Origin of the sequence: Shewanella sp. HN-41, assembly GCF_000217915.1 — a bacterium.
Lineage (GTDB): Bacteria > Pseudomonadota > Gammaproteobacteria > Enterobacterales > Shewanellaceae > Shewanella.
In genome coordinates, this window is record NZ_AFOZ01000017.1 from 115343 (window position 1) to 215938 (window position 100596).

Annotated in this window: 79 protein-coding genes and 5 pseudogenes (1 of these 84 running past the window's edge); 55 read left to right on the forward strand and 29 right to left on the reverse strand. The window is 47.7% G+C overall.

The genetic code is table 11. The features are described from left to right. The 4 genes from lpxB to tilS all read left to right on the forward strand — a co-directional run. A protein-coding gene (lpxB, locus tag SOHN41_RS06475; protein WP_037458308.1) for a lipid-A-disaccharide synthase crosses the window boundary here: on the forward strand, nucleotides 1-596 show its 3' portion. 562 nt of this gene lie to the left of the window's left edge; the window shows 596 of its 1158 coding nt (coding positions 563-1158); its start codon lies off the left edge, out of view; its stop codon occupies nucleotides 594-596. Continuing rightward, entirely contained in the window at nucleotides 596-1225 is a 630-nt protein-coding gene (rnhB, locus tag SOHN41_RS06480) for a ribonuclease HII (protein WP_007646804.1), read from the forward strand. Before lpxB ends, rnhB begins: the two co-directional genes overlap by 1 nt. Nucleotides 1226-1342: 117 nt before the next feature. Then, nucleotides 1343-4816, forward strand: a complete 3474-nt coding sequence (gene dnaE / locus SOHN41_RS06485) for a DNA polymerase III subunit alpha (RefSeq protein WP_007646810.1) — start codon at nucleotides 1343-1345, stop codon at nucleotides 4814-4816. 60 nt (nucleotides 4817-4876) lie between these two features. Next, nucleotides 4877-6259 carry a tRNA lysidine(34) synthetase TilS gene (gene tilS, locus SOHN41_RS06490; protein WP_007646813.1) on the forward strand — a complete coding sequence of 461 codons (1383 nt, stop codon included), beginning with the start codon at nucleotides 4877-4879 and terminating at the stop codon, nucleotides 6257-6259. Between the two features lie 82 nt (nucleotides 6260-6341). Here the strand turns inward: tilS and SOHN41_RS06495 are convergent, their stop codons facing one another. Then, nucleotides 6342-7232: a GGDEF domain-containing protein gene (locus tag SOHN41_RS06495; protein ID WP_037458334.1), complete on the reverse strand. Its 891-nt coding sequence runs from the start codon at nucleotides 7230-7232 to the stop codon at nucleotides 6342-6344. A gap of 170 nt (nucleotides 7233-7402) precedes the next feature. On the opposite strand from SOHN41_RS06495, the pseudogene SOHN41_RS06500 reads away from it, so the two are divergent. Continuing rightward, nucleotides 7403-9348 (forward strand): annotated as a pseudogene (locus SOHN41_RS06500) (monovalent cation:proton antiporter-2 (CPA2) family protein). 113 nt (nucleotides 9349-9461) lie between these two features. On the opposite strand, the pseudogene cspE reads toward SOHN41_RS06500, so the two are convergent. Next, nucleotides 9462-9672 (reverse strand): annotated as a pseudogene (cspE, locus tag SOHN41_RS06505) (transcription antiterminator/RNA stability regulator CspE). Nucleotides 9673-10221: 549 nt separating this feature from the next. Between cspE and SOHN41_RS06510 the strand changes: the two are divergent. From SOHN41_RS06510 to SOHN41_RS06545, 8 genes are all read left to right on the forward strand, one after another. Next, on the forward strand, nucleotides 10222-12045 hold the full coding sequence (locus tag SOHN41_RS06510) for a DUF885 domain-containing protein (protein WP_037458310.1): 1824 nt from the start codon (nucleotides 10222-10224) through the stop codon (nucleotides 12043-12045). Nucleotides 12046-12262: 217 nt separating this feature from the next. Beyond that, nucleotides 12263-15484, forward strand: coding sequence for a DEAD/DEAH box helicase (locus SOHN41_RS06515; protein WP_007646819.1), 3222 nt, complete (start codon nucleotides 12263-12265; stop codon nucleotides 15482-15484). Nucleotides 15485-15528: 44 nt separating this feature from the next. Continuing rightward, nucleotides 15529-16290 carry a phosphatase gene (locus SOHN41_RS06520; RefSeq protein ID WP_007646820.1) on the forward strand — a complete coding sequence of 254 codons (762 nt, stop codon included), beginning with the start codon at nucleotides 15529-15531 and terminating at the stop codon, nucleotides 16288-16290. Further along, nucleotides 16280-17350, forward strand: coding sequence for a dTDP-4-dehydrorhamnose reductase (rfbD, locus tag SOHN41_RS06525; RefSeq protein ID WP_007646821.1), 1071 nt, complete (start codon nucleotides 16280-16282; stop codon nucleotides 17348-17350). The genes SOHN41_RS06520 and rfbD overlap by 11 nt, the downstream gene beginning before the upstream one ends. Nucleotides 17351-17631: 281 nt before the next feature. Continuing rightward, nucleotides 17632-18435, forward strand: a complete 804-nt coding sequence (gene cysQ / locus SOHN41_RS06530; protein WP_007646827.1) for a 3'(2'),5'-bisphosphate nucleotidase CysQ — start codon at nucleotides 17632-17634, stop codon at nucleotides 18433-18435. Between the two features lie 68 nt (nucleotides 18436-18503). Further along, complete coding sequence (gene mak / locus SOHN41_RS06535) at nucleotides 18504-19421, forward strand: fructokinase (protein WP_007646829.1); 918 nt, start codon at nucleotides 18504-18506, stop codon at nucleotides 19419-19421. Between the two features lie 157 nt (nucleotides 19422-19578). Next, nucleotides 19579-20277 carry a YdcF family protein gene (locus SOHN41_RS06540; RefSeq protein WP_037458337.1) on the forward strand — a complete coding sequence of 233 codons (699 nt, stop codon included), beginning with the start codon at nucleotides 19579-19581 and terminating at the stop codon, nucleotides 20275-20277. Between the two features lie 4 nt (nucleotides 20278-20281). Further along, the gene (locus SOHN41_RS06545) at nucleotides 20282-20956 is read left to right on the forward strand and encodes a DUF2982 domain-containing protein (RefSeq protein ID WP_007646833.1); all 675 of its coding nucleotides are present in this window, start codon (nucleotides 20282-20284) and stop codon (nucleotides 20954-20956) included. A 292-nt stretch (nucleotides 20957-21248) separates the two neighbouring features. Here SOHN41_RS06545 and SOHN41_RS06550 read toward each other — a convergent pair whose 3' ends face one another. Beyond that, complete coding sequence (locus SOHN41_RS06550) at nucleotides 21249-22265, reverse strand: IS110-like element ISSpu22 family transposase (protein ID WP_007646834.1); 1017 nt, start codon at nucleotides 22263-22265, stop codon at nucleotides 21249-21251. Nucleotides 22266-22667: 402 nt separating this feature from the next. Here SOHN41_RS06550 and SOHN41_RS06555 point away from each other — a divergent pair, with 402 nt between their 5' ends. Both SOHN41_RS06555 and SOHN41_RS06560 read left to right on the forward strand, forming a co-directional pair. Then, nucleotides 22668-23162, forward strand: coding sequence for an AAA family ATPase (locus tag SOHN41_RS06555; protein ID WP_037458314.1), 495 nt, complete (start codon nucleotides 22668-22670; stop codon nucleotides 23160-23162). 99 nt (nucleotides 23163-23261) lie between these two features. Beyond that, complete coding sequence (locus tag SOHN41_RS06560; protein ID WP_007646836.1) at nucleotides 23262-23753, forward strand: nuclear transport factor 2 family protein; 492 nt, start codon at nucleotides 23262-23264, stop codon at nucleotides 23751-23753. 379 nt (nucleotides 23754-24132) lie between these two features. Here the strand turns inward: SOHN41_RS06560 and SOHN41_RS06565 are convergent, their stop codons facing one another. From SOHN41_RS06565 to galU, 6 genes are all read right to left on the reverse strand, one after another. After that, nucleotides 24133-26424 (reverse strand): OmcA/MtrC family decaheme c-type cytochrome, encoded by a 2292-nt coding sequence (locus SOHN41_RS06565; RefSeq protein ID WP_007646837.1) that lies wholly within the window; start codon nucleotides 26422-26424, stop codon nucleotides 24133-24135. 423 nt (nucleotides 26425-26847) lie between these two features. Next, on the reverse strand, nucleotides 26848-27825 hold the full coding sequence (locus tag SOHN41_RS06570) for a LysR family transcriptional regulator (RefSeq protein WP_007646838.1): 978 nt from the start codon (nucleotides 27823-27825) through the stop codon (nucleotides 26848-26850). A 272-nt stretch (nucleotides 27826-28097) separates the two neighbouring features. Beyond that, nucleotides 28098-28535 (reverse strand): bactofilin family protein, encoded by a 438-nt coding sequence (locus tag SOHN41_RS06575; RefSeq protein ID WP_007646840.1) that lies wholly within the window; start codon nucleotides 28533-28535, stop codon nucleotides 28098-28100. A gap of 103 nt (nucleotides 28536-28638) precedes the next feature. Continuing rightward, on the reverse strand, nucleotides 28639-29133 hold the full coding sequence (napF, locus tag SOHN41_RS06580; protein WP_007646842.1) for a ferredoxin-type protein NapF: 495 nt from the start codon (nucleotides 29131-29133) through the stop codon (nucleotides 28639-28641). A gap of 77 nt (nucleotides 29134-29210) precedes the next feature. Next, entirely contained in the window at nucleotides 29211-30224 is a 1014-nt protein-coding gene (gene galE, locus SOHN41_RS06585) for a UDP-glucose 4-epimerase GalE (protein WP_007646844.1), read from the reverse strand. After that, nucleotides 30224-31132, reverse strand: coding sequence for a UTP--glucose-1-phosphate uridylyltransferase GalU (galU, locus tag SOHN41_RS06590; protein ID WP_007646845.1), 909 nt, complete (start codon nucleotides 31130-31132; stop codon nucleotides 30224-30226). The genes galE and galU overlap by 1 nt, the downstream gene beginning before the upstream one ends. A 325-nt stretch (nucleotides 31133-31457) precedes the next feature. Here galU and phhA point away from each other — a divergent pair, with 325 nt between their 5' ends. The 7 genes from phhA (at nucleotide 31458) to ompW (ending at nucleotide 38161) form a co-directional block, all read left to right on the forward strand. Further along, the gene (phhA, locus tag SOHN41_RS06595) at nucleotides 31458-32258 is read left to right on the forward strand and encodes a phenylalanine 4-monooxygenase (protein WP_037458342.1); all 801 of its coding nucleotides are present in this window, start codon (nucleotides 31458-31460) and stop codon (nucleotides 32256-32258) included. 84 nt (nucleotides 32259-32342) lie between these two features. Next, on the forward strand, nucleotides 32343-32681 hold the full coding sequence (locus SOHN41_RS06600; protein ID WP_007646849.1) for a 4a-hydroxytetrahydrobiopterin dehydratase: 339 nt from the start codon (nucleotides 32343-32345) through the stop codon (nucleotides 32679-32681). A 260-nt stretch (nucleotides 32682-32941) separates the two neighbouring features. After that, complete coding sequence (tyrR, locus tag SOHN41_RS06605; RefSeq protein WP_007646851.1) at nucleotides 32942-34480, forward strand: transcriptional regulator TyrR; 1539 nt, start codon at nucleotides 32942-32944, stop codon at nucleotides 34478-34480. A gap of 336 nt (nucleotides 34481-34816) precedes the next feature. Beyond that, the gene (locus SOHN41_RS06610; RefSeq protein ID WP_007646853.1) at nucleotides 34817-35803 is read left to right on the forward strand and encodes a fumarylacetoacetate hydrolase family protein; all 987 of its coding nucleotides are present in this window, start codon (nucleotides 34817-34819) and stop codon (nucleotides 35801-35803) included. A gap of 86 nt (nucleotides 35804-35889) precedes the next feature. After that, nucleotides 35890-36540, forward strand: coding sequence for a maleylacetoacetate isomerase (gene maiA / locus SOHN41_RS06615; protein ID WP_007646854.1), 651 nt, complete (start codon nucleotides 35890-35892; stop codon nucleotides 36538-36540). 9 nt (nucleotides 36541-36549) lie between these two features. Further along, the gene (locus tag SOHN41_RS06620; protein WP_007646855.1) at nucleotides 36550-37161 is read left to right on the forward strand and encodes a nucleotidyltransferase family protein; all 612 of its coding nucleotides are present in this window, start codon (nucleotides 36550-36552) and stop codon (nucleotides 37159-37161) included. Between the two features lie 352 nt (nucleotides 37162-37513). Next, nucleotides 37514-38161: an outer membrane protein OmpW gene (gene ompW, locus SOHN41_RS06625; protein ID WP_007646856.1), complete on the forward strand. Its 648-nt coding sequence runs from the start codon at nucleotides 37514-37516 to the stop codon at nucleotides 38159-38161. 94 nt (nucleotides 38162-38255) lie between these two features. Here ompW and SOHN41_RS06630 read toward each other — a convergent pair whose 3' ends face one another. Next, nucleotides 38256-38999 (reverse strand): SDR family NAD(P)-dependent oxidoreductase, encoded by a 744-nt coding sequence (locus tag SOHN41_RS06630; RefSeq protein ID WP_007646859.1) that lies wholly within the window; start codon nucleotides 38997-38999, stop codon nucleotides 38256-38258. A gap of 117 nt (nucleotides 39000-39116) precedes the next feature. Here SOHN41_RS06630 and SOHN41_RS06635 point away from each other — a divergent pair, with 117 nt between their 5' ends. The 11 genes and pseudogenes from SOHN41_RS06635 to SOHN41_RS06685 all read left to right on the forward strand — a co-directional run bounded on the left by SOHN41_RS06635 (nucleotide 39117) and on the right by SOHN41_RS06685 (nucleotide 51300). Beyond that, nucleotides 39117-39551 (forward strand): YbaY family lipoprotein, encoded by a 435-nt coding sequence (locus SOHN41_RS06635; protein ID WP_007646863.1) that lies wholly within the window; start codon nucleotides 39117-39119, stop codon nucleotides 39549-39551. Nucleotides 39552-39619: 68 nt separating this feature from the next. After that, nucleotides 39620-40561: a homoserine O-acetyltransferase MetA gene (gene metA / locus SOHN41_RS06640; protein WP_007646865.1), complete on the forward strand. Its 942-nt coding sequence runs from the start codon at nucleotides 39620-39622 to the stop codon at nucleotides 40559-40561. Between the two features lie 289 nt (nucleotides 40562-40850). Next, nucleotides 40851-42041 carry a thiolase family protein gene (locus SOHN41_RS06645; protein WP_007646867.1) on the forward strand — a complete coding sequence of 397 codons (1191 nt, stop codon included), beginning with the start codon at nucleotides 40851-40853 and terminating at the stop codon, nucleotides 42039-42041. A gap of 131 nt (nucleotides 42042-42172) precedes the next feature. Beyond that, a pseudogene (locus SOHN41_RS06650) lies at nucleotides 42173-43671 on the forward strand (CoA-acylating methylmalonate-semialdehyde dehydrogenase). A gap of 89 nt (nucleotides 43672-43760) precedes the next feature. After that, a complete protein-coding gene (locus SOHN41_RS06655; protein WP_007646873.1) occupies nucleotides 43761-44918 on the forward strand; it encodes an acyl-CoA dehydrogenase family protein in 1158 nt (385 codons plus the stop codon). A gap of 72 nt (nucleotides 44919-44990) precedes the next feature. Further along, nucleotides 44991-45764, forward strand: coding sequence for an enoyl-CoA hydratase (locus SOHN41_RS06660; RefSeq protein WP_007646875.1), 774 nt, complete (start codon nucleotides 44991-44993; stop codon nucleotides 45762-45764). Beyond that, nucleotides 45764-46930, forward strand: a complete 1167-nt coding sequence (locus SOHN41_RS06665) for an enoyl-CoA hydratase/isomerase family protein (protein WP_007646877.1) — start codon at nucleotides 45764-45766, stop codon at nucleotides 46928-46930. The genes SOHN41_RS06660 and SOHN41_RS06665 overlap by 1 nt, the downstream gene beginning before the upstream one ends. A 135-nt stretch (nucleotides 46931-47065) precedes the next feature. Continuing rightward, nucleotides 47066-47968: a 3-hydroxyisobutyrate dehydrogenase gene (gene mmsB, locus SOHN41_RS06670; protein WP_007646878.1), complete on the forward strand. Its 903-nt coding sequence runs from the start codon at nucleotides 47066-47068 to the stop codon at nucleotides 47966-47968. A 24-nt stretch (nucleotides 47969-47992) separates the two neighbouring features. Continuing rightward, on the forward strand, nucleotides 47993-48751 hold the full coding sequence (locus SOHN41_RS06675; RefSeq protein ID WP_007646880.1) for an SDR family oxidoreductase: 759 nt from the start codon (nucleotides 47993-47995) through the stop codon (nucleotides 48749-48751). A gap of 208 nt (nucleotides 48752-48959) precedes the next feature. After that, nucleotides 48960-49202: a hypothetical protein gene (locus tag SOHN41_RS06680; protein ID WP_007646882.1), complete on the forward strand. Its 243-nt coding sequence runs from the start codon at nucleotides 48960-48962 to the stop codon at nucleotides 49200-49202. 58 nt (nucleotides 49203-49260) lie between these two features. Next, a complete protein-coding gene (locus SOHN41_RS06685; protein ID WP_037458318.1) occupies nucleotides 49261-51300 on the forward strand; it encodes an alpha/beta hydrolase family protein in 2040 nt (679 codons plus the stop codon). Between the two features lie 88 nt (nucleotides 51301-51388). On the opposite strand, the gene SOHN41_RS06690 is transcribed toward SOHN41_RS06685, so the two are convergent. Further along, a complete protein-coding gene (locus tag SOHN41_RS06690; protein WP_007646884.1) occupies nucleotides 51389-51781 on the reverse strand; it encodes a MerR family DNA-binding protein in 393 nt (130 codons plus the stop codon). A gap of 479 nt (nucleotides 51782-52260) precedes the next feature. Here SOHN41_RS06690 and SOHN41_RS06695 point away from each other — a divergent pair, with 479 nt between their 5' ends. Continuing rightward, the gene (locus tag SOHN41_RS06695; protein ID WP_007646887.1) at nucleotides 52261-53853 is read left to right on the forward strand and encodes an ABC-F family ATPase; all 1593 of its coding nucleotides are present in this window, start codon (nucleotides 52261-52263) and stop codon (nucleotides 53851-53853) included. A gap of 53 nt (nucleotides 53854-53906) precedes the next feature. Here SOHN41_RS06695 and SOHN41_RS06700 read toward each other — a convergent pair whose 3' ends face one another. The 8 genes and pseudogenes from SOHN41_RS06700 to SOHN41_RS06735 form a co-directional block, all read right to left on the reverse strand. Next, nucleotides 53907-54809, reverse strand: coding sequence for a DMT family transporter (locus tag SOHN41_RS06700; protein WP_007646889.1), 903 nt, complete (start codon nucleotides 54807-54809; stop codon nucleotides 53907-53909). 177 nt (nucleotides 54810-54986) lie between these two features. After that, nucleotides 54987-57668 (reverse strand): FAD-binding protein, encoded by a 2682-nt coding sequence (locus SOHN41_RS06705; protein ID WP_007646890.1) that lies wholly within the window; start codon nucleotides 57666-57668, stop codon nucleotides 54987-54989. Between the two features lie 70 nt (nucleotides 57669-57738). Then, entirely contained in the window at nucleotides 57739-58758 is a 1020-nt protein-coding gene (locus tag SOHN41_RS06710) for a sensor domain-containing diguanylate cyclase (protein WP_007646892.1), read from the reverse strand. Nucleotides 58759-59024: 266 nt separating this feature from the next. Then, on the reverse strand, nucleotides 59025-60074 hold the full coding sequence (locus tag SOHN41_RS06715; RefSeq protein ID WP_007646894.1) for a transposase: 1050 nt from the start codon (nucleotides 60072-60074) through the stop codon (nucleotides 59025-59027). A gap of 403 nt (nucleotides 60075-60477) precedes the next feature. After that, on the reverse strand, nucleotides 60478-60855 hold the full coding sequence (locus SOHN41_RS06720) for a DP-EP family protein (RefSeq protein ID WP_007646896.1): 378 nt from the start codon (nucleotides 60853-60855) through the stop codon (nucleotides 60478-60480). Nucleotides 60856-60876: 21 nt separating this feature from the next. Then, nucleotides 60877-64129, reverse strand: a pseudogene (locus SOHN41_RS06725) (winged helix-turn-helix domain-containing protein). Nucleotides 64130-64568: 439 nt separating this feature from the next. Continuing rightward, nucleotides 64569-65900, reverse strand: a complete 1332-nt coding sequence (locus SOHN41_RS06730; protein WP_007646903.1) for a DUF4785 domain-containing protein — start codon at nucleotides 65898-65900, stop codon at nucleotides 64569-64571. A gap of 10 nt (nucleotides 65901-65910) precedes the next feature. Beyond that, a pseudogene (locus SOHN41_RS06735) lies at nucleotides 65911-66767 on the reverse strand (hypothetical protein). A gap of 747 nt (nucleotides 66768-67514) precedes the next feature. On the opposite strand from SOHN41_RS06735, the gene SOHN41_RS06740 reads away from it, so the two are divergent. The 5 genes from SOHN41_RS06740 to SOHN41_RS06760 all read left to right on the forward strand — a co-directional run bounded on the left by SOHN41_RS06740 (nucleotide 67515) and on the right by SOHN41_RS06760 (nucleotide 71726). Beyond that, complete coding sequence (locus SOHN41_RS06740) at nucleotides 67515-67862, forward strand: hypothetical protein (RefSeq protein ID WP_083820755.1); 348 nt, start codon at nucleotides 67515-67517, stop codon at nucleotides 67860-67862. A 124-nt stretch (nucleotides 67863-67986) separates the two neighbouring features. Beyond that, entirely contained in the window at nucleotides 67987-68691 is a 705-nt protein-coding gene (locus SOHN41_RS06745; protein WP_007646910.1) for a TetR/AcrR family transcriptional regulator, read from the forward strand. Between the two features lie 14 nt (nucleotides 68692-68705). Then, nucleotides 68706-69662 (forward strand): HlyD family secretion protein, encoded by a 957-nt coding sequence (locus tag SOHN41_RS06750; protein ID WP_050801822.1) that lies wholly within the window; start codon nucleotides 68706-68708, stop codon nucleotides 69660-69662. Further along, the gene (locus SOHN41_RS06755; protein WP_007646914.1) at nucleotides 69659-70615 is read left to right on the forward strand and encodes an ABC transporter ATP-binding protein; all 957 of its coding nucleotides are present in this window, start codon (nucleotides 69659-69661) and stop codon (nucleotides 70613-70615) included. The genes SOHN41_RS06750 and SOHN41_RS06755 overlap by 4 nt, the downstream gene beginning before the upstream one ends. Continuing rightward, complete coding sequence (locus SOHN41_RS06760) at nucleotides 70605-71726, forward strand: ABC transporter permease (RefSeq protein ID WP_037458321.1); 1122 nt, start codon at nucleotides 70605-70607, stop codon at nucleotides 71724-71726. The genes SOHN41_RS06755 and SOHN41_RS06760 overlap by 11 nt, the downstream gene beginning before the upstream one ends. Here the strand turns inward: SOHN41_RS06760 and SOHN41_RS20340 are convergent. After that, nucleotides 71710-72111 carry a LysR family transcriptional regulator substrate-binding protein gene (locus SOHN41_RS20340; protein WP_324291937.1) on the reverse strand — a complete coding sequence of 134 codons (402 nt, stop codon included), beginning with the start codon at nucleotides 72109-72111 and terminating at the stop codon, nucleotides 71710-71712. The two genes, SOHN41_RS06760 and SOHN41_RS20340, sit on opposite strands and share 17 nt — an antisense overlap. Beyond that, nucleotides 72063-72551 (reverse strand): LysR family transcriptional regulator, encoded by a 489-nt coding sequence (locus tag SOHN41_RS20345; protein ID WP_007646921.1) that lies wholly within the window; start codon nucleotides 72549-72551, stop codon nucleotides 72063-72065. Before SOHN41_RS20345 ends, SOHN41_RS20340 begins: the two co-directional genes overlap by 49 nt. A 154-nt stretch (nucleotides 72552-72705) precedes the next feature. Here SOHN41_RS20345 and SOHN41_RS06770 point away from each other — a divergent pair, with 154 nt between their 5' ends. The 5 genes from SOHN41_RS06770 to SOHN41_RS06790 all read left to right on the forward strand — a co-directional run bounded on the left by SOHN41_RS06770 (nucleotide 72706) and on the right by SOHN41_RS06790 (nucleotide 79175). Beyond that, the gene (locus tag SOHN41_RS06770; protein WP_007646928.1) at nucleotides 72706-73881 is read left to right on the forward strand and encodes an acyl-CoA dehydrogenase; all 1176 of its coding nucleotides are present in this window, start codon (nucleotides 72706-72708) and stop codon (nucleotides 73879-73881) included. A gap of 73 nt (nucleotides 73882-73954) precedes the next feature. Then, nucleotides 73955-76267, forward strand: coding sequence for a dehydrogenase E1 component subunit alpha/beta (locus SOHN41_RS06775; protein WP_007646930.1), 2313 nt, complete (start codon nucleotides 73955-73957; stop codon nucleotides 76265-76267). Then, nucleotides 76264-77343 (forward strand): ACP S-malonyltransferase, encoded by a 1080-nt coding sequence (locus tag SOHN41_RS06780; RefSeq protein WP_007646932.1) that lies wholly within the window; start codon nucleotides 76264-76266, stop codon nucleotides 77341-77343. The genes SOHN41_RS06775 and SOHN41_RS06780 overlap by 4 nt, the downstream gene beginning before the upstream one ends. A gap of 230 nt (nucleotides 77344-77573) precedes the next feature. Beyond that, nucleotides 77574-78860: an acetyl-CoA hydrolase/transferase family protein gene (locus SOHN41_RS06785; protein WP_037458350.1), complete on the forward strand. Its 1287-nt coding sequence runs from the start codon at nucleotides 77574-77576 to the stop codon at nucleotides 78858-78860. 48 nt (nucleotides 78861-78908) lie between these two features. After that, a complete protein-coding gene (locus SOHN41_RS06790) occupies nucleotides 78909-79175 on the forward strand; it encodes a hypothetical protein (protein ID WP_007646940.1) in 267 nt (88 codons plus the stop codon). Nucleotides 79176-79397: 222 nt separating this feature from the next. Here the strand turns inward: SOHN41_RS06790 and SOHN41_RS06795 are convergent, their stop codons facing one another. Together SOHN41_RS06795 and SOHN41_RS06800 are read right to left on the reverse strand one after the other, a co-directional pair. Further along, entirely contained in the window at nucleotides 79398-80630 is a 1233-nt protein-coding gene (locus SOHN41_RS06795; RefSeq protein ID WP_007646942.1) for a serine hydrolase domain-containing protein, read from the reverse strand. A 661-nt stretch (nucleotides 80631-81291) separates the two neighbouring features. After that, nucleotides 81292-82857 carry a S8 family serine peptidase gene (locus SOHN41_RS06800; RefSeq protein WP_007646944.1) on the reverse strand — a complete coding sequence of 522 codons (1566 nt, stop codon included), beginning with the start codon at nucleotides 82855-82857 and terminating at the stop codon, nucleotides 81292-81294. Nucleotides 82858-83226: 369 nt separating this feature from the next. On the opposite strand from SOHN41_RS06800, the gene SOHN41_RS06805 reads away from it, so the two are divergent. The 3 genes from SOHN41_RS06805 (at nucleotide 83227) to SOHN41_RS06815 (ending at nucleotide 86462) form a co-directional block, all read left to right on the forward strand. Then, a complete protein-coding gene (locus tag SOHN41_RS06805; protein ID WP_007646947.1) occupies nucleotides 83227-83541 on the forward strand; it encodes a hypothetical protein in 315 nt (104 codons plus the stop codon). 260 nt (nucleotides 83542-83801) lie between these two features. Then, nucleotides 83802-84332 (forward strand): DUF4303 domain-containing protein, encoded by a 531-nt coding sequence (locus tag SOHN41_RS06810; RefSeq protein WP_007646948.1) that lies wholly within the window; start codon nucleotides 83802-83804, stop codon nucleotides 84330-84332. A gap of 225 nt (nucleotides 84333-84557) precedes the next feature. Beyond that, the gene (locus tag SOHN41_RS06815; protein WP_007646950.1) at nucleotides 84558-86462 is read left to right on the forward strand and encodes a methyl-accepting chemotaxis protein; all 1905 of its coding nucleotides are present in this window, start codon (nucleotides 84558-84560) and stop codon (nucleotides 86460-86462) included. Nucleotides 86463-86887: 425 nt separating this feature from the next. Here the strand turns inward: SOHN41_RS06815 and SOHN41_RS20350 are convergent, their stop codons facing one another. From SOHN41_RS20350 to SOHN41_RS06830, 3 genes are all read right to left on the reverse strand, one after another. Further along, the gene (locus tag SOHN41_RS20350) at nucleotides 86888-87073 is read right to left on the reverse strand and encodes a hypothetical protein (RefSeq protein ID WP_007646954.1); all 186 of its coding nucleotides are present in this window, start codon (nucleotides 87071-87073) and stop codon (nucleotides 86888-86890) included. A 73-nt stretch (nucleotides 87074-87146) separates the two neighbouring features. Then, on the reverse strand, nucleotides 87147-87695 hold the full coding sequence (locus SOHN41_RS06825; RefSeq protein WP_007646956.1) for a DUF1415 domain-containing protein: 549 nt from the start codon (nucleotides 87693-87695) through the stop codon (nucleotides 87147-87149). A 27-nt stretch (nucleotides 87696-87722) separates the two neighbouring features. Beyond that, nucleotides 87723-88316 (reverse strand): LysE family translocator, encoded by a 594-nt coding sequence (locus SOHN41_RS06830; protein WP_007646958.1) that lies wholly within the window; start codon nucleotides 88314-88316, stop codon nucleotides 87723-87725. A 323-nt stretch (nucleotides 88317-88639) separates the two neighbouring features. Here SOHN41_RS06830 and SOHN41_RS06835 point away from each other — a divergent pair, with 323 nt between their 5' ends. Then, a complete protein-coding gene (locus SOHN41_RS06835) occupies nucleotides 88640-89245 on the forward strand; it encodes a DUF4136 domain-containing protein (protein WP_007646959.1) in 606 nt (201 codons plus the stop codon). Between the two features lie 211 nt (nucleotides 89246-89456). After that, complete coding sequence (locus SOHN41_RS06840; protein ID WP_007646968.1) at nucleotides 89457-89855, forward strand: VOC family protein; 399 nt, start codon at nucleotides 89457-89459, stop codon at nucleotides 89853-89855. Nucleotides 89856-90053: 198 nt separating this feature from the next. On the opposite strand, the gene SOHN41_RS06845 is transcribed toward SOHN41_RS06840, so the two are convergent. After that, entirely contained in the window at nucleotides 90054-90878 is an 825-nt protein-coding gene (locus SOHN41_RS06845; RefSeq protein WP_007646970.1) for a DUF2797 domain-containing protein, read from the reverse strand. 243 nt (nucleotides 90879-91121) lie between these two features. On the opposite strand from SOHN41_RS06845, the gene SOHN41_RS06850 reads away from it, so the two are divergent. After that, the gene (locus SOHN41_RS06850) at nucleotides 91122-92282 is read left to right on the forward strand and encodes an alpha/beta hydrolase (RefSeq protein ID WP_007646975.1); all 1161 of its coding nucleotides are present in this window, start codon (nucleotides 91122-91124) and stop codon (nucleotides 92280-92282) included. A gap of 96 nt (nucleotides 92283-92378) precedes the next feature. Next, nucleotides 92379-93266 (forward strand): DMT family transporter, encoded by an 888-nt coding sequence (locus SOHN41_RS06855; RefSeq protein WP_007646977.1) that lies wholly within the window; start codon nucleotides 92379-92381, stop codon nucleotides 93264-93266. A gap of 74 nt (nucleotides 93267-93340) precedes the next feature. Here SOHN41_RS06855 and SOHN41_RS06860 read toward each other — a convergent pair whose 3' ends face one another. After that, on the reverse strand, nucleotides 93341-93841 hold the full coding sequence (locus tag SOHN41_RS06860) for a glycine cleavage system protein R (protein WP_007646979.1): 501 nt from the start codon (nucleotides 93839-93841) through the stop codon (nucleotides 93341-93343). A 199-nt stretch (nucleotides 93842-94040) separates the two neighbouring features. Here SOHN41_RS06860 and SOHN41_RS06865 point away from each other — a divergent pair, with 199 nt between their 5' ends. From SOHN41_RS06865 to phoU, 4 genes are all read left to right on the forward strand, one after another. Beyond that, nucleotides 94041-96299: an ABC transporter permease subunit gene (locus SOHN41_RS06865; protein WP_007646981.1), complete on the forward strand. Its 2259-nt coding sequence runs from the start codon at nucleotides 94041-94043 to the stop codon at nucleotides 96297-96299. A gap of 59 nt (nucleotides 96300-96358) precedes the next feature. After that, entirely contained in the window at nucleotides 96359-98017 is a 1659-nt protein-coding gene (gene pstA, locus SOHN41_RS06870; protein WP_007646984.1) for a phosphate ABC transporter permease PstA, read from the forward strand. Nucleotides 98018-98050: 33 nt separating this feature from the next. After that, on the forward strand, nucleotides 98051-98869 hold the full coding sequence (pstB, locus tag SOHN41_RS06875) for a phosphate ABC transporter ATP-binding protein PstB (protein WP_007646986.1): 819 nt from the start codon (nucleotides 98051-98053) through the stop codon (nucleotides 98867-98869). Between the two features lie 73 nt (nucleotides 98870-98942). Next, nucleotides 98943-99653 carry a phosphate signaling complex protein PhoU gene (gene phoU, locus SOHN41_RS06880; protein WP_007646988.1) on the forward strand — a complete coding sequence of 237 codons (711 nt, stop codon included), beginning with the start codon at nucleotides 98943-98945 and terminating at the stop codon, nucleotides 99651-99653. A 267-nt stretch (nucleotides 99654-99920) separates the two neighbouring features. Here phoU and SOHN41_RS06885 read toward each other — a convergent pair. Continuing rightward, nucleotides 99921-100596 (reverse strand): hypothetical protein (locus SOHN41_RS06885; RefSeq protein ID WP_037458326.1); only part of this gene is annotated, 676 nt, incomplete at its 5' end.

Here is a 100596-nt window from a genome sequence, read left to right on the forward strand (position 1 = left end):
ACCCCGATGCCGAGTATTTGGCTATTCTGCCGGGCTCCCGTGGTGGCGAGTTAAAACAATTAGCCGAGCCCTTTGTCAAAGCGGCGCTGCTGATTAAACAGAACTTCCCCGATATACGTTTTGTGACGCCGCTAGTGAATCAAAAACGCCGTGAGCAATTTGAACAAGCGTTGACAAATTTTGCACCGGATCTTGAAATTCACATGGTTGAAGGTCAATCGCGGGAAGTGATGGCCGCGGCCGATGGGATTTTACTCGCATCTGGCACTGCGACCTTAGAGGCCATGTTAGTCAAGCGTCCTATGATAGTGGCGTACCGCGTGAGCCCATTAACCTACCGTATCGCCAAGGGCATGATGCAGGTAGAGCGTTTTTCTTTGCCAAATCTCTTAGCAGGAAAGGATCTGGTGCCTGAGCTTATTCAAGACGATTGCACCCCAGAGAAAATTGCAGCGGCAGTGACAGTTGAACTCAACCGCGATTTTGCGCCGCTTAAAGCGGAGTTTGAGCGTCTCCATCGGATGCTGCGTTGTGATGCGAGCCAAAAGGCCGCCGAAGCCGTACTTGCGCTCGTAGACGCGAAGGAAACAAATTAATGGCCATTTTTAAATTGTTAACCGAGTCCGATATGAGGGCCTTTCAGGAAGAACTTATCGCCGGCGTTGATGAAGTGGGCCGTGGCCCCTTAGTCGGCGATGTCGTGACTGCGGCTGTAGTGTTAGATCCTAATCGGCCGATCAGTGGACTCAATGATTCGAAAAAGCTCAGTGAGAAGCGCCGCGAAGCACTGTTCGATGAGATTTGTGAAAAAGCCTTAAGCTTTCATGTGGGGCGTGCCAGTCCCGCAGAAATCGATGAGCTTAATATTCTGCACGCCACTATGCTGGCGATGCAGCGTGCCGTTGCCGGGCTTAATATCGCGCCTAAACTCGTGCTAGTGGATGGTAATCGTAGCCCAGCGTTTAGCCATAATGGTCTGTCCATTGCCAGCCATAGCATCATTAAAGGGGATGGTTTAATTGCCAGTATCAGTGCGGCGTCGATTATCGCCAAAGTGACCCGAGATCGTGAGATGGATGCGCTCGATGCCGCTTATCCCCAATACGGTTTTGCCAAGCATAAGGGCTACCCGACTAAGGCGCATTTTGAGGCCATTGCCCAGCATGGCGTTTTTGACCAATATCGGAAAAGTTTTAAACCCGTCAAGGCATTACTGGAGGGCTAACGCGTATTTTTACGCCATAGTCCCAGTTATCCAGCAAAGTCACTAGCCCTAGGTGCGTGACTTTGCTAGTCTGCTTTTTAGTTATTGTTAACCTGCTATCCAAAGATAATCCTAATTATGTCCGATCCTCGTTTTGTGCATCTTCGTGTCCACAGTGACTTTTCTATGTCCGATGGCGTAGCCAAAGTTAAACCTATTCTCGCTCAAGTTGAGGCATTGGGCATGGCTGCGGTGGCTTTAACGGATCAAAACAACTTCTGCGGCTTAGTTAAATTTTACAGTGGTTGCCATGGCGCGGGGATTAAACCCATTATCGGGGCCGATTTTTGGATGCAAGTGCCTGGGTTTGAAGGGGAATTATGTGCCTTAACCATCATAGCCATGAACAATGTGGGTTATCAAAATCTGACCCAAATCATCAGCCAGGCCTATTTGCGTGGCCAAGTGGTGGGGCGCGTGGTGATAGACCAAGAGTGGCTTGTCACCTATAACGAAGGGATTTTATTATTATCGGGCGCCAAAGAGGGCGATCTCGGTAAGGCGTTACTCAAGGGCAATGGTACTCAGGTCGAATCTTTATGCGAGTTTTATCAAACCCACTTTAGTGATCGTTATTTCCTCGAGCTTATTCGTACGGGGCGCGCCGATGAGGAGCGTTATCTGCATATGGCGGTGGCTTTAGCGCAGGAGAAAGGCATTCCTGTGGTCGCCACCAATCAGGTGGTGTTTCTCAAACCTGAAGACTTCGATGCCCATGAAATTCGAGTCGCCATCCACGACGGCTTTACCCTTGCCGATCCCCGCCGTCCTAAAAAGTACAGTGAACAGCAGTATTTACGCAGTGAAGAGGAAATGTGCGAGCTATTTGCCGACATTCCTGCCGCGCTGTCAAATACGGTGGAAATTGCTAAACGTTGTAATGTGACCATACGTTTATACGAGTATTTCCTGCCTAATTTCCCCACGGGTGATATGTCCATTGAGGACTTCCTCGTGGATTGCTCTAAGAAGGGTCTAGAGGAACGCCTCGAGTTTTTATTCCCTGATCCACTGGTACGCGCCGAGAAGCGTGGCGAATACGATGAGCGCCTCGATATCGAATTGCAAGTGATAAACCAAATGGGGTTCCCAGGTTACTTCTTGATTGTGATGGAGTTTATCCAGTGGGGTAAGGACAATGGCATCCCCGTCGGACCGGGTCGTGGTTCGGGGGCAGGCTCGCTTGTGGCCTATGCCCTTAAAATTACCGATTTAGATCCCCTCGAGTTTGACTTGCTATTCGAGCGATTCCTCAACCCCGAGCGGGTTTCTATGCCTGACTTTGACGTCGACTTCTGTATGGATAGACGTGACGAGGTGATTGACCATGTGGCCGAGCTATACGGCCGTGAAGCGGTATCACAAATTATTACCTTCGGTACTATGGCGGCCAAGGCGGTGATCCGCGACGTGGGCCGAGTGTTAGGCCATCCCTATGGTTTTGTTGACCGAATTTCAAAGCTTATTCCACCTGAACCCGGGATGACGCTGGCCAAGGCCTTCGAGGTCGAACCTGCGTTGCAGGAATCCTACGATGCCGATGAGGATGTGAAAGATCTTATCGACATGTGTCGTAAACTCGAGGGTGTGACCCGTAATGCGGGTAAGCATGCGGGGGGCGTGGTGATTGCGCCGACTAAAATCACTGACTTTTCGCCCTTGTACTGCGATGCGGAAGGGAAAAACCCGGTGACCCAGTTCGATAAAAACGACGTGGAAACCGCGGGATTAGTGAAGTTTGACTTCCTGGGGCTACGTACGCTCACTATCGTCGATTGGGCGCTGGAGATGATCAACAGGGTGGAGGTCAAAAATGGCCGGCCGCCAGTACGAATTGAAGCGATCCCGCTGGATGACCCTGCCTCGTTTCGCCTACTGCAACGCTATGAAACTACAGCGGTATTCCAGCTTGAATCCCGTGGTATGAAGGATTTGATCAAGCGTCTGCAACCTGACTGTTTCGAAGATATGATCGCACTGGTGGCCCTGTTCCGTCCCGGCCCTCTGCAATCGGGCATGGTGGACAACTTTATCGAGCGTAAGCATGGCCGTGAAGAGGTGTCTTATCCCGACTCCCAGTATCAGCATGAGTCCTTAAAAGAACTGCTGTCGCCCACCTACGGCATTATCTTGTATCAAGAGCAGGTGATGCAGATAGCGCAGGTGCTGTCGGGTTATACCTTAGGCGGCGCCGACATGCTCCGCCGAGCTATGGGTAAGAAAAAACCCGAGGAGATGGCTAAACAGCGGAGTATCTTTAAAGAGGGGGCGATTAAAAACGGCGTCGACGGTGAACTGTCGATGAAAATCTTCGACCTAGTGGAAAAGTTTGCCGGCTACGGTTTTAACAAATCCCACTCCGCCGCCTATGCCTTGGTTTCCTACCAAACCCTGTGGCTAAAAACCCATTATCCTTCCCAGTTTATGGCGGCGGTGATGTCCGCGGATATGGATAACACCGACAAAATCGTCACACTTGTCGATGAGTGCGAGCGCATGGGGCTCACTCTGATCCCGCCGGATGTGAATAAGGGCCTGTTTAAATTTACCGTTGATGATGAGTTACGCATTGTTTATGGTATCGGCGCCATTAAAGGGGTGGGAGAAGGGCCGGTAGAATCGATTTTAGAGGCGCGTAAGGATGGCCCCTTCGTAGACCTATTCGATTTTTGTGCCCGTATTGATTTGAAAAAGCTTAATAAGCGCGTTATTGAAAAACTGATCTGTGCCGGTGCCTTAGATACGCTCGGGCCCCATCGCGCCGCTATGATGGCTACCTTACCCGAGGCGATGCGCGCCGCCGATCAACACGCCAAAGCACAGGCTATTGGGCAGCACGATATGTTCGGCTTGCTCAACAGTGAGCCCGAAGACAGTAAGCAACAATTTGTTGAATGCACGCCATGGCCAGATAAAATTTGGCTCGAAGGCGAGCGTGAAACCTTAGGTTTGTATTTGACCGGTCATCCGATCAATCAATATTTAAAAGAGCTTAAGCATTACACCTCCGGCCGTTTGAAGGATGTGCACCCCACTGAGCGGGGGAAAACTGTCAAAGCGGCGGGCTTAGTGGTGGCGACCCGCGTGATGCTGACTAAGCGCGGCTCTAAAATGGGCTTACTGACGTTAGACGATAAGAGTGCGCGTTTAGAAGTGATGCTCTTTACCGAAGCCTTCGAGAAGTTTAATCATTTGCTCGAAAAAGACCGGATCTTGATCTGCGAAGGTGAGGTGAGTTTCGATGATTTTGCTGGCGGTAACCGTATGACGGCGCGCAATATTATCGATATTGGTGAGGCGCGTAGCCATTTTGCCAAGGCGCTAGAGGTTGATCTAGACGCGGCGCAGCTAACCCCTGCAATTTTAGACAGTATTGAGCAGGCAATGGGCCCATGGCGAAACGGTGCTGTGCCAGTGCTCATTAATTACAGCCAAACTCAGGCTAGGGGGCAATTTAGATTAGCCGACGGTTGGCGGGTCAATCCCAGCGATGAATTGGTCTTTGCCCTTGAAACCTTACTCGGTCCCAACAAAGTACGGATTGTGTTTTGAGTTCACAATGGGCCTTTGGCTTAAGGCTCAGATTTATAAAGTATTATCAAAGGATAATCGATGTCAGTCCCCGATCTCTGTGCCCATATCAGTGGCTTTTTAGATTCGCTTAAGATGAAAGCGGGTTGTAAGTTAGTGCTGGCTTACAGTGGCGGAGTCGATTCAGAGGTACTTGCCTTTGGTCTCGCTGAATATGCTAGGCAACATAGTGAATTTAGCTATCAACTCATTTATGTCCACCACGGTCTTAGCCCAAATGCCGACGCTTGGGCGCAACATTGTGTTGTTCGGGGGGGCATCTATGGTCTGCCTGTCACTATTGAGTCTGTAACACCGATGCTGGGTTCGAGGGTGAGTGTTGAGGCCGAGGCGCGGCGTGTACGTTACCTTGCCATTGAACAACACCTCGGGGCCGATGATTATTTATTGACGGCGCACCATGAGGACGATCAACTTGAAACCCTCTTGCTGGCGCTTAAGCGAGGTCAAGGTCCTAAGGGACTTGCGGCCATGGGGCAAATTCAGCCCCTAGCGACGGGGACTCAAATTCGGCCATTATTGGATGTGAGCCGTGGCGAGATAGAAGCGTTTGCTCACGGCCATGGCTTAGTTCATATCGAAGATGAGAGTAATAGGGACGATAAGTTTGATCGCAACTTTTTACGCCTTGAGATCATTCCCCGTTTGAAAGCCCGTTGGCCGAGTATTGCCACTACCGCGAGCCGCAGCGCGTTTCTTTGCGCCGAGCAGCAAGCCTTAGTGGATACCACTGTTAGTGAGCATTTACCCCAGTGGCTCACGAAAGCCACTTTTACCCAACAAACCGTATTTAATCTCGAAGGATTGGCGGCGCAGACACCTTGTTGGCAATCCTTATTATTACGTGGATTTATTGAGTCTCAGGGATTTGTATTACCTTCTTTGGTGCAACTAAACCAAATTATTTATCAGCTTCTTAATGCTAAAGAAGATGCAAAGGTACAGATCCGAATTGGAGATTGTGAGCTGCGCCGTTTTGCCAATCAGCTTTATCTGTCGAGCGTTATGCCCCCTAAAAAGCTCGTTAATGCTCACATTGTTATCCCCCATGACAGTCTCAACCCCTTGATACTGGGAGAGTCTGATTTATTTAGTATCGTTTTGCCACAGGGGGAACTGGTGCAATTAAGGCTCAGCTTCTCAGGGCCGCGGCTGCGTTTGCCTAGGGCCGATGAAGTCGTGAGTGTTCGCTATCAATTACCGGGGCAACTGCGTTGCCATCCCCATTATCGTAGTAAAAGGCGTGAGCTTAAAAAACTGCTGCAAGAGTCAGCGGTCCCACCTTGGCTGCGTGGGCAGATAGGCTTTCTATTTTACGGCGAGCAGTTAGTGATGGCGCAGGGATTATGGATTGAAAAAGCCTTTTGTGTTGCAGACGATGGGGTGGGGATAGCGTTTGGTTAATGCGAGTGGGTGAGGCTATTTAAATTCGATGCCTTAAACCCACTCTCTAAGGGCTCGCGGCAATGAGCATCCCTGCCTGCCATCAAGATAATTGCTCTAGGTTAAGTTTGTAACCATTTCGACCGGATGCTTTCGCTTGGTACAAGGCTTTATCGGCCAGTTCATAGACTTGTTCGGCCTCTAAGTTCTCGCCCGACTCGGCCGCACCTAAACTGCAACTGACGCCAAATTGGTCGAAGCTTTTATGTTGGTTTGTGGCCGTGACTATCCGCTCACACAGTAACCCCGCGGCGTGAATATTCCCCTGCACAATGATCACAAACTCATCGCCACCGATGCGAAATGCCTGATCTGTGTTACGTATTGTGCTGCGAATAATGTCGCCAAACTCCTTAAGAATATAGTCTCCGCACTTATGGCCATGTCTGTCGTTAAGTTGTTTGAAGTTATCTAAATCCAACACGATAAGCGATATGCAGCCTTGTTTTCGATGGGCCCTGGCGATGGCATTTTTAAGGCTTTGAGTATAGTAATGACGATTACCTAGACCTGTTAGCGAGTCAAACATGGCTTGCATCGACATCTCTTGGTATTGCATGGCATTGAGCAAAGGCTGAAGTAGCAAGGGTTCTATTTCTTGCAACATGATTTTTTGCGAAGGTGTGAGTGGCGTGAGCAACTGATAGTGGATATTGAGCGGCATTCCCCCATTCAATAATTGGCGTTTAAGGCTAATGCCATATCGTTTCCCCCAACTCAATTTATATTCATCATGGGTGAGTCGTATCCCTTGAACTGGCAAGTATTGTCCCAGCACTTTGCCATAGCAGGCAAAGACTGTCCTCGGATCTAAGCTAGCATGCAATTGCTGGATCACTTGCACTAGGTCCAGTTGCTGCGCGCTGGGGTTGTATGTCTCCGTAGGATAGTGGTATTCGTCAGGATACAAGCTTGTCGCTAGGCCAAAATCCATCATTATTGCTCCAGCAAATAGAATTGCAGTACGTCATTTGACTTACATTTAGCAAGTTCTATGCCGTCATCATCGTTAATATAATTTGTCTTTGTTTGTCATTCGGTTAAGCTTAAAGCTCGTTGAGATATTTTTGACGCGTCAGCAATTTGACAGGAGTTATCGAGTCCATGGAACACGGTTTCTTGATCCAAATTTTACTCATGTTAGTGATTGCTATCGTTGCTATTGCGTTGCTTAGGCGCATGGGACTGCCTGCCATTTTGGCCTATCTATTGACGGGGGTCGTCAGCGGTCCAAGTGGCTTCCACTGGTTTACTCAACAACAAATGCAGTCGGTGGCCGAGCTTGGGGTGGTACTGCTCATGTTCACTTTGGGACTTGAGTTTTCAGTCCCTCGACTTTGGGCAATGCGCAGAACGGTATTCGGTCTTGGAAGTGCCCAGGTTGTGGTGACTACCTTGCTCACTATGGTGGTGGCCTTACTCTGTGGACTCCATTGGATTGAAGCCTTAGTCATTGGCGCGGCGATTGCCCTGTCATCCACTGCGATTGTGCTTAAATTGCTCAACGAGCAGGGCTGGCTTAGGCGTCGCCACGGTGAGCTTTCAGTCAGTGTGCTGTTATTTCAAGATCTAGCCGTCGTTCCATTGCTTATTCTGCTGCCCTTGCTCGCGAATAATGATGAGCCCTTAATGCTGGCGGGCATTGCTTTTGCCTTGCTGAAAGGGATTTTGGCCTTCTTTCTATTGATGGCGTTTGGGAAGTGGGCATTGCCAAGACTCTTCGATGAAGTTGCACGTTCTCGCTCCAATGAACTCTTTGTCCTGTCGACACTGGTGGTGGCCTTAGTGACGGGCGCATTTACCCAATGGTTGGGTTTATCTATGGCTCTTGGCGCATTTATGGCGGGGATGCTCTTAGGTGAAAGCCAATATCGACGTCAACTTGAAGCGGATATTAGGCCATTTCGTGATCTACTCATGGGGCTGTTTTTTATTTCTATCGGCATGATGCTCAACTTTGAGTTAGTGATGCATTTTTGGTGGCAAATATTGCTGATTTTATTGGCGGTTGTATTCGGAAAGGCATTGATTATTCATGGGCTGCTACGACTTATCGATGAGCCATTTCGTATTGCACTGAGCACGGCAATGAGTTTGGCTCAGGTTGGTGAATTTAGTTTTGTGATATTAGCCCTTGCCGCTAATTATCGTCTTTTAGACAATGAAATCAGTACTATGCTAGTCATGGTCGCCGTACTTTCCATGAGCATTTCCCCTTGGTTAGTACGTCATAGTGTCGATATTGCAAAATGGATGTTGGGAATTCGCCAGTCACAGCATAGGGATGATGTTGTCCCGATAGTGACCGATGATCATGATTTAGTCGTTATTTTTGGCTATGGACGGGTGGGGCAGACAATCGCCCGATTTTTAAAAACGGAAGCCGTACCCTATCTTGTGCTCGATCTTGATCCTACAAGGGTTTCCGAGGCCCGCCGAGCAGGTGAACCCATTTACTTTGGGGATGTGTGTAAAAGAGCAATTCTAAAACAGATGGGGATCAAGAGGGCAAAGATGATCGTTATTACCTTTTGTGAATCCCGTAGCTTAGAAGAGGCATTACCCCTATGTAAGCTGCTTGCTCCCGATGCGAAAATATTAGTCAGAACCCGTGATGATAGTGATTTAGATCGACTGCAAAAGGCCGGTGCTAGCCAAGTGATCCCTGAATCCTTAGAGGGCAGTTTAATGTTAGTGTCCCAAGTATTGCATCAGTGTGGGGTGCCACTAGCACGGATATTAAAGCGCTTGGAATCTGAGCGACGTAATCATTATCAATTTTTACATGGTTTTTTTCGGGAGCTGAAACTGACTTCAGCTTAGAGTCGATGCATGCGGTATCGCTGCCCCGCGGTGCCGATGCCGTAGGCAAGATGGTGGCGGATATTGATTGGGCCTTGCTGCGGGTTGAACTGAGGGCAATACGCCGTGACGGGGCCGAGGTGGAGCATCCAGGGCAGGATTGGATCTTTAGTGCAGGGGATATTTTATTGGTAGTCGGTAAACCCCGAAGGCTGGAAAAAGTCGAAGCTAAACTCCTGCATGGCTAATGGCTCGCGGTTGCTGAGGGTAAAATACAGAGATAAAAATGCCGACATTATGTCGGCATTTTTGTCTGCAATCTGTTATCCGATTAATCTATCCCTTGCGAGATAGTGATTAATTACAGAACAACAACGTTCGCAGCTTGAGGACCTTTTTTGGCCTTGTTCGATATCAAAAGAAACCTTTTGACCTTCACCAAGGGTTTTAAAGCCTTCTGAAACGATTGCGCGGAAATGAACGAATGCGTCAGCGCCACCATTGTCAGGAGAAATAAAACCAAAACCTTTTTCTTCGTTAAACCATTTAACTACACCAGTAGTTTTAGACATGAATGTCTCCAAAATTTTCAAACAAAATAATTCGCAATTATGCGGGAACTTAGCCAGAAATAGAATTATTTACATTGATGATAAGTTATGAGTGGAAAGCTTCATGACAGCAAACAAATTACAGGGTGCAGCGAAGGTTTTCAAAAACATAATATTGCTTATAAATAGGTCTGAATCACAGGCCGGAGTGCAGAGTAACACACTCTGATCTTTTGTATAGTTTTATTTTTAATCGCTGGGATACCCTAGGCGATTTTTTTAAAAGATATTGAAAATAAAATATTTTTTAACTACACGTATTCAACTAGATAGGTATTTTTCACCGTTTAATGTGTTTGGAAAAATAAGCTTTGGTGCACAAGCATTATTTCACTAAAAGGGAGGGCATTCTGCTGATGCATTGCAATGATTGGTTACGTTATTAAATTGTTGCTTAAATGTGTCGGTGATATTATCGCTGCCAAATAGAGAGCTTGTTGCTCTACTTAGTAGCCCACATAGTCCACAAATTAGCTTAGTTCACAAATAATGATGCATGGAGACTTCAGTTTGAAAACAATATTAAAACGAATCGGACTCGGTAGTTTAATTATAGTGTTACTTTTAAGTGCCTTGGCAGTACATGAATGGTTTGCGAAGAAACCCTTTTTCTTTCGTGCTTTTTTAGACCGAAGTGTTGTCAAAATGGCATTTGAAAGTCCAGAAACCTTAACTTCTTTGGGCTTCTTAGAATCCTTTGGGATCACAGGGCATAATGCACAGTTAGATGATGATAGCCCAGCGGCCATGGATAAAACCTTTGCCCAAGTGCGTGTGCTGCGGGATACATTGCTCCGTTATCAAGATACGGATTTAGATAATAATCAACGTATTTCTAAGGACATCGCCCTCTATCTAGCAGATTTTGCTCTCGCTTCCGAACCTTATAGCTACCATAATTATCCATTGAATCAGCTGTTTGGTATTCAAAACGGTTATCCAAGCTTTATGCAGGCTCAGCATCAGGTTCATTCAATCGAAGACGCTGAAAACTATCTTGCGCGTCTACAAGCGGTGCAAACTAAATTTGCCCAAACCATGGAAGGACTCTCACTTCGCGAATCTAAGGGCATTATTCCGCCAAAGTTTGTGATTGAGCGGGTACTGGCCGAGATGAATGATTTTGTCGCTACGCCTATTCAAGACAATATTCTCTACAGTTCATTCAAAACTAAATTGACTGACACTGATATCAGTGCCGACGAGCAAGCGCGTTTATTGACCGCGGCTGAAGCGAACATTAAAGATTACGTGCACCCTGCGTACCAATTATTTATCGATTACTTTATCCAATTACAAGCCAAAGCGGGGACGGATGACGGTTACTGGGCGCTGCCTAACGGCGATGTTGCCTATGAGCAGTTACTGAAGTTTTTCACCACCACTAATTACACTGCCGATGAGATCCATGCCAAAGGACTTGCTGAGGTGAACCGTATTCAGAGCGAGATCATGACTATCTTAGCCGCGCAGGGTTACGATGTGAGTCAGGGTTTCTCGGTTGCGATTGAAGCATTGGCCGCCGATCCTAAGTTTTACTACGAGGATAGTGATGCGGGTAGGGCACAAATTCTCGTCGATTATCAAGCGATTCTCGATGAGGTGAATGCGGGACTCGGTGATGCCTTCCGTATTCGCCCTGAAGCGGGCATGGAAGTGGTACGTATTCCTGAATTTAAAGAGAAAACGGCGCCTGGTGCCTATTATCAACAGCCCGCCATCGATGGCAGTCGCCCCGGTCGTTTCTTCGCAAACCTTTACGATATCAAGGCGACCCCTAAGTATGGCATGCGCACCTTGGCCTACCATGAAGGCATTCCTGGACATCATTTTCAAATTGCCGTTGCCATGGAGTTAGAAGGCCAGCCGCTCATCCGTAAGATGGCACCTTTTACGGCCTACATTGAAGGTTGGGCGCTTTACAGTGAACGCTTAGCTTGGGAACAGGGTTTCCAAAAGGATCCCTTTGATAATATTGGTCGATTGCAGGCGGAGCTTTTCCGCGCTGTGCGTCTAGTGGTCGATACTGGTATTCACCATAGTCGTTGGACTCGCGAGCAAGCCATCGACTATATGAAGAAAAACACCGGCATGTCCGATCGTGATGTGACCGCAGAAATTGAGCGCTATATAGTGATGCCGGGCCAAGCGACGGCTTATAAAGTCGGGATGATGAAAATTCTTGAGTTAAGGGAGAAGGCTAAGTTGGCCCTCGGAGATAAGTTTAATTTACGGAATTTTCACGATGTTGTACTTAAAAATGGCGCTGTACCTTTAGATATTTTGGAGCAGATCGTTAACCGTTATATCGCTGAAACGAAAAGTAAAACCTGATAAGAAAGCCTTTTTTATCTGTTACTTTTGATGTTAATTACCCCCTCCTATACCTTCGAGTAGGCGCCTTTAGGTACTCGAAGGTATGTTCTAATTGCAGGGATTCTGGCTTTCCGCCAATGCTTTCAATACAATCCCAGACAACTCATTGATAAATGTCGCTCGGCAATGGCTTGCTATTGCTAGGTATCGATATTTTTAGTTTCAAGGTTTTTACATGAATCGCTTGTCCCCCCAAGATCCTATCCAATTGACTCGAAGCACGATTGAGTCATTATTCACGCCGCCAACCTTAATGCGCGCCCGTGATTATGTGATGAAGGGACGGGTCTTGAGCGCCAAAGCGAACGCCGATTTTCGTCATATTGAAGGTCGCGTCATGGGGACGGAATCCCAGCCCTATCGACAAGATATTCGCCTCGTGAGTGTAAACCATAAATTGATCATGAATGGCTTCTGCTCCTGTCCTGCCACAGGACATTGCAAGCATATTGCCGCGGTTCTTTATAGTTTACTGAGCGATAGAACCGTTGAAGATCAACGTATTGCCCAGTGGTTACATCTATTAGATGAAAGTGATGACCTCACGGTTTCAAATGTCGATTTACTCTATGACGATCGCGTGCTGTACGTGTTATCCAAAGATGATAATGGCGTTTACCTTGAACTCAGAAAAGGCAAGCTGGCGAAGAAAGGCGGCTATAACAAAGGCTCGAAAATCGCGTTATCCGACGTGCAATACTATATGCCTGCTTGGATTGGCGCCGAAGATGTGCTCATCATCAATCTTATCATGTCCACCCGCCGCCACGGCGCCTCGCGTCTGTACCTTAAAGCTCAGCTAGGTGCCATGGCGCTGGAAAAAATGCTCCTTACTGAGCGGTGTTTTTGGGAGGAAAGTCGTTTACCGCTCACCCGAGGTGAGTCAATCAAGCCTGAATTTATTTGGCTCGATAGGGATGCCGAGCATAAACAGATGCAGTTAATGCTACCCAATAAAGACAATTGGGAGCTGATACCCTGTGAGCCGCCGAGTTACATCGACTTAGATTATTTTAAAATAGGTACATTAGAGACAGAGATCAGCGTTGAAAAGCTATTGTTACTCAGTCAGATGCCCCCTGTGCCTAGCTCGCAAATAGAACTTGTGAGCCACAAATTGATTAAGCATTTTTCGGCGAAAACTGTGCCTACGCCCGCTTCGATTGATTTTGTCGAGTTGCAAGTGCCGCTGCAAGTCAGGTTAACCTTAACGTCGCAGGAGTTACCCGAGTTTGCTATGGCGCAGCCGCTAGTGCTGCTGGAGTTTGTCTATCAGGATGTGGTGCTCGGCGGCCGGTATCCAGACGAACCCATATCCTTAGTCACCCACCAAGGCAAAACCTATCAAGTCACACGGCAATTAGATGCGGAAATGAATGTCGTTCATCGTCTAATGGCATTGGAGCTGGTCGAGCTTGCACCTTCTTTTATCCCTAACAGTGGCAACTATGTCAGTATATGGGGGGTAGGTTCACTGCCTGAAACGATCGATGCTTGGCTGCACTTTATTCAACAGGAAATACCAGCATTAGAGGCCTTGGGTTACCAAGTACATTTTGCCGATAATTTCAGTTTAAATGTGATCGACACTCCATTGGCGATTGAACTCGATGATTCGCAGGAAGGTTGGTTTTCCCTATCACTCAATGCCGATATCGATGGCCAAATAGTCCCCATGCTGCCCTTAATTGCCACTTGGCTTAAGCAGTATGGTGAGCCCGCGGATGATGCTGAGTTACTGTTACCAAGTCCGAATGGGGATTGGTTAAAAGTCAAAGCCAGCGTGATCAAACCATTAGTGAGTATTATTTTAGAGCTATTTGATAGTCACAAGGGTCACAGCGTTGCTTTGCCAAAGTATCGAGCCCATTTGCTTAATGATTTTGTCGACAGTGAAATTGGTTTATTAAATGGTGAACGGGTCAGAAATCTAGCGGCGAAACTGGCGCAATTTCAGGGAGTCGTTGCGGTGGATTTGCCTCAGCAATTACAAGCTGAATTACGCCATTATCAACATCAAGGTTTAAATTGGCTTTGTTTTTTAAAAGAGTACCAACTTGGCGGTATCTTAGCTGACGATATGGGGCTAGGCAAAACGGTTCAAACCTTAGCTTTTCTACTCAAACAGCAAGAGTTAGCTGCCGCGGGAACCCGCCGTGCACCGAGCCTAATTATTTGCCCCACCAGTTTAGTGGGCAATTGGGCCAAAGAAGCCGCTAAATTTTCCCCTTCGTTAAAGCTAGTGGTGATCCATGGCGCCCAGCGTAAACCTCTGCTCGAACGCTTAACCGAATACGATATAGTGGTGACAACATATCCATTAATGGTGCGGGATAATGAATATTATCAATTACATCATTTTGAACACATCATACTCGATGAAGCCCAGCAGATAAAAAATGCCCAAGCGAAGGTGACACAAGTCATCAAGGAATTGCACTCTCCCTTTAAATTATGCCTAACGGGGACACCGCTGGAAAATCACTTAGGTGAGCTGAAATCGTTAATGGATTTTTGTTTACCAGGACTTTTAGGGACAAATGCCTTCTTTAACAAATCCTTTAGATACAGTATCGAGCGCTATGGTGATACCGAAAAGGCTAAGATATTAAGCCAGCGCATCGCCCCCTTTGTGCTGCGCAGAACCAAAGATCAAGTTATCACTGAATTACCGGCTAAGACGGAAATTATCCAAACCCTAGAGCTTGAAAAGGATCAACGCAATCTCTATGAGATCATACGCTTAAGCATGGAGAAAAAGCTGAGGGATTTGTTTTCGACCCAAGGGGTTGGTAGCAGCCATATTGAGTTTTTGGATGCATTGCTCAAATTGCGTCAGGCCTGCTGTGACCCTAGGTTAGTGAAGCTAGAGCAGGCACAAAAGGTCAAAAATAATGCTAAGTTAAACTGGCTTACTCAAAATTTACCCGAGATGGTGCAAGAAGGGCGTAAGATCTTAATTTTTAGTCAGTTTACTAGCATGTTGACCCTGATCGAAGCCGAGTTACAGTCCTTAAATATGGATTACAGTAAGCTCACTGGGCAGACTCGGCTGCGCCAAGTGCAGATAGATAAATTCCAAGAGGGCGATACGCCTGTGTTCTTAATTAGCTTAAAAGCTGGCGGTACTGGGCTTAACCTCACAGGCGCAGATACGGTTATTCACTACGATCCTTGGTGGAATCCTGCCACGGAAAAACAAGCCACGGACCGCGCCCATCGCATCGGCCAAAACAAGCCCGTATTTGTGTATAAATTAATTGCCGAAGGAACTGTCGAGGAAAAAATCCAAGAAATGCAGCAACATAAGCAAAGCTTGGCGGACAGTATTCTCGAGGGCAAAGGCAAGGGAACATGGCAAGGCAGTGCCGAAGAATTGTTATCACTGTTTAGCTAGTTCTAATGTATTTAATTGATTGAATTATCTGACAGAGGTGAACCATGCAGTATCAAGTCGACACTCATACTCATACGGTGGCATCGAGCCATGCGTACAGTACCATTCACGATTACATTGCCGTAGCCAAGCAGAAGGGCATTCGTCTGTTTGCGACCACAGATCATGGGCCAGCCATGGCCGATGCGCCGCATTTCTGGCACTTTGTGAATTTAAGGGTGTTGCCCCGCATGGTGGATGGTGTCGGAATTTTGCGTGGTATTGAAGCCAATATCAAAAATATCGACGGTGAGATTGATTACTTTGGGGATTATTTATCCCAGCTCGATATAGTGCTCGCGGGATTTCACGAGCCAGTTTATCCACCATCGGATAGGGCAACTCATACTGAGGCGATGATCAATACCATTAAAAGCGGTAAGGTCGATATTATTACCCATCCCGGTAATCCTGCTTATCCTATTGATATTGAAGCCGTTGCCCGCGCCGCCGCCGAACATGGTGTGGCATTGGAAATCAATAATTCCTCCTTTGAAGTCTCCCGCAAGGGCAGTGAAGCCAATTGTACCGCCATTGCTAAGGCGGCAAAGGAATTTGGGACTATCTTGGTTATGGGCTCTGACTCCCATGTGGCCTTCAGTTTAGGGGAGTTTGGCTGCGCTAAAACTATTATTGATGCTGTGGCTTATCCCGAATCTCACTTACTTAATCGCAGCCCCGGGGCATTACTGGCCTTTTTAGCGGGTCGCGGCCACCACACCGTTGCTGATCTGGCTGCCCTTTTCAATGATGACAATGATAAATAAGCACTTGACTGACCATGGGAATACCACGGCTAATGGGCCGCAAACTGTGCTTATCACGGGGGCCGATAGCCAACTGGCCAAGGCGCTGCAACGTAGGTCCAGCACTATTGCTCAGGCATTCAGGTTAATTCCCCTGACCCGGGAGCAGCTTGATATTAGCGATGCATTGGTTGTGGCAAAGGCATTTAGTGAATATCGGCCCGATTGGGTGATCAATTGCGCCGCCTATAATGGGGTGGATGATGCCGAACGCGAGCCTGAACTCGCTTACAGGGTTAACTCACTCGGCCCTGAACTTCTTGCTAAACAATGCGTTAATCTAGGTGCGCGTTTAGTACATATTTCCAGTGACTATGTATTTAATGGCGGGGTGTTTAGCGGTGAAGGGATTAGTGGCGGCGCTTTTGACTGCGACGTGGTGAGCTCTGATACCTGCCATTCGCACAAAACATCCCCCTACCGAGAAACCGACTCTCCTTCGCCTCTGTCTGTTTATGGTAAGAGCAAATTGGCGGGCGAGAATGCGGTACTTGGACTGCTGGGTGAACGTGCTTTAGTCATTAGGACCGCTTGGCTCTACGGGCAAGATGGGCATAATTTTGTCAAAACTATGCTTAAGCTGATGCAAACCCAAGCGAGTCTAACTGTTATTGACGATCAAATCGGCTCGCCCACTTGGAGTGATGCGCTGGCGCACACTGTGTGGCAGTTGATCCTCAAGCAGGGGCAGGGGATGTTCCATTACGCTGGCCTTGGTGAATGTAGTTGGTATCATTTTGCCTGTGAGATCCAGCGTCAAGCACTTCAATTCAAGCTGTTAACCAAGCAAATTCCCATAGTGCCAATCGATAGCGCAGGCTATGCCGCTAAGGCTTTGATGCAGGGAAAATCCCTTGCACTAAGGCCTAGCTACAGTGCACTTTGCAGTGAAAAATTGCAGCATTTCATGGCTATGCCAGAGTTACAGACACAAAATTTACAGAATAATCAAGATCTTCTTATGTCGATAGTGTGGCAGGATTGGCGGCAACAACTCAAGATCATGCTGCAATCGATGTAGATGGTGAAGATGAACGTGATAGCGGCGCACCGTTATTTGTTGCTGTGATAGCCATTTTGCCCACATCTCGCCTGTGAATACGAATGCAGCTGCCCCTATGGCTCTTTTCAGCCTGTTAGGCTTGGCTTAGACTCGGGAGCCTAAGTGTTTTTACCCTAGGCCCAATAGGCGTCAGCGATTTTCTTAGTCAATTTTGCTCGATGTATGATGAATTTGTTCTTAATTTTCAATCCATGGCGATGGCATAATGCCAAGATACTTAACGGATAAAGGACATCGAAATGACAGATAAGACCACAGTGGCGACCCTCACTAAGCAAGATTTACTGGCGGTGGTGGACATTGCCAAAGCCGCGGGTGAGGCCATTATGACGATTTATGGTCAAGAGGACTTTTCCGTAAGCCATAAGGGCGATGACAGTCCGGTGACGGCCGCCGATATTGCGGCCCACAGGGTGATTGTGGCATCACTGGCTGAGCGATTTGTGGGTATTCCCGTGATGTCCGAAGAGGCCGCTGAAATCAGTTGGGATGAACGCAGGCAGTGGGACACCTATTGGTTGATCGACCCCTTAGATGGCACCAAAGAGTTTATTAAGCGAAACGGTGAATTTACGGTCAATATTGCTCTTATTCATCAGGGGATTGCATTGGCTGGTGTTGTATATGCCCCCGTGCTTGACACTTATTATTATGGGGCAAAACATTTGGGTGCTTGGCGACAAAAAGCGGGGCAGGAAAGCCCATTACTGGGAGTGACTCGCCCGCGGCAAACGCCGATAGTTGTCGGCAGTCGTTCCCACTTGAGCCCTGATATCGCCGAGTATCTGCAGCATTTGGGTCAGCACCAGATGTTAAGCGTGGGCAGTTCATTGAAGTTTTGTATGTTGGCAGAGGGGGAGGCCGATCTCTACCCTAGATTAGGTCCTACTAGCGAGTGGGACACGGCCGCAGCACAGGCCGTATTGGAAAGCGCAGGCGGAAGTGTCGTCTGTTATGACTCTGGTTTACCCTTAACATACAATCAAAAACCAGAAATATTAAACCCTTACTTTATTGCTACAGCCCCAGGCTGGGTAGCATAACCATAACGTGAATCGAGTGCGGTATATGCACTCGATAACACGGCAAGATAAAATTGGAGTAGCGATTCATGATACGCATGGGCATCGATTTAGGCGGAACAAAAATAGAATTAGTGGCCCTAGGCGAAGAAGGCAATGAGCTATTTCGCAAGCGTGTTACAACACCGCGTGACTATCAGGGGACCCTTAACGCCATTGTCGATTTAGTCAACGAAGCCGAAGCAACCTTAGGTGAAAAAGGTACTGTGGGGGTGGGTATTCCCGGCGTCATATCTCCCTATTCAGGTTTAGTTAAAAATGCCAATTCTACTTGGATTAATGGTCACCCGCTCGATGTGAATTTAGGCGAATTGCTTGGGCGTGAGGTGCGTGTCGCCAATGATGCGAACTGCTTTGCGGTTTCTGAGGCGGTCGATGGCGCAGCCGCGGGAAAGTCTGTGGTATTTGGCGTGATTATCGGTACGGGCTGCGGCGCTGGCGTGGCAATTAACGGTAAAGTCCATGCCGGCGGTAATGGGATCGGTGGTGAGTGGGGACATAACCCACTGCCTTGGATGACGAAGGAAGAGTTCAATACTACCCGCTGTTTCTGTGGTAACCCAGATTGTATTGAAACTTTTATTTCCGGTACGGGTTTTGTCCGTGATTATAATGCGGCATTAGAGTCGGCGGACAAAAGTCGAGCGCCCGCGAAGTCGGGTGCCGATATCATGTTATTAGTCGATCAACATGATGATATCGCCGTCGCTGCCTTTGATCGCTACATGGATAGGCTCGCCCGCTCACTGGCCCATGTGATTAATCTGCTCGATCCCGATGCGATTGTGCTGGGGGGCGGTATGTCAAATGTGGAGGCGATTTATCCACGATTACCCGCCTTATTAACCCATTATGTGGTTGGGCGTGAATGTCGTACCCCTGTGGTCCAGAACCTTTATGGCTGCTCATCGGGCGTTCGCGGCGCCGCTTGGTTATGGGAAAAATAATTCCTGCGAGTATATTACCCGTGCGCACTTTTAAACCATCGCCCAGCCTAGTGCTGGGCGATGGTTTATGGCACTTTTGATGCTATGATGGCGCTTTTTGGAGGGGCTTGGGATGGATATCCTATTTTGGGTAAAAAAAATTGTTTCTCAGGGGATCATGCCTATTCCCTTTATCTTGTTGTTACTGCTCGTTTCAATATTCGTTTGGCGTCGTCGCAACTTGGCGAAATGCCTAGTTGCGAGTGCATTTTTCCTGTTACTTTTTCTCGGTAGCCAACTGGGTGTGGATACCCTAGTGCGGCCGTTAGAAGCACAGTATCCCATTAATTCCGCCCCTATTTCCGGTCAGTGCTATGTAATGGTATTAGGTTCGGCCCATTCCGATATCCAAGGTGCAACGGCGGTGCAATCACTTTCTGCCGTAGCCCTTGCAAGACTTTCTGAAGGAATACGGCAACTTAACTTAGGTCAGGATTGTAAGTTGCTGGTGAGCGGCTGGGGGGGCGAACTTACCCAGAACCCCCATGCTGAAATGATGGCAAATGCAGCCGTAGAGCTGGGCGTCGATAAAAATAAGATCATTCGATTTCCCCTCGCGCGGGATACCTTAGAAGAAGCACAATATGCAAAATGGGAGCTAGGGGATGAAGCCTTTCGTTTAGTCACTTCGGCCTCCCATATGCCAAGGGCTATGGCGATTTTTACCGCTAAAGGGTTGCATCCTAGTGCGGCGCCAACGGATTTTATTGCACGGGATGACTTTGGTTGGCGTGTGACGGGTGATCATTTATTAGCCTCCCAACGGGCTATTCATGAATATATTGGCCGTTTATGGTTATGGGTAAAACAGGAATAAAGTGATGACTTTAGAGTCAGATGTAGTCTCTATTCGACCGTTGTCGAAGCGCAATGGGCTGACGTTAACTTGGATTGGTGCCAGTGCTGTTATTTTAGGCTTTGGTGTGTTTATCGTTTTTCCTGAGCTAATGGCGATAGGTCTAGTCTTTTTCAGCCTGGGGGCCATTGCCTTGATCTTAGGTTTGGCTAAGGTATATGAACCGGAAACGACTATTTGTATCGACGAGCAAGGGCTGACCTATTTCCATCGCCGCGGCAAGGTGTCCATCACTTGGGATAATATTCAGCGGGTCGATATTCCTAGGGTAACACTGGGTGTAGACACTATTGAGTTGTCCTATTTAGGGATAAAACTCAAACACCTTAATCCCATACTCGATAATATTTCCCTGCGTTTAGCCGCGGGATTATTGACTGAGCAGCGTCCTTTGTTGGTCACTGCAGCCTCCCAGCAGGAGGACCTTGCTACCCTAGAAACTTACCTTGGGGCCGAATTTAGCCCACTGGTGGTCGAAGGGGATCGTTATCGCGGCGTATTAGCGATGTTTGGGCATCGCTGTGTGATGCTCAATACTCACTTGGGATATCACCTGTATATTCCCCACGACAGTTTGGACCGAGAGCCAAAAGAATTTATTAAACTGTTAAGGCAGCGTATTGCACAGGGGATGTCATAGTTAGGCGTGAGGGATCGACTAAAACATATATGGACCCATCCGGTTTGCAAGACATTCGATATCAATTTTGAGAAGAGTTCATTGCACCCATATATTCGGCCTGTTATTGAGGGATTCCTCTGGCCCTGATGGATATTTGCTTCTACTGTCCTTATCATCCCTGCGGCTTCATCAGAGCCTATGTTTTCGTAAGGTTTTTAGTAGATCAGTCTGACTGTCTCATCATCAAATCAAGTGTCTTAGCAACTTGCTGGTTGGTTAATCGTTAACATAATAAGTACATTTGATGTTGTTACATAGCGAGCCGAAACTCTTCTTCACGTGCCGCGATAACCCATGACATTCTGGCGAGCTTATTCGCGACGGCCACACACGCACGATTGAAACCTCGGCGTTCCGCTAGCTGAATAGCCCAACAACTCAACTTATCCGACTTACTCCCACTGTGTCGCAACACCGCTCTGGCGCCGTGGATGAACAGCGTACGTAAATAGGCGTTTCCCCGCTTACTTATCCCGAGGAGGTTATCTTTACCTCCGCTGCTGTGCTGCTTAGGTACTAAGCCACACCAAGCTGAAAAATGTCGGCCATTGCTAAAGTCTTTACCGTCACCCACTGCAGCATAAATCGCCGTAGCGGTGACAGGCCCAACACCAGGGATAGTCTGTAATCGCTGACAAATCACATTGTTTTGAGTTTCGTTTAGTACTTGAGTGTCACAACTCTTAAGCCGTTTTTCAATGTCGATAACCTCATCATATAACTGATAAAAGATGGCTCTACCCTTGGTGGTCAGTGTATTGGCTTCATCGACCAAAATATCAGGTAACTGGGCTTTAAAAGCCGATTTACTTTTGGTCATCACAATGCCGTATTCCGCTAGCATCCCTCTGACCTGATTGATTAAGGCTGTTGATTGTTTAGTTAATCGTTCGCGCATACGGTGGAGCAGTTGCACATCTTGCTGCTCGACGCTTTTGGGTTTTACAAACCGCATGTTGGGCCGCTGCGCAGCCTCGGCAATGGCTAGCGCATCGTTGTAGTCATTTTTATTACCTTGCCTAAAAGGAACCACATACTGCGGGGCAATTAACTTAACTACGTGCCCAAATTGCTCGAATTCTCTGGCCCAATAACTCGCGCCGCCACACGCCTCCATAACGATAAGGCAAGGCTCAATTTTCGCGACAAAGGGCAGCAAGTCTTTGCGTCTAAGCATTTTCTTTTTGATTAACTTGCCAGCTTTATCAACACCAACAAGATGAAAAACAGACTTTGCGATATCTAAACCGATTGTAGTAATCTTCATAGGTGGACCCGTCCTCTTTTTGATGAGTTTTAGCGACTACATCGTGGCCCATTGCGAGGCCGATTAAAAGTGGATGGGTCCATTCCATTATCCCTGTTTTAGAAGATCATAGGTGCAACAATGCCAATCCTAACCCACCCTTATACTGTTCGTTTAGCTAAAAAGCTATTTCCCCAAGTGAGCTAAACAGAATGATAAAGCTAAAACGATATCAAGTGATTACCCTCCAAACTGTATAAAAAACCGCTACCGCCAAAAAGCGAATTCCTATAGCATCATTTATACCCATTTACAGGGATGTGGCAGTGGCCATATTTGAGGGTTAGTCAATGAGCGATTTATGCCCTGCAAACCGCGCAGCGCATAAATACTAAGACGTTATGCATCAAAATAGAGGAAACTATGAGCAAAGGAGTATTGACCTTTTTCTGTGGCAAAATGGGGGCAGGAAAATCGACTAAGGCTATTGAAATCGCGCGGGAAGGCAATGCAGTTTTGCTTTCTGAAGATGAATGGCTTGCGGCACTCTACCCAAATAAGATTTCATCACTTAATGACTATATTGAATATTCAAATCTACTTAAACCACAGATCAAAAAGCTGGTTCAATCTATTTTGTCTTCGGGAACCAGTGTAGTGATGGACTTTCCAGCCAATACTCTTTCGCAGAGAGATTGGTTTCGGAGTGTTTTCTCCGAGATCGAAGCTCCGCATAGTCTGGTATACATCGACTTGCCAAATGAAATCTGCCTAAAACAGATTGGGAAAAGATGTATAGAACAGCCTGAAAGAGCCGCAACTGGTACAGCAGAGATGTTTGAGCTGGTTACAAAGTATTTTATAGCCCCCACACCCGAGGAAGGCTTCAATATAATTAAAGTGGTGCGGAATGCATAACAAGGCACTGATACAGAACATTTACTCGCTGGCGTCCCTACATTTCCGCAGAGTGCGACGTTAGGACTCACAACCCACTTTTCAGGAGTCTTTGATTTTATGAGATCTACGAACATTGCCCTAGTTGCCGCCTTTGCCGCAACCATCATCATCTTTGGGGCCGATGCCGAGACTACACCCGAGCACAAAAGCCTTTACAACACTGTGGCAGCGCTGGACACTGCAGTATTCGATGCATTCAACCACTGCGCCGAGCCAGGGGAACTCGATAAACACGCCAGTTACTTTGCGGTGGACGTTGAGTTCTACCATGACAACGGTGGGGTCACCTGGACTCGTGAGGACATGATCGCTGGCACTCGCAAGAATGTCTGTGGCAAGTTCAGTCGCGAGATCGTACCGGGCTCCTTGAAGGTCTATCCAATCAAGGGCTTTGGTGCCATTGCACAGGGTTCGCACCGCTTCTGCCAGTTCTCGAGTGGCACATGTGAAGGTCTGGCTGATTTCACCATGATCTGGCGCGAGCAAAATGGCAAGTGGGAGATTACCCGGGTGCTCAGTTATGGTCACCGGCCCGTAAGCGAGTCCTAACCGTTCATTCAAGCCGAAGCCGTTTCGCGGCTTAATTCTGGCGTTAATCCATAGAAATTTTAATCCGAAACTCACGAATTAGAGTTAGGAATCCATCGCCTATTAATTGAAGACAATAAGCCACAACTGAACCTCACTAATGCGGAGTTTAATGCTATTGCAGTGATGGCTTGTTAAACCGATCTCAGGTTATTTAACTGCCAGTTCGCAGTCCATGGCTCTCGTTCATAAACTGAGGCACTAGATTGAAGCCTATATGCCGATTTAGTATGCCAATTTCACGCTGACTATTGAGCGGATAAAAAAGGGGACCCTAGGGTCCCCAATGAGTTGCAGAGATGAAATCTGGGTTGTGCAGGGCAACCCAAAGGTACTAGTACTAGTGTGCTACCTCTGCGTGTACCTTATCTATGCCATAGGTTTTACCTTCAGCATGGCAGGTCGCGCATGATTCTACTGGTAGGTTAGGATCTGTCATCGCATCTGCTTCAACCACTGCACCGTTACTTCTAAAGTGAGCGACAGCCGCTGCATCAGAGTGAGCGTGACAGCTACGGCATGACTCAGCAACTGGAGTAATATAGTTGCTACCCACTTTGATTGCGCGTTTGCCAGAGGTTAAACCACCGTCGCTTGCAAACAGTTCTGCACCATCTTTATGACATGCCGAACATGCTGTTTCTGGTGATGGATAACCAACTAACTCACCTTGAGCGTCACGGAATATGCCTGCGATAACATCGAAGTTACCACTGTGGAAACGGTGGGCCACAGTAAATAAGTCTTTGTTACTGAAGGTTACATTTGGATTAATCACCTTGCTACCATCTTCGCCTTTGTAGGCTACTGTTGGGTGATATGTTGAACCTGATGTATCGTTGTGACAGTTCATACATTGGTCAAAGGTGTAAGTTCCGTGTCTGGTGCCCTTGATATAATCTAAGGTGCCGTGACAGGCATTACATTTTGTTTCTTCTACCGTAATCCGAGTGGGATCTGTCATCCGAGCCGTGTTAACTGCACTACCATCTAAGCTGTAAAACTTAACAGGGGAAGTGTTGCCTATTGGGTTTTTTGGACCAAACTCGAGCCCAGTAGCGTTACAGCTAGTTACGGCGCCAGCTTTAATACAAGCGTTAGCCTCTGAACTCACATAGATAGTACCGACGGCTTGTGCGTCAGGGATATCTTTCACGAAGGTTAAGACACCTCCAGCAAGAGTACCATTTGCTAAGTTTAGATTGATTGCGGTCGGTTTAACATCGCGCCATGCATACACAGTTCCGTCAGTTGCTATACTGCCTAACAACAGGCCGTTAGTGACCAACATACCGGTTGGATTACTGGTGGCATTGTATGCGACTAAGTTGGTGCCATCAGGAATAGCTGTGCCATTCATGGTCACATTGGCTTTGATGGTTAAGGTCTTCATGCCCAGAGTGGCAGATGGAGCGACTGCTGCACTGGTAAAGTCGACTTTTAACAGCTCAGCATATTCGGCACGCTTACCGACACTGTGCACGGCTTCGGGTGTTAAGCTACCGCTGCCATGACAAGATTTACATTGAGTATCATCGGCTTGAGCTAAACCAAATTCTGAATGGTTTTCACCGGTGGCGAAGTTCACATTAATATGACAACCCACACAGGCCTTGGCATAAATATTGGTGTTATAGCTTGGTGCACCATCATGGCATGTCTTACATTCTTTCAAGTCAGATGGGAAACCAATTTCACCAAAATATTCTTTTGCTTCACCGCTTAGACTGTCACTAATGTGGTGACCCGCATGGAGTCTGTGGATCATTGGACCAAAGTCAAATACCCAACCTTCTGCCAGTTGTGCATCACTTGGAACTTGATCTGGGTTATGGCAAGTTACGCAGTTTTTAACGTCCTGGTAGTTATGGTGGGCCTCAATCTTAGCGATATGGCCGTCTACTTCACCGTGACAGTTTTTACATGCTGCACTCGATACTGTGTCTTTACCCGATACGCCTAATTCATCTGTTGCAGGGATAAAATCAACGGGTACAGATAGCACTTTATCCGATAAAGTCACACCTGCGCTGTTGGTGATATTGTACGCGCGTACAAATACCCTATGCACTGCATTGGGATTATCGTTTGGATTAATGATTGGCGCCGCACCATCATTGGCCCAAGTAGCGGTATAAGTACCTGGAGCTGCAGCATCTTCGGTTAATGTACATACCTTGGTTGTACCGTTAAGGCCAGTAGGAGTACAAGTTAACGAAGTCGTATCGACATTGTTTGCCATGGCATTGTTTTGCCATTCGATTGGGGCACCCGTTCCCGAAGTATTTTCATTGGCCGTTAACGAGTAAATGGCAATGCGGCTAAGACCCATAAAGGGGACATCTTTACCAGCACTCTTACCCGTGAGAGAAAATGTAACACTAAAACCTTCACTGCTTGTCACTTTAATGTCCGCAGGACTTAAGGTGAAGTTCAGATCGGTAATAGATTCCGCTGTTTTAGCAAAGGACCCCGCAGGAAGTCCTGGTGTGCCTGGCGTTCCGGGTGTGCCTGGCGTACCTGGTGTACCAGGTGCACCATCTTGGCCATCGTCACCGTCCCCGCAGGCGGTTACACTTAGGGCACTGACGAGCGCCAGTGCCAGTAGAGATTTATTGTAGTTTTTCATCATCGCGTCCCTTTTCTTTCTATATGACTGCGTACGCAGTGACTCTAATATAGGAGGATATTTCCACTAATAAAATGGTATTTGCAAGTTTGTATCCGTTATGTGAACGATGATTTAACACCCTAAAATGGGAATTCTAAATTGTGAAATTAAGTATTTCAAAAATTGAAATTTATCGTAATTTATTTGATGCTCATCACAAAAATTCACTATTGATTTTAGTCTGTTAGTGAAATTAATTCTCAATTAAGCTTTGGTGTTGAGACTGCCCTATACTTCTGTTTGTTGAATGTCTGGCTCGATTTTTGTCCTGTTTAGGAAAGGTATTCACTGAGAATGGACGGATTGCTTTAAGGTTGACTAGCTCCATTTTTAACAAATGCAACTTTAATTTAACACTGCCGCGCCATTAGTTGCGGGGGGCGTTTATGGATGTTCAGAGAACAAGGCGTTAACCAGTGAACTGACCACAAGATCACATTGTACAGAGGTGTAACGTCTATGGGTTTTGGGTTTTTCTATCAAAAAATATTGAGGTGCAAACATACCATCGTGTAGGCGGTTTAGCTCGTTAGTGGGGAGCGGAACTAATTTCAGTCCAGGTAAATGTTTAATGATTTGCATATCGATGCTAGTGCAAAATGCGAGACTCTGCATGGTTAATATGTGCGCATACCATTCCTCCCTCTCCAACACTTTTTCGATCGAAGGCAATATGATTCCCTGGCGCTGGCAAAAGAGTTCTAAGGGATCGATTTTATTGTTAAACCCTTTCATTTCAATACATAAGAATGGATAACGACAGATCAGTTCTAAGCTGATTTGTGAGCCGGTTTGCCAGATAGAATGATGTTTTGAAGCCACTAAATACACACTGGATATGCCTCCGAGCCTTGTTAAGGTTAACTCCTTATTTTCGACGTGTTCTAATGAGATTCCAAAATCCAATTCACCCGCATGGATAAGCTCGGTGCTGTTTTCCTGCCATGGGTGTAAACGTATTTTGCCTAGTTGTGCAATGATTTCTGGCGAACTCAATTGGGGGGCTAAAAAACTGAGTAATCCTTTGCTGGCGGCGATATTTAAGGGTAGATCAACATTGCTGGTGGCATTTTGATTTTGCAGTGCCGATTGCTCTAAATGGTGAACAGAATCAGTGAATTGGCATATGGCAACATAAAGGTTTTCGGCAAGAGGTGTCGGTTTTAGGCCCTGTTGGCGTCGATAGAATAGCTCATCATTGAAGGCAAGGCGAAGTGCATTCAAACTGCGGCTAATTTTAGGGGCAGAGACCCCCAATGTCTTCGCGGTTGTGTTGGCATGTCCAGTATCAAAAATACTCTTGAAGACGAGTAGGGTGAAGATGTCTAGCTCACAGATTTGTTTAAGTAACGGGTGGCTCATTTCAGCTTACCTTATGATGAGTCTTTGGATGCTTATCTTGACTGTTAGCTAATGGGTTTCCACATGGTATATCGACAGAATGCCATCTTGGTATACAGTGTAAACCCTACGCCATAGGGTATTAACGTAGCATCTTTCCTGTAGACTTACTGTGATCACGCTCTGCAAATTAACAATTACGTAACCATTGTAAATTAAAGGAAAACACGATAGGTAAGTCAACTGCGGCTAATATACCCAATGACAGAATCGCTAGGTTGACCGATGAATCCTTAGGGGATGTCGGTTTTGAACGGATCTGAAGCTAGCTGTAAATTTTTAGGCTCTTTAGGCGCTGCTAAGCCGTGGGTTTGTATGGTAGAAATATCTTCTTTGATCCGCAAACCAATAAACTGTCCGCCTTCCATGATCTGCATCGATGTACTTGCCACATCACCATCTACAACGCCATGGCGCTGGATCACTAAGCGTTCGCAGATTAAACGGCCTTTAAAGAAACCATCAACGATAAATTCTTGACACTTGATCTCGCCCTCAACCCTACCGCCTTGCTCAACCGTAATATTCGCCTGGGAAAGTATTTGGCCACTGACATCGCCACCAATCAAGACATCGCCGATAAATTCAATATTACCCGTGAGTTTAGTCCCCTTGGCGATAAAGCTAAGTGTGGTGGGCGGTTTTTTGGGGAAAAAGATTTTTTTTGCCAAACATGATCATCATGCTACTCAATACAATGAGGGGTCAGATAGTAACGTCAATTTCAGTATAAACACAAAATACAGACAAAGGCTTATCCTATGAGCTATGGCTTTAGCCTTGAGCTTGTTCATCCGCTTTCATCTGTATGGCCTGACTTGGACAAGGTGCGACACAGGCACCACAGCCTGTGCACAGATTAATATCGATCTTTGGTGTTGGTGCTTTACCAATGCTAAGCGTGAAAGTAATGGCCCTAGGTTCACAGGCGTCTTTACAACTTTGGCACCAAATGCCTTGATAAGTTAAGCAATTATCCTGGACATGAGCTTTGTAGTGCCAAGGTGTTTGGGTTAAATCGAACAGGGCTTCAGGGCAAGCTTTAGCGCAAAGAGTGCAGAAAGTACATTCGTTATCCCGAAAGGATAATTCGGGAAATCCGCCGTCACCTTTGTGAATAATGTGGGTTTCACAGGCCGTAATACAAGCGGAGCAACGTGTGCAAACATCGGTAAATTCAATATCTTCACGAACCCAAGGCGGCCTTATCGCAGTATTTTTACGGCGATTAAAGAGACTGCGACGACTATGATTAATACTTTGCGTCATGTAATTTCTCGATCATGATAAGGCGATCAAACCTTAAAGAAAAATGGCTTGGGGAAATCCACAAGCCATTGACTTGACTAGCCGTGATAACCATCAGGATTACTTGACTGCCAGTGCCAACTACTGTTCGCCATGTCCTCTAAGCTATGGATGGCTTGCCAGCCCAGATCTTCCCTTGCATGGGTGGGATCGGCATAACAGGCGGCAATATCACCGGGACGACGGGGAGCAATTTGGTAGGCAATAGCTTTGCCGCAGGCCTTTTCAAAGGCCTTGACCATATCTAATACGCTATAGCCTTGGCCCGTACCTAAGTTATAGGTTACAAGTCCTGGTCGAGTGGCAAGCTTTTCAAGGGCTTTTAAATGACCATTGGCTAAATCCACCACATGGATATAGTCACGTACCCCAGTGCCATCATGGGTAGGGTAATCATTACCAAACACACTGAGGGCGGGGCGCTTGCCTACGGCAACTTGCGCAATAAATGGCATTAAATTGTTAGGAATATCATTCGGATCCTCACCAATTAAACCGCTGGCGTGGGCACCAACGGGATTAAAGTAGCGTAGACGAGCGATATTCCAACTTGGGTCGCTATGGTGAAGATCGGCAAGAATATGCTCGACCATCAGTTTAGATTGACCATAGGGATTGGTTGCTCCCGTTGGAAAATCTTCGGTTATCGGCAGGCTCGCTGGGTCACCATAGACGGTTGCTGATGAGCTAAACACAAGATTTTTAACCTTAAATTCCGCCATGACTTGGCAGAGTATTAAGGTCCCAGTGACGTTATTTTCATAATATTTGAGGGGCTTAGCAACGGATTCTCCCACCGCTTTTAGCCCTGCAAAATGGATAACAGAGTCGATAGTGTGGTCACTAAAAACCTTCTGTAACAATGCCTTATTAAGAATATCGCCCTGGTAAAATGTGACCGTTTTACCTGTGATTTGCTCTACGCGGTTTAAGGCTTCGATGCTCGAATTAGACAGGTTGTCTAAGACGATCACCTCACTTCCCGCATTGAGTAGTTCCACCACAGTATGGGTGCCAATATAACCGGCGCCTCCGGTCACTAAAATCGTCATTATTTAATTCCTTTTACAACCGTTTTTAAGTATTGAGCAAAATCATCACCAATTTCACTATGGCGTAGGGCATATTCAACGTTTGCGCGCATATAACCTTGCTTGTTACCGCAATCGTGGCTTTTACCTTCCATATAATAGGCATTGACGGTTTCTTGTTGCATTAGCATGGCAATGGCATCCGTTAATTGGATTTCATCACCGGCACCCGCTGGGGTTTTGGCCAACAGTGGCCAAATGGCTGCGGGTAACACGTAACGGCCAACAACGGCTAAGTTGGATGGAGCTTCATCAACGGGTGGCTTTTCAACTAGCTCAACGAGTGGCTCAGACTCTCCGGGTTGTAAATCGTGGCCATTAACGTCGGCAATACCGTATTGGTTCACTAAGTGGTGTGGTACACCCTCAACCATGATCTGGCCCACTTGGGTTTCATCAAATAAGTTCACCATTGCGGCCAAGTTGTCTTTGCTGAGATCGCAACTCGCATCGTCAATAATGACGTCTGGCAGTAACACCGCGAAGGGGGCGTCTCCTACCACGGATTTAGCACATAAAATGGCGTGTCCTAAGCCCTTCGCCTGGGATTGGCGCACACTGATCACCGTCACATCTTTTGGACAAATTGACTGTACCGCTTCGAGTAGCTGACGTTTTACCCGACGTTCTAGCTGGGCTTCTAATTCAAAACTGGTATCGAAATGGTTTTCGATAGAGTTTTTACTGGCGTGGGTCACTAGCACAATTTCTTTGATGCCTGCGGCAATAGCTTCACTAACAACGTATTGGATCAATGGCTTATCAACAACGGGCAGCATTTCTTTAGGAATAGCTTTCGTTGCTGGCAGCATACGAGTGCCTAGGCCTGCGACGGGGATCACGGCTTTACGAATTTGATGTTGTTTCATTGCGAACCTTTTAGGTCAAGGAGATGCGGTTATTGGCCAATATTGTAAATGACCTACACAGAAAAGCTATTTGTAAACGCTGAAATTTATCGGTATTTCTGCGTTCTATCAGTCTATCGTTTTAGTTTTTTAGGTTGGGTGTCAAGCTTTGTCTCCACCGCGGACGCTATAATCGCTCTCTAAGTCACCGTTTTTAATGAGTATGTAATATTTGCTTTACGTTTACGTCACAGCATGACACAAACAATAAACTGTGAGGGAGTTAACAAAAAACGAGGCTTAGATCACTATGGTTGGTATTAGCGTCAGCCATGAAGTGAACACAATGACTAAAGGTACTGCATACATCGCCCGTCGGGCCGATGACTCTGGGTATATAGATTACCCGCAAGAAGAACATGCGATATGGAGCCAACTTTACGCCCGCCAGGCGGTCAACTTGCCCGGTCGAGCCTGTAAAGAATACTTGCAAGGGTTAGACGCCTTGGCGATGCCAGAGGATCGAATTCCACAACTTGCTGAAATTGATACAGTATTGCAGGCAACAACAGGCTGGAAAACGGCTGCCGTGCCTGCACTGATCTCTTTTGGCCGTTTTTTTGAACTCTTAGCCAATAAAGAATTTCCGGTAGCGACTTTTATCCGCCGTAAAGATGAATTTGATTACCTGCAAGAACCTGATATTTTTCACGAAATATTTGGCCATTGCCCTTTGCTGACCAATCCATCCTTCGCACATTTTTCCCATATGTATGGCCAACTGGGCTTAAATGCCAGCAAGGAAGAAAGGGTATTTTTAGCCCGTTTATACTGGTTTACCGTTGAATTTGGTCTGCTAAAGCCAAAGGATGGGCAATTGTGTATTTACGGTGGTGGGATATTAAGTTCGCCCGGCGAGACCTTATATGCGATGGAGAGCGAAGTGCCAGAGCGTAAACCCTTCGATCTATTAGATGTGCTGCGTACGCCCTATCGTATCGATATCATGCAACCTGTCTATTACGTGATTGAGCACATCGATATGTTAGATGAAATCGCCAAAATGGACATTATGGGTTACGTCACTAAGGCGCGCCAGTTAGGCTTGTTTGCCCCTAAATATCCACCTAAGGCGAAGGCAAGTTAAGCCAGCGTTATCAAAAAGTCCCTCTGATTTAGTTAAGTAGAATAGTAACGACAGGCACATTATGCGTTGCTAAAAGGAGTATGTATGACCGCGTTATCGAATATGAAATGTGAAGCTTGCCAAGCCGATGCCCCGAAAGTGACCGATGAAGAACTCGCCGAGTTGGTGAGAATGATCCCCGATTGGAGCGTGCAAGTCCGCGATGGCATTATGCAGCTTGAGCGAGTGTATAAATTTAAAAATTTTAAATTGGCGATGGCCTTCACCAATAAACTTGCCGATCTTGCCGAAGAAGAGTTTCACCACCCCGGCATTTTAACCGAGTGGGGCAAAGTGACTGTGACTTGGTGGTCGCACTCGATCAAAGGGTTACATAAAAACGACTTCATCATGGCTGCCAAGACAGACCAGTTGTTAGATTAAAAAAATTAAACTATTAAATCAGTGCCTTAGTTTTTATTGGGCGCTGATTTTTGTTTCCTGTTACAAATCTACTGTAAACTTGACTTGCCACTTTAGCATTTACCTTCTAACGTATATACGCCAGCTACTAATCCTACCGCTTACGTTTGCGTAAAGTCGAACGCTCTCATCCAGCAAAGATCACTTTAAGCAAAGTGGATGAATAATAGCTCTGCACGGTTTATCCCAAAATTCGAATCAAAAAGGGAATGTCAGTCATTATGCGCTTGGAAGTTAGCTGTCAAGATCGCGTGGGTTTAGCGAAAGATATTTTAGTCGTGTTAGAACGTTATGGCATTAATTTAATCGCCATCGATGCCAGTAACCAAGGCTTTTTGTACCTACAGTTTGCCGAAATCAGTTTTGAAACCTTAAGTGCGCTGATGCCACAGATCCGTAAAGTGGAAAGTGTCCACGATGTGCGAACGGTATCTTTTATGCCATCGGAACAGGAACATTACGCCCTCAAAACCTTACTTAAGACTTTACCCGATTCAGTGTTTTCCATTGATGCTAAAGCCCGCATTCGGATTGTTAACGAGTCGGCACTGTTGAATATTGGCATGGCGGAGCATGAAGTGCTCGATGAATCGCTAAATCATTGGGTACAAGGCTTTAACTTCAGCCGTTGGCTAAGCGAGAGCCAAGTGCTCCCCCAAGCGGCTAGGGTGCAAATTGGTCCGAATGAATATCTCGCCGAGATGCTGCCTATCTACCTGCCCGATGAGGATGATAAAACCATTCTAGTGGGGGCTGTGGTGTCGTTAAAATCCCCCGCTCGGGTGGGAAAACAGTTTAACGCGCTGCAAAATCAGACCACTGGTTTTGAAAATGTGCTTGCCAGTAGTGACAAAATGAAGGAAGTGCTCAAACAAGCGCGCCGCATGGCCCAGCTCGATGCACCGCTGCTCATCACTGGTGAAACTGGCACAGGGAAAGAACTCATGGCCAGAGCGAGTCATGATGCCAGTATGCGCCGCGAAAAACCCTTTATCGCCATTAACTGCGCCGCACTGCCCGACAGCGCCGCCGAAGAAGAATTATTTGGTTATGTTAGCCAGGGCAAAGTGATTAAACGCGGCTTTTTTGAAGAGGCCAAGGGCGGCACTGTATTTCTCGACGAAGTAGCGGAAATGTCTAAGGCTGCACAAGTGAAACTGCTGCGCCTGCTGCAGGATGGTACTTTTAGGCGTATTGGCGGCGATGAAGAGGTGCGTGCCGATGTGCGGATTATCTGTTCAACCCAGAAGAATCTCGCCGAACTTTGCCAAACCGGCGAGTTTAGGGAGGATTTATACTATCGCATCCATGTGCTCAGTTATCACATCCCGTCATTGCGTGAGCGCAAAGTCGATATTATCCCGCTGACCGAGATGTTCCTCGAGCATTATAGTCAGCAGCTTTCCAGTCCAGTAAGGCGGATTTCGGCCCAGTGCAGGGACCATTTATTGACCTATGCCTGGCCAGGTAACGTTCGACAATTGAAAAACGCGGTATTTAGAGCCGTGTCTATGTGGGATGGTTCCGCGGAGCTGACGGTCGAGCAGCTTAAATTACCGTCCTACGCCGAAGGGTTTGGTTACTTCGATAATGCCTTTGAGGGGAACCTTGACGATGCCATGAAGCAGTTTGAGGCGAGTCTCCTACGGCGTCTATATCCGGCTTATCCTAGTACGCGGCAGTTAGCGAAAAAACTGGGCGTGTCCCATACCGCTATCGCCAATAAGCTCAGGGAGTACAAGATTTCTAAGCGCCGTTAAGGCGGCATTTGGGGATAGATGTAACAGTATCGTTCCACTTTGCTGCTGACTTTTTAGTCATATTGTTCACCTATACATTGAAGAGTGCCAATTCGATTTTAGGTGTAATGGTTAGTTTACAAAATGTGAAATAATAGCGCTAAATGTGATTTTGCTCACGCTATAGGAATCTGACCTTGCATCGGGTATTTCTACGCGCAGCAAATCCCTTTGGGCCGAATAACAGGGGTCTTTCGTTAGCGTAAAACCCGCGCAATTAACCGATTTTCAGTTGGCAAATCCTATAGTCCAACATAAAAAGACAGTACGCCGAGCCGTAGAAGCACAGGAGCAGATATGAAACTTGCAAGTTATAACAATGGACGCCGCGATGGTCAGTTGATGTTAGTCAGCCGGGATCTTACCCAAGCGGTTGCCGTTCCCGCGATTGCCCACACTATGCAGCAACTGCTCGACGGTTGGGCGCTGCTAAAGCCCCAATTGCAGGAATTGTACGATGCGCTTAACGAGGGCAAATTAGATAACGCCCAAGCCTTTGATGAAGCTAAGTGTTTATCGCCATTACCCCGTGCCTATCAGTGGGCCGATGGTAGCGCCTATGTGAACCATGTTGAGTTAGTGCGTAAAGCCCGTGGGGCAGAAATGCCAGAAACCTTCTGGACAGATCCACTCTTTTACCAGGGCGGCTCCGATAGCTTTATCGCGCCTAAGGCCGATATCCCACTGGCGAGTGAGGATTGGGGTATCGACTTTGAATCTGAAATTGCGGTCGTCACCGACGATGTGCCCATGGGGGTGAGCAGTGAAAATGCGGCTAAGCATATCAAGTTACTCATGTTAGTGAATGATGTGTCATTGCGTAACTTAATTCCTGGTGAGCTGGCGAAAGGGTTTGGTTTCTTCCAATCTAAACCATCAAGCAGTTTTTCTCCTGTGGCGGTGACCCCGGATGAATTGGGTGCCCGTTGGGAAGATACTAAAGTGCATTTACCGCTGATCACCCATTTAAACGGTGAATTATTTGGTCGTCCTAATGCTGGCGTCGATATGACCTTTAATTTTAGTCAGTTAGTTTCGCATGTTGCGAAAACCCGTCCATTAGGCGCTGGCGCCATTATTGGTTCTGGGACTATTTCTAATTACGATCGCAGTGCAGGTTCGAGCTGTCTCGCTGAAAAACGTATGCTAGAAGTGATTGCCGACGGCAAAGCCACTACGCCCTTTATGCACTTTGGTGACACAGTGCGCATCGAAATGCTCGATGATAACGGCGCTTCTATTTTTGGCTCCATCGATCAAAAAGTGGTTGAGTATAAAGCTTGATATTGCCCCTTAGCGGGATGTATCAATAATATCAACGGGGCTGAATGGCCCCGTTTTTATAAGAATTTTTATAAGGATATCGTCAGATGAAACTCTACGGCTATTGGCGTTCCAGCGCCGCCTATCGTGTTCGTATCGCCCTTAATCTTAAGGGCGTTAGCGCTGAGCAACAGTCGGTGCATTTAGTGCGTGATGGTGGTGAGCAACATAAAGCGGCCTATAGCGCCCTAAATCCTCTGGAATTGGTTCCCACCTTAGTCGTGGGTGATCAAGATGATAGCGATGTGCTGTCTCAATCCTTGGCGATTGTTGAATATCTCGATGAGTTATATCCCCAAACCCCATTATTGCCGGCCTCGGCACTTGAGCGTGCCCATGTACGTGCGATGGCGCTGACCATTGCCTGTGAAATCCACCCGTTGAATAATCTGCGCGTGTTGCAGTATTTAACCCACACCTTAGGGGTCGATGAGACGACAAAAAATGCCTGGTATCAACACTGGATTGCGAGTGGTTTTGTGGCCTTAGAAACCTTGCTTGTACTCCATAGTGGCCGTTACTGTTTCGGGGATGCGATAACCATCGCCGATATCTGTCTGGTGCCGCAGGTGTATAACGCCCAGCGTTTTAATGTGGATTTAACCCCATACCCTAATATTATGCGCGTGTGGGCCGAGTGCAATCAGCTTACAGCCTTCATCGATGCGATGCCGGAACGCCAAGCGGATGCGGTATAGAGTTTCACTGTGATCCAAGGCGATAACAGCGTGCCCTATGAACTTGAGTTACAAGCTCGTTTACTCGAATGGATAATCCAAGACAGTGAGCGCTCTAGGGTGCTCCAGCTTGCCGCACAGTGCGCGGCAGCATATACCCTCCCGCAGTGGTGCCTTGCTGCGGGTTTTGTCCGTAATCTGGTATGGGATCGCTTGCATGGTTTTGAGTCGAGCCCACTAAACGATATTGATCTCATTTACTATTGCCCGCTAGACACTCGTCCTGAACGGGATAGGGCAATTGAAGCCTATCTATACCGGCTAGCGCCTGAGTTGCCTTGGTCGGTAAAAAATCAGGCTCGGATGCATCTTAAAAATCGTGATGCTCCCTATATTTCCTGTCTTGACGCTATGGCCCATTGGCCCGAGTTAGAAACCGCAGTGGGTATTTGTTACTCACCCAATGGACTGACGTGCGCTGACAGTATTAAATCTCCCTATATGCTTATCACTCCCTTCGGCTTGCAATCACTCTTTGCACTGAAATTAAGCCCTAATCCCCGCAGGGCATTAGCAGTATGCCAGCGAAGGATCGCCGCTAAAGGCTGGCTTAGTCGATATCCTCTCCTCTGCCTCGCATAACGATGTTCTGTTGGTCACATTTTCATCTGCATGGGTTCTTCACGGGTAAAATACCACCGCGATTTTGAACATAGCTGTGTAGCTTAAATGTTAAATCGTTTTTATGGCACTACCCATATCGAGGAGGTTTAGTGGTGGCTAATTAAAGTGCTGGTTCACAAAAAATGAACCTGTATTATCAATAAATGTTCACATTGCGTGATCAAGATCCCATGTATCATACCTAAAAATAAGTACAACGGCGCACCTTTGATTTGGATCAATAAAGCAGTCGCGTTTCTCTGGCAGTGTAGGCCTCAATTGTTAAGGATGTAATACAAAACAAAAACCTATGTTGTACATATGGAGTATGATGATGAATAAAACGACTGTTTCAACACTGATCGCTGCCACCCTTTTAGCCGCTGGTTTTACTGCTTCTGTATCGGCTCACCAAGCAGGCGATATTATCGTTCGTGCAGGTGCTGTTGTTGTTGCGCCGAATGAATCAAGTGATGATGTAGCGGGTAACGGCGAGTTCCAAATTAGCAATAACACTCAATTGGGTTTGAACTTTGGTTATATGCTGACCGATAACTTTGGGGTCGAGTTATTAGCGGCTACACCATTCAGCCATGACGTTTCTTTAAAAGGTGTAGGTAAGATTGCCGAAACCAAACAGTTACCACCCACCTTAGTGGCTCAATATTACTTTGGTGATGCTCAGTCTAAATTACGTCCATATGTGGGCGTTGGTGTGAACTACACTAACTTCTTCGACAATGAATTTACCAATGATTTGAATGGTGCGTTAACTGATTTAAGCATGAGCACTTCTTGGGGCTTAGCAGCTCAGGTCGGTTTAGATTACCAAGTGAGTAAAAACTGGTTAGTGAACGCTTCTGTGTGGTATGCACAAATTAGCAGTGATGTGAAGTTTAAATTAGCGGGCGACACTGTGGTAATCGATACAGATATAAACCCATGGGTTTATATGGTCAGCGTAGGTTACACTTTCTAATCTACGGATCAGATAAGCGTAAAAAAGGAGCCTTAGGCTCCTTTTTCGTTTCTGCATTTTTTATCGCGCCATGTTCCATTCAAGCTAAGTCAGTTTAGTGCTTTGGCTTTTTAGCCTTCCAGTGGCGGGTGTTATAGATAAATTCCGGTAATAGCTTAGTGAGCCAAGCCACTAGGCGCCAGCGTTTGGTCACATAGACGCGGCGTTTACCTTGTTTCATCGCCTTGATGATTTGCGCCGCAACCTGTGGCAATGGCGCAAGCCACATCGCACTTTGCTGCATCGCGGCTTTATCGAGCAAACCTAATTGGATATCGGTAATCGTAATAGGCAACTTAAGACGCTGGGCATGCATACTTAAGCCCTCAAGGTAATTTTGCCCAAAGGCCTTTGAGGCATGATAGGCCACACTCGGGCCGCCGCGTAAACCCGCAATCGAATTGATTGCCGCCAGTTGCCCGTAACCTTGCTCGCGAAATAGTCTAAAAGCCGTATTGCAGATAGCAGCAAAACCTCGCACATTAACGTCGATAATATCCTGCTCCGGCAGCCAAGGCAGCTCGGGGTCGTAGCTATTAAGGCCAGTATTGACTAAGACTAAATGAGCGCCACCTAGGCTATGCCAAACGGTTTCAAGTTGCTTGATAATGGCTTGAGGCTGGTCTATCTGCAGTGCAAATACTTGTACTTTTGTCGGTAATGCTGAGGCAAACTCCCTTAGCGATTCTGGATCTTGAGCAAATAAGGCTAATTCAACCTGTTGATCTGCCAGTTGCTTTGCAAGTTCACGGCTTAAATGTGAGCTAGCGCCCACAATTATCGCAGTTGCTTGGGTCATAGGTTTTTCGGCAACGAAATGGTGGCTTATGATAGGAAGATATGTTCAGCAAGACAAGATTTATAGCATAGACATATGGACATCCAGAAGTCTTTATGTATGATTAGGAGAAACAAAATGAGTCAATGGTTAAACTTGAGTGTGCTGATCTCTGTGGTGCAAAAATTTACCACAATCGCATTAATCGCCGTAGCGGGTCTGTTGGCAGGCTGTGCAACCCCCAATGCGGTGGTCGAGATCAAAGGCGAGGCCATGTACCGCGAGCGAATTGCGTTACCCAGCGAAGCCAAACTTATCGTTCAGCTACTCGATGTGTCTAAAATGGATGTGCCAGCCGTCGTGATGGCGGAACGTGTGGCTCAAGGGGCGCAAACCCCAACACAGTTTAGTTTTACTATGGGGCGGGATCAGTTTGAAACTGGGCATACCTATGCCGTAGGTGCAAGGATAATGCTCGGTGATAAGTTATTGTTTATTAATACTCAAGCCTATCACATTGATCTCAACGCCACTGAGCCAATGATGATACTGCTAGAGAAAATCGGTGGCTAGTTAGCGCTCAGAAGTGAGCTGACATACGCGCCGAACCCGTTGGTATTTACGAGCAAAAGAGGCGCGGTATGCCGGTTAAAATTCCAGATCATCTGCCCGCGGCAGGGGTTTTAGAGTCAGAAAATATTTTCGTGATGTCCGAAACGCGGGCGGCGAATCAGGATATCAGGCCGATGAAGGTGCTGATCCTGAACCTTATGCCCAATAAAATCGAGACAGAAACCCAGCTGTTGCGTTTACTCGGTAACACGCCGCTGCAGGTGGATGTGGACCTATTGCGCATTCACGATAAAGAATCCAAACACACCCCCATAGATCATATGAATACCTTCTACCGTGACTTTGAGGATGTGCGCCACAAAAACTACGATGGCCTGATCATTACAGGGGCGCCGCTGGGGCAAATCGATTTTGAAGATGTGGTCTATTGGGACCATATTCGTGAAATTATCGATTGGTCCCAGGCCCATGTCACCTCAGTGCTGTTTTTATGTTGGGCGGCCCATGCGGGGTTATATCATCTCTATGGTTTACATCGAAAAATACTGCAGCAAAAGCGCTCTGGTGTGTTCGTGCACCGTCGCACTTGCCAGCATTTCCCGTTGCTACGTGGTTTTGACGATGAATTTTTTGCACCCCATTCCCGTTTTGCCGAAATGGACCTAGAAGAAATTAGACAACATCCACAGTTGCAAGTGCTTGCCGAATCCGCTGAGGCGGGGGCCTATCTGGTGCTCAGCCGTAATAATCGCAACTTGTTTGTGATGGGTCATCCTGAATATCAAAAATCGACCTTAAATGATGAATACCACAGGGATTTGGCCCAGGGCTTAAATCCGAATGTGCCACAAAATTACTATCGTAATAACGACCCTGAAGCCGAAGCGATTGCCCGCTGGCACAGCCACGGTAGCCTGCTGGTCAGTAACTGGCTCAATTATTACGTTTACCAGTTAACCCCCTACGATTTAAGTGATATGACGGCGATGACACCGTGGGAGTCGCGTTAACTCATTGTTTAAACATTTCTTTTTATGAGTTCACATGGATGTGACTTAAGGTAGTACTCAAAGGTATGTAATTTATATATCCCTTAGATCCAACTTTCCACGCTTAACACCTCCTAATCCCCACTTTGCTGTAAATCCTTGCTGACATTTCCACCCGAGAAAATCTGCACATTAGACCAAGGAATACTTGCTTTACGTTCGCGTAAACGTCAGAGTGGTTTTAATGTCGATTTTTTTAACGTCCCGAGACTAGCACTAGGCTTAGTGGTCAATTTAGGTTGGAGTTTCCATGAGTACTGAACAGTTACATCAAGATATCGTTATCGTTGCTGCTAAACGCACCCCTATGGGGGGATTTCAGGGATGTTTATCATCCGTTGCATCGCCAATCTTAGCCGCGACAGCGATTAAAGGCTTGTTAGCCGATACCCAATTGGCGGGTGAACATATCGATGAAGTCTTGATGGGCTGCGTATTACCCGCAGGCTTAGGTCAAGCGCCAGCGCGCCAGGCAACTTTAGGCGCTGGATTGCCCTTATCTGTTGGGGCGACCACAGTGAACAAGGTCTGTGGTTCAGGCATGAAGACGGTCATGTTAGCCCACGATTTGATCAAAGCGGGCAGTGCAAAAGTGGTGATCGCTGGCGGCATGGAAAGCATGAGCCAAGCACCGTATCTCTTGGATAAAGCGCGTAGCGGCATGCGTATGGGTCACGGCAAAATGCTCGACCATATGTTCTTAGACGGTCTTGAAGATGCCTACACGGGTGGCGCCATGGGGACTTTTGCCCAGAAAACCGCCGATGAATACGGTATTACCCGCGAGCAGATGGACGCTTTTGCCCTCAGCTCGCTCGAAAAGGCCAACGCCGCGATTAACTCGGGTGCCTTTAAAGCCGAAATCACTCCCGTTACGGTCAGCGACCGCCGTGGTGATGTGACTATCGATACCGACGAGCAACCCGGTAATGCCCGCCCTGAAAAAATTCCCACGCTGCGTCCAGCCTTTACTAAAGATGGCACTATCACGGCGGCAAACTCGAGCTCTATTTCCGATGGTGCTGCGGCATTAATGCTGACTTCACGTGCTGAAGCTGACCGTTTAGGCTTAACCGTGTTAGCCACCATCAAAGGCCACACCACCCATGCCCAAGCTCCTTCGCTATTTACCACTGCTCCTGTTGGCGCTATGGCGAAATTGCTGGCTAATGTCGGTTGGTCAACGGATGAAGTGGATCTGTTTGAGATCAACGAAGCCTTCGCTATGGTGACTATGCTTGCCGTGTCTGAACTGGGTTTAGATATCGCTAAGGTTAACGTTAATGGCGGTGCCTGCGCCTTAGGTCATCCTATTGGCTGCTCGGGTTCACGTTTGTTGGTGACCCTAATTCATGCATTAAAAGCCCGCGGACTTAAGCGTGGCGTCGCCTCGCTGTGTATCGGCGGTGGTGAAGCGACGGCGATGGCTATCGAGGTTTAATCGCTAAGGTTTTAGTTAAATCAACAAGGCTTAAATCAACAAGACGGGCTAGCAAGGGCAATCACTTCCCTCGAGGATAATCATAATATCGCACCGCTAGCCTATCACTCTACAAGGAAAAGGATTGCAACATGACCACACAAGTAAAGCATTACATTGACGGCGAGTTTATCCAAGGTACTGGTACATCACAGATTATTGTCACCAACCCCGCGAATAATTCGCCGATTGCCGTGATTAATGCCGCCACTAGCGACGAAGTCCACGCCGCGATTGCCAGCGCCAAACTCGCCTTTAAAACCTGGAAAGAAGTGCCCGTATCTGAACGTGCACGTGTCATGTTGCGTTATCAACATCTGCTAAAAGAACATCACGATGAACTAGCGACCATTCTTGCAAAGGAACCGGTAAAACCTTCGAAGATGCCAAGGGCGATGTATGGCGCGGTATCGAAGTCGCTGAACACGCCTGTAACGTGGCGTCATTATTGATGGGCGAAACCGTTGAGAACGTCGCGCGTTCAATCGACACTTACAGCTACACTCAACCTCTGGGTGTGTGTGCCGGTATTACGCCATTTAACTTCCCTGCGATGATCCCATTATGGATGTTCCCACTGGCGATTGCCTGCGGTAACACCTTTATTTTAAAGCCTTCAGAACAAGATCCTATGACGCCGCAGCGTTTGGTTGAGTTGTTTGTTGAGGCCGGAGCCCCTAAGGGCGTGTTGCAATTAGTGCATGGTGATAAAACTGCCGTGGATATTCTGCTGGCCGATCCTGCGATTAAAGCAATTTCCTTCGTCGGCTCAGTAGCTGTGGGCCAATATATCTATAAAACCGGTACCGATAACTTAAAGCGCGTACAAGCCTTTGCGGGCGCGAAAAACCACTGCGTGATTATGCCTGATGCGAATAAACAGCAAGTGATCAATAACTTAGTTGGTGCATCTGTGGGTGCAGCAGGGCAGCGCTGTATGGCGATTTCGGTGGCCGTGTTTGTGGGTGCCGCGAAAGAATGGATCCCAGAGTTAAAAGAAGCCTTAGCCAAAGTTCGCCCAGGTTTATGGGACGATAAGGCAGCGGGTTATGGTCCGGTTATCAGCCCTGCGGCCAAGGCGCGGGTGCTTAAACTTATCGCCCAAGGTAAAGCCGAAGGCGCCGAGTGTTTACTCGACGGCAGCGATTTTACCGTGGAAGGTTACGAGTCCGGCAACTGGATTGGCCCAACCATGTTCGATAAAGTCACCACCGACATGAGCATCTATAAGGAAGAAATCTTCGGCCCAGTACTGTGCTGCATGGAATCTGATTCATTAGAAGCGGCTATCGAGTTAGTCAACGCTAGCCCTTACGGTAATGGCACATCTATCTTTACCGCCAGCGGCGCGGCAGCCCGTAAATATCAACACGAAATCGAAGTTGGCCAAGTCGGGATTAACGTGCCTATTCCTGTGCCATTGCCTTTCTTCTCCTTCACGGGTTGGAAGGGCAGTTTCTACGGTGATCAACATGCCTACGGTAAGCAAGCTGTACGTTTCTATACCGAGACTAAGACCATCACTTCCCGTTGGTTCGAGTCCGATATTGCCGTGGCCTCAACGCCAAATATGAGCATTAACCTACGCTAAGCTCGGTGATTGCCCTAAAACACGGCGCCCTTAGGCGCCGCCCTATGTTATTCAATAAAGAAGTGACCACAGAGTCATAGGAGAGCCAGATGGATTTTAATTTCAACGATGACCAACGCCAATTTGCCGATCTGGCGCGCCAGTTTGCCGCGGAAGAGTTAACCCCGTTTGCCGCCAAGTGGGATGAAGAACATCATTTCCCCAAAGACGTGATCCAAAAAGCCGGTGAACTGGGTTTTTGCTCACTCTATTCGCCAGAATCCGAAGGCGGCATGGGCCTATCACGCCTCGATGCCTCGATTATTTTTGAAGAGCTTGCCAAGGGTTGCACCGCGACCACAGCCATGTTGACTATTCACAATATGGCCACTTGGATGGTGACAACGTGGGGGACAGAAACCTTACGTCAGACTTGGTCTGAGCCGTTAACCACAGGGCAGATGTTAGCGTCATACTGTTTAACTGAGCCGGGCGCGGGTTCGGACGCCGCATCACTGCAAACCAAAGCGGTGCGTGACGGCGATGAATATGTGATTTCGGGTTCGAAAATGTTTATCTCGGGCGCGGGTGCAACTGAATTACTGGTCGTGATGTGCCGCACAGGCCAAGCTGGACCTAAGGGGATTTCAGCCATTGCGATTCCGGCGGATGCCGCTGGTGTTATCTACGGTAAGGCCGAAGATAAAATGGGCTGGAATGCCCAGCCAACTCGTCAAATCACCTTTGAAAACGTACGCGTGCCAGTGGCCAACTTGCTCGGTGAAGAAGGCCAAGGTTTTACCTTTGCAATGAAAGGCTTAGATGGCGGACGTATCAATATCGCTACCTGTTCAGTGGGGACGGCGCAGGCAGCACTTGAGCGCGCCACTCAATATATGAATGAGCGGCAGCAATTTGGTAAGCCGCTGGCGGCATTCCAAGCGCTACAATTTAAGCTTGCCGATATGGCAACTGAGTTAGTAGCGGCGCGACAAATGGTCCGTCTCGCAGCCTTTAAACTCGATAGCGGCGATCCTGAAGCTACCGCCTACTGTGCCATGGCGAAACGTTTTGCCACCGATGTGGGTTTTCAAGTCTGTGATGCGGCGCTGCAAATCCATGGTGGATATGGTTATATCAGAGAGTACCCGCTGGAACGTCATTTCCGCGATGTGCGTGTACACCAGATTTTAGAAGGCACCAACGAAATTATGCGCTTAATTATCGCCCGTCGTTTGCTCGATGAAAATGCAGGACAAATCCTGTAAATTTTCCCTTTCAATGGGGAAGTTAGGATTTGGCGATAACACATTGGCAAAAACATAAAGGAGTCGATAAAGATGGAATATTTAGTTGAACGTATCGAAGGCCATACGGCCATTCTGACGATGAATAATCCGCCAGCAAACACTTGGACCGCAGAGAGTTTGCAGGCGCTTAAAGCTAAAGTGCTTGAGCTGAATGCCAATAAAGAGATTTACGCCTTAGTACTCACAGGGCAAGGGCAAAAGTTCTTCTCCGCCGGTGCCGATTTAAAGCTGTTTGCCGACGGTGATAAAGGCAATGCGGCGACGATGGCAAAGCACTTTGGTGAAGCCTTTGAAACCTTAAGTCAATTTCGCGGTGTGTCGATTGCGGCGATCAACGGCTACGCCATGGGCGGCGGCTTAGAAGTGGCACTCGCCTGTGATATCCGGATCGCCGAAATCCAAGCTGTGATGGCCTTACCCGAAGCAACCGTGGGTTTATTACCCTGCGCGGGCGGCACCCAGAATCTGACCGCATTAGTCGGTGAAGGTTGGGCTAAGCGGATGATTTTATGCGGCGAACGTATCGATGCGACTCAGGCATTGAATCTACGTTTAGTCGAAGAAGTGGTCGAAACTGGCGAAGCGCTCAATGCGGCCATTGCCCTTGCAGCGAAAGTGGCGAACCAAAGTCCGAGCAGCGTAACCGCCTGTAAAACCCTTATCCAAGCGGGCCGAACTATGGCGCGTAGCCAGGCATTGCCGATTGAGCGTGAATTATTTGTCGGACTATTTGATACTGAAGATCAGGCCGAAGGCGTGAATGCGTTTTTGGGTAAACGTAAAGCTGATTGGAAGAACCGCTAATGACCAATGTAGTAGATGCTAATGTTGCTAATCATGTTGCAAACAGCGTCACCACCCAAAACGTGGTGTTTCAAACCTTAGCCACCGCTTCTGGCAAGTGGATTGGGGTGGTGACGCTCAATGTGGAAAAAGCCCTCAACGCCTTAGATTTAGACATGGTTCGCGCGATGACGGCCCAGCTCAATCTGTGGAAGAAAGATCCGCTAATCGCCTGTGTGGTACTCGATGGCAGCGGTGAAAAGGCATTTTGTGCCGGGGGAGATGTGCGGGCTCTGTACCATGCCTCCGTGGCGTCTAAGGGGCAAGTGACTGAAGTCGCGAAAGTGTTCTTTGAGGAGGAATATCGCCTCGATCATCTACTGCATACCTATGGCAAACCTGTGCTCGTATGGGGCGATGGCATAGTCATGGGCGGCGGCCTCGGTTTAATGGCGGGCGCTAGCCACAGGGTGGTGACCGAAACCTCGCGCATCGCCATGCCTGAGGTCACCATTGGGCTTTATCCCGATGTGGGCGGCAGTTATTTCCTCAATCGTATGCCGGGCAAAATGGGGCTGTTTTTAGGGCTCACCGCCTATCATATGAATGCGGCCGATGCCTGTTATGTGGGGCTTGCGGATCACTATTTAAATCGCGATGACAAAGAGCTGATGTTTGATGCCATGGCAACCTTAGATTGGAGTGATACACCCGCGTTAAACCATCAACGCCTCGATAGCATGATCAACGAGCTGTCTAACCAAGTGAATACCCCTAAGGGTGAGAGTGTGTTAGCCCAGAGCCAAGACATTATCGACCGGCTGATGGCGGGTAGCCTTGAGGATATCGTCTCGCGTATGTCGACGTTAGTGTCAGAGGATGCTTGGCTAATGAAGGCGCGGGATACTTTCCTCGCTGGCAGCCCTATCAGTTGGCACTTAGTACATGTTCAAGCACAGCTTGGGACTAAACTCAGCCTAGCCCAGTGTTTCCAATGGGAATTAACTGTCAGTGTCAATGTGTGTGCCCACGGTGATTTCTGCGAAGGCGTTCGGGCGCTGTTGATCGATAAAGACAGGCAGCCCCAGTGGCGCTTTAAGGATGTGCAAGCTGTGCCTACGGCCGTGCTTGAGCAAATATTGGCTTCCCCCTGGGACGAGGCGCATCCCTTAAGCCAGTTGAGCTAAGGACTTAGGCATTTAATTAACTGAGTTAAGTGACTGAGTAAATTTGACCTAGGCTCAGTCAAGCTCGCTTTACTCTGTGGTAACGACAGCATTACCACTACACCCAAGAAGAGAACAGCACACAGGAGTGATGGCATGAGTACAGTAGCATTTATCGGTTTAGGTAATATGGGCGGCCCAATGGCGGCCAACTTGTTAAAAGCGGGCATGACGGTTCGGGTGTTCGACTTAGTTCCCGAGGCGATGCAAAGCCTTGCCGAACAAGGCGCATTAGTCTCAACCACAGCCTGCGGCGCGGCGGCGGGCGCGAATGTGGTGATCACTATGTTACCTGCGGGCAAGCATGTAAAAAGTTTATATCTTGGCAATGGAACGGACAAAGGCCTGCTCGAAGTGGTTGCTGGCGATACCCTGTTGATCGATTGCTCGACTATCGATGCCCAAAGCGCCCAGTTAGTGGCGGCCGAAGCGGCTAAAAGTGGTATTGAATTTATGGATGCGCCGGTTTCTGGCGGCACGGCAGGCGCTGCGGCGGGGACCTTAACCTTTATTTGTGGTGGTTCGGATACGGCATTTGAGCGCGCGCAGGTTGTGCTCAAGGCGATGGGTCAGAATATTTTCCACGCGGGCGGAGCCGGTGCGGGTCAAGTCGCTAAAATCTGCAATAACATGTTGTTATCTGTATTGATGGTGGGCACCTCTGAGGCATTGCAAATGGGGATTGACCATGGCCTCGATCCAAAAGTGTTGTCGGACATTATGAAGGTCAGCAGCGGCGGTAACTGGACGTTAGAGAAGTACAATCCCTGTCCCGGCGTGATGGAGACTGTGCCGTCTTCTAAGGGCTATCAGGGTGGCTTTATGGTAGATTTGATGGTTAAAGATCTCGGTCTGTCACAAGAAGCCGCATTATTGAGCAATTCCAGCACACCAATGGGCGCTTTAGCCCGTAGTTTGTATGTGAATCATGCGAGGCAGGGTAATGGTCGTCGAGATTTTTCCAGTATTTTTGAGCAATTTGCACCACTAAAAAAATAGACATTAAAAACAAGGGATAACCAGATGGATTTAAAAGATAAGGTTGTCGTCATTACTGGCGGCGCGGGTGGTTTAGGCTTAGCAATGGCGCAAAACTTTGCCCAGGCGGGTGCTAAGTTGGCACTTATCGATGTGGATCAAGAAAAACTTGAACGTGCCTGTGCCGATCTCGGTGCCACCACTGAGGTCCAAGGTTATGCGTTAGATATTACCGATGAAGAAGACGTCGTCGCAGGATTTGCCTATATTCTGGAAGACTTTGGTCAAGTCAACGTGTTGGTTAATAATGCCGGTATTTTGCGTGATGGCATGTTAGTCAAAGCCAAAGACGGCAAAGTGACTGACCGTATGTCATTTGAACAGTTCCAATCGGTGATCAATGTCAACTTGACGGGAAGCTTCCTCTGCGGCCGTGAAGCGGCGGCGGCGATGATCGAGTCGGGCCAGGCGGGCGTGATAGTGAACATCTCTAGCCTAGCGAAGGCGGGGAATATGGGTCAGTCAAACTACGCTGCCTCTAAGGCGGGGGTTGCGGCGATGTCGGTGGGTTGGGCTAAGGAACTGGCGCGTTACAATATCCGTAGCGCAGCGGTTGCCCCAGGCGTGATTGCGACCGAGATGACCGCGGCTATGAAGCCCGAAGCGTTAGAGCGGTTAGAGAAGTTGGTTCCCGTGGGGCGTTTAGGCCATGCCGATGAAATCGCCTCCACCGTACGCTTTATTATTGAAAACGACTACGTCAATGGCCGTGTCTTTGAAATTGATGGCGGCATCCGCCTGTAATGGGGATGTTACTATTAGTGCGAAGCAAAACCGAGTCTAGGCTCGGTTTTTTTATTTATCGCTAATATATTGTTGTAATTGGTCAGCTGTCGGTGGAATTCGCTTGTTGGAGTTGACATTTGGTTGTTAAGCTTCAACAATCGCCATCCACTTTTTACATAAGTTTACAAACATGTTTCACGACATGATGATGGAGTTGATTATCTGAATGTCTTGGCAGGAAAAAGCCCTTTGGCTTGAGAAAATCACCAAACGTATGATGCTGGTTGTCGGTACTTTAGGTGTGTTAGTGATCTACAGTGGTTTCTTTTTCCTGCTTTTTACGGGTCGTTCACTGGCTGTCATCCCGTGGTTTTTCCTCGTGTCACCTTGGATTTGCATTTATTTTGGTTTGACACAGGTACAGCAATTAAAAGTGTTAAATTGGTTTGTCAAAAAGTTAAAGAAATAGCCTAAGGGCATATTGAGACACAGTTGCGGTTTGTAACATGAGCAAACTTGGGGAAAAAATGGAATTACGACGCTATTTTCCATATCTGTTGAGCTTGGCTTTATTGCTGCTTAACGGCTGTGAGCGTACGGATACACAGGGTTCGTTTGCCAAGGGAAATGGCGATAGAATGGTTGCTCCCTATGGTAGCTGGCAGTCGCCTCTTACTGCGGCAGAAGTCTTCGAACAGGTAGATGATATTGCCGAGTTACAGAGTGTGGGTGAGGTCATTTATTTTTCCGAGTCCAGCGGCAAAGCACAGGGTAAGGTAGGGATTAAACGTCTCGATAAGCTTGCCAATGTCGCTGAGGTAGTTCCCCCAGAGTTCAATGCTAAATCCACGGTATATGAATATGGTGGCGCGGCATTCTTAGGCATAGGTCAAAGCCTATTTGTTACTAAGCTGCAGGATCAGCTATTTTACCGTTTTGCTCCCAATCAACCGCCGCTCCCCTTAACCCCTAATGGCACACGCCATGCCGATTGTATTTCCTATCCTAAAGGCTCACGCATTATCTGTGTTCGGGAAGATCACCGCCAAGCTGGGGAACCAAAGACGAGTCTGGTCACTATCAATCTGAACTTTGCGGGTGAAGGGGATACCTTTGTTTCCGGCCATGATTTTATCAGTTCCCCTAGGATTTCCCCCGATAACACTCAACTTGCATGGATCACATGGGAACATCCTTATATGCCGTGGGATAAGAGTGTGCTCTGGCTTGGGGATCTTGATCGCAAGGGCCAATTAAAAAATATTCGCAAGGTGAGTACGCCCAAGGATTCTTCGGTGACTCAGCCCTTATTCGGCCCCGACGGTAAGTTATATGTGGTCTCGGATCTCAGCAACTGGTGGAACATTTACCGCGTCACGCCGAGGGAAACCCTAGAGCCTGTGCTGGCAAAAAACGCCGAGTTTGCCATACCGGATTGGCGTTTAGGAAATCATAATTACGCCTTTGAAACCGCCAATACCTTGATTGCCAGTTATGTTGAAGGTAATCAGGCGGCGTTGATCCGCATACATTTAGACTCAGGGTTAACCGAGTCTTTGGCTGTGGATTTTGCCGAAATAGCCCAAGTTGTTAAGGGGGAGGACGGTGTTTACTTTATTGGAGCTAAAGCCACCCCTGAAAAGGGCATTTACCGTGTCGTTGGCCGTGGCACTGAGCTAGTCTACGCTCCTGCGCTGCCAAAACTGGATCCTAACTATGTGTCGCGGGCTAAAAATATTACTTTCACGACGGGTAAACATCAGCAGGCCTATGGCTATTTTTATGGGCCCGTGAACCCTAACTATATTGCGCCGCACGATACGCGTCCGCCGTTAATTGTGATGTTGCATGGCGGTCCGACGGCAAGGGCGAGTCTCGCCTATCGCAGTGATATTCAATTTTGGACTACTCGAGGCTTTGCTGTACTCGATTTAAATTTCCGTGGCAGTAGTGGTTTTGGCCGTGCTTACCGCCAGAGTCTCTATGGCAAATGGGGGCAGAGTGATGTGGAAGATGCGATCAACGCGACCAAGTATTTAGTCGCAAAAGGTTGGGTAGACGGCAGCAAATTGGCGATCCGTGGTATCAGCGCGGGTGGATTGACCGTGATGTCGTCCTTGGCTTTTTACGATGTCTTCCAAGCTGGGGTGAGCTATGAGGGGATCAGCGATTTTGAACAACTCGCCAAAGGAACCCATAAGTTTGAAACGGGTTATTTAGATCAACTGATTGGCCCCTATGCCGAAAATAAAGCCCGTTACCGTGAGCTATCTCCTTTTTATCATCTGGAGGGGCTCAATGAACCTTTGCTGATCTTTCAAGGGCTGAGAAATAAGATAGTACCGGCGCAGCAATCGCGGCAAATATATGAGGCGCTTAAAACAAAGGGGGTACCTACGGCCTATATTGGTTATGAAGATGAACCCGATGAGGGAAGAAAGCCAGAGCATAAGGCGGCGGGGTTAGAAACTGAGTTGGCTTTTTATGGCAGAGTATTTCAATTTACCCCTGCGGGTGAGCTACCTAAACTCGTGCTCGACAATGCTTCTGCACTACGGCGCAGATAAGAGCGTCAGACTAAAGCAATAATTTAAATATTAACAATGTCTTGTAGATAGACGGGCTGTTTTGTTGAGATCCTACTATCAATAATAATTAGTTAGGTTTATGGCTTAGGCAATCGATTATCGCGCAGTGGGGCTGTGTCCCCCCTTGGCACTCGTCCACCATTTGCTGTAACTGTGCCCTGAGATTGTGTAGCTTTAACATTTGCTGTTCTACATAATCAAGGTGGCTGCGGGTCAGTTGTTTGACATCCTCGGCATTGCGACTCTCATTATCCCTTAACTCCAGCAGTTGCTTACAGTCCTCTAGGCTAAAACCTAGATCGCGGCATTGATGTACAAATTTAAGGGATTCAATATCCCGTTGACGATAGACACGATATCCTGCTTCATTTCTACCCCCACAGACTAAGCCAATATCGTGATAGTAACGGATACTCTTAACGCTTAAGCCCGTCTGTTTCGCCACTTCACCTATCTTCATCTTGACCTCGATTATTTACACCGATAATGCAAAGCTGATCCGTTGATAAATTCATCCTCGACTCTCCCACTATGGGACACTCTATCTTAATCCTATCGTGTGTAAGTTCAACCAAGGAATGCCTCATATCTCAGATAAGACTCTCTGTCGCCAATATGAGTTGTGCTGGCTGTTTAGCGGCCAAGACAAGGCTTTGCAGGGGATCTTGGTAGTTAAGATCATTAACTTGTCATCCAAATCGGTGAAAATAGGGCATGATTAAGCACTAAATCACTCAGGGATTAAGTGCTTAGCAATTCGTGCTGGCGGAGCTGTACACCTAATCCCAAGCGAATGGGTGGGGCCTTTTTAGTTGATAATTTAGCCCAAACTGCTATAGTGCCACGTTTATTTTTACCCCCTCAGGCTGGTGGAAATTGGTTTATGCTTATTTGCACTGCCAATAGTCTGGCCAACATTACTCGATTTGGAAGTTCATTTTGATCACAACAGCGAATATCACCATGCAGTTTGGCTCTAAGCCACTGTTTGAAAACATCTCAGTTAAATTCGGCGGCGGTAACCGTTACGGTCTTATCGGTGCGAACGGCTGCGGTAAATCAACCTTCATGAAGATCCTTTGCGGTGATCTAGAGCCGAGCAGCGGTAACGTATCCTTAGACGTCAACGAACGCCTAGGTAAGTTAAGCCAGAACCAATTCGGTTATGAGGAATTCACGCTTATCGATACAGTGATCATGGGCCACCGTGAACTGTGGAAGGTGAAGCAAGAGCGTGACCGTATTTACTCTCTGCCAGAAATGAGCGAAGAAGACGGTATTGCCGTGGCAAACCTTGAAATGGAATTTGCCGAGATGGACGGTTACACCGCCGAATCCCGCGCCGGTGAACTGCTGCTCGGTGTGGGTATCGGTATCGAAAGCCATTTCGGTCTGATGTCTGAAATTGCCCCAGGCTTAAAACTGCGGGTGTTATTGGCTCAAGCCCTGTTCTCCGATCCCGATGTGCTGCTGCTCGACGAACCGACCAACAACTTGGACATCGATACCATTCGCTGGTTACAGGACGTACTGAACCAACGCGATAGCACCATGATCATCATTTCGCACGACCGTTACTTCTTAAACTCAGTCTGTACCCATATGGCGGACTTAGACTACGGTGAACTGCGCGTTTATCCTGGTAACTACGATGAATATATGCAAGCGGCGACCCAGGCCCGCGAGCGTTTAATCGCAGACAATGCGAAGAAGAAGGCTCAAATTTCTGAGCTGCAAACCTTCGTTGCACGCTTCTCTGCCAACGCATCTAAGGCAAAACAAGCGACTTCCCGTGCCCGTCAAATCGACAAAATTAAGCTGGATGAAGTGAAAGCCTCTAGCCGCGTCAACCCCTTTATTCGTTTCGAACAGGAAAAGAAACTGTTCCGTAATGCCTTAGTGGTTGAAAACTTAACCAAGGGTTACGACACTCCGCTGTTTAAAGACTTAAACCTGATCGTCGAAGTGGGCGAGCGTATTGCGATACTAGGTGAAAACGGCGTGGGTAAAACGACCCTGCTGCGTACCTTAATTCATGATATTCCACAGGATGAAGGTCATATTCAATGGTCTGAAAATGCCAACATCGGCTACTACGCTCAGGATCACGAGTCAGATTTTGAAAACGATATGACCCTGTTTGAGTGGATGAGTCAGTGGCGCAAACCCGAAGATGACGATCAATCTGTTCGCGGTATCTTAGGTCGTATGTTATTTGGCGCAGACGACATTAAAAAATCAGTGAAAGTGCTGTCGGGTGGGGAAAAGGGCCGGATGTTATTTGGCAAACTCATCATGCAAAAAGCCAATATTTTGATGCTCGATGAACCGACTAACCATATGGATATGGAATCTATCGAGTCATTAAATAACGCCCTAGAAAAATACGAAGGCACCTTACTCTTTGTGAGCCATGACCGCGCCTTTGTATCATCATTGGCAAATCGTATCCTTGAAATCACCCCCAATGGTGTGAACGACTTCAGGGGCACCTACGATGAATTCCTTGCCAGCAAGGGCATCGAAGGCTAATTTTTTGGCCTTAAGTGTATGAATAAAAACGCCGCTCATTTAGAGCGGCTTTTTTATGCGTTTGATTTAGTCGCAGCCCCATACGCCAAGCGCAACTGCCGATGGCTTAACCAGCCTTGCGCCATACCCGCAATAATGATCAGTCCCATACCTGTTAGCTGCTGCGCGGTTAACGCTTCATTAAATAGCCACCATGCCAGCGCCACTACGACCACAGGTTCCACATAGGAAAGCGTGCCATAGGTGACCGAGGGCAGTTGCCCTAGGGCTTTTACCGCAAATAAAATGGCCAAGAATCCCGGGAGGAATCCAATCGCCAGCAGCCAAGCAAATTGATTTAGGCTCGGCACTAAGGGCGTGGATAACACTAAGGGCAGTAAGCATAGGGCACCGACACTGAGCTGGATTAAGGTGCTTTGATAGGGGGAGGCGGCGCTGGGTTTACGGTTGATTAAGATAAAGCCGCTATAGGTGACTAGTGAGAGCAGAGCATAAAAATAACCCATGATTTCATTGTCGTAGAGTGACTGAATCGACGTCACGGGCAACATAAAGATAAAGCCCATTAAGGCGAGTACCACACTGGCGATGCTGAAGCGATTGAGTCTTTCATGAAACACAAAGTGGGCAAAGAGTGACGCCAGCACAGGGGCGAGATAGATGATCATGATCACCCTTGCCATTTGGGTGTATTCAATGGCCTCGATATAAAAGGCCATAAATCCCGCCAACATAGCGCCATTTATCAAGGTGCGCTTGCTCGGTTTATGGCGAATTTGCGGCCCTTTACCCGTTAACAGCATATAGGCCATTAAAAACAGCGCGCCGAGTAGCAGGCGGTAAAAGGTAATATGTTCGGCGGGCAGGGCGGCAAAACGCGCGAATACGCCAATGGTGCCCATTAGGCTGGCTGCCAGCAGGGCGAGCACTATGGCCAGTGCGGGAGGCGGAGTCATGTATCACCTTTAATACTGATAATTCAATGATGAAGGGAGCTGAGTTTGCCTTAAAAACGCCGCCTAGGCGAGTGCAATTGTGAACACTTTGTTGGCTCGGCTTTGCCGGCGATGGCTGCCGAGCCTACCGAGCAGAGATTGATGATTTAACTGCGCTAGCAAGCCACCAATCTTCTGCTACACAATCGATTTGCGCGAGCGAAAATGATTTAAGGGATCTTGGCAATAACTCGCCTTAACCTGTTGCAACATCTGGTAATTCTGCCCAAAGTAGCGTGCGGTAGGGATGGTATTATCTTTAAAGTTGATAAAGGCGCCTGAGCTGTTGGCAATCGTGGCATCGCGGCAGGTGTCTATCCAGTCGAGTGCTTTATTCACGCGGGGATAAACGGAGTTAACCTGCATTAAGGCTTGCTCTTGGAGTTCGCTGTTCCACCATGCCTGATATTGGATGATGTAGGCCTGTTCCTTATAGGGAAAGGCACTCTGGCTTTTTTGCACTTCACCGAGAGTGCGGTAAAAATCGCCGCTAATCGCGCTCAGGGTGACATAGGTAAATAAACCTAATTGCCTATTGCCATCAATTAGTTGTGATGAGGTTAGACTGTCGATAAGCGAGATGTGCCCCTGTTTTAGTCCCTGTGTATGGGCCAAACGTGATGTCACCCTATGGGGGGCGGGGCGCAGCAAGTCCTGTGAATGTTGGCGCTGATTTTTGTAGAGCTGTATGTCTGTATCATTAATCAGTTCGGTCATTCTATGGTTTAAGGCGGGTTGTAAATCCTGAATGGCTTCGCGGTTCCAGCTTTCCATCAATTCATCGCCATAGGATTGGGTTAAGCCGCCCATAGATGCTATTTGCACTCTATTGGGTTTTAAGCCGACGGCGCTAAATTGAGTCTTGATAAAGTGCGCAAGGCTCGCAGGATTTCCCTCCCAATAGCCGTACATAATGCAGTTATGTTTGGCCTCTTGGGGATCCTGCTCGCCAGTGCTTAACGATGGTTTTACCTCTGGCAACCCGGCGGGTTTGGCTTGAATTTTAAGGTTCGTCCCCAGTAAACAGGGCAGATTATCCGCCAGAATAACCTGTTCCCAACGCTCCAATAAGCTTAAGGTTGGGGTGTTTGCTTGCAGCTGTTGATTGTCCTTAAGATGCGGATTCCACTCCAACTCAAATTTCAGCAGGCTTGGGGGCAGGGCAAAGGTGCGAATAAAAAAACGGGTGACAATACCGTAGCTTAAGCCGCCTCCGCCCTTGAGCGCCCAGAGGAGTTCGGGCTTATTGGCCGCAGAAACCACTTGGGTCTCGCCTATGCCTAACACGATTTCCGCCTGTACTAAACTCTCGCAGCACATACCGTATTTGCGACACCAAGGCCCCCAACCGCCGCCCATAATAAAACCTGCTAGGGCGTGGGAGGCGCTCGTGCTGTGGGGCAACATCAAGCCCTTTTGCGCCAGATAGCTGGTTAAGGTCTGCATAGTACAACCCGGTTCGACGGCGACTATGCCACTGATAGGGTCGAGTTCGATGCCGTTCATTAACTCCAGATCGATCACTACGCTATTGGTCTCGCCGCTTTCCCCTTCGTGATCATGGCCGCTGGAACGCACGCTGATGGCCAAGTGATAATCGACGGCGGTCTTGTAGACCAGTTTGACCTCTTGGCTGCTGCGGCATTTGATAATGGCGAGGGGCTTTTTTTGCAAGCGGCGATTAAACAGTTGGCAGGCGTTTTCATAGGCCAGCATCTGTTGTCCTGTGCTTACCCAAAAATCCTGCTCGGCGTAATACTGGCCATCGGTAATGATATATTTGCTGGCAATATGGCTGCGCACTTCGTTAATAAAGCGCATAAAATGCTTGGCTTGGCGGGTGACCACATTTTCACTGATGCGGATCTCGGCGGTTAATCGGCTCGAGGTCGATTGACTGATAAAACAGTCAAATTCTAGCTCATTGCTCAGTTGTAAATTGATATGTGAGCGATTGGGCGTCAGTGATTTTAATATGTCAAAACTTAACTCAATATCGGCTCTGTCCTCGGCTCGATAGTTTGCTTTATAAATAAAATGTGGCCAGTTGTCGCTGCTGGATTCAATCATATAGGCGCAGCGTTCATGGGCGGGAATAATATTGGATAGCTGCTTGTTAAAGTTATTGGTGTTTAAACTCTGTTTGCTAAATTCATACTCGGTATCATTAAAAATAATCAACATCACTTCTTGTCTTGTCGAATGGTATGAAGTTAAGCTTGTATTAGTCTTTGATTGTTTTTTGGGATAGATATTCAGATTGCAATCTATAAGTTTTGATTGATTATGAGGGTTAAGATAGCAATCTAAAATTTCACTCTCACTGAGGCATTGTTCAATCAAGCTAATATTTAACAGCTCGCCATTAAATGCCACAAAGTTATCCATCAGCGGTTTTAATTTAGTCTCTTCTGTTAATGGTGTTGGCTGTTGCTGGAGATGGATTTCATTACCATCGATAAAGCATTTTATCTCATGATATTGATAGGTGATGGATAATAAATGCCAATAATCATCATTAATGCCGCCTAGGGTAGAAATAGTGTCAATATGCAATAACTGACTATTCACTCGGGTTTCAATATGACCAAGGGCATTAATTGTGACCCTAAAACCTGTATTATTCGTCTCACAACAATATTGAAATACCAAGCCTCCCTCTTGGGTCTTTACCCAAGCTTGGAAGGTGAAAACATCGAGCGCTGCCGTATTTAACGCAAAGGTATCAGCCACTCTCGTTTGAGTGGTTTGAGCCTGAGTGTCTGCTAAGGCTCTGATAGGCTTATCCGAATGGGGATTAACGCTTTTCGATGTTTTCATGGCGATATCCTTGTTCTATTTATACTGCTCAATAGGCGCTAGCTGCTTAACTGACGGCCGCTCAAAAGGCTTAGAGCGAGGTGTTTATCCGGTCACGACCATCGGCCTTGGCGCGGTAAAGCGCAGTATCGGCGGCGCACACCATGGCGAGTGAAGTACGGAACTGGCCATTAACTTCACTGGCAATCCCTTGGCTGGCACTTACCGAGACATAATCCCTGAGTCCTTGGTCAGCAAAACGAATGTCATTAATCCCTTGCTGGATTTTTTGCGCTATGGTCAGCGCCATTTTGGCATTGTGATTAGGCAGGATCAGCGCAAACTCTTCGCCGCCGTAACGGGCCGCAAGACCGATTTCGATAGGCACAATATTGGCGATCACTTTGGCAATTTTTCTAAGGCATTCATCACCTTGGATATGACCAAACTGGTCATTAAACACCTTAAAATAATCCACATCGATAATGACTACGCTGATAGGGCGCAGTTTGGCGGTGCATTCTTCCCAGTGCTGTTGCAGCATTTCATCAAAATAGCGACGGTTCGCCAGTTGGGTGAGGGAGTCGGTGGCGGCCAACTTACGCAGCTTTAGGTTTTCCGCCTTATGGTGAGTTAAATCGTGCATCACCATCACAAATACGGGTTCATGGCTGGGAATATAAGAGATAGATAACTCAATATCTTTTGCCTTGCCGGACGCGCAGATCAGCGTGGTTTCCTGCGCAGGGTGCTGCACGGGGTGACCACAATTAGTGCCTAATTGCACATTGTGGCTCAGCAGGCTGTCATAGCGCGCTTGATGATGTTCGGTCAAAAAATTGCGCCAGTCTTGGCCCTTTAAACTCGCCTGCGGGCAATCGAGTAGCTCGGCACTGCGCTGATTGCACGAACGGATAAAACCGTTGGCATTCACTAGGATCACTGGCTCGGTTAAATGTTGAATAAAGAGTTCAATGGTCTCGAGAGAGGAGTGCTCGAAAAAGTTCAGCGGTAGCTCGGCAGCCTTTACATGCTGAGTTGCGGGCAATGCAGCATCATCGACAATGGATAAGGCGGGTTGTTGGCGAGCCAGTTTCGGTGAGTTTGTCATTGTTATCTTTCTCCGTGAACTTTAATCATCTGCGCTAGGCGCTTTTCTGAGGATGACTTTATTCCGGTGGAAGAAAAGATACCTTCTGCTTACCTTCTGGTTTAACTTTATGATTTTAAATGCTTTAAATTTTACCTTCTGAGTTGGGAATTATGCTTTGAAGTGAGATAGCTGGGCGGTAGTTTGCTTTTTCCTATAGCAAATTGGACAAAAAGCATTTAATCCTAAGAACTAAGACGGAGCAGAATGCGCGTTGTCGGTCTAATTTAGCTCAACGCGAGCCCGTCAATACGGCTTGGATGTAGCGCTTGGCTATGGGATTTTCCTCGGCACCATTTGCCACCTTGTTGGAGTTTGAAAGCACACATGGCATCCCATCGACCACTTATGCCACTGTACTGGCGGCGAAACTCCTTGGCTGAAAGCAACCATGCATCGGATGCAATCCCTAACTCATTAAGCAGTTTTGGCCGCTGATTATCGATAAACCCTTTTTTATCATGACGAATCGCGCGGCCAGTCCAATCGATGAGCTCGAGATAATCGGCAAAATGGAAGGGAATACCCGTTTGCTGATTAAGATGTGTTGCACCATCAAATTTTGCGAGGGATTTGTCTGATATTGGCTGAGTGTTATCTACAGGGGGTTGGGTTATCAGTGGTGTGAGGCTGTTACGGGAAAGTGCATTCAGACGTTCTTGAATTGATGTAAAATCAGAGGATTGCAAAGAATCGGCAATGCCCGCTCGAATAGGATTTAAATCGACATACATCATACAAGCTAGTAATGCTTGCTCATCTAACAGCGCTTGGGATTTAAAACGACCTTCCCAAAAGGCACCTTTGCATTCATCTTCTCGATTCGCTTTACGGGCAATTTCTTCATTTAAACAACGCATAAACCAAGAAATACTGCTTAATCGCTCGTGCCACTCGGTAATTAAGGCATCGAGCAGCAGTCGCTCACCCTCGATTAAGGCATCACCATTGATATATTTAGTGGCAACGGCATGGCCTTTAGTGATCTGACACCAGCGGCTGATAATGTCTTTTGGAGTTAAGGATTTCGCCTTATCAAGATCAATTTTGAGGACGAGATGATAGTGGTTGTTCATCACCGCATAGGCGCAAATATCAATACAAAAAATAGCGGATAACGCTTTGATTTTATCTACAATCCAGCCTCGTCTATGTTCATAACTGCGGCCTGTGAGTTTATCTTCACCACATAAAAAAGCCCTTCTGACACAGCGATTAATCACATGGTAGAAGGGTGTAGTATTAGCATCGATAAGCATTCTTCTGGCCGAGGTCATCATACACTCCAGATAGGCAAACCCGAGATAAGGTAAAGCCTAGTCGAGATAGTGCGAAAGGCCAAAAAGATATGGCTGTCCCTGCTTTTCTTCTTCTGGCCGAGGTCATCATACACTCCAGATAGGCAAAACCGAGATAAGGTAAAGCCTAGTCGAGATAGTGCGAAAGGTCAAAAAGATATGGCTGTCCCTGCTTTTTCCGAAAGGTCAAAAAGATATGGCTGTCCCTGCTTTTTCTGCTTTCTGCTTTCAGCTGTCCCTGCTTTTGCTGCTTTTTAATTTGCAAAGAAGAATTGGTTAAAAGTGGGGAAGAATTGACACTCAGGCGTTTGGCGGTGGCAAGTAGAGGGGGGTCTGGAAGGGGGAGAAAAGGGGACTGCTAAGCAGTCCCTTTCAATGGAGATTAGTTTTCAGGACGGTTAACCACTTCTGGATCAGGACTCAATAACATTAGTGTGTTTGTCGTGTTTGTTAATACAAACTGAAACTTTGTTGTACCCGCTGTGTGGTCCAAATCTACAAGTTGTACCAACTGTCCATCACTACTAATTGTTACGGCGTCAATAATTTCATCAAAAGGAGTGATGAAACCAACGCCAGCAAATTTTAATCCTTTTCCAGTATTATCCACTAATTGATAAGTGATAGTGCTTGCCTCTGTAATTGTTACATCACCTTGGCACGGCTCACCAGTCGTGTCGACATAGCTAAAAACGGGTTCATTATTATCTAAGTTAACAATCACCTTGATAAAGTGAGCGTGACCTTGTACATTTTGCATTTCTTACTCCTTTTTTATTGATTAAAATTCAAGATTATTAATTTTTGATTTAGTAAGAATCTCAATTAATTCTATTCCAGTATTTTTATCGTTTAAGCATTTCAATGATTTTATATATGGAATTGTAATTCCTGGACTTTTGTTTTTACTTACAAAAGGTGCTAGTAAGGACTTTATATCTTTACACACTTCAATGTAATTATCGTTTTCATTTAAATTTTTTAATGAGGATGCTTCTATTAATAAGCTTTCTGAAAATGGTATAATATTGTCTTGAGAGTTGGTGCTATCTTCTTGTAAGGATATGAAAATAGCCTTTGATTTTTTAGAGAAGTCTAGGCTGTCTTTGTAATTTTTTATTTTATCCATGTGCTTTGCAAGAGCTAGATAGTATTTTGCCAATAATTCTTTATCCTTTTTTGAAGCTGTTTTATTGATTTTTATTTGTTCAATTAAGCGTTCGAATTTAAGCTTTTCATCTTGATTGAAATCACCATATCCAAGGCTTATTAGATTTAAGTATGAATAATTTTTCTGCATTTTAATTATTCTATTTTCGGAGTCTTTGTCTGATGCTTTTTTTATAGTTAAAAAACTAAGTTTAGCCTTTTCAACTGCTAATTCAGTATCATTTTTATAATTAATCAAAGTTGATGATAGCTGATAGCTACTTGAAAGCCTTTCAAGAAGATAGGGTTGTTGCTCTAATTTTTCATTCGAAAGTTCAGTTTGTATTTTTTCATGAATATTAATTGCAGAAGTAACTTCACCTAATGAGGTTAAGGAACTGGCTAACCAAGATCGTGCATTTACTACATCAGATAAAAGTTGAGTATTACTAGGATCTGTTTCTAGAGCACTAAGTTTTAATGTCAGAGACTCCTGAAATCCATTCTTTGCTTCAACGAATTGTTGTCGTTGCATAGAAAGCGAACCTAGGGAGTTATATGCATATGATAGTTCCATCAATGCATCCTTATCATCGGGTGCTAAGGAATACATCTTTTGACTGTATTGCAAATACAGTTCAAAAAAGGGTTCGACCGATTCCCACTTTCTATCATCGTATTCAATTTGTCCCAACCAAAAGGCATTGGCGCCTAAGGTTTTTAGCAGGGCTAAGTTGTCTGGCTGCAATTCGAGCAGCGGCAGCATTTTTTCCTGCGCGGCGAGTAGGGCGCTGCGGGCTTCATCGATTTTATTGCGTGAATAGGCGACTTCGCCCATGGCCTCTAAGGTTTGCCCATGCTGGAAGCGGGCATCGAAGCTTAAGTACTTCTCATCGTCTTGGCTGGAGAAATCCGTGAAATATTCCAATGCCTTATTGCTGATCCCGTCGAGTAAGTCCATCCGGCCGATGCCGCGCATCTTGTCTGCGAAGTCACCCACCATAAACCCGAGCAGATCTTCGGCGGCGAGGCGTTTTTGCTGGGCAAGCTTCTCGGCTTCTATACTGCGAACGCTCATAATGACCGAGGTTAAGGTGAGTACGCACAGCAGGGCGACGGTGATGCGCCTCGTCCAGCGCAGCATAGTGGCGCGTTTGCTGGAGGCGGCAATAAAGTCGGTTTCTCGCTCGTCTAAGTCAAATAGGGGGTTTTGCCTAAGGCTTTGGGCCTCTTTTAAGGGTTTACCTTCGGCCAGCAAATAGGCGCTGTGTTTCGCTTCGCTGAGCCAGCGCTGGGATAAATGCTGTAGTCGGCTCTTAATGCTAAGGCTGTCGCTATGTTCGCTGATCCACGCCGTCGCCCTTGGCCAGCGGCGCAGCAGGGCTTCGTGGGCGATGCTAAAACAGGGTTCACCATTTTGCAGATGGGACACAAATAAGCGGCTATCGACCATGGCTTGCACTAGGGCGGTTTCGGCCGTGCTTTGCAACTGTGACCAGCGGGCGGTGCGGCTGGTGATGGATTTTTCATCCTCACGCAGGGTGACTAACAGGGACAAAATCCGCGGCAGACTGGCTTTTTCGGCCTCGGTTAAATGGGAGATGGCCTGCTCGGCATTTTTACCGATAGCGCCTTCGATGCCGCCCAAGGTGCGATACACAGAGACTAATAGTTTGTCATCGTCACTGCGTTGTAAGTACAGCGCCTGCAAGGTGTATTGCAACATAGGCAGCGCATCTGGGTTGCTGGCGGCATCGCTACAGAGCATTTCATCGAGCGGCATGGCGGTGTCGCTATCGATTTCCCAGGTTAAATTGGCGGCAACGGCTGGCAGGCGGATCATTTGCAACAGCTCGGTGCGAGTGGGCGGCGCTAAGTCGAAATGGGCGCCGCGCGCTTTGCCCGCCATCAGGCTGGGATAATTGACCAACAGCGGATAAAAGTCGTTGCGACAGGCACTTAAAATTAACACCGCATGGGAAGTGGCAAGGCACTCTAAGTAGCTCGATAAAGGCGCTGCGCTCGGCGTCGCTAAACAGCGGCGATGATAATAATACTTCTAATCGGTCGATAAATAAGGCGAAGCGTGGTGTAGCAAAGGCATGATTTTTAAGGCTTTGTTTACATGTGTCGACAATGCTCTGTGGATCTTGCTCAAGCTTGGCGGCAAGCGAGTCTGCGCTCATTCCCTCAAATACTGGGGTGTTGTTTAGCTCCCAGTCGAGCATGGCACTGGCCAGTACGGTGAGCAGTTGTCCCTTACTGACATCGGCAAAATCGAGGCTGCTGTAGGCCACAACCCCAACGCCATTAAAGCCATTGGCGGCCATGAGGTTAGGCAATACACCGGCATTAATTAAGGAGGATTTACCGCTGCCACTCGGGCCCAAAATTAAGCAGAAGGCGCGGCCAAACTGGATTTGTTGGCTAATGCGATTCAGCAGCGTGCTAATTTGCTCGCTGCGGCCGAAGAATACGTCGGCATAGTTGGCGCTGTAGGCTTGCAGGCCCGGAAACGGCGAGCCACCTTGCCAAGTTTGTGGCGTGGCGCTGGCCTCATGGCCGACGGGAAAGCGAACCTCGGCTAAGGTGCGATAGCCACGTTTGCGAATGGTCTCAATGTAACGGGATTCGGTGGCGCTATCGCCTAAGGCGCGACGTAACTGGTTGATAATCTTGTGCAGTGGATTGTCGCCCGTGTCGACTCCCGGCCAGCAATGGCTAACAATTTCGTCGCTGCTGACCACTTCACCCGCGTTTTGGCAGAGAAACAACAATACATCCATCGCCTTAGGTTCAAGTTGTTTGACTTGTTTACCAAGGAGTAGGCTGTTGGCACTGGGATTGACTTGCCATTCACCCAAAAAAAATGTGCTGTCACTCATAGGATTTCCATTGCTTAAGCATCGACTAAGGCGGGGGAATCGCGGTGCCGTTAGCCATTGTTATTTTTATAGTTAGCGCGTTTTGTAGATTGAGTGTCATCAATTTGCATGACGTCAAAACATTGACATTATGCCTAGACACTTTGTTATTTAAAAGGAATAACCTTCGGTAATCAATGTAAATTTTATATCGTTATTGTGACTATATTGCGTCCTCTGGCACCTGCTTTATCACTCATTTGTGATCTCATGCGGCATTTTGGAAACCTTTGTTAGCCATTTATCTGGTGCTTTTCTGTCTGGCTTTAACTGAGGCTGATTGCATCAAGCTAAAAAAAAAGAGTGCCCGGGTGGGCACTCAAAACGGTTGGTAAGGGAGAAGTGAAATGAAAAGTGAAAAGATGGTGCGCTTGCTAAATTAGCGGCTAAGCACTAGTAGTTAGCGGCTAAGCACCAGCGCGTTGGCCTGAAAACTTAACCGCGCCATTTGCCCTTGGTCTTGCAGCTCTAGCTCATTGAGTTCAAAGGGCGGTTGCAGACCCGAGGCTTGGATAAGTGTTGGGTCAAACATCAGCTTGAGTTTGGGGGATTCGGGCGTTAACCAAGTCGCCGCTTGGGTGCGCATAATCGCCACTTTTTGGCCCTCGGCATTGGTGCCCGTGAGCACGCCACTCAAACCAAAACGTCCCGCTTCGGCGACATTTAGCTCAAAGTTGACTTGATTCGGCACGCCTTTATCCCAGACGGTCAATACTTCTGGCTTGATGCTGGCCGAGTTCACATAGGACTTAAAGGCGGTTTTTACCGTGCGCTGCACTGGGCGACCATCGACCTGAGTTTGTACAGTGACTTCAATTTCACTCAGCCCCGCATTGCTGCTGGCAAGGGGCAAGTCTGCGGGCACTAAAGCCTGCCATTCATCCCCCTGTTTCACCATGGCCAGCGCTTGCTCTGTGCCATCGGCTTGTTTGAGTTTGGCCTGGGGCGCAAATTGATTATCGCTTTGACTTAAATCGAGTTTTACGCCAACCGTTTGGGCATCGGCCGCAATCGCGCTGGGCGCCTTGATGCTCAGTTGATAGGGCGAGCCTTTTTCCTTCACGTTGACCAGATAGTTCGCCTTAGCGACCAAGGGCTGGCTGACTTGCAGGCGATAGGCTCCTGGCGTGGCCTTTTCTGACATTTGTAGTGCGCTGGAGTCATCGGCGAGTCCCGCACTGGCTAAGGCTTCGGCGCTCACCAGTGATTTAACCAAAGATTCCGTTGCTTGCGGGCTGCTGGCGTTTTTTCCCTGGGGCGTTTGGCCTACCCGCTGAATTTGCACTCGCTCAGGCGCTACTGCATCGGCATGCATTAAGGCTCCGGTGCTGACATCGCCGCGGGGCGCAATCCGTACTAAGCTGCCCGCTTGGCTCAAGTTGAGCTGCACGCCGGCATTCAGCTCGGCGCCGGTGACACTGAGCCAATATTCATCACTCTGGCTTGCCTGCTCAAGCACGGGTTGACTGGCTTGATATTTGCCATAGAGCGGGGTGATAAAGCTGACATAATCGGTACTGGTATTAATCGGTGCGAGTGTCGGCGAGGCGATATTGGTATCGACAAGATCGGTATCCGTCGGCGCGGCTAAGGTTAAGCCCTTGGCATACATGGGGCTGGCTTCTTTTTGTGGCTCAGGCGCGGTCGATTCATCCTGACAGGCACCGAGCAGGCCAGCTAAGATGACCAAGCTGACCGCTTTGCTTAAGGTGCGGAGTGTAAAAGGTTGCATGGTAGATTCCTTAAATATGGCTGCGGATCAGCGTGTCTAAGTTAAAGCAGGCACGGCGACTCTGTTGATGGCTTAACGGTTCTTGGCCTCGGGTCTTTTGTTTATCGGTAAACCAGACTGTGCCCGCCGCTTTTTGGGAGCTGCAATTTAAGAAGCCGTCGGAGCAGCTATCGAGCCAGTTTTGGGTGGTTTCGAGGGCGACCTGATATTGATAGCCGGCGCAGTAGCTGTCGCTGTCCCAAATGGCGGAATCCACATCCGATCCAACGACCACTTCGAAGGGTTTGCCTAAGGCTGGGCGTCCCGAAGTGCCATAGAGCCAAGTACTGTTGTAGTTTGCCATCCAGCCGACTTGCTGCTGTTTGACCGCATTGCTGCCATAGCCTAGGAGCCAACCTAGGCTGGTTTCGAACACATTACCTTGGTTAACGGCGTCGGCCAGCGGCGTACCACCGCTCGATGGTGCGAGGGCGATAACCCTTGAGGTGGCGTTGATCACCGCTGGATAACGGCTATCCCATGTCGGGTTAGATAAAATCCAGCGCACGACATTGCCGCCATTTGAGTGGGTGAGCAGGATTAAGTCATTGATATTTTTGGCTTGAATAAAGCTATTGAGCTGAGTGGCGAGGCAACCTGCGGCACTTTCTTCCCACATGTATTGGTCGAAGTCGCAGTTGATCACAGTGTAATTATTGGGCACTGGGATGCCCTGGCGCACCGAGTTTACAAATTCGGGCGTCCAGTAATCAGCTAGGCATTGGTCTGGTGGCCCGTACCGTGGATAAAGGCGATACCAGTTGTGGCTAACGTCGCAGGGCTGACAGCTAACAGACCCAAGAGCATAAGGGCTTTGTTTATCTTCATGGGTATATCTCGTGTTGTTGGTCTTATTGAGAGTGGCCGCGCAGTCCGCTGTGACAATTAAGGGCAAGTGGGTGACGCTCAGGACTTGTCCCACATTCGCAATCGGCTGGCATGGCTCTGTTTATATGCGCTTAAGCGCGGTTACTTTTGGGTAAAACATGATTCAAGGCCTGAATACGACGGGATAGTTGAAAGCGCTAGTATACGTCGGCATCACATGGGGTGGATGCAATAGGCAATCATCAACAGGACTCAACTCAAGCTAATTAACCTAAACGCAACATTTTATGCTGGCAAGTAAAAAAATTGCCATAGATTTGAATGGCATGACAGTATTTTGTTGGCTTCGTTTTAATGTCAATAGGGGGGAGTGATAAACCGATGATAAGCAATGGCTAATAAACAGTATGACATTTTATTGCGTTTGAAATTTTGGCCGGCTTGAGCAAAATAATTTTCTGTGACACTCGTGTTACACTGAGATTAATTGGTTTATCATTCTGTATATTAAAGGCTTTTGTGACATATGCGTTAAGCTTAAGCATTGATCACTCGATATCAGCATCCCTTTAGTGCATTTAAGGGCTAAACCTATTAGTCTGAGCTTAAATCTGATGAACACTAATACCGCCTATGTCTAGCAGTTATCCTAAGCCTCCTCGTTAAAGACAAAGAGAAGCTATGGGACTGGGGCGGATCTATACGGGCAAAGAAGGGAGAATAAGCTTGGCGATAGAACATAATGAGATGGTGCACTGCTTAAGTGGGTTGCATTGTCGCACTAACTTCACCATAAAAAATATTACCGAATATATGCTGCCAGAGACCAAAGAGGCCTTTTATTTACACCTCGACGGTAAATCTCCCAATCTTATTATTCGCCCGGCCTTTGAGGTTTTTTCCGGCGAACTCGCCACGATTGCAGGTGTGCATGCTAAATACGATTATTTTCATAATGGGGAGATGACGCGTTTCCCCAAGCGTTTGCATAAGAGCCTGACCGAAACCCACTATGGCCTCGCCTTTAGTTTTGATACCGTTGAAGCCGTGCAGCAATTTATTAGCCGTTTGAGTGCCATAGTCAAAGGGGCATAAATTTTAGTCTTGACGCTTTAGGGTTAAATTCCTCAATACCAATGAAAATGAGGAATTTAACTGCTGCCTTTTTGTGCGGCATTTCAGTATATTCATCGATAGATGAATTTTGCTGGAGCTTGCCATGTCGCAGATCCCCGGTCGCCCGAAAGGGATAGTCCCATTTACCGTTTTATCTGCCCCACAGCCGCAGATCCTCGGTCGTCCAAAGGGCAACTCAGATGCACGCCAACGTTTAATTACCGCGGCCTTAAACCTCTTCAGCCATAGTAGTTATCCAACCGTTTCTACCCGTGAAATCGCCCGCGAAGCCGAAGTCGATGCCGCACTGATCCGTTACTATTTTGGTTCAAAAGCGGGCTTGTTCGAACAAATGGTACGGGAAACCCTTGAGCCAGTATTAGCGCGATTACGTGAAATATCCGCAGCCGAGCCCCCTAATAATGTGGGTGAGCTGATGCAGACATATTATCGCGTTATGGCACCTAACCCGGGATTGCCACGGTTAATTATGCGGGTACTGCAGGAGGGCGATGGCACAGAACCCTACCGCATTTTGTTATCCGTATTTGAGCAAATTTTATCTCTGTCTCGGCAATGGCTCCAAGCCTCCTTAGTCGATGCAGGGTTATTAAAAGAAGGCGTCGATCCTAATTTAGCACGCCTAAGTTTTGTGAGTTTGATGGTCTTTCCGCTGATTGCGCCGCCAGTGTTAATGCGTCAGTTTGGCATTTTTAGTGCCGATGCCGAGGGTTTACAATGGCTAGCACTGCACAATGTGCAAGTGTTTACGCAGGGCGTGTTAGGTGTACCTAGGAGCCCCCTATGAAATGTGGAAGAGAAATGAGCTTAAATAAAAAAATGATAGGCCTGCTTTTCGGTTGTTTACTGCTGCAACTGATGGGATGTAGCGATGACCCGTTGAGGGTATTTGGCACAATTGAGCGGGACAGGCTGACGCTCACTGCGCCCGTAGGAGAATTGATTACTCAAGTGAATGTGGTTGAAGGCCAGCAGGTTAAGGCGGGTGAGTTGTTACTTATGCTCGACACCACTTCGGCCAGTGCGCGCCTTGCCCAGCGCCAAGCTGAACTTGAACAGGCCAAAGCTAAACTGACTGAGGCGGTCACAGGCGCTCGTTTAGAGGATATTGAAAAAGCAAAAGCTGCCCTAGACGGAGCGAATGCCAGTGTGCAAGAAGCGTTGCTGAACTTTGAGCGCACAAATCGCTTATTCGCCACTAAAGTGCTTAGCCAAGCGGATTTAGATACGGCCCGGGCGGCGCGTGATACCAGTCTTGCCAAACAGGCCGAAGCGCAGCAGAGCCTACGGCTACTGGAAAATGGTACCCGTAGTGAGCAACTCGAGCAGGCTAAAGCGGCGGTTGCCGCAGCTAGTGCCAGTGTCGCCCTCGAGCAAAAAGCCTTAGCTGACTTAAGGTTAGTGGCGGCGCAAGATGCGATTGTCGATACTCTGCCCTGGCGGGTGGGCGATCGTGTTGCCGCAGGCACTCAGTTGATTGGTTTACTGGCGAGTGCGACTCCCTATGCGCGGGTGTACCTGCCGGCGACTTGGTTAGACAGGGTGAAGGCGGGCGATAGCGTTAATATTCTCGTCGATGGCCGCGAGACACCGATTGTTGGCACTGTGCGTAATATCCGCAGCCAACCCGCCTACACACCGTTTTATGCCCTGAATGAACGCGATAGAGCAAGGCTGATGTATCTGACCGATATTACCATCTCCGCCGTGGATCAGGATTTGCCGACGGGCATGGCTGTCGAGGTGGAACTGCCATGAAAAGCGCCGATTTTGCCATCGAGACCCAGGGCATGACCCGCGCCTTTGGCGGCGTCAATGCGGTGGAAAATCTCGATCTCGCTATTCCCAAGGGGACGATTTATGGTTTTCTTGGCCCCAATGGCTGTGGAAAATCCACTTCGATTCGTATGTTGACTGGGCTACTGAGCCCAACTTCGGGGCATATTCGCGTTTTGGGTGAAACCTTGCCCGGGGCCGAGGAAAAATTGCGCCGCCGCATCGGCTATATGACACAAAAGTTTTCCCTGTACGACAATTTGTCAGTGCGGGAAAACCTTGAATTTGTAGCACAAATTTACGGCCTAAGCCGTCGCCAGTCCGCACAACGCTTAGTGGAGCTATTGACGCTTTATGATTTAGCCAGCCGCGAGAAGCAAATGGCGGGCTCGATGAGTGGTGGCCAGAGACAACGTTTAGCCCTAGCGGCGGCGACCTTACATCACCCAGAGTTACTGTTTCTCGATGAACCTACTTCGGCGGTCGATCCTGAAAATCGCCGTGAGTTTTGGGAGCGCTTATTCGATCTTTGCGCCCAAGGTACTACGATTTTGGTCTCGACCCATTATATGGATGAGGCCGAGCGTTGCCACGGTTTAGCCATCCTAGAGCGAGGGATAAAACGTGCCGATGGTTCACCCCAGCAGCTGATGGCGGCGATGGGCGCTAGGGTGATTGAAGTCTCTGGTGATGACCTACGCAGATTAAAACAATCATTGATAAGTGAACCTGAGGTCCTGTCGGCGGCGCAGATCGGCAGTCGTTTGCGGGTGTTAGTGCGTAGCAATATTAGTGATCCACTCGCCTGGCTTAAGCCAAGGGTAGCGAGTCGTACCATGGAAGAAGTCCGCGCGAGTCTAGAGGATGTGTTTGTCACCTGCACTGGCGGGCGGACCCTAGTGAATGCTCAGGGGGAGGCAAGCCATGTGGCGTAGAATTTTTGCAATTGTCATTAAGGAACTGCGGCAACTGTCTCGGGATCGCATGACCTTTGGCATGATAGTGATGATCCCGTTGGTGCAACTGATGTTGTTTGGTTACGCCATCAATACCGATGCACGCCATTTGCCCGCAGGTTTAGTTAATTTAAGCGATTCCGCCTACAGCCGCGCCTTAATCAAAGCGGTAGAAGCAACTCAAGTGGTCGATTTTAAACGCACTTATTTCAGTGCTCAGGAGGCCGAGGCGGCCATTACCCGCGGTGAAGTGAAGGCCGTGCTGTATCTTGGCGCCGATCTCGATGAGCGCTTAGTGCGTCATCCGGCCTTTGCCGGACAAGCCTATTTAGCCGAGCCCGTCGGCCAATGGTTAGTGGATGGCTCTGATACGGTTGTTGCCTCAACCATTCGCAGCCTAAGGCAAATGCCGCTAGATGAAATCGCGGGTAGAGCGTTAAAAACCACTCTGCCGAGTTTTGAAGTGGTGCAATATTTCAACCCCGAGCAGCGCTCTGTGGTCAACATAGTGCCCGGCCTGCTCGGGGTGATTTTGACTATGACCATGGTGATGTTTACCTCCGCCGCCATTGTGCGCGAGCGCGAGCAGGGCAATATGGAATTTTTGATTACTACACCGGTGCGGCCATTGGAGTTGATGCTCGGGAAAATCGTCCCCTATGTGTTGGTGGGATTAGTGCAGGTGAGCATTATCTTAACCGCTGGGCACCTGTTATTCGCTGTACCTATCCGCGGCGGTTTAGATTCCATCGCCCTGGCGGCCATGCTGTTTATTTGCGCCAGTTTAACCCTAGGATTAGTGATTTCGACTATCGCCAAAACCCAGTTGCAATCGATGCAGATGACGGTATTTGTGCTGTTGCCCTCGATTTTGCTATCAGGCTTTATGTTCCCCTATGAGGCCATGCCTATCGCGGCGCAGTGGATTGCCGAAGTGTTACCCGCAACCCATTTTATGCGGATGTCACGGGCCATAGTGCTGCGGGACGCCGAGGTGATGGATCTGCAGTTTGATGCCCTGTGGTTGATAGCGTTTACTTGCCTAGGTTTGCTGATCGCCAGCTTACGTTTCTCTAAGCGCCTAGATTAAGTTTACAAAGTTCCATCAGTTGTTTCTGTTGAGCTGTGGGGGAGTTGCCTAGGGGCATGGCTAATCCGACTGTGCGTTTAAGCTCGATATCGTGCAAGGGACGAAATACGATATCGGCCTGTTCGAGCAATGCCGGTATCGCGGGGATCAGCGCAATACCTAACCCGGCAGCTACTAAACCCACGGCATATTCCACCGTTTGGATCCTCGCCCTGATTTGCAGCTTAATCCCTTCCATATCTAATAATTGTTGCAGACTCGTCAAGGCCTCACAGGGGGCTCGGTGGATAAAGGGCTGCTCATGCAAGTCCTCTAATCGAATCGTGTCTTGCAGACTCAGGCTGAAGGACGGTGGGATGGCGAGCAGGTAAGTGTCATGCCACAGCGGTAAAAACTTTCCTGGGTGGTTAAGTCGCTGGTGGTGATGATCCGCGCATCGGCATCTTCTGTGGGTTCCACTAAGGTGAGATCCATATCCGGGCAGGCATTGGTAAAGTCCTTTAGTAACATACTCATACGCTGAACCCCGAGGGAGCGGATCAAGCCTAACTTAAAGGGTACTTGGATTTCAGGCTTACTGAACAGGGAGCTAATGGCCTTGGACTCATTCAGTAGCCGTTTTGCCAGTGGATACAGCCGATGGCCCGCATCGGTGGGGTTCACCCCTTTGCCATGGCGCTGGAATAATTGGGTATTGAGCTCAGATTCTAGGCTTGAAATGGCCGCCGAGATCGAAGGTTGGGCGATATAACAGTGTTTTGCCGCGGCGCTAATACTGCCTTTCTCAAACACCACCACGAAATAGCTTAGGGCACGTAAATTCATCTTTACCTTTGCGTAAGATATAGAAAATAACTATGGATGATAGAGAAAAAGAATATTTTTCCTAGGTCAAAATTATGCCTATGCTAGGTAAATTAGCAAGCGGTACCGCCCATGCGTACCTTATTACCCTCATCCTCTGGAAAGGAATCGACCTATGGCCCGTGTTAACTTTGACTGGCAAGACCCATTGCAATTTAACTCCCTATTGACCGAAGAAGAGCGGATGATCCGCGACATGGTGCATGAATATGCCCAGGAAAAGTTGATGAGTCGAGTGTTAATGGCAAACCGTAATGAGCATTTTGACCGTGAGATCATGAATGAACTCGGGGAGTTAGGCTTGCTCGGGGCTACTTTGCCCGAAGAGTATGGTTGCGCCAATAGCAACTATGTGAGTTACGGCTTAGTCGCGCGGGAAATTGAGCGAGTCGATAGCGGATATCGTAGCGCCATGAGTGTGCAATCATCCCTCGTTATGCACCCTATTTATGCCTATGGCAGCGAGGCGCAGCGGCGCAAATATTTACCTAAATTGGCCAAGGGTGAATGGGTGGGCTGTTTTGGTTTAACTGAGCCCGATGTCGGCTCAGATCCCGGTGGCATGAGAACCCGCGCGGAACGCATCGATGGCGGTTACCGGATCTCGGGGGCCAAAATGTGGATCACTAACTCGCCTATCGCCGATGTGTTTGTGGTGTGGGCAAAACTCGATGGCGTCATCCGTGGATTTGTGCTTGAAAAGGGCATGAAAGGCCTAAGCGCCCCTAAGATTGAGGGTAAGTTTTCACTGCGGGCGTCTATCACGGGGGAAATCGTGATGGATAACGTCGAAGTGGGTGAAGAGGCCCTATTGCCCAATGTTGAGGGCTTGAAAGGCCCCTTCGGTTGCTTAAATAAGGCCCGCTACGGCATCGCATGGGGCGCGTTAGGTGCGGCGGAATTTTGCTGGCATAGGGCTCGTCAATATAGCTTAGATCGCATCCAATTTAATCGTCCTCTTGCTGCTAATCAGTTGATCCAAAAGAAATTGGCGGATATGCAAACCGAGATCACCCTAGGGCTATTTACCTGTCTGCAGGCGGGACGTCTGATGGATGCTGACAGTTTGCCCGTGGAGGCTATTTCGCTTATCAAACGCAATTCCTGCGGTAAGGCATTGGATATCGCCCGCCTTGCCCGTGATATGCACGGCGGCAACGGCATAAGTGATGAGTTCCATGTGATCCGCCATGTGATGAATCTTGAGGCGGTCAATACCTACGAAGGCACCCATGATATTCACGCACTGATTTTAGGTCGCGCCCAGACGGGCATCCAGGCGTTTGGCTAGCCGCTAAGGCGTTAGCCTCCTGTTGGTATCAGTCTGTGTCAGCCCCTTAAAACGGTCAATTTGGTGGTGAATAATGGAAGACAGAGCGATTGCCCTCGACAGACAATTTGTCGAACGAGTGCTAAAGGAAGAGTTTCAACCCCTGGGTCAGGGTTGGGATCATAGGCAATTGGGCCTGAGCGATGCCGACTTTTTAGGCATGTTTGAATCTCAGCTTAAGAGTCGGTTATTGGATCTAGAGTCCCGCCGTATGCGTGCCCGCAACCAAGGTTTTTATACTATAGGTAGCTCGGGCCACGAGGGTAATGCCGCCTATGGGATGGCGCTGCGTCCCACAGATATGGCGTTTCTGCACTACCGCAGTGCGGCATTTATGCTCGAGCGGGGGCGCCATGTGCCGGGGGAGACGCAGCTCTGGGATATGTTGTTATCCTTCGCCGCCTCCAGTGAAGATCCGATTTCGGGTGGTCGCCATAAAGTGCTGGGCAGTAAGAGTTTAATGATCCCGCCGCAAACCTCGACCATAGCCTCCCATCTACCCAAGGCCGTTGGGGCTGCATTGAGTATTCCGCTGACCGAGCGGCTTAATTTACCGGCTAATTTGCCCAAGGATGCCATAGTCATGTGCAACTTTGGTGATGCGTCGGCCAATCATGCTAGCGCGCAGACGGCCATCAATGCGGCGGGCTGGGCCGCCTATCAACAGGTGCCGCTGCCGTTGATGTTTGTCTGTGAAGACAATGGAATAGGGATCTCAACCCCCACGCCTAAGGGCTGGATAGCGGCGAATTTTAGCCAACGCCCCGGCATTCAATATTTTTACTGTGATGGCCGCGATCTGCTGGATTGTTACCGTGTCAGTCGGCAGGCCGCCGACTATGCGCGCAGTAAACGTAAGCCTGTATTTTTGCATGTTCGCACCGTGCGTTTAATGGGCCACGCCGGCAGTGATGCCGAAATCGCCTATATGAAGAAACAGCAAATACTCGATAATGAGGCCCAAGATCCTTTGTTGGTCAGTGCCGAGCAAATTATTCGCGCGGGATTGATGACGCCGACACAAATCGTTGCGCTGTACGACGAATTAAAGGCGAGGATTGCCGCCATTGCCGCCGTCGCTGTGACTCGGCCTAAGTTGACGACAGTCACCGCGGCCATGGCATCCATAGTGCCAGCTAAACGCGAGTCGGCGTTCTTGAATACAGAGAGTGTGGGGGCTGAACTTTCCCCCCAAGCACTGGAATCGCTGTTTATCGCCGATAAATTATCCCTAGGTAAGCCTGTGCATATGGGTAAGCTTATCAATTTAACCTTAACCGAGTTGATGGCGCACCAGTCCAATATCGTTATCTGTGGTGAGGATGTGGGCAAGAAAGGCGGGGTGTACCATGTGACATCCCGTTTAGTGGAACGGTTTGGGCCCAATAGGGTGATTAACACTCTGCTGGATGAAACGTCGATCCTCGGGCTCGCCATCGGCATGGCGCACAATGGTATCTTGCCTATCCCCGAGATCCAGTTTTTGGCCTATGTCCATAACGCCGAAGATCAAATTCGCGGAGAGGCGGCGACGCTTTCTTTCTTCTCTAATGGCCAATTTACCAATCCTATGGTGATCCGTATTGCGGGCCTAGGGTATCAGAAAGGGTTTGGTGGGCATTTCCACAATGACAACTCTTTTACTGTGTTTAGGGATATTCCTGGGCTGATCTTAGCCTGTCCGTCCAATGGGCAAGATGCTATGGGTATGCTTAGGGAATGCGTGCGCTTAGCCCAAGAGGAGCAGCGGGTGGTGATTTTCTTAGAACCCATCGCACTTTATATGACCCGAGACTTACATCAGGCGGGCGATAATTTGTGGAGCGCCGAATACCAGCATCAGCATCAGGCACCAAGGTTGCCCTTCGGGGAAATAGGCCAATATGGTCAAGGTAAGCGCCTGTGTATCATCAGTTATGGCAATGGTTATTACCTCAGTCGGCAGGCTGAAAAACGCTTAAGCGAGCAGGGTATCGACTGCACTGTCCTCGATTTACGTTATCTGGTACCCCTCAATGAACAGGCCATCGCCAGTGCGGCGGGCCAATGTGAACACATCCTGATTGTCGACGAATGCCGTCGCAGCGGCTCGGTGAGTGAGGCCATCTACACTAGCTTACACGAGCATTTAGGTGCCCATTGCCCGCCTATCCTGCGCTTAAACGCCGAAGATTGTTTTATTCCGCTGGCGGATGCCGCGACGTTGCCGCTGCCGAGTGTCGAGGGGATAGTCAGTGCTGCGTTAGCCTTAGTCAGGCCACAGGGGCAAACCGCATTTAAGAGGGCATCGAATATGGCTCCTTTGATGGAAAGGGAGGGGTTAATTGAGAGGGAGGTACAGCCATGAGTGCCATATCGATAGACAGCAACAACGGCGCTAAGCCTAAGCAACGTGTCGTGGTTATCGCGCCGGGACGCGGCTGCTACAACAAGGAAGAACTCGGTTATCTGGCTCGTTTTCATCCTGATAAATCAGAGTTTATTGCCGATATTGATGCATATCGTACCGTAAGGGGCCAAGTGGGCATTGCCGCCTTAGATGCCGAAACCAAGTATTCATTCAAACTGCACACGCCAGGGGAAAATGCCTCGGCCCTGATCTACGCCTGTGCCATGGCGGACTTTATGGATATAGACACCGAGCAGTTTGAGATAGTCGCAGTGACGGGAAATTCCATGGGTTGGTATATCGCCTTGGCATTGTCGGGGGCATTGGCACCCGAGGCTGCCATTGGGGTGATCAACACTATGGGCTCCATGATGTCCGAGGGGTTGATTGGCGGCCAATTGATTTACCCTGAAATGGATGAACAATGGCGCCGAGATGCGACTAAAACTGCACTTCTCGATAAGGTGATTGCGGATGTTAACCGCCATGAGGGCTGTGAGCTGTTTACCTCTATCTTCCTTGGCGGTTATCGCGTGCTCGCGGGTAATGAGGCTGGGCTTAAACTTGCCGAGGAGCAACTGCCCCAGCTCGATGATCGCTACCCTATGCGTTTATATAATCACGGCGCATTCCACTCGCCCTTGTTGCATGACGTCTCGGAAAAGGGCTTTGCCCAGCTGCCCTTGAGCCTGTTTCAAACGCCTAAGATCCCGCTGGTGGACGGCCGAGGCCAAATTTGGACCCAGTACAGTACCCACACAGCGGCCCTGAGAGAGTACACATTAGGTGAACAAGTTGTTGAACCCTATGATTTTTCTAAGGCAGTTGCCGTGGCAATAAAAGAATTTGCCCCCGATAAAGTGATCGTACTCGGGCCTGGCAATACCTTAGGTGGCCCGGTGGCGCAATCACTGATCGCCATTAATGGTTTTGGCTGGCAGACAAAGGCCGACTTTAGTGCCGCCCAAGGCAGCGAACCTAGGTTAATCGCCATGGGCAATGAGCAGCAAAGGCCAATGGCACTAGTGGATTAAGGTATCAGTGCAAGTGTCTATGGATAGGGATGTGGTCTATCCCTATCTTTGCCTAATCCTGTTAACTTAAGCTATTTAGCATTAGTCTAAGGCCCACTATGGCTTGCGAGGCTCCCCTTTGATGTAACGCAAGGTTAAAGGTAAGCGCTTTGGGTAAGATGTTGAAAGAAATGATGCTTAATCAGCATTTACCCTATACTGCCAAGGTCGGTTATCCCAGGAAATTCAGTATGCCCCCAATCATATATAACAGTGCGCTCGATGTGGTTGCGTTAATTCAAAGTGGCGAGACGCTGTGGACCCATTCCATGGGGGCAACCCCGCGAGTGTTACTCGATGCGTTGGCCAAGCACGCGCTCACTAAGGATAATCTCACGTTATTACAATTGCATACCGAAGGGGCTGAATCCTTAAGTCATCCAAATTTAAAGGGACATTTACGCCATCGTTGCTTTTTTGGTGGTGTACCGACGCGGGCCTTACTGCAAAGTGGTGATGCGGATTATGTGCCAATTTTCCTATCTGAGGTTCCTAAGCTGTTCCGCTCCGGTGAGCAAAAAATTGATACTGCGATTATTCAAGTCTCACCGCCGGATAAGCACGGTATGTGTTCGCTCGGGATTTCGGTCGAGGCGACACTCGCCGCCTGCCAAGTGGCGGGCAAGATCATCGCCCATATCAATCCACAAATGCCGCGCACCCACGGTGATGGGTTTATCCATATCGACCGTTTTGCCGCCGTGTATGAAGAAAGTGCGGCTTTACCTATCCATTCCTTCGGTACGGGCGATGCCGTGAGTCTGGCAATTGGCAAAAATGTCGCCCAGTTGGTGCGCGACGGCGATTGTTTGCAGATGGGGATTGGTGCCATTCCCGATGCGGTATTATCTTGCTTAACCGAGCATAGGGATTTAGGCGTTCATACTGAGCTATTTTCTGACGGTATATTGCAACTGGTTGAAAGGGATGTGATTAACAACAGTAAGAAGCGTTTTTATCCCGGTAAGTTAGTGACAGGTTTTGCCCTTGGTAGTCAGAAATTATACGACTATGTTGACGATAATCCTGGGGTGATTTTTATGGACATAGAGCAAGTGAACGACACGTCTATTATCCGAAAAAATCCCAATGTGATGGCGATTAACTCGGCGTTACAGGTGGATATCTCCGGCCAAGTGTGCGCCGACTCCATTGGCACTAAAGTCTATTCCGGTGTCGGTGGTCAGATGGATTTCATCCGCGGCGCTTGTTTATCCGAAGGCGGCCGCTCTGTGATTGCCCTGCCAAGCACCGCGGCGAATGGCACTATTTCCCGTATCGCCACTGTGTTATCCCCCGGTGCGGGTGTGGTCACCACTCGGGCCCATGTGCATTACATAGTGACCGAATACGGCGCCGCCAATCTCCGCGGCCGTTCACTGCGCGAACGGGCACAAGCGCTGATCGCCATCGCCCATCCCGATTTTAGGGAACAACTGAGCCGCGATACGTTTGAGGTATGGGGATTAAGGGTGTAGTTTTTAGAACTTTTAAGTCGTTCTTAAAGCCTTGGAGAAGCCAACACTATGAATCAAGCAGAACCTTCAGTAACAGGAAAAGCCATCTTAGACGCCGTAGAACAGCAAATAAAAAACAACGATCCACCTAAGGTAAAGCAAACGTTAAAGCGACTAAAATCGTTGGGTATAAGTCGAAAGGAATCAATAAAATATATCGCCTTTGCCTTATCTATTGAAATATTTGGTGTACTTAAAAACGAAGAGGAATTTAATCCTCAACGTTACAATGACAACTTGGATAAATTGCCAGAACTGCCTTGGGAAGATGAATAAGTCAACACTATATTCGTAATCGCAATGCTTGCTCGACATGGAAAATCTGGCGTTTCTCAGAAGACCTTCAATATTCTGTGTCAGGCTACTGTGGTTAATTTCGGCTAAGGCGTTATGGCTGTCCGCTGTTATTGCGGAGGAATAAAAGTTATGCCAGTCTCGCCTATTCTGTCCCGTCTTTTTATTCAATGCGCTCTTATTTAATGCCTCATTTTAAGTCGCTTACTTTTCTGTCACTTTAAATTCTGGCCAGCCATATTCGGCTGAAATACTGGCCAGAATTTCCTTTATTAAGGCGGCACCATTATCGCCGTTGGTCAGCACAACGGCTCCCTGTCCGGTTTGGGTATAACCATATAATTGGCTGCGGAAGCCGTCATTGCCGCCACTATGGCTAAAGCTAATCCGGTCTGGCAGTTGTTCAACAAAAAAGCCAAGGCCGGTTTCACCCAATACTCGGGTTAACATGGTTTTGGTCATATCCGTTGAGAGTATTTTATTGGACGTTCCCGCCTCCGATTTTTGCACTTCAATGATGACGTTGGCTAAATCCGTCGCCGTCGTCCACAGACCTGCCGCCGCCAGCTCGGGGTGTTGATGCCACAGACCCGCAATTGCAGTGCCATTTTCATCATGTCCAGCAGCGGCATTGCTTCGCGCCTCGGCTGGTAAGGTTTGTGCGAAGAAACTGTGCCGCATATCTAAAGGAGAAAAGAGGGTTTGTTGCAGCAATTGCGGAAAATCCTGTTTGCTAGCCTCAATCATCATCAATTGGGCGATAGTGTAACCACCACCAGAATAGCTCCATTGGGTGCCTGGTACGGCTTCAACCCGAATCGCATCGGTATTTGACGGTGCATCACCGTTTAGCACCGCCAGTAAGTCGGGCAGCGGTTGACCATCGGCATAACCATGAAAGCCATGAACATTGATGCCGCCACTGTGGTTAAGCAATTGTCGCAGGCTGACCTTGTGCTCTTTGGTTAATTCATTGTCAGGTAGCTTCCAGCTGTGCAATTGGTTATTGATATCGCCATCCAGTTGCAGTTTTCCTTGTTCAACCAGATGCAATGCTGCCAGTGCGGTGAGGGATTTACTGATGGACGCGGCCTGAAATAATGTTGTTGGTGTCGTGTGTTGTGCACCCTCTGCACCATCTTTTCCCGCAATATTGACGCCATAAGCCCGAGCCCATTCAATGCGGCCATTATTGACGACCGCAATACTGACCGCAGGAACCCGATAATAGTGCATCCGATCGGCAAGGTTCATTTTTTGTGCTGAGGTGCCTTTGGCAATCACTAAGGTGGAAAGCCCATGTTCTACACGGCTAATACTATCATTCAGCATCGCAGCATCTTGAGTGGCAGTCGCGGCTGATACTGCGCCTGTATAACAACAGCCGAAGACCAATAAAGCCAACGCTTTACGTAGTGGATTTTGCGTATTGAGCATGTGATTTTAGTCCTTTATCAAATGTTAAAAATCCTTGCTGAAACAGGGGTCAGGTGTTCATCTGTCAAAACAGGCGGAGTGATTAATGTGGAGCAGTACTTCGGGTAAATTTGTTGCGTAACTGTGTGATGAACAGAACATATTGGACTGTGGTTAAAGTTGCAATATCGGAGTAGTAACAAATGAGTAAATTGTTCGGTTATTAATCGATATCCAGTCACTTATCATAGCGGATGATACAGCTGCTTTTATTTAATGCGGAGAGACTATATAGACTCATTTAATGAAAAAGAGCGGAGACAGCAACATCTTCTAAGCCCAAATGGAAGCAAGAATACGGCTGTATTGATAGTTACCTTCTCTGGACTGCCAACTTCTGTTATTTACAAGCTGGATTCCCCCTCAAGAACATGGCGGAATGACGGCTAAAACAAAAAATAGTCAGGATATCTTTTGTAATATTGGGTCTGCTGGGGGCTTGGGCATCTCTTTGATCTAAATACTTAACAGAGAAACAACATGGTTGACTGAATTAAGCGCTCACTGGAATGGGAGTGCTTAATTGATAAAGACCAAAGTGACCAGTTTATTCCAGCATAAAAAAACCAGCACGAGTGCTGGTTTTTGCTACTAGAACATGGCCGTTATGCTCTTCAGGTGATTAGTTACCTGAACAGCCATAGGTGGTGAGGTAAGTATCGGCCGCTTTCGCGTTGACGATACCGTAACCAAAGTAGTTATCTTTGCCTGCGGTACCAGCATCCATTGCGGTCGCTTTTAGCGCGTTACGAATTTGGGTACCTGTACATTGTGAATGGTTAGACCATACCAGTGCCGCCATACCTGATACCGCTGGTGTTGCCATTGATGTTCCACTCATAAAGCCATAATCAACTGAATCGATAGAGACTGTGGCATTCTGCGCCGCAAGCAAGGTTGCTCTGTCTTCTAATGCCGCACCCACAGCAGGGATAGAGGTCGCATTAGTATCACCCAGAGTGCCGTACAACATGCCAGCGACGTTATTGATAAGGATCGCGCCAACACCGCCTGAGTTTTCGCAGTTAAGCACTTTATCGTGGAAGGAAATCACACCGCGATCGATTATGCACACTTTACCGTTGGCACCAGAGTCAACCGCTTCTGCAGTACCCATAAAATAGGTGCTACCCGATGCAGAACCTGGGTTTTCCATCGCAGACGAGGCAACTGTTGCACCATCGACGCTCACGGTTGATGCCGTTGCCATACCTGCTGGGTAGGTTGAGAGGGTATCAACACCACCAGCGGTGACTTCAACACAGATACCATCGTCATTGACGGCTCTTTTACCACGGCCGCTCAAGCAGCTTGGGTATTGAGAGAAATCGGCAATGTTATTGTTAGCATCGTTGGCGCCGATCATCATCACCGATGGGTAACCGGCGGGATATGAGCGTACAGAGTTGCCGTCGTTACCCGCAGCAGCAACCACTAAGCCACCTGCGGCGGTAAAGGCATCAAAGGCGTTCTTTTCGGTATTGTTTGCTGCGCCGCCACCTAAGCTCATGCTAATAATGTTCGCGCCTGCATTGCTACATTTGTTAGCCGCATAGGCTAAGTCAGATGAATAACCCCAACCCGATGCATTGAATACTTTAACAATGTGCATAGGTACGCCAGGTGCCATACCGACAACACCAATATTGTTGTCTGCCGCGCCAATGGTGCCAGCAACGTGAGTGCCATGTGGGCCGCCATTTTGGAACCAATTACCCGTGCCAGGATCGTTATCACCTGTGATGTTGTTCCAGTTAAAATCTGGGTTTGAGTTGTCTAAACCTGAGTCAATAATACAGACCTTAATGCCCGCGTTCGGGTTAAAAGTCACTTGATTTGCATGGGATTGATATACAGCATACGGTGTGACTTGCTGGGTCATTGGGTTGCCAGCATCGTCGTTATATAGCGCCATTGGCTGACGACGTACGTCTTCTTCAATCAGAGTAATGTGTGGGTTATTGAGTAGCCCTTTTACTTGCGCGAGGTCTTTCCCTGCAAAAGTCGCCGCAATAAACTCATCACCTTCGAGTTTGATTTCGCCGCCTAATTTTTTAGCGAGAGCCTTAACGACACCCTTGTGTCCCGCTTCGACTTGAATGACGTAACGATTGTCATCGGCTTGTGCTTGGGCGATAACGCCAACAGATAAGGCGATGATGGCACTGGCAATTTTGGTTAATCTCATTGTTCTTGCTCCATTTGTTATCAAAGTTGTAAGTCCTAAGCTGCATGGAATATCTAACTGCATTCCTATGCTACGACTAAAGTCTGGCTACTTAGGAAATTGCAACCTAACACATGGAAATGTTTTTAACAAATAAATAACACTTGTAGCAATTTGTATGCATTTTTAGCTGTAAACAAAGGGTGACAATAATAGGGGAGAAAAAAGCAAAGAAATGCCGAGGAGAATGCTCTGGATAAATGACTCTAAGTTAATGAATTCTATTTATGTTTTTTTAAGTAGTCTCTCGAGCACAAGGCTTGTGACGAACAGGCAGTTTGATAATAGTGTCGACCGCAAGTATCCCTAGGATAGAACAAGATAATCGACATGAATAACATTGAATTAAAAGCGTATTTAACACAGCGTGTGTTATCTTTCTGCACAAGTTGGAATGGCATCGAAAATAATCGTTATGCCAAACATCGGGTAGAGGAAGAAACCTTAAGCAAGGCATTACCCGTAAGTTCCACTATGCAAAGCGAACCGATTGGTTTGCACTGTTTACTGAACAAATTTCCCCATTATTTGACGAGTTTTGTACCGATAAACCCCGTGTTTACGGCGGTAAAGTTCGCAACGCCTTGGGCTCTCCTTCAACGTTTAATGGCTGCGACCATCCCCTTGAGCTGCAAGTCAGCTTAAAAAATACAGAGCCGAAATCTATATCAAAACCAGCAGCAACTTCGAAGATGAGTATCTGTTTATCGTCCTAAAAAGCCGATGAATGGCGTATCGATAGCTATAAGAATCGTCGCTATGCTAATGAGAAATGGCGCGCACAAATCCTTTAATGTGGCTTAATTTCCATGCGTGAACCGTAAAAATGTGAAACAAGCTTCGAGTTGGATAAGGTCGACTTAAGGTCAGTGATACGACGTATATTGTGTAGGTAGAAAATCTCTATGCTATTAGATAACGCGCTTGTTGCACGGATCAAAGCTGAGATAATACGGTTTACAAACGTTGAAGTTGAGCGGTTTTTATTTAGTCATCTAGATAAAACCTTTTATGCCTTTGCCTTCGACACCCATGCCGAATACGCTGAATTAAATCTTTGTTTTAACACCGAATCGGATTTCCAGCGCTGCTTAGCCTATTACCAGTCGGGGGAATGGGCGGCATCATACCAAAGCCCTGAGGCCATCCAAGAGCTTAAGTTCAATACGGGTGACTGGGCGTATCAATGTGTTAGTACGCTTTATGTGCTTTCAGAGGACGAGTTGCAGACAATTTATGAGCGCTTATCCGAGGATGATTTTAGCGAGCGGGAAGGCATAGTGCGGCAAATACGCTCGATATTTGCCCAGAGCCTATTGCAGTTTACCCAGACCGAAGTTTATCGAACGATCCCTAAGACCGATGACTTTATGGCCTTTAGTATCGACCATGATCAAGATGTGTCGGATATTTTGTCGCCATCAGTCTTGTTGTAACCTAATTTATTGTTTTAATTTGTATTCTGCACATTGCAAATCGAATGCAGTTACTTGCCACGCTTTCTCTTTCTTCTGACTTCCACAATACACCCTTGATTTAAATGTTATACATATAATGTATTTTATAGATTGGTTAACTAGGTCAATAAACGGCCATGGAAAAATTATTACAATTGCACTGGATTTGTTTATTTATTTTTAAATTTGAGATGGGGTATTAAAATGGAAGGTCTGCGCCGCCTGCTAGGAAACATGACGGTAACCAATAAGTTAAGACTTGGTTTTGGGATCTTGTTATTGCTGATATTTATTGTGGCAGCGGCTGGATACAGGGGACTTACCTCAATCGATATCAGCGGTAGTCGGTTGGAGTTTATTGCCAATGTCGATAAAACATTGCTTGCGGCCAAGGCCACACGATTAGAATTTATCGCAAGTGGCGATTTAACAAAATTGGGTGAACTCCAGAGCTTAATTGAAAATACAAAAAGTGGTTTACAGCAACAATTGTCAGAGTCTAGCGATGCCCACGATCGGCAGTATCTTCAAGAATCGTTGGTGGCGATGGAGCGGTATCATCAATCGATAAATCAGTTTAGTGATGTGTTTAAACATAAACAGGAATTGAAAGTCACGGGGGCTCAAGTGGGGGCCAAGTTGGTTGCCACCTATGCGGAGCTGGTCGATAGAATGACCAGCAGGGCCCAAGCGACGCAAAACACTGAATTATTAAAAGATGCCTTGAGTGTTAGCCAGCAAATGACCATGTTACGTTATTACATCCGAGGCTATGTCTATGATTCTAGTGATCTTAATTTAAAAACGGCAAAAGATGCCATTGCCAGATTGTCACAGACTATTGCCATATTAAAGGGGGAGGATACCGCACAAGCCATACAGATATTGGACCGTTACGACCATGATATTGATGCTTTGGTCAATGTTAACCGTGATATGGATAAACTAACACAGTCAATGGGCGGCGCTGCGCAAACATTGATGGTGAATATTCGTGAATTAGTTGACATCCAAAAGCATCGACGGGCAGAAGCCGATGCTCAAGCAAAGGCGGTGGTACTCGGTGCGTTAATTGTCGCCTTGGTTGTCGGCCCCTTACTTGCTTGGTTAATCAGTGGACAAATTGTTGGGCCACTTAAACAAACCCTTCTGACGGCGAGAAAAATTGCCGCAGGTGATTTAAGTAGCACTATCCACTCAGAGCGTCAGGACGAGATGGGAGAACTATTGCGTGCCATGGGTGAAATGAATAGCACCCTTAAGCAAGTGTTGACACAAATAGGTGATAGCGTGGTGCAGTTGGCTTCATCGGCGGAGGTGCTTTCTACGGTCACTGAACAAAATAGTGCGGGTATGCAAAATCAGCGAAGTGAAACCGATCAAGTTGCCACCGCGATTAATGAAATGGCGGCGACTGTACAAGAGGTGTCTGCCAGTGCTGAAAATGTTGCGCTAGCGGCTAAAGAGGCGGATCACACCACTGCGATAGGTAATAAAAAAGTTATCGAAGCGGTCAGTCAAATCGAACTTTTAGCCAAGGAAATAGCGACCACGGCACATGCGATGGAGCACTTACAATCGGAAAGCAACAGTATTGGTGCCGTCCTTGATGTGATCAAATCTGTTGCACAACAGACCAATTTACTCGCGCTAAATGCGGCCATTGAAGCAGCAAGAGCAGGTGAGGCGGGACGGGGATTTGCGGTGGTGGCCGATGAGGTGAGAAGCCTTGCGAGTCGAACACAATCCTCTACCGAAGAAATTGAAAATATGATTGTTAATTTGCAAAAGGGGACACTGGAGTCGGTACAGATGATGACCAAAAGCCGCACATTGAGTGATGGCGCAGTGTCATTATCCCGCGAAGCGGGTGAAATGTTAGTGGATATTGCCGATGCGGTTAGCCGTATTCAGGATATGACACATCAAATCGCCGCCGCCTCGGAAGAACAAAGCGCTGTGGCAGAAGATATTAATAAAAGCATTGTGAGAGTGAGGGATATTGCCGAACAAACCGCTGATGGTGCGGCAGAAACCGCGCGTTCCGCCGACGATCTTGCTAGCCTTGGTGTTACGCTAAAAGGATTACTAAGACGTTTTCAGTTATAGGTTTGACAGATCTTACTCATGAGCATTATCGACTATGATAAAAATGTCGTAGGTATGTTTGCGGGTAGGGTGTGCTTAATATGTTAATTTATATCATTTAAGTTACTGCGGCCTACTGATGTTAGTAGGCTCTGATCTCCAATTGCTCGATGATCTGCTTGCCTTGCTTAAGCCCCCACATGATTAACAATCTTCGTTTTAATTAGCTCCACATAGTTTGGCTGGATATTATAGTCATCATCGAAAAGGGTATCGCCAGCTTGCGTGATAAGTGTTGCTAAGGCATTAAAGCAGCGAAATATTTGGGCTAAATAGGTAAAAAGGAGACGGGGCTCCCAACGGCCTGCTCTATGGCGAGCGAAAAGAATGTGCCCGTCCTGTAAATGATAGATTAAGGGATCGCCATGGGAGCTTGCCAGCACTAATCAATTGGCATCCCAAGCCAGCTCCTGGGCTTGGGTGATACCGTGCCAGCGATAACCCATTTGAAAATCGATTAGGTCTTCAAATCTTGGAAATTCAAATAGGGTGAAACCTATATCGAGTTGGTGTGGTTCGGGAATCACAGTGCTTAAAAACGGCTTTAATGCCGGTGGAATTATTAAGTCCATCGCGGTTACATTCCTTTGTCGCAAACATTCAGCTGATTTTTACGCAGTATATGTGTTGCCCGCCACTATTAGGTTATTTCCCCATACATTCGGCCAGCAATTTAATAAAAAACTCGCTGCCTTTACGCTCGCAAAAGCTAATGTTGCGCTCGGGGATCGATTCGGGATCGTTGTAGTTAGCAAGGGCCAACTCCATGCTAGCTTCGCGGATAATATGCAGGGTTGGGTAGGGTGCGCGGTTGGTAAAATTGGCGGCCGAGTCCTGTGGTTCATCCTCGAAGCAATAATCGGGATGAAAGGTGGCGAGTTGATAAACACCTTCGTAGTCGTTCTCGATTAACTCGTCATTGGCCTGATCGACAAGGTCGAGGAAGGCATAAAAGCCCTCAAAACCCCGTGGCAGAATAAACAGCGAGGTTTCGGCTTCGGGGTGCGCATCCAGATATTGGCATTCTTCGATCAAAGCCTTAAGCACGAGTTTGACTTTGGTTTGTTCGACCACGAGATAGCGAATACTGCCGCGCTCGACCTCACGTCTGGCGAAGGGGCAAATATTGTATTTCATGATCACTTTTTTGACCCAGTTATCGGTTTGTTCAATGATCAGATCTATCTCATTCATGCTAGTGCTTAACTCTTACGGCCAAAATTAGGGGGCGATCATAGGGATGATAGACGCCACAAGCAAGACGGCCATAGTGATATTAAAGATCTTCTGTTGGCGCTCATTTTTCAAAATGCGTTTAAGGGCCACGCCAAAACCAAGCCAAACCACGGCACAGGGGAAGGCAACACATAAAAATACAGTGGCAATTGTGACAACTTGCGGCGTGAGTTCCTGTTGTACCGAGGTAAAAGTGGCAATCGCGCCCACCGCCATGATCCAGCCCTTAGGATTGACCCACTGAAAGGCCGCCGCTTGAATAAAACTAAAGGGTTTAGCGACGGTTTTACCTTCCATCTTGCTACTGCTATTAGCAATCAGCCAAGAGAGATACAAAAGGTAACCTATACCAATGACTTTAATGACTTGATGAATGATAGGATAAGCTTGGAACAGTGCGCTTAACCCTAAGCCTATGGCGAGGATCATGGTAGGAAAGCCAAGGCTGATCCCCATCAAATGCGGAATACTGCGTTTAACCCCAAAATTAACGCCCGATGTCATTAACATTATATTGTTCGGCCCTGGAGTGATCCCCGATGAGAAGGCAAACAGCGCGATAGCGAGTATTAACTCCATAGAAAGATCTCACACCTCTTAGTTGTCGTTTGGGGCACTGGGATTTAAGGGATAGTTTGTCTGCAATTTAGCTGTCTGCAATTTAGCCATCCACCTATCCTGAGCGGATCTGATGGTATTGCAGGCGAGGCATTCTAGCGGTTAAAGAGTTCTACGCCTATATGGTATGGTGAGTTTATAAAGTAAAAATAATAACAAAATATGTATAGGCGGTATCGTATCGGGATAAATGGATTTAACACTATGATGCATATTGACTTTCGGTCTTAGAAATAACAACTATCCTTAAGTTTTCAAAAATAATAGAGGTAAGGGAGCAGAGTATGAGTGTACTACAGCAAGTTTGCCGTCAATTTGTATTGCTTGTTTGTGGCCTACTGAGCCTTACGGCCTGTGTGAGTATGGATGACAATGCACAGCAGCTGAGAACCACCATCGTCATGTCGGGCGATCTGAGTCAGCTACCGCCATCCGCCATGACCTACAGCTGGCATCCTCAGCTGCAAAAAATCTTTGTTGATAGTCGATTGGATCAACAAGACGTATTGAAGCACATGCAAAATACGCTTAAAAAATCACTGCTGAGTAAGGGGTATCGTTGGGTTGAAGATCCCCAATTAGCGGATTTTCAAGTGGGCTTTGGTGTCGCCATGGGCACTCAAATGACGGATGAGCAGATTTTAGCCGCCGCAGGACTCGTTGCTGGTTTATCAACCGAGGGCGTAAATACTAAAAAATATGATAAAGGTTCGATTCTTATCAGTTTTTTTAGACCCCTAGGTGTTACTGGGCAACCCTATGAAATGATGTGGCGAGTATTAGCCCAAGGTTTTGCCAATATCAAAGATATGGATGAGCTTAACGTCAGATTTGATGAATTAGTCGAGGAAATGCTGTTAACCTTGCCTGCGACCCAAGCGGTGCAATAAGTCTGTCATCCGCGTTGAATAATAAAGCGAGTAATATGCTCGCTTTATTATTTTAGAGTTTATAGATCCAGTGATTTGAGGGTTTTACCCCAAGCAAAATCGTCGTATCGTTGGTGTTCGGTATTTATTGTCTGTATTGCAATAATAGATGCCGAACAAGGGCATAAACTTCACCTCTGGTGTTGTTAGTACTTATTAAAGGGAAATTATTATGACTCAAAGTATCTTTATTAATCTGTCAGTAGAGAGCGTTCAGGATTCACGCTATTTCTACTCAGGCCTTGGTTTTGGTATCAATGAGCAATACAGCAATGAACAGGCTGCCTGCGTCGTCATTGCGGACAATATCTTTGTGATGCTGCTGGCTAAGCCTTTCTTCTCTGGCTTTACGGATAAGGTGATTGCCGATGCCCATTCCACGACGGAGGTGCTCAACTGCCTTGACTGCGAGAGCCAGCAACGGGTCGACCAACTCGTTAAGCTCGCAGAGCAACATGGCGGCAAAGCCTATCGTGAAGCCAAGGAGCAAGGTTTTATGTACGGCCATGGTTTTGAAGACCCAGATGGACATATCTGGGAACTCGTCTATATGGAAGCGCAAGTCGGTTAGTCCTAAGCCAAGCACTGCGCTGCTTTGTGCGTTGGGCTAAGCCTTTGCAACAACGCGGCGCGTGCTGACTGTACATGGAGCCCGTGGTGAGCAGTCTTATACAACCATGTCTTGTCGATTTTAAGGGCGTGCTAAAGGGTATCTGTAGGCTAAAACCTTGTGCGGTTGATTATTGGTAAACCTCAATCTACCTAAGTATTAATCAGTTAACGCCACACTCACTTCATAGGCGGTGAATTTACGGATATTAATCACGCCGGTATCGAAGAGTAAATATTGGCCTTTAATGCCCTGCAAAACTCCGCTAACAACGGCTTCTTTATCAAAATTGTGTGAGGTGATTTTTTTCGGGAATGTCTCAATCGGATAATGGATGGCCTGGATCTCTTCCTGTAATCGTTCGATGCTGTAATCGCCTTTTTGCATACCGATTTCGTGTAGCTTGGCTTCAATTTGTGGGATCAGCTCTGCCGCCTTGGCATGCAGGTCGATATCATCCGCATGGCCCTTCAGCATCGCTTGCCAGTGGGTTTTGTCGTTGACGAGCTTGGCTAATTCCACTTCCACTAAACCCGATATTTGTCGTGTGGCCACTTTAAAAATCGGTAAACCTTGAGTCGCGCCTTGATCTATCCAGCGGGTTGGCAATTGAGTGTGGCGAGTAATGCCGACTTTGATACCCGAGGTATTCGATAGATAAACATAATGCGGCACAAAACAATGGCTTTGCGCCCACTCTGGCTCGCGGCAAGTACCTTGGTCAAAGTGACAGGTTTCGGGCTTCATAATGCACATATCACAGCTGGCGAGCTTTTGCATACACACAAAGCAATGGCCTTGAGAATAGCTTTTCTTGGTCTTTTTACCGCAGTTACAGCAGAAGATGTTACCCGTGTGGATGAGGGTTAACGGCTTGCCAATCAAGGGATTCAGTGGCAGTAATTCATCACCAACCACCAGTTGATACTGTACTTGTTGCGCTTCATCTAAGTGTGCGCGCAGCTTTTTTAGCGTTCCTAACATAGGTGTTCCTAGTTTTTATTGTGTCACTGAGTCTGGTCGGCATCCCAGCGCAGCTTATGCATTCGTCATTGCTTGATGTGCAGTATACAAGATTATCCAGTCGAATTTAGATAGGAATTCTCGATTGAGAGTCTTAATGCCATTTGGGCGCAACCAGGGGGATTTAGTGGCGTTAGCTGTTAATGATTTGAGTGTCTTGATAAAAACCAGTAACTTAGCTGCCATTATTGACGGAGGTTAACGATGCGGATAGTGCTAGGACTGATTTTATGCTTGTCGATGCAGGTGATGGCGCAGACGGACAAGATGCAGATCCATTCTGAAAAATTGAATGATGACATTAACTTACAAATCAAACTCCCCGATACCTATGGGCACTCCAGCGAATTTCGTTATCCCGTTTTGGTTGTCTTAGATGGCTCGACACAATTTGAGCATATTGCTGCGAATGTCGGTTTTTTAAGTAGCTATGCCATCATCCCAGAACTGATAGTTGTGGGTGTTAGTTCGAATAATCGCTTAAAGTCGTTTACGCCGACCCAATTGGAAAAGTTCAAAGATAAAAGTGGTGGGGCAGAGCACTATAGGCAGTTTTTAGAAACAGAACTGCTCGGCATTTTGGGTAAGAAATATCGCACAGCCGATTATCAAATCTTGTCGGGACACTCTATGGCAGGGCTGTTTAGCAGCTATGTGGCACTGACGCCAGATAGCCAATTCGATGCGGCGATATCAATCAGCCCAAGCCTTTGGTGGGACAATAATTGGCTCGTCCGGGAGTCCGCTAAGTTAGCCTTCGCTAAACGGACAAAACCTATGCGCTGGTTTTTGAGTATCGCCAGCGAACCCAACGAGATGGCCAGTGCTTTCGCTGCCCAAATCACCCAGTTGCAACAAACACTTGGTGAAAGTCAGTCAGTGAAGCATGGTTCAGCCCAGATGCTGCAATGGTTTGATAAACGTTTCCCCGAAGAAACCCATGACAGTACGCCGCTTATTGGCAATGTTGAGGCTTTAAAGACGCTGTTTGCGAGCTGGAATGCGGTGCCCGAAATCGCGGTAATGCCACTCAAGGAGTTAAAACAGTTCTATCGCCGGCAAACTGCGGTCTTTGGTTACGAGTTTCCGCTCTCTGCCCAGCAGTACAATGTCTATGGCTTAAAGGCCAGCTATGAGCAAAAAACGGCATGGGGCGTGGAGATTTTGCAGGAGGGGACAAGGGTGTTTCCGATGTCTGAGGTCCTCTGGGATAGCCTAGCAACCGCCTATGATCTTGATGGTAAAACCACATTAGCCATTGAAGCTTCCAATAAAGCGGTGCTTCTGGCAAAACAATCCGATTCAGTGTTTTTAAATGAAATCTTGAGCCAGGCCAAAAGTTTACAACGGCAGACTCGCCAGTAGGGCGCGGCTTAAAAGCTAACAGTATCGCAACATATTTGGACAAGCGCCCGGCATCTGGGTAATCTTGTCATCCTTTTTAACAACAGAGACTGTATCTTGCCTGCCAATTTTTTACTCCTGCTCGCCGCCGCCATTTGGGGCTTTGGCTTTGTTGCCCAAACCTTAGGGATGGAGCATTTATCGCCCTTTGCCTTCAATGGATTGCGTTTTCTTATTGGTACGCTCTCCCTTGTGCCATTAGTCTGGTTTTTACACAGGCAACATAAAATCCATGTGAGTACACCAAAGGAGTTTGCCATTGGCAGTGGTGTTGTGGGCTTACTCCTGTTTGCGGGGGCGTCATTTCAACAGGTGGGCCTACTGTATACCACGGCGGCGAATGCCGGATTTATCACCGGCCTATATATAGTATTAGTGCCGATATTGGGGCTGGCACTTAAACATGCTACGGGCGCCAATACCTGGGTAGGCTGCACCATTGCCGCACTTGGATTGTACTTTTTAAGTGTGAAAGAGGGCATGACCATAGGTTATGGTGATGCGTTGCAGCTAGTGGGAGCCCTCTTTTGGGCGCTGCATATTTTGGCGGTAGATCATTTCGCCAAACGCATTTCGCCGGTGTTGCTGGCGATGATGCAATTTTTGGTTTGTGGTGTACTCAGCCTCATGGTGTCGGCGGTGATTGAGGTCACGACCCTCGACGGCGTACTGGCGGCTTGGGGATCGCTTGCCTATGCGGGGCTGATTTCGGTGGGTATCGCCTATACTCTGCAGGTATTGGCGCAAAAGCATGCCCATCCTGCCCATGCGGCGATTATTCTCAGCTTGGAAACCGTATTTGCAGCCATAGGCGGCATTCTATTTTTAGGGGAAAGTTTAGGGATCCGCGCCTTGTTTGGCTGTGCCTTGATGTTGCTTGGCATGTTGATATCCCAAGTACCGCTGCGGTATTTAGTCAAGTCTAGGCTCGAAAAACTCAGTTAATGTCCCACTGAAAACGCCACGATTTTATTCGCGGCGTTTTAGCTGCAGCCTTGTACTTTAGTGAGGTGGCGCTTTTAGCGACTCAGTTTATCCAACACTAAGTCGTCACCGAGGGAATAGAGGGATTGTACCAGTTGATCTTCTTGGGCGAGATCTGTGAGTCCAAGGCCGATAGTCGCCCTAAACAGGGCAATCCCCGTGTGACCTGCGGTTTCGAATTGGCTGCTAAATTGCTCAATATTGATCCCCAGTGCCGTGATCCTATTAGAAATATCGAGCACGAGTCCTGGCCTGTCATAGGCGACTAGACTATAGGTCAAGCGCTTAATGGGTTTTTGGGCGACGGAGGTTTTAGCGTAGGTGAGACTGAGATTGTCTATGCATTCTAGGGCCTCAATCAACTCATCCATCCGCATTGAGGGGATCTCGAGTAATATAATGGCGGCAAAGATCCCGTCGATATGGCGCAGTTCAGAGTCAAGCCAGTTGCCTCCATGACGACTTACCGCATGGGCAATTTGTTCTACTAATCCTTTTCTATCAGGTGCTTGAAGTGTAATTAAGTATCGTAGCATGGGATATGACTCCTATATTTTTTGTAAAAGGCACCTGTTTTAAAACTGGGTGTAACACAACTGTCATCTTTGCGTCATATAATCCACGCACTTAGAATGAAGGATGTTGTTATTGCTCAGTTTACGTTCAAACAGTGTAAGCATAGCAGTTTACGAATCCTAGCGAAAAACTCACAGGCTTTAATAATAGAGGTTCTTAATGGAAAGTCAGGTCACTCAACCTGGTTCTGCACCGCACAATATGCTTAAAGGCGGGCGTTCAAGTCGCAGGGCATTTAAGGATAAAGCGGCTCAAGTCGGAGTCACTATTGGCGGCACTATGGTGTTTGTTGCCCTATTGCTGATTTTCTTCTATTTGCTGTACGTGATAAAACCCATTTTCGATAGTGCAGATGTCACACCCGTTAAGAGCGTGGAATATCAGCATGCAGAGGTGGCGACGTTAATGGTGGGCGCCGATGAGCAGAATGAGGTGCTGTACCGTGTGGCCGTTGACGGCCAAGTGGACTTTTACACCGTTGCCGATGGTAGTTTGCTCTCAAGTTTTATGCCGTCCATCCCTGCAAACGTCACTGTGACCAGTGCTAGCGTTGCCGCGCCGAGTGAACAGCGTTTTGCCCTTGGCTTAAGCAATGGTCAGGCCCTCGTGGTCGGTATTGAGTTTGGTTTAACTTATCCTAATAACAAACGTCTGATCACCCCCAAGCTGCGTTATTCAGCGGGGGAAGCGCCTATTACTATTGATGAATCTGGCAGTGCGATCCATAAACTGACCTTTACCTATAGCTCAGACAAAATGAGCTTTGCCTATCAAGATGATCAGGGTGTTTGGCGTTTAAGCCGCCTCGAAGGTCAAGAAAATATGATGACTGAAGAAGTGGAATGGACTGCCACTAACTCAATCATTCCCGATGCACCAAAGAAAGTGGCTCACCAGTTGATGACCCCTGATCAGCGTCAACTGATGTTGCAGATGGGCAATAAAGTGTTTATCTACAATATCCGTGATGCTGAAAGTGTTGATTTAATGCAAGTTATCGACGCTGAAAAAGAAAAGTCTAAGGTGAACAATATTGCCTTATTGGCGGGTGCTAGCTCGATTTTGGTCAGCTATGACACAGGTGTTGTCACCCAATACTTCCAAGTGAATGGTCCTAAAGGTCGTTTGTACCAAGAAATTCGTGAATTTAACGATCTAGCTCCTATCGCGTCTATTGCCTCCGAGTTTTACCGTAAGAGTTTTGCCGTCGTTAGTCCCGAGGGCGAATTGTCCCTGCTTTACACTACGAGCCAACGTGAACTGTTTGATGAAAAGTTTGACATTAAAAATCCTGGTGTGATGGGTTTTAGCCCGCGTTCTAACGGTATAGTCGTCGAGGCCGATAAAAAGCTGAATATTTTCCATGTGGAAAACTCACACCCCGAGGTTTCCTGGAGTGCCTTATGGAACAAGGTGTGGTACGAGGGGTATCCTGAGCCTAAATACGTATGGCAATCAACCTCCGGCAGCGATGATTTCGAGGCTAAGTTAAGCTTAATGCCATTGGCCTACGGCACAATGAAGGCGGCGTTTTATGCCATGTTATTTGCCGTGCCATTATCCATCGCTGGCGCTATCTATACCGCTTATTTTATGTCGCCCAAAGTGCGTGGCCTTGTCAAACCCACTATCGAGATCATGGAGGCCTTACCGACGGTTATCCTCGGCTTCTTAGCGGGTCTATGGTTAGCGCCACTGATTGAGGAGCACCTACCTGGGATCCTCATTTTGTTAATCCTGTTGCCAACATCCATTTTGACGTCTGCCTATGGCTGGAGTCAGTTGCCCGGCAGGTGGAAACAGCGTTTGCCTGAGGTTTATCAAGAGCTAATGCTGATCCCTGTGATTTGTTTTGTGGGTTGGTTCTCCTTTGCGATAAGCCCAATGATTGAAGTGGCGTTATTTGATGGTAACACTCGTCAATTTATCACTAACGAATTAGGGATTACCTTCGATCAACGTAACGCGCTGGTGGTGGGTATCGCCATGGGCTTTGCGGTGATCCCAACCATTTTCTCGATTGCCGAAGATGCGATTTTCTCTGTGCCACGTCACCTGTCCAACGGCAGTTTGGCCCTGGGTGCAACGCCTTGGCAGACGCTGACGCGGGTGGTATTGCTCACCGCGAGTCCGGGGATTTTCTCGGCGGTAATGATGGGTCTTGGCCGCGCCGTGGGTGAAACCATGATCGTGTTAATGGCAACGGGCAACACCGCCATCATGGAATGGAGCGTGTTTGAAGGTATGCGTACCTTGGCAGCCAACATTGCGGTGGAAATGCCCGAGTCGGCGATTGGCAGCTCGCACTACCGTGTGCTCTTCCTCGCGGCATTTGTGCTGTTCGTCTTTACCTTCTTCTTTAACACCATTGCAGAAGTGGTGAGACAGCGTCTACGTGATCGCTATAGCTCGCTGTAACGGAGATAAGATAATGATACTAAATATTATTTCGCCAGTGACCTTGAGAGGTTTGTGCAATGGGTAAGTGGGTAAAATCGGGCTCTCCATGGATTTGGATGACGGGCGGAGCGGTGAGCATCAGTTTGATTGCAGTATTAGGCTTGTTACTGCTGATTGCATGGCGCGGATTAAGCTATTTTTGGCCTGCGGATATTTATCAATGGGAACTTGAAGATAACACAGGCGCACGTTCAACCTTAATCGGTGAGATCTACGATAGGGAAGAAGTCCCCAGCGAGCGTTTGATTGCTGCGGGCCATGTGTTTAAGCAAACTCCTGGCGAGTTTGTGACGCGTTACTTAGTCAAGACTGGTAACCGTGAATTTGTCGGCTTAGATTTTCGTTGGATATTAGCCACGGATATCCTCAGCCGTACAACGCCTAGCGATGTTGCCATGATTGAGCGGGCAAAAAACGGTAACTTTTACGGTTATCCCGTGGCCGTGATTGAAAATGGCAAGCGCCTAGACCTAGTGAGCGATGCCATTGAGTCCTCCTTGATGGCGCATATTGAGCGTGCTGTAGCGCTGTCGGATAAAGCACTTAAACTGCAGAAGCAGGATATTGGTGCCATTAACTATGCTATTGAAAAACTGCGCTTAAAAGAGCGTCGTTACGAACTTGACGGTGAACTCACCGACAGCCGTAAGTTAGAACTGGCTGCGGCGAAGGAGGCATTGCAAAACGATTACCTCGTGCTGGAAAAAGAGCTGTTTGCCCTGCGCGATGAAGCGGCCCGTGACTCTGTGCTTGTCCGCGATATGCGCGGTATCGAAGTCGAGCTTAAGCTGGATACTGTGTTAGATGTAACCTATGTCAATCACTTAGGTTTGATGGGCAAAATCAGCCATTGGTTTATTGGTCTAGGGCGTTTTCTCGTGGATGACCCCCGTGAGGCCAACACGGAGGGCGGTGTTTTTCCAGCTATTTTTGGCACTGTTTTCATGGTGTTACTGATGGCTGTCATAGTGACGCCATTTGGAGTGATAGCCGCGATTTATCTGCACGAATATGCCAAAAAAGGCCCTATCACTAAGATGATCCGTATCGCGGTAATTAACTTAGCGGGTGTGCCATCGATAGTGTATGGCGTGTTTGGTTTAGGCTTCTTCGTTTATATGATGGGCGGTTCAATCGATCAGTTGTTCTATGCCGAAGCCTTGCCGTCGCCAACCTTTGGCTCGCCAGGGGTGATTTGGTCGGCATTAACCTTAGCTATTTTGACGCTGCCTGTGGTGATAGTCTCGACTGAAGAAGGTTTGAGCCGGATCCCAAGTGCGGTACGTCAAGGTAGTCTAGCGCTCGGTGCAACCAAAGCCGAAACCCTGTGGCGGATTGTGATCCCAATGGCAAGCCCGGCAATCATGACGGGTCTGATTTTGGCAGTGGCCCGCGCCGCCGGTGAAGTGGCACCGCTGATGTTGGTGGGTGTGGTGAAACTCGCCCCGACATTACCATTAGACTTTAACTTCCCGTTTGTGCATTTGGAACGTAAATTCATGCACTTAGGGTTCCATATTTATGATGTGGGCTTCCAGAGTCCTAACGTTGAAGCGGCACGTCCTCTGGTATACGCAACGTCCTTCTTGCTGGTGACTGTGATTGTCGCGCTGAACTTGACGGCCATTAGTGTGCGTAACCACTTACGTGAAAAATATCGTTCGCTTGAGCATTAATCAGCGATTATCCTGAAAGTATTAGGACTGAATATGATTTCTATAGATTCGACAGCAATGAAAACCAATAACTTCGATTTAGCTAACTTAAGCCAAAGCGATACCGCACTGGAGATCCGTAACTTAGACCTGCGCTATGGTGATAAACAAGCGCTGTTTAATGTGTCGATGAAGATCCCCAAGAAACAAGTGACAGCGTTTATCGGCCCCAGCGGTTGTGGTAAATCCACCTTATTGCGTTGTATTAACCGCATGAATGACTTAGTCGATAACTGTCATATTGACGGCGAGATTTTGCTGCACGGTCAGAACATTTACGACAAAAAAATCGATGTGGCCGCACTACGTCGCAACGTAGGCATGGTGTTCCAGCGTCCAAACCCATTCCCTAAGTCGATTTACGAGAACGTGGTTTATGGCCTGCGCTTGCAAGGCCTTAACAATCGTCGTGAATTAGATGAAGCGGCTGAACGTTCACTGCGCGGCGCGGCAATTTGGGACGAAGTGAAAGACCGTCTGCACGATAACGCCTTTGGCTTATCCGGTGGTCAGCAGCAACGTTTGGTGATTGCCCGCGCGATTGCGATTGAGCCAGAAGTATTACTGCTCGACGAGCCCACCTCAGCTCTCGATCCAATTTCAACCTTGACGATTGAAGAACTGATAACCGAGCTCAAAACCAAATACACAGTGGTCATCGTTACCCATAACATGCAGCAGGCTGCGCGGGTATCGGATCAAACCGCCTTTATGTATATGGGCGAATTAGTGGAATACGCTGATACTAATACCATTTTCACTACGCCGAAAAAACGTAAGACCGAAGACTACATTACCGGCCGTTACGGTTAATCAGTGATGGAATAAACGCCACGGTCTAGGTGCGAGCCGAGATCTTGAAACAGTTGAGTAAAAGGTTGGCCAAATGGAAAATATGAATTTAAGTAAGCACATCTCAGGACAGTTTACCGCTGAGCTGGATGATATCCGCAACCGCGTCCTCGCTATGGGCGGCCTAGTTGAACGTCAGTTAGAGCAAGCTATCGATGCCTTAAGTACCTTAGACGCCGAGCTTGCCCAGCGAGTGATTGATGGCGACCATAAAGTCAATGGCATGGAAGTCTCTATCGACGAAGAATGCACTCGTATTATTGCTAAGCGTCAACCCGCGGCCAGTGACCTACGTCTGATCATTGCGATTTCCAAATCGATTGCCGATCTGGAGCGTATTGGTGATGCCTGTGTGCGAATTGCCAAGGCCGCATTAGATAAGCGTTTGAATAATCAGCAGCCATTATTAGTCAGCATTGAAAATATGGGCCGCCATGCAACCCGCATGCTACATTCGACCCTCGATGCGTTGGCACGTATGGATGCCGATTCCGCACTGGAACTGCATAAGGAAGATGCTAAGCTGGACCGCGAATACGAAGGTATTATCCGCCAATTGATGACCTATATGATGGAAGACCCTCGCTCCATTCCCGATGTACTCGATGTGCTGTGGGCAGCCCGTGCGGTTGAACGTGTCGGTGATCGTTGTAAAAATATTTGTGAATATATTATCTATTACGTGAAAGGCAAAGACGTTCGCCATACTTCCTACGAAGATATGGAAAAGGATATGAAGGATTAAGACAAGCGTTAACCTGCTGTTTTAAAACCATTCGCTGAATGAAGCGCTCCCCAGTCCCTGTGGAGCGCTTTGCTTTTTATGGATTTTTTTAAGTGTATATAAAATAAATGCTTAATACTTTTTGGGGCTGGCTTAATTGAACTGATTACAGTGCCAAGTCAGTCGGAGTTGGACAACAGCGATTGAGATATTTGCCCATTTACTCTTGTTCCCACTAAATAAAAATAATGCAGAACGTGAACCGTCAGCATTGAGCTGCTCATCCGTTTAAGGGTGCAAAGCTTGACTAGAGGCTTTGCCTTTACACCATTTCCCACTGTTGTGCTGCTTTTTAAACTCGCACATGCTATCCCATCGACCACTTATACCACTGTATTGACGACGAAATTCTTTGGCTGAGGTCAACCAAGCATCGGGCGCAATGCCTAATTCATTAAGCAGTTTTGGCCGTTGATTATCGATATAGCCTTTTTTATCAAGGCGGATTGCTCTGCCTGTCCAATCAATCAGTTCGAGATAATCGGCAAAATGAAACGGAATGCCCGATTGCTGACTTAGATGTGTTGCACCATCAAATTTGGCGAGGGATGGGGGTGTTGTTTGCGGTCGTTTATTTGTGGATTGAGCCAGTGTGTTAAGTGAGGGAAAAGTGTCATCTTGCGGGTCTAGCGAGTTAATCCGCTCTTGAATCGATGTAAAATCAGAGGATTGCAAAGAGTCAGCAATGCCCGCTCTGATAGGATTTAAATCCACGTACATCATGCACGCCAGCAAGGCTTGTTCATCTAACAGCGCTTGTGATTTAAACCGACCTTCCCAGAAAGCGCCTTTACACTCATCTTCACGATTGGCCTTACGGGCAATTTCTTCATTTAAACAGCGCATAAACCAGCTGATACTACTCAATCGTTCATGCCACTCGGCAAGTAAGCTATCGAGTAAC

Bases quoted from the DNA above. Each gene is read 5' to 3' on its own strand.
- pstA (WP_007646984.1), top strand. From the start codon at position 96,359: ATGGGTAAGTGGGTAAAATCGGGCTCTCCATGGATTTGGATGACGGGC.
- SOHN41_RS06675 (WP_007646880.1), top strand. From the start codon at position 47,993: ATGGATTTAAAAGATAAGGTTGTCGTCATTACTGGCGGCGCGGGTGGT.
- SOHN41_RS06710 (WP_007646892.1), bottom strand. From the start codon at position 58,758: ATGACAAACTCACCGAAACTGGCTCGCCAACAACCCGCCTTATCCATT.
- SOHN41_RS06660 (WP_007646875.1), top strand. From the start codon at position 44,991: ATGGAATATTTAGTTGAACGTATCGAAGGCCATACGGCCATTCTGACG.
- SOHN41_RS06760 (WP_037458321.1), top strand. From the start codon at position 70,605: ATGTGGCGTAGAATTTTTGCAATTGTCATTAAGGAACTGCGGCAACTG.
- SOHN41_RS06655 (WP_007646873.1), top strand. From the start codon at position 43,761: ATGGATTTTAATTTCAACGATGACCAACGCCAATTTGCCGATCTGGCG.
- SOHN41_RS06720 (WP_007646896.1), bottom strand. From the start codon at position 60,855: ATGCAAAATGTACAAGGTCACGCTCACTTTATCAAGGTGATTGTTAAC.
- SOHN41_RS06815 (WP_007646950.1), top strand. From the start codon at position 84,558: ATGGAAGGTCTGCGCCGCCTGCTAGGAAACATGACGGTAACCAATAAG.
- SOHN41_RS06690 (WP_007646884.1), bottom strand. From the start codon at position 51,781: ATGAAGATAGGTGAAGTGGCGAAACAGACGGGCTTAAGCGTTAAGAGT.
- rnhB (WP_007646804.1), top strand. From the start codon at position 596: ATGGCCATTTTTAAATTGTTAACCGAGTCCGATATGAGGGCCTTTCAG.
- SOHN41_RS06680 (WP_007646882.1), top strand. From the start codon at position 48,960: ATGTCTTGGCAGGAAAAAGCCCTTTGGCTTGAGAAAATCACCAAACGT.
- SOHN41_RS06610 (WP_007646853.1), top strand. From the start codon at position 34,817: ATGAAACTTGCAAGTTATAACAATGGACGCCGCGATGGTCAGTTGATG.
- SOHN41_RS06665 (WP_007646877.1), top strand. From the start codon at position 45,764: ATGACCAATGTAGTAGATGCTAATGTTGCTAATCATGTTGCAAACAGC.
- SOHN41_RS06865 (WP_007646981.1), top strand. From the start codon at position 94,041: ATGGAAAGTCAGGTCACTCAACCTGGTTCTGCACCGCACAATATGCTT.
- SOHN41_RS06550 (WP_007646834.1), bottom strand. From the start codon at position 22,265: ATGAAGATTACTACAATCGGTTTAGATATCGCAAAGTCTGTTTTTCAT.
- SOHN41_RS06540 (WP_037458337.1), top strand. From the start codon at position 19,579: ATGCCTATTCCCTTTATCTTGTTGTTACTGCTCGTTTCAATATTCGTT.
- tilS (WP_007646813.1), top strand. From the start codon at position 4,877: ATGTCAGTCCCCGATCTCTGTGCCCATATCAGTGGCTTTTTAGATTCG.
- SOHN41_RS06775 (WP_007646930.1), top strand. From the start codon at position 73,955: ATGGAAGACAGAGCGATTGCCCTCGACAGACAATTTGTCGAACGAGTG.
- galE (WP_007646844.1), bottom strand. From the start codon at position 30,224: ATGACGATTTTAGTGACCGGAGGCGCCGGTTATATTGGCACCCATACT.
- SOHN41_RS06545 (WP_007646833.1), top strand. From the start codon at position 20,282: ATGACTTTAGAGTCAGATGTAGTCTCTATTCGACCGTTGTCGAAGCGC.
- SOHN41_RS06685 (WP_037458318.1), top strand. From the start codon at position 49,261: ATGGAATTACGACGCTATTTTCCATATCTGTTGAGCTTGGCTTTATTG.
- dnaE (WP_007646810.1), top strand. From the start codon at position 1,343: ATGTCCGATCCTCGTTTTGTGCATCTTCGTGTCCACAGTGACTTTTCT.
- galU (WP_007646845.1), bottom strand. From the start codon at position 31,132: ATGAAACAACATCAAATTCGTAAAGCCGTGATCCCCGTCGCAGGCCTA.
- tyrR (WP_007646851.1), top strand. From the start codon at position 32,942: ATGCGCTTGGAAGTTAGCTGTCAAGATCGCGTGGGTTTAGCGAAAGAT.
- SOHN41_RS06845 (WP_007646970.1), bottom strand. From the start codon at position 90,878: ATGTTAGGAACGCTAAAAAAGCTGCGCGCACACTTAGATGAAGCGCAA.
- SOHN41_RS06515 (WP_007646819.1), top strand. From the start codon at position 12,263: ATGAATCGCTTGTCCCCCCAAGATCCTATCCAATTGACTCGAAGCACG.
- SOHN41_RS06570 (WP_007646838.1), bottom strand. From the start codon at position 27,825: ATGAGCCACCCGTTACTTAAACAAATCTGTGAGCTAGACATCTTCACC.
- SOHN41_RS06770 (WP_007646928.1), top strand. From the start codon at position 72,706: ATGGCCCGTGTTAACTTTGACTGGCAAGACCCATTGCAATTTAACTCC.
- SOHN41_RS06520 (WP_007646820.1), top strand. From the start codon at position 15,529: ATGCAGTATCAAGTCGACACTCATACTCATACGGTGGCATCGAGCCAT.
- SOHN41_RS06700 (WP_007646889.1), bottom strand. From the start codon at position 54,809: ATGACTCCGCCTCCCGCACTGGCCATAGTGCTCGCCCTGCTGGCAGCC.
- pstB (WP_007646986.1), top strand. From the start codon at position 98,051: ATGATTTCTATAGATTCGACAGCAATGAAAACCAATAACTTCGATTTA.
- SOHN41_RS06745 (WP_007646910.1), top strand. From the start codon at position 67,987: ATGTCGCAGATCCCCGGTCGCCCGAAAGGGATAGTCCCATTTACCGTT.
- SOHN41_RS06565 (WP_007646837.1), bottom strand. From the start codon at position 26,424: ATGATGAAAAACTACAATAAATCTCTACTGGCACTGGCGCTCGTCAGT.
- SOHN41_RS06630 (WP_007646859.1), bottom strand. From the start codon at position 38,999: ATGACCCAAGCAACTGCGATAATTGTGGGCGCTAGCTCACATTTAAGC.
- SOHN41_RS06805 (WP_007646947.1), top strand. From the start codon at position 83,227: ATGAATAACATTGAATTAAAAGCGTATTTAACACAGCGTGTGTTATCT.
- SOHN41_RS06495 (WP_037458334.1), bottom strand. From the start codon at position 7,232: ATGGATTTTGGCCTAGCGACAAGCTTGTATCCTGACGAATACCACTAT.
- SOHN41_RS06795 (WP_007646942.1), bottom strand. From the start codon at position 80,630: ATGCTCAATACGCAAAATCCACTACGTAAAGCGTTGGCTTTATTGGTC.
- SOHN41_RS06830 (WP_007646958.1), bottom strand. From the start codon at position 88,316: ATGGAGTTAATACTCGCTATCGCGCTGTTTGCCTTCTCATCGGGGATC.
- metA (WP_007646865.1), top strand. From the start codon at position 39,620: ATGCCGGTTAAAATTCCAGATCATCTGCCCGCGGCAGGGGTTTTAGAG.
- SOHN41_RS06645 (WP_007646867.1), top strand. From the start codon at position 40,851: ATGAGTACTGAACAGTTACATCAAGATATCGTTATCGTTGCTGCTAAA.
- mmsB (WP_007646878.1), top strand. From the start codon at position 47,066: ATGAGTACAGTAGCATTTATCGGTTTAGGTAATATGGGCGGCCCAATG.
- SOHN41_RS06555 (WP_037458314.1), top strand. From the start codon at position 22,668: ATGAGCAAAGGAGTATTGACCTTTTTCTGTGGCAAAATGGGGGCAGGA.
- phoU (WP_007646988.1), top strand. From the start codon at position 98,943: ATGGAAAATATGAATTTAAGTAAGCACATCTCAGGACAGTTTACCGCT.
- cysQ (WP_007646827.1), top strand. From the start codon at position 17,632: ATGACAGATAAGACCACAGTGGCGACCCTCACTAAGCAAGATTTACTG.
- SOHN41_RS06635 (WP_007646863.1), top strand. From the start codon at position 39,117: ATGAGTCAATGGTTAAACTTGAGTGTGCTGATCTCTGTGGTGCAAAAA.
- SOHN41_RS20350 (WP_007646954.1), bottom strand. From the start codon at position 87,073: ATGGACTTAATAATTCCACCGGCATTAAAGCCGTTTTTAAGCACTGTG.
- SOHN41_RS06740 (WP_083820755.1), top strand. From the start codon at position 67,515: ATGGTGCACTGCTTAAGTGGGTTGCATTGTCGCACTAACTTCACCATA.
- SOHN41_RS06785 (WP_037458350.1), top strand. From the start codon at position 77,574: ATGCCCCCAATCATATATAACAGTGCGCTCGATGTGGTTGCGTTAATT.
- mak (WP_007646829.1), top strand. From the start codon at position 18,504: ATGATACGCATGGGCATCGATTTAGGCGGAACAAAAATAGAATTAGTG.
- SOHN41_RS20345 (WP_007646921.1), bottom strand. From the start codon at position 72,551: ATGAATTTACGTGCCCTAAGCTATTTCGTGGTGGTGTTTGAGAAAGGC.
- SOHN41_RS06840 (WP_007646968.1), top strand. From the start codon at position 89,457: ATGACTCAAAGTATCTTTATTAATCTGTCAGTAGAGAGCGTTCAGGAT.
- SOHN41_RS06810 (WP_007646948.1), top strand. From the start codon at position 83,802: ATGCTATTAGATAACGCGCTTGTTGCACGGATCAAAGCTGAGATAATA.
- SOHN41_RS06860 (WP_007646979.1), bottom strand. From the start codon at position 93,841: ATGCTACGATACTTAATTACACTTCAAGCACCTGATAGAAAAGGATTA.
- SOHN41_RS06600 (WP_007646849.1), top strand. From the start codon at position 32,343: ATGACCGCGTTATCGAATATGAAATGTGAAGCTTGCCAAGCCGATGCC.
- phhA (WP_037458342.1), top strand. From the start codon at position 31,458: ATGACTAAAGGTACTGCATACATCGCCCGTCGGGCCGATGACTCTGGG.
- SOHN41_RS06790 (WP_007646940.1), top strand. From the start codon at position 78,909: ATGAATCAAGCAGAACCTTCAGTAACAGGAAAAGCCATCTTAGACGCC.
- SOHN41_RS06835 (WP_007646959.1), top strand. From the start codon at position 88,640: ATGAGTGTACTACAGCAAGTTTGCCGTCAATTTGTATTGCTTGTTTGT.
- SOHN41_RS06780 (WP_007646932.1), top strand. From the start codon at position 76,264: ATGAGTGCCATATCGATAGACAGCAACAACGGCGCTAAGCCTAAGCAA.
- SOHN41_RS06800 (WP_007646944.1), bottom strand. From the start codon at position 82,857: ATGAGATTAACCAAAATTGCCAGTGCCATCATCGCCTTATCTGTTGGC.
- SOHN41_RS06715 (WP_007646894.1), bottom strand. From the start codon at position 60,074: ATGACCTCGGCCAGAAGAATGCTTATCGATGCTAATACTACACCCTTC.
- SOHN41_RS06730 (WP_007646903.1), bottom strand. From the start codon at position 65,900: ATGCAACCTTTTACACTCCGCACCTTAAGCAAAGCGGTCAGCTTGGTC.
- SOHN41_RS06560 (WP_007646836.1), top strand. From the start codon at position 23,262: ATGAGATCTACGAACATTGCCCTAGTTGCCGCCTTTGCCGCAACCATC.
- SOHN41_RS06705 (WP_007646890.1), bottom strand. From the start codon at position 57,668: ATGAAAACATCGAAAAGCGTTAATCCCCATTCGGATAAGCCTATCAGA.
- SOHN41_RS06750 (WP_050801822.1), top strand. From the start codon at position 68,706: ATGAGCTTAAATAAAAAAATGATAGGCCTGCTTTTCGGTTGTTTACTG.
- SOHN41_RS06850 (WP_007646975.1), top strand. From the start codon at position 91,122: ATGCGGATAGTGCTAGGACTGATTTTATGCTTGTCGATGCAGGTGATG.
- napF (WP_007646842.1), bottom strand. From the start codon at position 29,133: ATGACGCAAAGTATTAATCATAGTCGTCGCAGTCTCTTTAATCGCCGT.
- SOHN41_RS06825 (WP_007646956.1), bottom strand. From the start codon at position 87,695: ATGAATGAGATAGATCTGATCATTGAACAAACCGATAACTGGGTCAAA.
- SOHN41_RS06755 (WP_007646914.1), top strand. From the start codon at position 69,659: ATGAAAAGCGCCGATTTTGCCATCGAGACCCAGGGCATGACCCGCGCC.
- ompW (WP_007646856.1), top strand. From the start codon at position 37,514: ATGATGAATAAAACGACTGTTTCAACACTGATCGCTGCCACCCTTTTA.
- maiA (WP_007646854.1), top strand. From the start codon at position 35,890: ATGAAACTCTACGGCTATTGGCGTTCCAGCGCCGCCTATCGTGTTCGT.
- rfbD (WP_007646821.1), top strand. From the start codon at position 16,280: ATGATAAATAAGCACTTGACTGACCATGGGAATACCACGGCTAATGGG.